The sequence below is a fragment of the Nocardia sp. IBHARD005 genome, from assembly GCF_052814245.1.
The window spans coordinates 689,161-803,882 of the sequence record NZ_CP199935.1 but is presented as its reverse complement, the minus strand read 5'-3'; the positions used below and the strand labels follow the sequence as shown (position 1 = coordinate 803,882).

General features: G+C 67.8%; 108 protein-coding genes and 1 tRNA gene (2 of these 109 only partly in view). 54 read left to right on the top strand and 55 right to left on the bottom strand.

What is annotated here, in order from left to right:
• Both ACTWPB_RS03775 and ACTWPB_RS03770 read right to left on the bottom strand, forming a co-directional pair.
• Positions 1-25, bottom strand: partial view of an amino acid adenylation domain-containing protein gene (locus ACTWPB_RS03775; protein ID WP_446224336.1) — the start only. 7,622 nt of this gene lie to the left of the window's left edge; 25 of the gene's 7,647 nt are visible here — the first part of the coding sequence; it begins with the start codon at positions 23-25; its stop codon lies beyond the left edge, outside the window.
• A 236-nt stretch (positions 26-261) separates the two neighbouring features.
• Entirely contained in the window at positions 262-1,128 is an 867-nt protein-coding gene (locus ACTWPB_RS03770) for a M23 family metallopeptidase (RefSeq protein ID WP_446224335.1), read from the bottom strand.
• A 267-nt stretch (positions 1,129-1,395) separates the two neighbouring features.
• Between ACTWPB_RS03770 and ACTWPB_RS03765 the strand changes: the two genes are divergently transcribed.
• A complete protein-coding gene (locus ACTWPB_RS03765; protein WP_446224334.1) occupies positions 1,396-2,442 on the top strand; it encodes a nitronate monooxygenase in 1,047 nt (348 codons plus the stop codon).
• Between the two features lie 71 nt (positions 2,443-2,513).
• Entirely contained in the window at positions 2,514-2,906 is a 393-nt protein-coding gene (locus ACTWPB_RS03760) for an SCO5389 family protein (protein WP_378915780.1), read from the top strand.
• Between the two features lie 223 nt (positions 2,907-3,129).
• Here the strand turns inward: ACTWPB_RS03760 and ACTWPB_RS03755 are convergent, their stop codons facing one another.
• Together ACTWPB_RS03755 and ACTWPB_RS03750 are read right to left on the bottom strand one after the other, a co-directional pair.
• Positions 3,130-4,764 carry a long-chain fatty acid--CoA ligase gene (locus tag ACTWPB_RS03755; protein ID WP_446224333.1) on the bottom strand — a complete coding sequence of 545 codons (1,635 nt, stop codon included), beginning with the start codon at positions 4,762-4,764 and terminating at the stop codon, positions 3,130-3,132.
• A 111-nt stretch (positions 4,765-4,875) separates the two neighbouring features.
• Positions 4,876-5,256, bottom strand: a complete 381-nt coding sequence (locus tag ACTWPB_RS03750; protein ID WP_446224332.1) for an ArsR/SmtB family transcription factor — start codon at positions 5,254-5,256, stop codon at positions 4,876-4,878.
• Between the two features lie 101 nt (positions 5,257-5,357).
• Here ACTWPB_RS03750 and ACTWPB_RS03745 point away from each other — a divergent pair, with 101 nt between their 5' ends.
• The 6 genes from ACTWPB_RS03745 to ACTWPB_RS03720 all read left to right on the top strand — a co-directional run bounded on the left by ACTWPB_RS03745 (position 5,358) and on the right by ACTWPB_RS03720 (position 11,311).
• Positions 5,358-6,497 (top strand): acyl-CoA dehydrogenase family protein, encoded by a 1,140-nt coding sequence (locus tag ACTWPB_RS03745; protein ID WP_446224331.1) that lies wholly within the window; start codon positions 5,358-5,360, stop codon positions 6,495-6,497.
• 242 nt (positions 6,498-6,739) lie between these two features.
• Complete coding sequence (locus ACTWPB_RS03740) at positions 6,740-7,510, top strand: DUF1542 domain-containing protein (protein ID WP_446224330.1); 771 nt, start codon at positions 6,740-6,742, stop codon at positions 7,508-7,510.
• Between the two features lie 72 nt (positions 7,511-7,582).
• A tRNA-Arg gene (locus ACTWPB_RS03735) sits at positions 7,583-7,655 on the top strand.
• Between the two features lie 91 nt (positions 7,656-7,746).
• Complete coding sequence (locus ACTWPB_RS03730; RefSeq protein ID WP_446224329.1) at positions 7,747-9,180, top strand: RNA-guided endonuclease TnpB family protein; 1,434 nt, start codon at positions 7,747-7,749, stop codon at positions 9,178-9,180.
• Positions 9,181-9,294: 114 nt separating this feature from the next.
• A complete protein-coding gene (locus ACTWPB_RS03725) occupies positions 9,295-9,942 on the top strand; it encodes a Uma2 family endonuclease (protein WP_446224328.1) in 648 nt (215 codons plus the stop codon).
• A gap of 91 nt (positions 9,943-10,033) precedes the next feature.
• Entirely contained in the window at positions 10,034-11,311 is a 1,278-nt protein-coding gene (locus tag ACTWPB_RS03720; RefSeq protein ID WP_446224327.1) for a saccharopine dehydrogenase family protein, read from the top strand.
• A gap of 26 nt (positions 11,312-11,337) precedes the next feature.
• Here the strand turns inward: ACTWPB_RS03720 and ACTWPB_RS03715 are convergent, their stop codons facing one another.
• A complete protein-coding gene (locus ACTWPB_RS03715) occupies positions 11,338-12,993 on the bottom strand; it encodes an FAD-binding dehydrogenase (protein ID WP_446224326.1) in 1,656 nt (551 codons plus the stop codon).
• A 193-nt stretch (positions 12,994-13,186) separates the two neighbouring features.
• Between ACTWPB_RS03715 and ACTWPB_RS03710 the strand changes: the two genes are divergently transcribed.
• The gene (locus ACTWPB_RS03710; protein WP_446224325.1) at positions 13,187-13,897 is read left to right on the top strand and encodes a helix-turn-helix domain-containing protein; all 711 of its coding nucleotides are present in this window, start codon (positions 13,187-13,189) and stop codon (positions 13,895-13,897) included.
• Here the strand turns inward: ACTWPB_RS03710 and ACTWPB_RS03705 are convergent.
• Positions 13,879-14,454, bottom strand: coding sequence for a dihydrofolate reductase family protein (locus ACTWPB_RS03705; RefSeq protein ID WP_446224324.1), 576 nt, complete (start codon positions 14,452-14,454; stop codon positions 13,879-13,881). The two genes, ACTWPB_RS03710 and ACTWPB_RS03705, sit on opposite strands and share 19 nt — an antisense overlap.
• Before the next feature lie 289 nt (positions 14,455-14,743).
• On the opposite strand from ACTWPB_RS03705, the gene ACTWPB_RS03700 reads away from it, so the two are divergent.
• On the top strand, positions 14,744-15,328 hold the full coding sequence (locus ACTWPB_RS03700; protein WP_446224323.1) for a chloramphenicol phosphotransferase CPT family protein: 585 nt from the start codon (positions 14,744-14,746) through the stop codon (positions 15,326-15,328).
• Between the two features lie 42 nt (positions 15,329-15,370).
• Here the strand turns inward: ACTWPB_RS03700 and ACTWPB_RS03695 are convergent, their stop codons facing one another.
• Complete coding sequence (locus tag ACTWPB_RS03695) at positions 15,371-15,700, bottom strand: hypothetical protein (RefSeq protein ID WP_446224322.1); 330 nt, start codon at positions 15,698-15,700, stop codon at positions 15,371-15,373.
• A gap of 124 nt (positions 15,701-15,824) precedes the next feature.
• Here ACTWPB_RS03695 and ACTWPB_RS03690 point away from each other — a divergent pair, with 124 nt between their 5' ends.
• Positions 15,825-16,445 (top strand): LysE family translocator, encoded by a 621-nt coding sequence (locus ACTWPB_RS03690; RefSeq protein ID WP_446226225.1) that lies wholly within the window; start codon positions 15,825-15,827, stop codon positions 16,443-16,445.
• 20 nt (positions 16,446-16,465) lie between these two features.
• Here ACTWPB_RS03690 and ACTWPB_RS03685 read toward each other — a convergent pair whose 3' ends face one another.
• From ACTWPB_RS03685 to ACTWPB_RS03660, 6 genes are all read right to left on the bottom strand, one after another.
• A complete protein-coding gene (locus ACTWPB_RS03685; RefSeq protein ID WP_084472559.1) occupies positions 16,466-16,633 on the bottom strand; it encodes a DUF4236 domain-containing protein in 168 nt (55 codons plus the stop codon).
• A gap of 39 nt (positions 16,634-16,672) precedes the next feature.
• Positions 16,673-17,923, bottom strand: a complete 1,251-nt coding sequence (locus tag ACTWPB_RS03680; RefSeq protein WP_446224321.1) for a type II toxin-antitoxin system HipA family toxin — start codon at positions 17,921-17,923, stop codon at positions 16,673-16,675.
• Positions 17,916-18,155 (bottom strand): helix-turn-helix domain-containing protein, encoded by a 240-nt coding sequence (locus tag ACTWPB_RS03675; protein WP_446224320.1) that lies wholly within the window; start codon positions 18,153-18,155, stop codon positions 17,916-17,918. The genes ACTWPB_RS03680 and ACTWPB_RS03675 overlap by 8 nt, the downstream gene beginning before the upstream one ends.
• Positions 18,156-18,249: 94 nt before the next feature.
• Positions 18,250-18,528, bottom strand: coding sequence for a hypothetical protein (locus ACTWPB_RS03670; RefSeq protein ID WP_446224319.1), 279 nt, complete (start codon positions 18,526-18,528; stop codon positions 18,250-18,252).
• A 121-nt stretch (positions 18,529-18,649) separates the two neighbouring features.
• The gene (locus ACTWPB_RS03665) at positions 18,650-19,087 is read right to left on the bottom strand and encodes a DUF6194 family protein (protein ID WP_446224318.1); all 438 of its coding nucleotides are present in this window, start codon (positions 19,085-19,087) and stop codon (positions 18,650-18,652) included.
• Positions 19,088-19,128: 41 nt separating this feature from the next.
• Complete coding sequence (locus ACTWPB_RS03660) at positions 19,129-19,953, bottom strand: helix-turn-helix transcriptional regulator (protein ID WP_446224317.1); 825 nt, start codon at positions 19,951-19,953, stop codon at positions 19,129-19,131.
• Positions 19,954-20,081: 128 nt separating this feature from the next.
• Between ACTWPB_RS03660 and ACTWPB_RS03655 the strand changes: the two genes are divergently transcribed.
• The 4 genes from ACTWPB_RS03655 to ACTWPB_RS03640 all read left to right on the top strand — a co-directional run bounded on the left by ACTWPB_RS03655 (position 20,082) and on the right by ACTWPB_RS03640 (position 23,505).
• Positions 20,082-20,543: a hypothetical protein gene (locus ACTWPB_RS03655; protein WP_446224316.1), complete on the top strand. Its 462-nt coding sequence runs from the start codon at positions 20,082-20,084 to the stop codon at positions 20,541-20,543.
• Between the two features lie 104 nt (positions 20,544-20,647).
• Entirely contained in the window at positions 20,648-21,634 is a 987-nt protein-coding gene (locus ACTWPB_RS03650; RefSeq protein WP_446224315.1) for an adenylate/guanylate cyclase domain-containing protein, read from the top strand.
• Between the two features lie 79 nt (positions 21,635-21,713).
• Positions 21,714-22,481 carry an RluA family pseudouridine synthase gene (locus tag ACTWPB_RS03645; RefSeq protein ID WP_446224314.1) on the top strand — a complete coding sequence of 256 codons (768 nt, stop codon included), beginning with the start codon at positions 21,714-21,716 and terminating at the stop codon, positions 22,479-22,481.
• A gap of 244 nt (positions 22,482-22,725) precedes the next feature.
• The gene (locus tag ACTWPB_RS03640; protein WP_446224313.1) at positions 22,726-23,505 is read left to right on the top strand and encodes a metallophosphoesterase; all 780 of its coding nucleotides are present in this window, start codon (positions 22,726-22,728) and stop codon (positions 23,503-23,505) included.
• Positions 23,506-23,551: 46 nt separating this feature from the next.
• Here the strand turns inward: ACTWPB_RS03640 and ACTWPB_RS03635 are convergent, their stop codons facing one another.
• Positions 23,552-24,436, bottom strand: a complete 885-nt coding sequence (locus tag ACTWPB_RS03635; protein WP_446224312.1) for a LysR family transcriptional regulator — start codon at positions 24,434-24,436, stop codon at positions 23,552-23,554.
• 84 nt (positions 24,437-24,520) lie between these two features.
• On the opposite strand from ACTWPB_RS03635, the gene ACTWPB_RS03630 reads away from it, so the two are divergent.
• From ACTWPB_RS03630 to ACTWPB_RS03610, 5 genes are all read left to right on the top strand, one after another.
• Entirely contained in the window at positions 24,521-25,441 is a 921-nt protein-coding gene (locus ACTWPB_RS03630) for a DMT family transporter (RefSeq protein ID WP_446224311.1), read from the top strand.
• Between the two features lie 79 nt (positions 25,442-25,520).
• On the top strand, positions 25,521-27,650 hold the full coding sequence (locus tag ACTWPB_RS03625; RefSeq protein WP_446224310.1) for an ATP-binding cassette domain-containing protein: 2,130 nt from the start codon (positions 25,521-25,523) through the stop codon (positions 27,648-27,650).
• The gene (locus tag ACTWPB_RS03620) at positions 27,647-28,444 is read left to right on the top strand and encodes an energy-coupling factor transporter transmembrane component T family protein (protein ID WP_446224309.1); all 798 of its coding nucleotides are present in this window, start codon (positions 27,647-27,649) and stop codon (positions 28,442-28,444) included. Before ACTWPB_RS03625 ends, ACTWPB_RS03620 begins: the two co-directional genes overlap by 4 nt.
• Positions 28,445-28,626: 182 nt before the next feature.
• Positions 28,627-29,259: an ammonium transporter gene (locus ACTWPB_RS03615; protein ID WP_446224308.1), complete on the top strand. Its 633-nt coding sequence runs from the start codon at positions 28,627-28,629 to the stop codon at positions 29,257-29,259.
• A 152-nt stretch (positions 29,260-29,411) separates the two neighbouring features.
• Positions 29,412-30,053, top strand: a complete 642-nt coding sequence (locus ACTWPB_RS03610; RefSeq protein ID WP_446224307.1) for a cysteine hydrolase family protein — start codon at positions 29,412-29,414, stop codon at positions 30,051-30,053.
• 63 nt (positions 30,054-30,116) lie between these two features.
• Here the strand turns inward: ACTWPB_RS03610 and ACTWPB_RS03605 are convergent, their stop codons facing one another.
• From ACTWPB_RS03605 to ACTWPB_RS03580, 6 genes are all read right to left on the bottom strand, one after another.
• Positions 30,117-30,296, bottom strand: coding sequence for an antitoxin (locus tag ACTWPB_RS03605; protein ID WP_378915720.1), 180 nt, complete (start codon positions 30,294-30,296; stop codon positions 30,117-30,119).
• A gap of 74 nt (positions 30,297-30,370) precedes the next feature.
• A complete protein-coding gene (locus tag ACTWPB_RS03600; RefSeq protein WP_446224306.1) occupies positions 30,371-32,629 on the bottom strand; it encodes an ATP-dependent DNA ligase in 2,259 nt (752 codons plus the stop codon).
• A gap of 51 nt (positions 32,630-32,680) precedes the next feature.
• Positions 32,681-32,926, bottom strand: coding sequence for an antitoxin (locus ACTWPB_RS03595; protein WP_446224305.1), 246 nt, complete (start codon positions 32,924-32,926; stop codon positions 32,681-32,683).
• Positions 32,927-32,953: 27 nt separating this feature from the next.
• Positions 32,954-34,087: an MBL fold metallo-hydrolase gene (locus ACTWPB_RS03590; RefSeq protein WP_446224304.1), complete on the bottom strand. Its 1,134-nt coding sequence runs from the start codon at positions 34,085-34,087 to the stop codon at positions 32,954-32,956.
• A complete protein-coding gene (locus tag ACTWPB_RS03585; RefSeq protein ID WP_446224303.1) occupies positions 34,087-34,815 on the bottom strand; it encodes an enoyl-CoA hydratase in 729 nt (242 codons plus the stop codon). The genes ACTWPB_RS03590 and ACTWPB_RS03585 overlap by 1 nt, the downstream gene beginning before the upstream one ends.
• A 16-nt stretch (positions 34,816-34,831) precedes the next feature.
• Positions 34,832-36,097, bottom strand: a complete 1,266-nt coding sequence (locus ACTWPB_RS03580) for a zinc ribbon domain-containing protein (RefSeq protein ID WP_446224302.1) — start codon at positions 36,095-36,097, stop codon at positions 34,832-34,834.
• A 107-nt stretch (positions 36,098-36,204) separates the two neighbouring features.
• Between ACTWPB_RS03580 and ACTWPB_RS03575 the strand changes: the two genes are divergently transcribed.
• Entirely contained in the window at positions 36,205-37,347 is a 1,143-nt protein-coding gene (locus ACTWPB_RS03575; protein WP_446224301.1) for an NAD(P)-binding domain-containing protein, read from the top strand.
• On the opposite strand, the gene ACTWPB_RS03570 is transcribed toward ACTWPB_RS03575, so the two are convergent.
• Both ACTWPB_RS03570 and ACTWPB_RS03565 read right to left on the bottom strand, forming a co-directional pair.
• Positions 37,328-38,182 (bottom strand): aldo/keto reductase, encoded by an 855-nt coding sequence (locus ACTWPB_RS03570; protein WP_446224300.1) that lies wholly within the window; start codon positions 38,180-38,182, stop codon positions 37,328-37,330. The two genes, ACTWPB_RS03575 and ACTWPB_RS03570, sit on opposite strands and share 20 nt — an antisense overlap.
• A gap of 101 nt (positions 38,183-38,283) precedes the next feature.
• A complete protein-coding gene (locus ACTWPB_RS03565; protein ID WP_446226224.1) occupies positions 38,284-39,795 on the bottom strand; it encodes a carboxyl transferase domain-containing protein in 1,512 nt (503 codons plus the stop codon).
• Positions 39,796-39,902: 107 nt separating this feature from the next.
• Here ACTWPB_RS03565 and ACTWPB_RS03560 point away from each other — a divergent pair, with 107 nt between their 5' ends.
• Positions 39,903-40,181 (top strand): helix-turn-helix transcriptional regulator, encoded by a 279-nt coding sequence (locus tag ACTWPB_RS03560; RefSeq protein ID WP_446224299.1) that lies wholly within the window; start codon positions 39,903-39,905, stop codon positions 40,179-40,181.
• Entirely contained in the window at positions 40,178-40,711 is a 534-nt protein-coding gene (locus ACTWPB_RS03555) for a hypothetical protein (protein WP_446224298.1), read from the top strand. The genes ACTWPB_RS03560 and ACTWPB_RS03555 overlap by 4 nt, the downstream gene beginning before the upstream one ends.
• A gap of 72 nt (positions 40,712-40,783) precedes the next feature.
• Here the strand turns inward: ACTWPB_RS03555 and ACTWPB_RS03550 are convergent, their stop codons facing one another.
• From ACTWPB_RS03550 to ACTWPB_RS03535, 4 genes are read right to left on the bottom strand one after another with little or no spacing between them, the layout of a single operon-like run.
• Positions 40,784-41,386, bottom strand: coding sequence for a GTP-binding protein (locus ACTWPB_RS03550; protein WP_174551063.1), 603 nt, complete (start codon positions 41,384-41,386; stop codon positions 40,784-40,786).
• Positions 41,367-41,741 (bottom strand): DUF742 domain-containing protein, encoded by a 375-nt coding sequence (locus ACTWPB_RS03545; RefSeq protein WP_056818578.1) that lies wholly within the window; start codon positions 41,739-41,741, stop codon positions 41,367-41,369. Before ACTWPB_RS03545 ends, ACTWPB_RS03550 begins: the two co-directional genes overlap by 20 nt.
• Before the next feature lie 7 nt (positions 41,742-41,748).
• Positions 41,749-42,162, bottom strand: coding sequence for a roadblock/LC7 domain-containing protein (locus ACTWPB_RS03540; RefSeq protein WP_011207200.1), 414 nt, complete (start codon positions 42,160-42,162; stop codon positions 41,749-41,751).
• A complete protein-coding gene (locus ACTWPB_RS03535) occupies positions 42,159-46,064 on the bottom strand; it encodes an ATP-binding protein (RefSeq protein WP_446224297.1) in 3,906 nt (1,301 codons plus the stop codon). The genes ACTWPB_RS03540 and ACTWPB_RS03535 overlap by 4 nt, the downstream gene beginning before the upstream one ends.
• A 319-nt stretch (positions 46,065-46,383) precedes the next feature.
• On the opposite strand from ACTWPB_RS03535, the gene ACTWPB_RS03530 reads away from it, so the two are divergent.
• From ACTWPB_RS03530 to ACTWPB_RS03520, 3 genes are all read left to right on the top strand, one after another.
• Complete coding sequence (locus ACTWPB_RS03530; RefSeq protein ID WP_446224296.1) at positions 46,384-48,432, top strand: AMP-binding protein; 2,049 nt, start codon at positions 46,384-46,386, stop codon at positions 48,430-48,432.
• 157 nt (positions 48,433-48,589) lie between these two features.
• Positions 48,590-49,285: a response regulator transcription factor gene (locus ACTWPB_RS03525; RefSeq protein WP_101464499.1), complete on the top strand. Its 696-nt coding sequence runs from the start codon at positions 48,590-48,592 to the stop codon at positions 49,283-49,285.
• Between the two features lie 110 nt (positions 49,286-49,395).
• Positions 49,396-50,652: a sensor histidine kinase gene (locus ACTWPB_RS03520; RefSeq protein WP_446224295.1), complete on the top strand. Its 1,257-nt coding sequence runs from the start codon at positions 49,396-49,398 to the stop codon at positions 50,650-50,652.
• Between the two features lie 55 nt (positions 50,653-50,707).
• Here ACTWPB_RS03520 and ACTWPB_RS03515 read toward each other — a convergent pair whose 3' ends face one another.
• Positions 50,708-50,854, bottom strand: a complete 147-nt coding sequence (locus ACTWPB_RS03515; protein WP_446224294.1) for a hypothetical protein — start codon at positions 50,852-50,854, stop codon at positions 50,708-50,710.
• A gap of 104 nt (positions 50,855-50,958) precedes the next feature.
• The gene (locus ACTWPB_RS03510; RefSeq protein ID WP_446224293.1) at positions 50,959-51,615 is read right to left on the bottom strand and encodes a hypothetical protein; all 657 of its coding nucleotides are present in this window, start codon (positions 51,613-51,615) and stop codon (positions 50,959-50,961) included.
• Positions 51,616-51,845: 230 nt separating this feature from the next.
• Between ACTWPB_RS03510 and ACTWPB_RS03505 the strand changes: the two genes are divergently transcribed.
• Together ACTWPB_RS03505 and ACTWPB_RS03500 are read left to right on the top strand one after the other, a co-directional pair.
• Positions 51,846-53,015: a hypothetical protein gene (locus tag ACTWPB_RS03505; protein WP_446224292.1), complete on the top strand. Its 1,170-nt coding sequence runs from the start codon at positions 51,846-51,848 to the stop codon at positions 53,013-53,015.
• Positions 53,016-53,091: 76 nt separating this feature from the next.
• On the top strand, positions 53,092-53,673 hold the full coding sequence (locus ACTWPB_RS03500) for a Uma2 family endonuclease (RefSeq protein ID WP_446224291.1): 582 nt from the start codon (positions 53,092-53,094) through the stop codon (positions 53,671-53,673).
• A 51-nt stretch (positions 53,674-53,724) separates the two neighbouring features.
• Here the strand turns inward: ACTWPB_RS03500 and ACTWPB_RS03495 are convergent, their stop codons facing one another.
• The 6 genes from ACTWPB_RS03495 to ACTWPB_RS03470 all read right to left on the bottom strand — a co-directional run bounded on the left by ACTWPB_RS03495 (position 53,725) and on the right by ACTWPB_RS03470 (position 59,544).
• Complete coding sequence (locus ACTWPB_RS03495; protein WP_446224290.1) at positions 53,725-54,351, bottom strand: hypothetical protein; 627 nt, start codon at positions 54,349-54,351, stop codon at positions 53,725-53,727.
• A 221-nt stretch (positions 54,352-54,572) separates the two neighbouring features.
• Positions 54,573-54,932: an FKBP-type peptidyl-prolyl cis-trans isomerase gene (locus ACTWPB_RS03490; protein ID WP_446224289.1), complete on the bottom strand. Its 360-nt coding sequence runs from the start codon at positions 54,930-54,932 to the stop codon at positions 54,573-54,575.
• A gap of 64 nt (positions 54,933-54,996) precedes the next feature.
• Positions 54,997-56,310: a citrate synthase gene (locus tag ACTWPB_RS03485; RefSeq protein WP_446224288.1), complete on the bottom strand. Its 1,314-nt coding sequence runs from the start codon at positions 56,308-56,310 to the stop codon at positions 54,997-54,999.
• Between the two features lie 258 nt (positions 56,311-56,568).
• On the bottom strand, positions 56,569-57,402 hold the full coding sequence (locus tag ACTWPB_RS03480) for a hypothetical protein (protein ID WP_446224287.1): 834 nt from the start codon (positions 57,400-57,402) through the stop codon (positions 56,569-56,571).
• A 68-nt stretch (positions 57,403-57,470) separates the two neighbouring features.
• Positions 57,471-58,169, bottom strand: a complete 699-nt coding sequence (gene pdxH / locus ACTWPB_RS03475; protein ID WP_446224286.1) for a pyridoxamine 5'-phosphate oxidase — start codon at positions 58,167-58,169, stop codon at positions 57,471-57,473.
• A gap of 166 nt (positions 58,170-58,335) precedes the next feature.
• Positions 58,336-59,544, bottom strand: coding sequence for an RNA-guided endonuclease InsQ/TnpB family protein (locus ACTWPB_RS03470; protein WP_446226223.1), 1,209 nt, complete (start codon positions 59,542-59,544; stop codon positions 58,336-58,338).
• 121 nt (positions 59,545-59,665) lie between these two features.
• On the opposite strand from ACTWPB_RS03470, the gene ACTWPB_RS03465 reads away from it, so the two are divergent.
• Together ACTWPB_RS03465 and ACTWPB_RS03460 are read left to right on the top strand one after the other, a co-directional pair.
• Entirely contained in the window at positions 59,666-60,790 is a 1,125-nt protein-coding gene (locus tag ACTWPB_RS03465; RefSeq protein ID WP_446224285.1) for a citrate synthase 2, read from the top strand.
• Between the two features lie 296 nt (positions 60,791-61,086).
• Entirely contained in the window at positions 61,087-61,818 is a 732-nt protein-coding gene (locus ACTWPB_RS03460) for a polysaccharide deacetylase family protein (protein WP_446224284.1), read from the top strand.
• A gap of 37 nt (positions 61,819-61,855) precedes the next feature.
• Here the strand turns inward: ACTWPB_RS03460 and ACTWPB_RS03455 are convergent, their stop codons facing one another.
• Positions 61,856-62,494, bottom strand: coding sequence for a hypothetical protein (locus tag ACTWPB_RS03455; RefSeq protein WP_446224283.1), 639 nt, complete (start codon positions 62,492-62,494; stop codon positions 61,856-61,858).
• Positions 62,495-62,743: 249 nt separating this feature from the next.
• Between ACTWPB_RS03455 and serC the strand changes: the two genes are divergently transcribed.
• The 3 genes from serC to ACTWPB_RS03440 all read left to right on the top strand — a co-directional run bounded on the left by serC (position 62,744) and on the right by ACTWPB_RS03440 (position 65,990).
• The gene (gene serC / locus ACTWPB_RS03450; RefSeq protein ID WP_446224282.1) at positions 62,744-63,865 is read left to right on the top strand and encodes a phosphoserine transaminase; all 1,122 of its coding nucleotides are present in this window, start codon (positions 62,744-62,746) and stop codon (positions 63,863-63,865) included.
• Between the two features lie 314 nt (positions 63,866-64,179).
• A complete protein-coding gene (gene sepH, locus ACTWPB_RS03445) occupies positions 64,180-65,199 on the top strand; it encodes a septation protein SepH (protein ID WP_446224281.1) in 1,020 nt (339 codons plus the stop codon).
• Between the two features lie 59 nt (positions 65,200-65,258).
• Positions 65,259-65,990, top strand: a complete 732-nt coding sequence (locus tag ACTWPB_RS03440) for a DUF6928 family protein (RefSeq protein ID WP_446224280.1) — start codon at positions 65,259-65,261, stop codon at positions 65,988-65,990.
• Positions 65,991-65,994: 4 nt separating this feature from the next.
• Here the strand turns inward: ACTWPB_RS03440 and ACTWPB_RS03435 are convergent, their stop codons facing one another.
• Both ACTWPB_RS03435 and ACTWPB_RS03430 read right to left on the bottom strand, forming a co-directional pair.
• Positions 65,995-66,294 (bottom strand): DUF2537 domain-containing protein, encoded by a 300-nt coding sequence (locus tag ACTWPB_RS03435; protein ID WP_446224279.1) that lies wholly within the window; start codon positions 66,292-66,294, stop codon positions 65,995-65,997.
• The gene (locus tag ACTWPB_RS03430) at positions 66,291-67,094 is read right to left on the bottom strand and encodes a TrmH family RNA methyltransferase (protein ID WP_446224278.1); all 804 of its coding nucleotides are present in this window, start codon (positions 67,092-67,094) and stop codon (positions 66,291-66,293) included. The genes ACTWPB_RS03435 and ACTWPB_RS03430 overlap by 4 nt, the downstream gene beginning before the upstream one ends.
• Before the next feature lie 25 nt (positions 67,095-67,119).
• On the opposite strand from ACTWPB_RS03430, the gene ACTWPB_RS03425 reads away from it, so the two are divergent.
• Entirely contained in the window at positions 67,120-67,521 is a 402-nt protein-coding gene (locus ACTWPB_RS03425) for a YccF domain-containing protein (RefSeq protein ID WP_446224277.1), read from the top strand.
• Here the strand turns inward: ACTWPB_RS03425 and ACTWPB_RS03420 are convergent, their stop codons facing one another.
• The gene (locus tag ACTWPB_RS03420; RefSeq protein ID WP_446224276.1) at positions 67,522-67,959 is read right to left on the bottom strand and encodes a MarR family winged helix-turn-helix transcriptional regulator; all 438 of its coding nucleotides are present in this window, start codon (positions 67,957-67,959) and stop codon (positions 67,522-67,524) included.
• A gap of 62 nt (positions 67,960-68,021) precedes the next feature.
• Between ACTWPB_RS03420 and ACTWPB_RS03415 the strand changes: the two genes are divergently transcribed.
• Positions 68,022-68,282 (top strand): DUF2530 domain-containing protein, encoded by a 261-nt coding sequence (locus ACTWPB_RS03415; RefSeq protein ID WP_446224275.1) that lies wholly within the window; start codon positions 68,022-68,024, stop codon positions 68,280-68,282.
• Here the strand turns inward: ACTWPB_RS03415 and ACTWPB_RS03410 are convergent.
• Positions 68,279-70,303 carry a neutral/alkaline non-lysosomal ceramidase N-terminal domain-containing protein gene (locus ACTWPB_RS03410; RefSeq protein WP_446224274.1) on the bottom strand — a complete coding sequence of 675 codons (2,025 nt, stop codon included), beginning with the start codon at positions 70,301-70,303 and terminating at the stop codon, positions 68,279-68,281. The genes ACTWPB_RS03415 and ACTWPB_RS03410 overlap by 4 nt on opposite strands.
• Before the next feature lie 132 nt (positions 70,304-70,435).
• On the opposite strand from ACTWPB_RS03410, the gene ACTWPB_RS03405 reads away from it, so the two are divergent.
• Positions 70,436-71,050: a TetR/AcrR family transcriptional regulator gene (locus ACTWPB_RS03405; RefSeq protein WP_446224273.1), complete on the top strand. Its 615-nt coding sequence runs from the start codon at positions 70,436-70,438 to the stop codon at positions 71,048-71,050.
• Positions 71,051-71,062: 12 nt separating this feature from the next.
• Here the strand turns inward: ACTWPB_RS03405 and ACTWPB_RS03400 are convergent, their stop codons facing one another.
• Together ACTWPB_RS03400 and ACTWPB_RS03395 are read right to left on the bottom strand one after the other, a co-directional pair.
• Complete coding sequence (locus ACTWPB_RS03400; RefSeq protein WP_446224272.1) at positions 71,063-74,449, bottom strand: sacsin N-terminal ATP-binding-like domain-containing protein; 3,387 nt, start codon at positions 74,447-74,449, stop codon at positions 71,063-71,065.
• Positions 74,450-74,493: 44 nt separating this feature from the next.
• Complete coding sequence (locus ACTWPB_RS03395) at positions 74,494-75,942, bottom strand: DUF3027 domain-containing protein (RefSeq protein ID WP_446224271.1); 1,449 nt, start codon at positions 75,940-75,942, stop codon at positions 74,494-74,496.
• 17 nt (positions 75,943-75,959) lie between these two features.
• Between ACTWPB_RS03395 and ACTWPB_RS03390 the strand changes: the two genes are divergently transcribed.
• From ACTWPB_RS03390 to ACTWPB_RS03380, 3 genes are all read left to right on the top strand, one after another.
• Positions 75,960-76,736: a glutaminyl-peptide cyclotransferase gene (locus tag ACTWPB_RS03390; protein ID WP_446224270.1), complete on the top strand. Its 777-nt coding sequence runs from the start codon at positions 75,960-75,962 to the stop codon at positions 76,734-76,736.
• A 68-nt stretch (positions 76,737-76,804) separates the two neighbouring features.
• Entirely contained in the window at positions 76,805-78,721 is a 1,917-nt protein-coding gene (locus tag ACTWPB_RS03385) for an MFS transporter (protein WP_446224269.1), read from the top strand.
• The gene (locus tag ACTWPB_RS03380) at positions 78,718-79,233 is read left to right on the top strand and encodes a DUF2771 domain-containing protein (RefSeq protein ID WP_446224268.1); all 516 of its coding nucleotides are present in this window, start codon (positions 78,718-78,720) and stop codon (positions 79,231-79,233) included. The genes ACTWPB_RS03385 and ACTWPB_RS03380 overlap by 4 nt, the downstream gene beginning before the upstream one ends.
• Before the next feature lie 199 nt (positions 79,234-79,432).
• On the opposite strand, the gene ACTWPB_RS03375 is transcribed toward ACTWPB_RS03380, so the two are convergent.
• On the bottom strand, positions 79,433-79,858 hold the full coding sequence (locus ACTWPB_RS03375; protein WP_378904173.1) for a cold-shock protein: 426 nt from the start codon (positions 79,856-79,858) through the stop codon (positions 79,433-79,435).
• A gap of 162 nt (positions 79,859-80,020) precedes the next feature.
• Here ACTWPB_RS03375 and ACTWPB_RS03370 point away from each other — a divergent pair, with 162 nt between their 5' ends.
• Positions 80,021-80,257 (top strand): hypothetical protein, encoded by a 237-nt coding sequence (locus ACTWPB_RS03370; RefSeq protein ID WP_446224267.1) that lies wholly within the window; start codon positions 80,021-80,023, stop codon positions 80,255-80,257.
• A gap of 373 nt (positions 80,258-80,630) precedes the next feature.
• Positions 80,631-81,239 (top strand): transglycosylase family protein, encoded by a 609-nt coding sequence (locus tag ACTWPB_RS03365; protein ID WP_446224266.1) that lies wholly within the window; start codon positions 80,631-80,633, stop codon positions 81,237-81,239.
• Positions 81,240-81,305: 66 nt separating this feature from the next.
• Here the strand turns inward: ACTWPB_RS03365 and ACTWPB_RS03360 are convergent, their stop codons facing one another.
• Positions 81,306-81,497: a hypothetical protein gene (locus ACTWPB_RS03360; protein ID WP_056818634.1), complete on the bottom strand. Its 192-nt coding sequence runs from the start codon at positions 81,495-81,497 to the stop codon at positions 81,306-81,308.
• A 239-nt stretch (positions 81,498-81,736) separates the two neighbouring features.
• On the opposite strand from ACTWPB_RS03360, the gene ACTWPB_RS03355 reads away from it, so the two are divergent.
• Positions 81,737-84,028, top strand: a complete 2,292-nt coding sequence (locus ACTWPB_RS03355) for a helicase-associated domain-containing protein (protein ID WP_446224265.1) — start codon at positions 81,737-81,739, stop codon at positions 84,026-84,028.
• A gap of 281 nt (positions 84,029-84,309) precedes the next feature.
• Here the strand turns inward: ACTWPB_RS03355 and ACTWPB_RS03350 are convergent, their stop codons facing one another.
• Positions 84,310-84,819, bottom strand: a complete 510-nt coding sequence (locus ACTWPB_RS03350; RefSeq protein ID WP_446224264.1) for an LppU/SCO3897 family protein — start codon at positions 84,817-84,819, stop codon at positions 84,310-84,312.
• 109 nt (positions 84,820-84,928) lie between these two features.
• Between ACTWPB_RS03350 and ACTWPB_RS03345 the strand changes: the two genes are divergently transcribed.
• Positions 84,929-85,783, top strand: coding sequence for a hypothetical protein (locus tag ACTWPB_RS03345; protein ID WP_446224263.1), 855 nt, complete (start codon positions 84,929-84,931; stop codon positions 85,781-85,783).
• A 47-nt stretch (positions 85,784-85,830) separates the two neighbouring features.
• On the opposite strand, the gene ACTWPB_RS03340 is transcribed toward ACTWPB_RS03345, so the two are convergent.
• The 3 genes from ACTWPB_RS03340 to ACTWPB_RS03330 form a co-directional block, all read right to left on the bottom strand.
• A complete protein-coding gene (locus ACTWPB_RS03340) occupies positions 85,831-87,222 on the bottom strand; it encodes a M1 family metallopeptidase (RefSeq protein WP_446224262.1) in 1,392 nt (463 codons plus the stop codon).
• A 109-nt stretch (positions 87,223-87,331) separates the two neighbouring features.
• The gene (locus ACTWPB_RS03335) at positions 87,332-87,952 is read right to left on the bottom strand and encodes a DUF3239 domain-containing protein (RefSeq protein ID WP_446224261.1); all 621 of its coding nucleotides are present in this window, start codon (positions 87,950-87,952) and stop codon (positions 87,332-87,334) included.
• Between the two features lie 144 nt (positions 87,953-88,096).
• On the bottom strand, positions 88,097-89,764 hold the full coding sequence (locus ACTWPB_RS03330; protein WP_446224260.1) for a DNA repair helicase XPB: 1,668 nt from the start codon (positions 89,762-89,764) through the stop codon (positions 88,097-88,099).
• 385 nt (positions 89,765-90,149) lie between these two features.
• Between ACTWPB_RS03330 and ACTWPB_RS03325 the strand changes: the two genes are divergently transcribed.
• Positions 90,150-90,794: a LysE family translocator gene (locus tag ACTWPB_RS03325; RefSeq protein ID WP_446224259.1), complete on the top strand. Its 645-nt coding sequence runs from the start codon at positions 90,150-90,152 to the stop codon at positions 90,792-90,794.
• Positions 90,795-91,044: 250 nt separating this feature from the next.
• On the opposite strand, the gene ACTWPB_RS03320 is transcribed toward ACTWPB_RS03325, so the two are convergent.
• Positions 91,045-92,223, bottom strand: coding sequence for a pyridoxal phosphate-dependent aminotransferase (locus tag ACTWPB_RS03320; protein ID WP_446224258.1), 1,179 nt, complete (start codon positions 92,221-92,223; stop codon positions 91,045-91,047).
• A 172-nt stretch (positions 92,224-92,395) separates the two neighbouring features.
• Here ACTWPB_RS03320 and ACTWPB_RS03315 point away from each other — a divergent pair, with 172 nt between their 5' ends.
• The gene (locus tag ACTWPB_RS03315) at positions 92,396-92,611 is read left to right on the top strand and encodes a hypothetical protein (protein ID WP_101464532.1); all 216 of its coding nucleotides are present in this window, start codon (positions 92,396-92,398) and stop codon (positions 92,609-92,611) included.
• 98 nt (positions 92,612-92,709) lie between these two features.
• On the opposite strand, the gene sigJ is transcribed toward ACTWPB_RS03315, so the two are convergent.
• Positions 92,710-93,609, bottom strand: a complete 900-nt coding sequence (gene sigJ, locus ACTWPB_RS03310; RefSeq protein WP_446224257.1) for an RNA polymerase sigma factor SigJ — start codon at positions 93,607-93,609, stop codon at positions 92,710-92,712.
• A 115-nt stretch (positions 93,610-93,724) separates the two neighbouring features.
• On the opposite strand from sigJ, the gene ACTWPB_RS03305 reads away from it, so the two are divergent.
• The 3 genes from ACTWPB_RS03305 to ACTWPB_RS03295 all read left to right on the top strand — a co-directional run bounded on the left by ACTWPB_RS03305 (position 93,725) and on the right by ACTWPB_RS03295 (position 95,896).
• Positions 93,725-94,561, top strand: a complete 837-nt coding sequence (locus tag ACTWPB_RS03305; protein ID WP_446224256.1) for an SMP-30/gluconolactonase/LRE family protein — start codon at positions 93,725-93,727, stop codon at positions 94,559-94,561.
• 42 nt (positions 94,562-94,603) lie between these two features.
• Complete coding sequence (locus tag ACTWPB_RS03300; RefSeq protein ID WP_446224255.1) at positions 94,604-95,173, top strand: GNAT family N-acetyltransferase; 570 nt, start codon at positions 94,604-94,606, stop codon at positions 95,171-95,173.
• Positions 95,174-95,344: 171 nt separating this feature from the next.
• A complete protein-coding gene (locus tag ACTWPB_RS03295; RefSeq protein WP_446224254.1) occupies positions 95,345-95,896 on the top strand; it encodes a class I SAM-dependent methyltransferase in 552 nt (183 codons plus the stop codon).
• 147 nt (positions 95,897-96,043) lie between these two features.
• On the opposite strand, the gene ACTWPB_RS03290 is transcribed toward ACTWPB_RS03295, so the two are convergent.
• Positions 96,044-98,842, bottom strand: coding sequence for an ATP-dependent RNA helicase (locus ACTWPB_RS03290; protein WP_446224253.1), 2,799 nt, complete (start codon positions 98,840-98,842; stop codon positions 96,044-96,046).
• Positions 98,843-99,027: 185 nt separating this feature from the next.
• On the opposite strand from ACTWPB_RS03290, the gene ACTWPB_RS03285 reads away from it, so the two are divergent.
• Positions 99,028-99,645, top strand: coding sequence for a LysE family translocator (locus ACTWPB_RS03285; RefSeq protein WP_446224252.1), 618 nt, complete (start codon positions 99,028-99,030; stop codon positions 99,643-99,645).
• A gap of 52 nt (positions 99,646-99,697) precedes the next feature.
• Here the strand turns inward: ACTWPB_RS03285 and ACTWPB_RS03280 are convergent, their stop codons facing one another.
• On the bottom strand, positions 99,698-100,855 hold the full coding sequence (locus ACTWPB_RS03280; RefSeq protein ID WP_446226222.1) for a 3-deoxy-7-phosphoheptulonate synthase: 1,158 nt from the start codon (positions 100,853-100,855) through the stop codon (positions 99,698-99,700).
• A gap of 313 nt (positions 100,856-101,168) precedes the next feature.
• Here ACTWPB_RS03280 and ACTWPB_RS03275 point away from each other — a divergent pair, with 313 nt between their 5' ends.
• Complete coding sequence (locus ACTWPB_RS03275) at positions 101,169-101,300, top strand: hypothetical protein (RefSeq protein ID WP_446224251.1); 132 nt, start codon at positions 101,169-101,171, stop codon at positions 101,298-101,300.
• Between the two features lie 100 nt (positions 101,301-101,400).
• Here the strand turns inward: ACTWPB_RS03275 and ACTWPB_RS03270 are convergent, their stop codons facing one another.
• From ACTWPB_RS03270 to ACTWPB_RS03260, 3 genes are all read right to left on the bottom strand, one after another.
• Positions 101,401-101,871, bottom strand: coding sequence for a carboxymuconolactone decarboxylase family protein (locus tag ACTWPB_RS03270; protein WP_446224250.1), 471 nt, complete (start codon positions 101,869-101,871; stop codon positions 101,401-101,403).
• A gap of 81 nt (positions 101,872-101,952) precedes the next feature.
• Positions 101,953-102,816 (bottom strand): oxidoreductase, encoded by an 864-nt coding sequence (locus ACTWPB_RS03265; protein WP_446224249.1) that lies wholly within the window; start codon positions 102,814-102,816, stop codon positions 101,953-101,955.
• A 160-nt stretch (positions 102,817-102,976) separates the two neighbouring features.
• A complete protein-coding gene (locus tag ACTWPB_RS03260) occupies positions 102,977-107,098 on the bottom strand; it encodes a non-ribosomal peptide synthetase (protein ID WP_446224248.1) in 4,122 nt (1,373 codons plus the stop codon).
• Between the two features lie 254 nt (positions 107,099-107,352).
• Here ACTWPB_RS03260 and ACTWPB_RS03255 point away from each other — a divergent pair, with 254 nt between their 5' ends.
• A complete protein-coding gene (locus ACTWPB_RS03255; protein WP_446224247.1) occupies positions 107,353-109,041 on the top strand; it encodes a (2,3-dihydroxybenzoyl)adenylate synthase in 1,689 nt (562 codons plus the stop codon).
• Positions 109,042-109,159: 118 nt separating this feature from the next.
• Here the strand turns inward: ACTWPB_RS03255 and ACTWPB_RS03250 are convergent, their stop codons facing one another.
• Positions 109,160-110,461, bottom strand: a complete 1,302-nt coding sequence (locus ACTWPB_RS03250; RefSeq protein ID WP_446226221.1) for a salicylate synthase — start codon at positions 110,459-110,461, stop codon at positions 109,160-109,162.
• Positions 110,462-110,710: 249 nt separating this feature from the next.
• Between ACTWPB_RS03250 and ACTWPB_RS03245 the strand changes: the two genes are divergently transcribed.
• The 3 genes from ACTWPB_RS03245 to ACTWPB_RS03235 all read left to right on the top strand — a co-directional run.
• Complete coding sequence (locus tag ACTWPB_RS03245) at positions 110,711-113,128, top strand: glycerol-3-phosphate 1-O-acyltransferase (protein ID WP_446224246.1); 2,418 nt, start codon at positions 110,711-110,713, stop codon at positions 113,126-113,128.
• The gene (locus ACTWPB_RS03240) at positions 113,128-114,546 is read left to right on the top strand and encodes an HAD-IB family hydrolase (protein WP_446224245.1); all 1,419 of its coding nucleotides are present in this window, start codon (positions 113,128-113,130) and stop codon (positions 114,544-114,546) included. Before ACTWPB_RS03245 ends, ACTWPB_RS03240 begins: the two co-directional genes overlap by 1 nt.
• Positions 114,547-114,648: 102 nt before the next feature.
• Positions 114,649-114,722 carry the 5' portion of a DUF6069 family protein gene (locus ACTWPB_RS03235; protein ID WP_446224244.1) on the top strand. Its footprint extends 361 nt past the window's final position, so 74 of the gene's 435 nt are visible here — the first part of the coding sequence; it begins with the start codon at positions 114,649-114,651; its stop codon lies beyond the right edge, outside the window.

Here is a 114,722-nt window from a genome sequence, read left to right as displayed (position 1 = left end):
GGGCAGAACGACGGGCAGTTTCCATTCGAGTTCATTCACCTCTCATCGAGCCTGTACGCGCGCGGCGATCCCGCACCGTGCAGATCGAGCCATCATATAGACCGACTGCCCATCAGCCGAGTCAGCGTGCCCCCAGGGCTCGGGGCCTAAAGGTGTATCGGACCGGCGCGCGAGCGTGTTGCCGCTTCAAATGCAAAGTGACGGGGCTCATAAGAACCACCGTCACCAGCTCTACGGAGAAGGCTCCGTATTTCCTACCGCTCAGTGCGCGGAAGGACCCCACTCCAGCGGCACGCCCTTGGAAGCGAGGTACGGAATCGGGTCCATCTTGCTGCCGCCCTGATCCCAGATCTCGAGGTGCAGATGCGGGCCGGTGGACTGGCCGCGGTTGCCGACGGTCGCGATGACCTGGCCCGCGTTCACCCGCTGGCCCTCGCTGACCAGCATTTCGTTGACGTGGCCGTAGACCCCGGTGGTGCCGTCGTCGTGCAGCACCCGCACCCACAGGCCGAAGCCCGACGCCGGGCCCGCCTCGATCACGGTGCCGTTGGACACGGACTTGATCGGGGCGCCGATCGAGTCGGCGAAGTCGAGGCCGTAGTGCATGGCACCCCAGCGGGCGCCGTAGCCGGAGCTGATCGGGCCCGCGACCGGACGCGCGGACTGCGGCGGCGCGACCTGGTGCTGAATGCCCTGGAGGATGTCCTCGACCTGCGAGAGCGGGCCGGAGATCTCGGGGGGCAGGTTGCCGATGCCGAACGGCGCGGCCACGGGGGCGGCGATCGGCGCGGCGACCGCTACCACCGGCGCGGGGGTCTCGACGTGCGCGGCGACCTGCTGCGCGGCGACGAGGTCGACATCCTGGCGGGCCGACTCGGGGACGACCGATTCCTTGACGCTGTCGTCGTGGGTCGGCAGCAGCGGCGCGGCGAAGGCCAGCGCCGGGGCGATCTGGGCGGTGATGCCGACCAGCGCGCCCGCGGCGACCGCGGCACTGGCGGCGACCCGCACACGATCCGAACGCGACGCTTCGGCGCGGTGCCTGCTCCTGCTCGGGCTCCGGCCATCCGCGTTCGCAAGCAGAGCCTGCACGGAGATGGATTCGGGACCCACACGGTGCTGCGACAAGATCTCGTCCTAGCGTCCGACAACAAGGAAAACGAAACCGGTCTGCGACCGGCCCGGAGACCACTTGCGCGGTCCCCACCGCCGACCCGTGCGTAACGGTTCGGCATACGTTGTGACGCGAACTCTACCCGGCCGTGACCATTCCGCAACCTTCGGTCACGAAATCGCAGGTAGATGACGTGCCGCACAGTAACAATCACCGTGCCCAACCGGTCACACGCGCTGTCACGGGGCCTGAACACGGCCCCGACCGACCAGACTCGACCCATGGTGATCGAGACCTTGACTGTCCCCATCGTTGCCGCGCCCATGGCGGGCGGCCCGTCCACACCCGAGCTGGTGGTCGCCGTGGCGGCCGCGGGCGGGTTCGGACAGCTCGCCGCCGGCTATCTCGGCACCGAGGCGTTGGCAGCGCAGATCGAGGCGACGAGGGCAGCCACCACGGCGCCGTTCGGCGTGAACCTGTTCGCACCGGGAGCGGTGGCCGATCCGGCCGTGTACGCGACCTACCTCGCCGAACTCGGCGCCGAGTTCCCGCTCGGCACCCCCGAGCACGACACCGACGGATGGGCAGGCAAGCTCGATCTCCTCATCGCCGATCCGGTCGCGGTGGTCTCCACGACCTTCGGCTGTCCCACCGCGGTGGAGGTGGACCGGCTGCACGCGGTCGGCTCGGAGGTGTGGGTGACGGTCACCTCGCCCGATGAGGCCCTGATCGCCGTCGACGCCGGCGCCGACGTGCTGATCGCCCAGGGCGCCGAGGCGGGCGGGCATCGCGCGAGCTTCCTCGACGACCCCGCCGACGACCCGACCGACCCACCCGGGCTGCTGACCCTGCTCCAGTTGCTCACCGCGGTCACCTCCCGCCCACTCGTCGCGGCGGGCGGGATCGCCACGGGCGCCGGCGTGGCCGGGGTGCTGGCGGCCGGTGCGTCGGCGGCGCAGATCGGCACCGCGCTGCTGCGCTGCCCGGAAGCAGGCACCAACGCCGTGCATCGGGGTGCGATCGGCACGCCGGAACCGACAATGCTCACGCGCGCGTTCACCGGACGTCGCGCCCGCGGAATCCGTAACCGTTTCCTCGTCGAACACACCGCCGACGCGCCTGCCGCCTACCCCGAAATTCATTACGCCACAGCCCCGTTGCGGGCCGCCGCGCGAGCAGGCGGCAACACCGACGAAGTGAATCTGTGGGCGGGGCAAGCTCATTCACTGAGCACCGGGCAACCGGCAAGCGAACTGGTCGCCGACCTGGCCGCCGACGCGAAAAGCGCACTCCGAAAAGCGCTTTCGGAACGAATCCAGGGTTATTGACAACGGATATCGTTTAGACTCGGTCCTGGCATCGCATCCCGCCGACCACCCCCAAGCAGGAGGAGAGCGCCATGTCCCTCGATGTTCCCGCCGCACTACTCGAACGCGCCGAACAGGGCGATATCGACGACGCCGAATTCGTCGAATGTGTCCGTATCTCACTGCCTTACGCATGGGAGGTGGTGAGCCGGGTCGCGGACGACCTGCGCACCGGCACCGATGAATACGCCGACAACCGGGTGCCGCCGCCGGACGAGGTGGCCCGCGGACAGCTGCTGCGCGCCTTAGCCTCCGACGCCATCCGTGGTGGCCTGGAACGGCATTTCGGTGTGAAACTGGCCTTCCAGAACTGCCATCGGGTCGCGGCCTTCCCGCTGTCGGCCGTCGGCGGGGAGACCTACACCCGCTACATCAGCCCGCGCGCCCAGCTCTTGAACCAGAGCCCCGAATTGCGCAACTGCTGACGTAGAAACGAAAACGGCGGGCGTGGAAGCAAGTCCACGCCCGCCGTTCTGTACTGCGAGCTACGTTTTCGCGGCCCGCCCGATTCTGGACTGACCAGAGGGTGCGACGAAGGAGTGCCCGTCGGGAGGGAAGAATCGGGGCCCGAAGGGCCGCGAACCGCGGCACCAGCCGCCAAAAAGACGGCGGACGTGGAAGTTGTTCCACGTCCGCCGTTTCAGTGCCCTACACCGTGATGACGTCGAGCTCGCCTTCGGCGTACTGGGCGCGCAGGCGCTTCTTGTCGAACTTGCCGACGCTGGTCTTCGGGACCTCGGCGATGAAGGTCCAGCGCTCGGGCAGCTGCCACTTGGCGAACTTGTCGGCCAGGTAGTCGCGCAGTTCGGTGGCCTCGGCGGCAGCGCCTTCGGCCAGCACGATGGCGACCAGCGGGCGCTCGTCCCACTTCTCGTCGGGCACACCGATAACGGCGGCCTCGGCGACGGCCGGGTGGCCCATCACCGAGTTCTCCAGGTCCACCGAGGAGATCCACTCGCCACCGGACTTGATGACGTCCTTGGAGCGGTCGACCAGGGTGAGGTAGCCGTTGGGGCTGATCTTGCCGACATCGCCGGTGCGCAGCCAGCCGTCGTCGAACTTGTCCGGATCGATCTCCGCGCCGGTGGGCGAGTAGTAGGAGCCGGTGATCCACGCGCCGCGGACCTCGAGCTCGCCGAGCGACTCACCGTCGTTCGGGACGACCTTGCCGTCGTCGCCGACCAGCCGGGCCTCGACGTTGGCCGGGAAACGGCCCTGGGTGTAGCGGTACTCCCAGGCTTCGTCATCGCTGACACCGGCGGGCGCGTGCGCGACGCTGCCCAGCGGGGAGGTCTCGGTCATGCCCCACGCGTGCAGGATCCGCACGCCGTGCTTCTCCTCGAACGCGCGCATCATCGCGGGCGGCACCGCGGAACCACCGACGACAGCCGTCCGCAGGTGCGAGATGTCCTGCGGCGCAGCGGAAAGCGCGGCCAGCACGCCACCCCAGATGGTGGGCACCGCGGCGGCGAAGCTCGGCTTCTCGACCGCCATCATCTCCAGCAGCGGGGCGGGCTGCAGGAAACGGTCCGGCATCAGGATGTTCGCGCCCGACATCAGCGCCGCGTACGGCAGGCCCCACGCGTTGGCGTGGAACAGCGGCACAATCGCGAGCACGTAGTCCGAGCCCTGGAAACCCATGCCGTTGGGCGAGTTCACCTGCATGGCGTGCAGCCAGTTGGAGCGGTGCGAGTAGACGACGCCCTTGGGGTCGCCGGTGGTGCCGGAGGTGTAACACATCGCGGCGGCCGAACGCTCGTCGATGACCGGGAAGTCGAAGTCGGCGGACTGGGCGTCGAGCAGCTCGCGGTAGGAGTGCACGGTGACGCCCTCGGGCGCGGTGAGCGCGGCGGCATCGCCGTTGACGACGATCACGTGCTGCACGGTCTTCAGATTCGGCAGGTACTGCGCGAACAGCGGCAGCAGCGTACCGTCGACGAGCACGACCTTGTCCTCGGCATGGTTGGCGACGAAGACGAGCTGCTCGGGGAACAGCCGGATGTTGAGCGCGTGCAGCACCGAGCCCATCGCGGGTACCGCGATGTAGGCGACCATGTGCTCGTTGTTGTTCCACATGAAGGTGCCGACGCGGTCGCCCTCTTCGACGCCGAGCCCACGCAGCGCGTTGGCCAGGCGGGCGGAATCCGCACCGAGCTCGCGGTAGGTCATGGTGCGAACACCGTCACCGGTCCATGTGGACACGGTCGAATCGCCCTGGAAAGTTGCGGCATAGTTGAGCAGTTTGGCCAGTGAGAGCTGGTCGTTCTGCATGGTGCTCAGCATCGGTGCTCCTTCAAGTCCCTGCCGTGGCATGAGCCACGTCACACCGGATGTTACCGAAAGGTTTGCACCTCGCAATCGTTTCCTCCGACAACATTCCTGCAGGTCGGCTGGTCATCGCGAACCAGGTGGCTCCGCGTATGGGGGCTGACCATCAAGTCCCCTATGGTGCGGCGGCACACCGGGACCGGCGTGTTCGGCGTTGTACACGGCGTCGACGACCAGGCTGCGGACGTGGTCGTTGTCGAGGCTGTAGAAGATGGTGGTCCCCTCGCGACGGGTGCGCACGAGCCGGGCCATGCGCAGTTTCGCCAGGTGCTGGGACACCGAGGGGCCCGGCTTGCCGACTCCGCTCGCCAGTTCGTTCACCGAGAGTTCCTGATCGGCCAGCGCCCAGAGGATCTGGACCCTGGTCGGGTCGGCCAGCATGCGGAACACCTCGACGACCAGCCCCACCTGATCTTCGGCAAGAGGCGGACGAGCATCTGCATTCATGCGCAGATAATAGATCCACGGCGGTTGGCCGCTCGGGGCGGACACATCTGGCGATCGGCACCGAGATGGGCGGTGGATGGGCCCGAAGTACTGTGACGAGCATGGCTGTTGACCGGATGTTGCCCACCGACGAGGCGCGTGAACTGATCGCACTGACCCGCGATATCGCCGACAAGGTGCTGGAGCCGCGGGTCGCCGAGAGCGAGAAGACCGGCGTCTTCCCCGACGGTGTTTTCCCCGCGCTCGGCGCGGCCGGGTTGCTCAGCCTGCCGTACCCGGAGGAGTTCGGTGGCGGTGCGCAGCCGTACGAGGTGTACCTGCAGGTGCTCGAGGAAATCGCGAGCCGCTGGGCCGCCGTCGCCGTCGCGGTGAGCGTGCACGGCCTGTCGTGCCATCCGCTGTTCACCTACGGCACCGACGGGCAGAAGCAGCAGTGGCTCGATCGCATGCTGTCGGGCGAAACCATCGGCGCCTACAGCCTTTCCGAGGCGCACGCCGGTTCCGATGCGGCCGCCCTGCGCTGCCGCGCCACCCCCGTCGACGGCGGCTACACCCTCAACGGCACCAAGGCCTGGATCACCAACGGCGGCCGCGCCGACTTCTACACACTGTTCGCCCGCACCGGCGAGGGTTCGCGCGGCATCTCCTGCTTCCTGGTCCCCGCCGACACCGCGGGCCTGAGCTTCGGCAAGCCCGAGGAGAAGATGGGCCTACGCGGCATCCCGACCACCACCGCCGCCTACGACGACGCGTTCCTGCCCACCGAACGTCGGATCGGCGAAGAGGGACAAGGACTTTCGATCGCCTTCAGCGCGCTCGACGCGGGCCGCCTCGGCATCGCCGCCGTCGCCACCGGTGTCGCCCAGCGCGCGCTCGACGAAGCGGTCGCCTACGCCAAGGAACGAGAAGCCTTCGGCCGCAAGATCATCGACCACCAGGGCCTCGGCTTCGTCCTCGCCGACATGGCCGCCGCCGTCGACACCGCCCGCGCCACCTACCTCGACGCGGCCCGCCGCCGCGACGCGGGCCTGCCGTACTCCCGCCAGGCCTCGGTCGCCAAACTGGTCGCCACCGACGCGGCCATGAAGGTGACCACCGACGCGGTCCAGGTCTTCGGCGGCTACGGCTACACCCAGGACTTCCCCGTCGAGCGCTACATGCGCGAAGCCAAAGTCATGCAGATCTTCGAAGGAACCAACCAGATCCAGCGCCTGGTCATCGCCCGCCACCTCGCCGGGTAGAGCTCTGCTATTGGAGCGCTGGCGCGCTCGAGCGGGGCCCTTCGGGCCCCTGATCTTCCCTCCCTCCGGGCACTCCTTCGTCGCACCCTCCACTCAGTCCAGATCAGGGCGGGCCCCTTCGGTAATAACACATCAGGTAGCTAGCAAACCAGCAACGCGCTGATCATCATGAGTTGGCACGTTTGGGCAACCGTTCAGTAAACTGGACAGCATCTCGAGACCTCGACGAAATGAGGCACGTGATGCTGTGGTGGCTGGTCGTGATCGTGATCGTGTGCGTCGGCGCTCTGCTGTACCTGCGCGCCGAACAGAACAAGCGCAATGCGCGCGAACTCGAGGAGGCACAAGCCGACGCGAGGGCGACGATCGAGCGGCTCGGCGGGCAGGTCTACCAGCTCTCCCCGCGCAACGAGGCCGCCCGGCAGGCGCTGGCCGACGCGTCCGAACGGTACAACGCCGCGGGCGGCCAGATCGACCGCGCGAGCTCGCCCGGCCAAGCCCGGCTGGCCAAGCAGTCAGCCCTGGAAGGCCTTTACTACATTCGCGCCGCCCGCACCGCGATGGACATGGACCCCGGCCCCCCGATCCCGGCCATCGACGGCCAGGACATCGCCGGGCAGGTCGACGAGAAGCGCACCATCGCCCACAACGGCCGCCCCATCACCGCGTCCCCCTCCCCCTCCGCGGGCACACCGAACTACTTCCCCGGCGGTCGCGTGGCAGGTCGCCCCGTCCCGGCCGGGTGGTATTCCGAGCCGTGGTGGCGGCCCGCGCTGATCGCCGGAGCCTGGGGTGCCGGCTCCGCCTTGCTGTTCACCACCTTGTTCGCCGGAATGGGCGGGGTGGGCTACAACGCGCAGGCGTTCGAGAACGGCACCGGCGAAGCGGCCATCGACCAGGATCCCGGCTACGACCAGGGCGGATACGACTCCGGCAGTGGATTCGACAGCAACGGCCGATTCGACAGCGGCAGCGGATTCGACAGCGGTGGCGGCGGGTTCGACGCCTTCTGATCCACGCCGACCGGTCCACGCCACCGCGTTCGACCCCGCGCTATACTCACTTCGGCCCGCCGAGGGCCCCCCGCCTTCGTAGCTCAGGGGATAGAGCACCGCTCTCCTAAAGCGGGTGTCGCAGGTTCGAATCCTGCCGAGGGCACTAGCACTGCGAATCCTCCGACCAGCGGATTTGCATATGCGTCATCACCATATTCAGATGATGTCAGTGGCTTGTGTCACACTCGTCCGCGATGAGCCGCCACACGACATTCCGGTACTGCCTCGACCCCACGGTCGAGCAGTCCATCGTGCTCGCCCGGCACGCCGGGGCGGCCCGGTTCGCATTCAACCAAAGCCTGGCCTTCGTGAAAGCCGCGCTCACCACCCGCAAAACCTGCCCCGAACATCGGGTTCCGTGGACCCGGTTCGACCTGATCAACACGTTCAATACCTGGAAGAAGACCGAAGCCGCAGGCCGAATCTTCGCGGTCAACACCGATGGCGGCACCGAAGTGCAGGTCACCGGGTTGGCCTGGCGAACCCAGGTGTACCAGCAAGTCTTCGAGGAAGCCGCCGCCGACTGTGGTCACGCACTGGCCGCGTTCTCCGACTCACGCACCGGTCGACGCGCGGGCAAGCGCGTCGGGTTTCCCCGGTTCAAGAAGAAGGACAAAACGGTCCCGTCATTTCGGATCCGGAACAAGGTCGCGAAAACCGGGCGGGCGATGATCAGGGTCGGTGATACCGAAACCGCACGATCGGTGGCATTGCCCGGGATCGGCACGATCAGGGTTCGCGAAGACACCCGCACGCTGCGCCGGATGCTCGCCAAGGGACGGGCGAAGGTCCTCTACGCCACCGTCTCCTATCGTGCACGGCGGTGGTGGATCAGTCTGGCCACCGAAGCAGCCGAACTCCACCCCGCTCACCATCACCGACCACGCGAACATGACGACGCTGATGGTTGGGTCGGGATCGATCGCGGGTTGAGCGTGTTCGCGGTCGCCGCGACCGCCGACGGAACCCAAGTCGCCCGCGTCGATACCGCCCCTGAACCACTGGTTACCGGGCTGGCCCGGCAACGTCACCTGGCGAAGTCGATGGCACGCAAACAGAAAGGGTCACACAACCATCGACAGGTGGCCACCCGGTTGGCACGCCATCATCATCGAGTCGCGAACATTCGTCGCCATTTCTCCCATCAGGTCGCTAACCAGCTGGTCAAAACCCACGACCGGCTCGTTGTCGAAGACCTGAACGTGGCAGGAATGCTCGGCAACCACCGTTTGGCACGCGCGATCAGCGATGCCGGATGGGCCGACTTCGCCAGGCAATTGACCTACAAGCAAGCATGGCGCGGCGGCACGATCACTGTCGCGGATCGTTGGTATCCGTCGAGCAAACGCTGCTCGGCCTGCGGGACGATCAACCCACCGTTGCCGTTGGCCGATCGCCTGTTCGTCTGCGGGTGTGGTTTTCGCGCCGATCGCGATCACAACGCGGCCATCAACCTCGCCCACTGGCCGACGATTCAACAAGACTTCTCACGATCCCCGGACCCCCGAGGAGGAGGCCGGGTTACCAAAGTCCGCCGACAGGAAGGCGCTGACCGACACTCTGCATGTGTCGGTGAAACCGTCCTGATTGACGCGGGAACCGAGGTTCACACCACATTTGTGGCGTGAATCGACGACGCCCGAGAAGGGCGGTGTCTGAGTTCCAGACATGCTGTAAAGGGTAGGTCGCAGTTCAAATCCTGCCGAGAGCACCAGGTTCGCCAGGCGCGAGGAGGAATAGCGGTGTCGAATCCGTCAACGGAGTTCCCCCCGCTGCCCGAGCGGATGACATGGGCGGAGTTGAGCGCCCTACCACCTGGCCAATCGGAACGTATCGAGCTGGTCAAAGGGCACCCGGTGTGGGTTCGAACCAGTCCGCCGGAGCATCGGCGCTTCGGCACTCGCCTGCGCAACGCGTTGGAGACCGCCGCACGGCGCAGCATGCGGGCCCACCCAGGTGAATGCTGGCAGGTCGACACCGAAACCAATGTCTTCCTGAGTCGCACCAAAGACGACTTCCTCACCCCGGATTTCATGGTCTACCACTGCCCCGACGAACCCTGGACGCCGATTTTCGCCGACGATGTCGTCATCGTCGGCGAAGTACTCTCCCCGTCCAACCACATCGGCCAGATGTTGACGAAACAAGCCCGCTACGCCGAAGCCGGAATCGACGAGTACTGGGAGGTGCTGCTCGATCGGGAAGGCCGCCGCATCGACACCATCTTGACCTACGTCCTGGCGACACCCACCGATCTTCCGGCCGGCGTCACGCCTTTGCGCCCACGCCAGTACGCCCTGGTCAGCGAATGGTCACCGACCGTCCATCCCGAAGTCGAACTGAGCCACCCCTTCCCCCTCGCCCTCAGCTGGGCCGACCTCGAATATTGAGCCGCTCGAGCCGTCGCCCGTCCGAGTAGTCCTCCGATGCTTACCCGAGAACATCGGTGTCGGGTAGCGTGTGTTCCACAGGGGGTCATTGATGCGTGTACTGGTGTTGGGCGGGGCCGGCGAGATCGGCCGAGCTGCGGCGAAAATGCTTGCCACGGCAGAGAATATCGAGCAGATCGTGATCGCCGACCTCGCGGAGACCACGGCTCGTGCGGTCGCCGACGAGCTCGGGCCGGTTGCCGTGGCGCGGCAGATCGACGTCACCGACCGCGACCGGCTGGTGGCGTTGGCGGGCGAGTGTGATGTCGTGGTCAACACCGTCGGCCCCTACTTCCGCTTCGGTCCGGGAATTCTGTCCGCGGTCATCGAGGCCCGGCGCAACTACATCGACGTCTGTGACGATCCGGCGCCTACCGCGACGATGCTGGACATGCACGAACAGGCGGTGGCCAATGGGGTTACCGCGGTGATCGGCATGGGTGCCAGTCCCGGTGTGGCGAATCTGCTGGCCAGCCAGGCGATCGCCGGGCTGGATCGGGTCGAATCCGTGGTCACCGGATGGAATCTGCTGATGGCGCAACCCCGGCAGCGGTCATGGCGGCCGAGCGCGGCGATCGTGCACGGCATCGAGCAGGTGAGCAATCCGATTCCGGTGATCCGCGGGCGCGAGCAGGTACGCGAGAAGCCGCTGCGGAAAACGATGATCGACTACCCGGGGATCGGGCCCGGCGCCGGGTGGACCTTCGGGCATCCCGAGCCGGTCACCCTGGCAAGAACTTTCCCCGAAATCGCCGACTGCGTGAATGTGGCGGTTGCCCCGCCACATGTCATCGCGCCGCTGACCGCCCTCGGCTCGGCGGTCAGGGTTGGGCTGCTGTCGCGCGAGCGCGCCGCGTCGATGGCCGCAGTGGTGGAGAACATGCTGCCGAGCTCACCGATCGCGGCGCTCGACAATGCGGACCTGCCACCGCTGTTCGCGGTAGCGACCGGCACGCTCGATGGCGAACCCGCGACGATCGGATGTGCGTTGGCACAGTTCCCGGGGTTGAGCATGGCCGAGGCCACCGGGATTCCGCTGGCCGTGGGAGCACTGCTGAACGCGGACCATCCGGGTGTGCATCCACCGGAGGCGGTGTTCGAGCCCGGCGCGTTCTTCCGGCGGCTGGCACCGTACTGCCTCGGCAATCCACGCCCCGAATCGATGGTGGTCGTCACGAACAGCCAGTGGCCTTCGGAGGTGAATGCCGCGGCGCTCGACAGCGGCTCGCTGGTGACCGCGTTGTTGCGGTTGCGCAGGGAGTCGGCGATGCGTCCCTCACCGATGACGAGGACACGGCGGTCTTCGAGGGCGAACAAGGTGCCCGAGTAGTCCGGGGCCGGGTCTTTCGGAACCCCTCACAGCCGACCGCTGACCGCCCGACCCGCGGCACGTCCGGAGAAAATGCACCCGCCGAGGAACGTGCCCTCCAACGCGCGGTACCCATGCACTCCACCACCGCCGAACCCTGCGACCTCACCAGCGGCGTATAGGCCCTCGACCACCGTCGCGTCCGGCCGCTGCACCCGCGACGACAGGTCTGTCTCCAAGCCGCCCAACGTCTTTCGGGTGAGCAGGTGCAACCGGACGGCGATCAGCGGGCCTGCCTTGGGATCGAGAAGTTTATGTGGTGCGGCCACCCGAGTGATCTTGTCGGGCAGGTAGGAACGCGCCGCATGGATCGCCGCGATTTGGAGGTCCTTGTTGAACGCGTTGTCGAACTCGCGATCACGCGAGGTCACCTCACGCTTCACACTCGCCACATCGAGCACATCGTCGCCCGACAGTTCGTTCATCCGGCGCACCAGGTCGTCCAGCTTGTCCTCGACTACGAAATCGGCGCCCTTGCGCTTGAACGCCTCGACCGGACCCGGTGCCCCCTTCTTCACCCGTTCCAGCAACAACCTGATGTTGCGGCCGGTCAGGTCAGGGTTCTGCTCCTGCCCGGACAGCGCGAACTCCTTCTCGATGATCTTCTGGTCCAGAACCAGCCAGGTGTGGTCGAAGCCGGTCCGGTTGATGTATCGCATCGAGCCGAGGGTGTCGAAGCCTGGGAACAACGGTGGCGGTAGCCGCGTCCCGGTCGCGTCCAGCCAGAGTGAGGACGGTCCCGGCCCGATCCGGATGCCGTGGTTCGGCCACACCGGGTCGTAGTTGATGATGCCCTCGGTGTAGTGCCACATCCGGTCCCGGTTGTTCACGCTCGCACCCGCGGACTCCGAGATTTCCAGCATCCGCCCGTCCACATGGGCGGGCACACCGGCCAGCATGTGAGCGGGCGCGCGGCCCATGCTCGTCGGCCAATTCTGGCGGATCAGCTCCGGGTTGTGCCCGATGCCGCCGGAGGTGACGATCACGGCCTGCGCGCTGAACTCGAACTCCCCCAACGCTTTCCGAGAAGACTTGACGCCGCGCGCCGCGCCGGAAGGCTCGAGGACGGTGCCGCGCACACCAGTGACCGCGCCGTCGGTGACGACGAGTTCATCGACCTGATGGCGAAATTTGTACTTCACCAAGCCCCGGTCGACGCCGACCCGAACGCGAGACTCGATGATCTCGACGATCCGTGGCCCGGTTCCCCAGGTGATGTGGAAACGTGGCACAGAATTACCCGGCCCATAAGCCCCGTAGCCGCCCCGTTCGGCCCAGGCGACGATCGGAAAAGATTTCCAGCCGCGCGCGGCCAGCCAACCGCGCATCTCACCGGCGGCGAATTCGACATAGGCTTGCGCCCATTGGCGCGGCCACTTGTCCTCGCGCTCGCGGTCGAACCCGGCATTGCCCATCCAGTCTTGCAGTGCCAGGTCGTATGAATCCTTGATACCGACCCTGCGCTGCTCCGGGCTGTTCACCAGAAACAGTCCGCCGAATGACCAAAATGCCTGGCCGCCAAGATTATTGGCGTTCTCCTGCTCGACGAGGAGCACCCGCTTGCCCGCGTCGACCAACTCGGCCGCGGCGACCAATCCGGCGAGTCCGGCTCCGACGACGATGGCGTCAGCAGATTCGGCCATGCGCTCAACGGTAGCTCCGAATTTCAGCCCGGGGAAGACCCCCGCGATCCGGCCCGGTGATCCGCGGATGCGGTCTAACCGCCGGTGTAGTCGACCTGGAGCAGGATGATCGCCCGGATGGGGCGCCGTGAGCGGCCAGGCCCGATCACTCGACAAGGTCGAGTGATCGTCGCGGGCGACTAGGATCGCGGCGGTGGGATTGGTGTTCGAGACCCGGTGGTCGGATTCGCCGTGGGTGGAATCGGTCTGGACCTGCCGCAGTGAGCAGGTCACGGAGATGACTTCCGTGGCATCAGGGACCTGGGGATTGGTGTTCTGGGAGCAGCAGGGTGCGCACTGCGCGGCGGTCACCGGGCCGGAGATTCGTACCGCCACCGCGCCCGTTCCCGAGGGGGCGGACTTCGTCGGCATCCAGTTCGCGGTCGGTACGTCGTTGCGTGCGGTGACCGCGTCGACCCTGGTCGACAGTGGGATCGTCCTGCCCGATGTGACCGATCGAGGTTTCTGGCTGGACGGCGCCCGCTGGGAGACACCCCGCGCCGACGACGCGGAAGCGCTGGTCGAACGGCTTATCGGCAAGGACGTCGTGGTCCGCGATGCCATGGTCGCCGACACGCTGCGTGGCATGGCGCCCGCGATCACCGAGCGCACGCTCGAACGTCGCTTCCGGGCGGCGACCGGCCTCACCCAGGGCGCGGTACGCCAGATCGAGCGCGCGCGCACCGCGGCGGTGCTGCTGAGCACGGGTGAGGCGCCGGGCGATGTCGTCGACAAGCTCGGCTACTACGACGAGCCCCACCTCGCCCGCGCGCTGCGCCGGTTCGTCGGACGGACGTCGCGGCAGCTGCGCGAGGGCGGCAGCGGTGTGATCGCGCTGGATCTCACTCAGCGTACGACGTCGTAGACGAGCTTGGCGATACCATTGGAGTAGGTCGCCGAATCACGCAGGCGCAGTTGCTGCTTGGGTCGATCGGCCCGGCCGAACAGGCTCTTGCCCGCGCCGAGCAGCACCGGGAACACGAGCAAGTTGTATCGATCGATCAGGCCCGCGTCCGAAAGTCGCTCCGCCAGTTCGGCGCTACCGTGGATGTAGATCGGGCCGCCGTCGGTCTGCTTCAGCTTCTCGATGTCCTCGGTCGAGCGCAGGATGGTGATCTCGCCCCATCCGTCGATCAGCGCGTCATCGGTAAGCGACGAGGAGACAACGTATTTGGGCAACTCTTTGTAGGCGGCGTGATCCTCGGAATCGCGCCAGATCGGGGCGAACGCCTCGTAGCTGCGACGCCCGAACATCAGCGCGGTGGTGTCGGCGAGTTCCTCCCCCTTGAGCGAAAACGCCTCCGGCACGAACTCGGTCTCCATCACCCACCCACCACTGCGATGCCCCTCGACCTTCCCGCCGGGCGAGTCCACCACACCATCGAGCGACATGAATCCCGTGTAAACCAGTTCGCGTGCCATCACAATCCTCCTGAGTAGAGCGTCGTCAACTGCCTGCGGTCAGCCTAGGGAACACTGCGCCACCCTGTCTTGGACGAAACCGACATGCACGTTCGGCGCACGATCCTGACCGGACAATCGACGGGCGCCGACCTGAGCCTGCACCGCAGCCCGGCGGATCGAGCACCGGCAGATCGACGCCGCACCCTTTGGCAGATCGACGGGAGAACCTTCGGCAGATCGACGGCTGGAGGTACGATCCACAGTCCGTCATCAGGAGACGGAGCCGCCGTTCTGATTGGCTGGATGAATGCTGGTTTCATGGGGTAGTGCCGAGCAGCCCGGTCAGGTCGTTCTGCTCAATGGGGTGTCGAGTTCGGGCAAGTCCAGCATCGCGCGGCGGCTGCTGATCGACCTCGAACGCCCCTTCTTCCACATGGGCATCGACATGATCGGCGCGATGCGGTCGGAAACGCGCACCCACGAACTCGATTCAGCCGAACTCGCCGATGTGCTGCGGCGCACCCGAGCGGGGTTCCACCGAGCCGTGGCCGCGATGGCCTCGGCCGGCAACGACATCATCATGGATCACGTCCTCAGCGAGCCATGGCGCCTGCGCGACTGCCTGACCGTCATGAACGGCATCGACGTCGTCTTCGTCGGCGTGCACTGCTCACTCGACGAACTACACCGCCGGGAACAGCAACGCGGCGACCGCCCCATCGGCACCGCGGCCAACCAGATCCGCCCCGTCCACGCCCACAAGATCTACGACCTAGAACTCGACACCAGCACCGAAACCATCGAAGACTGCTCCGCCCAGATCACCACATTCCTCAACCGAGGTCCCACAACCCGAGCATTCGATCGCCTTCGCGCTGGGCTGGAGCGTTGATGCGCGTGGAATTATCCGACACTGGTACGGCCGCGCACATCGCTAGCCGTCGACGTCCGCAGCCGCTGCGTGCTTCGCGTGGATAGCGCTGCGGCGTGCGGCAATACGGACCGAACGGCGATCGCGGCTTTCGGCAGTGCGACGGGTGTTCGGCGGTTTGTGTTCGCGGATCGGCTCCGCGGCCTCCGCTCGATCGTCTCCCCCGAGGCGATCACGAACCCGGTTTATCGCGACGGCGACCACGTCCCAGAGGAACGCTGCGATGACGAGCAGGATCAGACCCGCACCTGCGATCGCGAACACAGGCCCAAATACACTCTCTATCAATAACTTCCACACAGACACCAGTGCCCCCAACGCAGGTGCGGCCATGCCGCACTGATCACAACTGGCGAATGCTACAGCCGCTGCGGCCTAACCGCGACCGTTCGAGCCAGCGGAGCAACACGACATCGGGATGAGGGACGTTGGCGAGAGACACTTCGTAGTGATCGACATGCCGGACCTGTTCGTGCCAACCCTTCCGATTTTCCTCGCGTTCCTCGGCGCCGGTCTCGCCATGAATCTCACGCCCGGGCTCGACACGATGTTCGTGATCGGACAGACGATGGAAGGTGGGGTGCGGGCTGGGTGTCGGGCAGCCCTCGGGATCTCTACGGGCTCCGCTTGTCATACGATCTTTGCCGCAGTGGGTATTTCAGCGCTGGTGGCGGCATCGCCGGAGTTGCTGGGTGTGCTGACCTACGCGGGGGCGGCTTATCTGGTGTGGATCGGGGTCGGAATGGTGCGGCGACCCACGGCTGCCGCCCTGCCCGCTGAGACGGGGCCGTCGAACCCGTTCCGGCGCGGCGTGCTGACCAACCTGCTCAACGTGAAAGTCATCCTCTTCTATCTGACTTTCCTGCCGCAGTTTCTCCGCCCGGCGGCCGGACCCGATTGGCAGCAAGTGGTCTTCTACGGCATGACTTTCAACGTCATGGGCACCGCAATACTGCTGGCGGTCGTGGTCGTCAGCAAGAAGCTAGTCGGAAACTCGGACAAACCCGCGGTCATTCTGTCGCGGGTTTGCGGCACCGTCCTCGTCGTGCTGGCGATCGGTATGGCGTTGTCTCGGTGAATGTCACCGGCTGCGCCGGATCAGCGCTGACGCCAGCTCAGGGGGCCGGGGAGGTCGACGCTGTTCTTTCGGGTGCGGGAGTTCCAGGACCATGGGCCGATCTTGATGCCCCAGGATGACAAGCCCGATTGGGTGAAGTTGAACTTCAGCGGTCCGAAGGATTTGCGCTGGCGGAACTTGATGGGCATGAGTGGCCTCCCTGATCGCCACCAGGATAGCCGATCCGGTTATGTCCCACCGGTTTCCGCGGGGTCGCCGGCCCCGCGGCCCGCGATCAGGTTGTCGGCGAATCGGGCGATGTCCGCAGCCAGGGTCGGATGCGCTGACGGGTGCGGCACTTCGGTGGCTACGACATCGGACACGGTGGCGAGGGTGTCGTCGATGATGCGCTCAGCATCGGACAGTCCCCAGGCTTTGCCCTCGGCGATGAGATGGGCTCGTGTGATGGCTCGGTGGCGGTATTCGCGATCGACCGCGAGCGCCATCTCACCGTCGTTGGGCTGGTGCACCTGCGGGACGACGTCGTAGGCGGGAGCTAGGGTTGTCGACCCGTCGAGGTGGTGCAGCAGGGAGATATTCTTCGCGTGCATGTCGAGGTTGCCGAGAGCGACGGACAGCGTTGTCATCCGGAGCAGCCTTTCCATCGACGGTTGATCACCGACAGCTGACAGGACACCGGCGATGCGGCTGGTACTGACTCTGCCGCCGAATTTCTGATATTTCTGGTCCCCGCCCGCACCCAGAACCTGACTGAAGTCTTCTTGATGGATCCGCCCGGACGGGGATTGCGCGGACCGGTCGTACCGCTCGATGACAAGAGCGGGCGTACCGTCGAATTCCCCGATCGCAGTACTGAATTCCGCCAATCCCGCCGCACGGGCGAAGCGCGCACCGTATTCCTCGTCATAGATGGCAGTCGGATGGTCGCGCGCCTCCGGCTTGAGGATATGCGTCGACGGGTAGCCATCGATCACGCGATTCCAGCCGCCCCCGGTGCGCGCGAGGACGATCTTGTCCTGCACGCCAGCCAACGATGTCTTGCCACCGAAAGGCTTGTTGCCCAACGGATTATCCGCGACATTGGCCAGCATGTGCGCCACCTCGGCATCGGATAGTGGCTGCAGCGCAGGTTCTTTCGGCTCCCCGGGTGCTTCCGGGTCCCAGATCTGGAGTGCGCCCGCCACGTCGCGTCCATACCGTCGGAGCAATCCGATCACATCCCGCTCGGACACTCCTGCCTCCGCCGCCATCCGGATCAGCATGCGCCCTTCCGGGAGGATTTCTCGAAAGAAGTTCTGCCGCCTGTCTTTACGAGGTCGAGTGGCGATGGCTGCCAGGGGGATGGACACGGAAAGGATCGCGCTGTCGATTCCGAACTTGTCGACTGCCGCCGGATCCGCGACGAAGTCGAAATTCCGCCAGGTCCCGGTGAGAGTTCCGATGTGGGTGTCGTACAGCTCAACGACCAGGTCAGCCACGGTCGTCCTTCGGCTCGATGGTGGCGGTGAGTTCCATCCCCGTCTCACGCATCATGGCGAAGAGTCGATCCGTGTAGATCGAGGGTTTGCCCGCTTCGATCTCCCAGATGTAGCGCTGAGTGGTGTCGAGGCGCTGGGCGAGCTCACGCTGACTCAATCCGCTCAGCAAACGCGCCTGTTGCAGAATTCGGCCCAGCGATTCCGCGCTTGTCACCTTGCCTGTATAGGCCACGACACCTCCCTGACTACCTTTTAGGAGTCAGAATACCCGACTACCTTTTTGTAGTCATCTTCCTTGACTACGAAAAGGTAGTCGCATAGCACTTCTACGAACCACCCTTATCCGAGCTCCTGCGGCGAGCGATGGCGAACATGGCGAGAGCGGCGGTGATCGCCAGGGCTACGGCAAGGGTCAGCAGGATCACCGGGGCGGTGGCCATCGCGTCGGTTCGGCCCGCGCCGCTGCGGCGGATCAACAGGGCGGCGATCAGGGGGCCGAGCATTCCCAGGGCCGCGGCTGTCAACAGCAATCCGCCGGTGATCAATTCGACCGGGCCGAGCCTGGCGTTGGCCAGCGACCGCACGGGCCTGGAATGTACTGACATGACCTCCCCTTCCGTTGGTATCTGAAAAGGTACCGCACCGAATGGAACAAATCCTCGTGATGCGCGAGACCGCCACGAACCTGCCATCAGCAAATAGTCAGCGACCTTTCGATTCACCGTGCTATTCGCCCGCGCGTCGCTCGGCTCGAGTGCGTGCCCGGTCGTGGGCCTCGCGCAACATCTCGCGGACCTTCGCGTCGGTGGCCTCACCCGGATCGACCACCGCGAGCCAGTTCGCGGCAGCGTAGAGGGGGTGGGCGACGACGGTGTCATCGAGGCTCGCGTCGGTCGGGGCCGCCGCTTCGGTGAAGGTCGCCTTGCTCACGGAGATATTGACGCGGAACCTGCCGGGACGGTTCAGGTCGGAGGTCTCGTCGCCGGGGTAGTCCTTGGTCACGATGGTGGCGAAGGGCTGACCGGCGGGCACGACACCGTCGGGGGCGTAGTAGAAGAAGGTGTCGCCCCAGGCGATCTCGGGCGCTTCACTGCCTTCGGTGGGCCGCTGCGCCAGCACTGCGCCGAGGCCGGTCACGTATTCGGTGATTTCCTCGATTGTCATGCTTCGAGCGTCTCATCCAGGTGCGACCCGATCCAACCCGATCAGTGAACGCCGACCAGTTCCCGCGCACACAGCGCACTGACAGCGTCGCTCGCGCTCGATCCCGGAACCACCGTGTACACCACCAGCAGCTGATCCTGGTCGCCTGGCAAGTTCAATGTCTCGTATCCGAACTCGATCCGGCCGACCACAGGATGCTGAATCAGCCTGTCGCCGTGCGAATTACCCGCCGGAGGCTGGATCGACCAGATGCGGTGGAACACCGGGTTACCGGCGGTGAGCTCGTCGATGAGCGAGGTCAGCCGGCGATCACGCGGGCAGCGGGTCACCTGGCGGCGGAGGTAGGCGGCGGTCTCCGCGGCAACCGGTTCCCAGTCGGGATAGAAGATGCCCGCGGCGGGGTGCAGGACCGTGAAGCGCGCCAGATTACGTTCGGATTCGGCGATGGACTCGAAACCGAACACCTTGTCGCCCATGGCATTCCAGGCAAGTACTTCCATGTAACGCCCGAGTACGAACGTCGGCGTGCTGATCGAGTCGAGCAGCAGTCGGGTGCCGGGGCGAATCGTCGGAGAGTAGTTGCAGTCGGGGTCGGCGGGGCGGACCAGTGTGTAGAAGTGGTCGCGCTCGGCAGCGTCGAGGCGCAGGGCGCGGGCAACGGAGTCGAGCACCGAATCGGGGAATTCCGCACCGCGACCCCGCTCCAGCCGGGTGTAGTAATCCACGCTCATCCCGGCCAGCTGGGCGACTTCCTCGCGTCGCAAGCCAACCATCCGGCGACGACCGTATTCGCTCAGTCCGACGGCGGCGGGTTGGATGCGGGCGCGCCGGGTGCGGAGGAATTCGCCGAGAGCGGGGGACGACATGGCAGCCAGCGTAGAGGTAGCTGCGGGCCCGCGCGCATCGCCTGGCCCGAAGAAATAGTTCGATCGGTTAACGAGGTGCGTCAGGGCGGCGAAATACCAGGTACACCACGTCGAGGGAGGACGTCGAAGTGTTGATTCGATCCACATTCACCATCCTGTCCGGGGCCGCGCTGGCCGCCGGGTTCCTGGCCGCCGGACCGGCCGCCGCCCAATCAGGACTCGGCGACCCGCCGGTCGACCCCGTCGAATATCAGGTTCCCGAACCCGAATACGCGGGCAGCGTCTTCTTCACCACGCCCGACGGACGGCACTGCGCCATCTACTGGAACAACGGTCCCGCCGGGTGCGACGCGGTCCCGATCGACGCGCCCGCAGGCACCGACCAGCTCCGGGTCGGGATGCTCGAAGCGGCGCACTTCGTCGACGCCGACAGGCCGATCTTCACCCACCCAGCCGCGAAGGTGCTCCCCGAAGGTCACCGGATCACGCGGGAGAACACCACCTGCGGCATCGGTTACCAGGGAACGGTGAGCTGCGAGGCCGGCGAGCACGGCTTCACCCTGTCGGCCACCTACAGCGTGCTGCGCTGAGGCGTTTTCAGCTGCTCGATCACCGCGGTGATGCTTATGAACGTTGCCAATGCGGGGGAACAAGGACGGCGCTCGCGCGCGCGGCACAGTCGTACAGTTTGAGTATGCCGGAGCCCGAGATGACCGAGTTGGTGCAGCGCAGCGTCGAGGAGTCGCTGCTCGGTGGCCCGCGACGATATACGCGCACGCAGGTGGCCGAGCTGTCGGGAGTGCCCGAGGCGGAGTCGCGGCGGTTGTGGACAGCACTGGGGTTTCCGGCCAATGATGACGCCGAGGTCGACTACACGCAGATCGATATCACCGCGGTCACCAACTTTCGGAGCATGAAAGTTGTTGCCGCGTCCAATATTCGGCAGCAGGCCGCGGCCGCGCGGACGATCGGCCAGGGCATGGCGCGACTGGCGGAGTGGCAGGCCGATCTGGTGCTGGCCGAGATCAAGGTGCGCGCCGCCGCGGCCGATCCCGCGGTTCCCTTGGAGGAACGGATAAGGGCCGCAACGGAATCCACGATGGCCGGCATCGATCAGCTGCAGTCGTATGTCTGGCGCAGGCACCTGGCGGCCGCGGTCGCCAGGTCGAGCGAGGCGCGGGGCGACAGTTCGATGCGGACACTGGCGGTGGGATTCGCCGATATGGTCGGCTTCACCCGGCTCACCAGGCACTTACACCCCGACGAATTGTCCACGCTGCTAGAGGCTTTCGAGTCCACCACCACCTCGGCGATCACCGACAACGGTGGCTGGGTGATCAAGAACGTCGGCGACGAGGTGATGTTCGCCGCCGAGACCGCGGCCGCCGCCGCCCGCATCGCGCTGGCCATCCAGGAGTCGACCATGCTCGTGGGCGGCACCCCGGAACTGCGCGTCGCCTTCGCCTACGGCGAGGTGCTGCAACGCTTCGGCGACCTCTACGGCTCGGTGGTCAATATCGCCGCCCGCCTCACCGGCGTCGCCCGACCGGGCAACATCCTCATCGACGATGCCGCGGCGGACGAACTCGAGAACAACCCCGATTTCGCCATCCGGCACCTGCGCAGCGTGCGCGTGCGCGGATTCAACCGGCTGCGCCCCCACCGCCTGCGGCAGGCATGATCGCGACGTGCGAAGTTCCGCCGCGGCCCGCTGACCAGCCGTCGAGCGGAGTGGGCACACCGTTGCCTAGGGTGTTGTAGTGGACTTGGATTGGCGCAGTGTGCGCGAGGATTACACCGTGTTCGCCGATGACGCGGTGCTCGCGTTGAACAAGCCGTCGGGAATCTCGGTGACCGGGGAACGCCACGACACCGATCTGGTGGAGCTGGCGCAGGCGGCGGGGACACAGTTGTATCCGGTGCACCGGATCGACAAGGTGACATCCGGGCTGGTGCTGCTGGCTACCGATCTGGCCGCGCACGGACCGTTGACCCGGCAGTTCAACAATCAGACCGCCCGCAAGGCGTATCTGGCGATCGTGACGGGCGCCGACCTGCCCGATCGTGGCGAGATCGATCTGCCGCTGAGTGTGGGGCGCAAGAATCGGGTGCGTATCGCGGCGCCGCGGGAGGCGATCAAACGCGCGGGTGATCGGTGGTTCATCGACGAGGCGGATCTGCTGCCCGCGAAGAACTATCCGTCGCGGACCTTGTTCAGCACCGTCGCCCGGCACGGCGAGCACGCGCTGCTCGCGCTGCGGCCGGTGACCGGGCGCCGTCATCAGATTCGCGTGCAGCTGGCCTGGATCGGCCACCCGATCCTGGGCGACCCGCTGTTCGACCGCACCGCCACGCTCCCCCGCACCCACCTGCACTCCTGGAAGCTCGGCCTCGCCGCCGACTGGCTGACTCCGCCGGTCCTCGACCTCGAAGCCACCCCAGGACCCGACTTCTGGGAGCCGTTCACCAGCGACCCCGACGAGGGTGCGCGACTTCTCCACACCGCCGCACAGCTGATCTCCGACTGAAACACGACTTGCGCTCGGCTCGGCGCCCACTCGGGTAAGCGACCGAGAATTCCCATGGTGCGGGCCAGGGTGTCCACGACCTCGCAGCGGTGACGAGCGACACAGACCACCTCGTGGGTTTCGACCCGTGGCACGGCTCATGAAGACGGATAAACGCAGGTCATCTAGCCTGGAGAGGTGCCGATGAGTGATACCGGCACACTCTGACGCAACGGAGCGATCCCAGAGAAGAAAGCGACTGCCGATGATCCTGGCGGCTCAGCTCAGCGATACCCACTTCGACCTCAGCGCGCGCAATACCGAACGGGTAGAGGCGGTGATGGGCTATCTGGCGGACCTGCCGCGCAAGCCCGACGTCATCCTCGTGACCGGCGATATCACCGATTCCGGCAGGCCGGAGCAGTACCAGCAGGCGCGGCTCGCCCTGCGAGCCGACATTCCCGTGTACCTGCTGCCCGGCAACCACGACGACCGCGCGAACTTCCGCACCGCGCTGCTGGGCGAGCCCGCCTCGACCACTCCCATCAACAGCGTCCACCAGGTCGGCGCGCTCACCGTCGTCATGCTCGACTCGAGCATCCCCGGTGAATCGGCTGGTCTGCTGGGTGAGGACACCTTCGACTGGCTGCGCGCGACGCTTGCCCAGGCGCCCGACGGCCCGATCCTGATCGCGCTGCACCACCCGCCCAAGCAGGTGTTCAGTCCCGTCGTCGACGTCATCGCGCTCGCCGACCCAGGTCGGCTGGCCGCCGTCGTCGCGGGCGATCCGCGGATTGTCGGCATCCTCACCGGTCACGCCCACTCGCCCATCGCGACGATCTTCGCGGGCAAACCCATGATCACCTGCCCCAGCACAGCTTCCGTCCTGGGCAGCGAATGGGAAGTGACGCCACCCCACCGCGTCATGGACTATGCCCCCGACCCCGCCATCGCCCTCCACGTCATCGATGAGAACTTCGGCCTCACAACACATTTCCGCACCGTGGCGATGGGCGGCTGGCTGGCCGAGCCCCCACTCGCCTGATCGCTCGCCGACGGTCGCGAGGCATCCGGGTTGCCTGGTCTCGCGACTAGCCCGCGGCAGCCCGCAGTAACTCCATCGTCCGGATGACGACCGGGTTGTACGACTCGGAGTCCTTGATGTGGGCACAGATCGTGCGACGCGGCGTGGGGTTGGTGAGCTCGAGTGCGCGAGAACCGGGCGGCAGATCCGTGGCGCCGAGCCGAGGGACAACGGTGATGCCGACACCGCGCGCCACGAATCGCAGCGCCGAAGGGTAGTCGGTGGTTTCCACCACGAACCGAGGGGTGAAACCTGCTGCGGCGCAGGCATTCAGCATGGCCTGTCTGCATGGTCCGTGGCTGGTGTCGTTGTCGATCCAGCGGTACTGCTCGAGTTCGGCTACCTCGACGGTGGTGTGGGCCGCGAGTTCGTGGTCGGCGGGGACAACGGCTACGTAGGACTCGGTCATCAGGTCGTGGTGGGTGTAGCCGACGACGTGGGTGGGTTTGCCGAGGCGCACCGTGAGGGCGATGTCGGGTCGGTTGTCCGAGACCGCGGCCAGCTCGTCGATGATCCGGAGCCGGACCCTGGTGTCGGGGAATTCGTGGGTGAGGGTGGCGACCACGTCGGGCATCCAGTGGGTGCCCGCCGAGCTGAACGAGTTGATCGTGATCCGGGCGGCCTTGCCCGCCCGCAGGTCCGACACCGTCGACCCGAGCGCGGTCAACTCGTCGAGCACCTTGGCGGCCTCGCCCGCGATCACCCGCCCCGCCGGGGTCGGCTCCACGCCGCGACCCACCCGTTCCAGCAGCCGCAAACCGGTTTCGCGCTGGAGCGCGGCGAGGTGCTGGGAGATCGCCGACGGCGAGTAGCCCAGCGTCGACGCCGCCGCGGCCACCGAGCCGGTCGCGACCACGGAGCGGAAGATCATCAAGCGGTGCGTGTCGATCATGCGAGCTCCTCACTTCAGTATTACTGAATAATAGATGGCGAATACCCGCTTGTGCTTATCTCTCAGGTGTTCCACCGTGGAGGCATGAAGTCGCGCCTGCCCGCTCTCGCCCTGGTCGCTGTGATGCTGGCCTGGGCATCGTCGTTCGTGATCATCCGCGGCATCGCGCCGTATGTCTCGCCCGCGGCGATGGCATCAGGGCGACTCCTCGTCGGCGCGATCGTGCTGGTGCTGGTGCTGGCCTTTCGCGGCGGCCGGCTGCCGCGCGGCCTGGCGCTGTGGCTCACGATGGCCTACGGCGCGCTGTGGTTCGGGCTGTACACGGTGCTGGTGAACGCCGCCGAACAGCATCTCGACGCGGGCACCACCGCACTATTGGTGAATATCGCGCCCATCGTGGTCGCGGTGCTCGCGGGGTTGTTCCTGAACGAAGGCTTCCCGCCGCTGCTCGTCGTCGGGATCGCCGTCAGCTTCAGCGGCGCCGCGATCATCGCCTTCAGCGGGCCAGGGCAGCGCGACCGCGTCGGCGTCGCACTCGCGGTGGCAGCCGCCCTGCTCTACGGGATCAGCGTGGTGGCGCAGAAGCTCGTACTGCGGTCCACCGACCCGCTGACCGCGACGACCCTCGGTGCGGTGGCCGGTGCCGTCGTTCTCCTGCCGTGGGCACCGAAAATGGCACACGAGCTGGCCCGAGCCCCTCTCTCCGCCACCGTCGGCGTCGTCTACCTGGGCTTGGTCTCGACCGCCCTTGCCTTCCTGCTCTGGGCTTACGCCCTGGCCCACACCCCGGCGGGCGTCACGGCCTCATCGAGCTACGCCGTCCCCGCACTCGCAATCGTCATGTCGTGGATCTTCCTCGCCGAGGTTCCCGGTCTCACCGCGCTACTCGGTGGCGCACTGTGCCTGTCCGGCGTCGCAATCGCACGCTTGCGGCCGAGCATGTTCCATCGGCGCGCACAGACCGCCCCCACGCCCCGGGACGGCTCAGCCCCGGCGTATCGGTAGCTGACCGCTGCCACCAACCCCACACAACCTCCACATCAGCCCCACACCCGCAATCACGACCCCCTGGCAGACTGGACACGTGAAAGACAAGCCCGTGGGTCTGCCCAGCGGTCCCCTGCGCCCGATCGAACTGGCGAGCGGCGCGGTGATGGCCGGGCTCACCGTCGGCCTCATCACCGTCGGCTCACTGGTTCCCATGGCTGCCGCGCTCCAGCTCGTCGCGGCAGTCCCCCTTGGCCTGCTCGCCCAGCGCTATCGATTGCGAGCGCTGGCCACAGCCACGATCGCGGCAACGCTGGTCACCTTCGTGGCCGCAGGCATGATGCCCGCGCTCGGCGTCATGGGCGCGACCACCGTGGCGGGAATCATCGGGACGGTGAAACGCCGGGGCGGCGGATTCCCCGCCGTATTCGCGCTCGGCATCGTCGCCGGCGTGGGCTGGGGACTGTTCTCCGTCGGCAGTCTGCTGCTCTTCTCGCGAACCAGAGACCTGTTCTTCGAGGCGTTCCGCAATACCGCGAAGGGCATCGAGAACCTGGCGGGCCGGACGGCCGCGCTGGAGCCGCTGGGCCGGATGGCCGCCGAGACCGTCGAGGTGGTACTGCGCTGGTGGTGGATCTACATCGGCGCCACGGTGGCGCTCGGCGTGCTGGTGAGCACGGTGATCTCCTGGTTCGTCCTCGGGGCGGTCCTCGATCGACTGGCCTGGCTGCCGGGCAGTGATCGGCTCGACGCGCCGCCGGATGATCGACCGGTCGGACCGCTGCCGGTTTCCCTGCGCGGGGTCGGCTATCGGTACGAGGGCACGCAGGTCGACGCGCTGGCCGATATCGATCTCACCATCCGTCCGGGCGAGTTCGTCGCCGTCGTCGGTCACAACGGCTCCGGCAAGTCGACCTTGACCAGAGTCCTGGCAGGCAGACCGCCCACAACGGGTGCGGTGGATCGTCCGGGTTCGGCGGGGTTGGGCGCGATCGGCGGGACCGCGCTGGTCCTGCAACGTCCGGAGAGCCAAACCCTCGGCGTCTCGGTCGCCGACGATGTCGTGTGGGGTCTATCGGCGGAGTCGGCCGCCGAGGTCGACATCGACGCGCTCCTCGCCGAGGTCGGCCTCGCCGACATGGGCACCCGCGAAACCGCCACCCTCTCCGGCGGGCAGCAGCAGCGCCTCGCCGTGGCCGCCGCGCTCGCCCGCCGCCCCGCCCTGCTCATCGCCGACGAAGCCACCTCGATGATCGACCCCGACGGCCGCCGCGAACTCGTCGCCCTGCTCGCCGAACTCCCGCGCAGGCACGGCACCGCCGTGGTCCTGGTGACCCACCACGAAGCCGACGCGACCGCCGCCGACCGGGTGATCCACCTCGCCCGTGGCCGCATGGTCGACCACCTCGCGAGCTGGCCCAACCCCGCCCGCGACCAGCGCCGCAGGCCGATGGGTGCCCCGATCCTCGAACTCACCGACGTGCGCCACACCTACAACCGCGGCACGCCGTGGGAGGCACCTGCCCTGCACGGTGTCGACCTGTCGGTCCGCAAGGGCGAGGCGCTGCTGATCGTCGGCGGCAACGGGTCAGGCAAGTCGACACTGGCCTGGATCATCGCGGGGCTGATCGCGCCGAGCTCGGGGCGCTGTGAACTGCGCGGCACCGCGGTCGACAAGCAGGTCGGCGGGGTGGCGCTGGCCTTCCAGCACTCCCGGTTGCAACTACAGAAACAGACCGTCGGCGCCGAGATCGCCGACTGGGGTGGGCGGGCGACCGGTTCCGGCGCGGTCGGGCAGGCACTGGACGCGGTGGGCCTTGATCGCCGCCTCGCCGCTCGCTCGATCGAGGAACTCAGCGGCGGGCAGGCCAAACGGGTGGTCCTCGCCGCCATGGTGGCCAGTCGCCCGCAGGTGGTCGTCCTCGACGAACCGCTGGCAGGCCTGGATCCGCAGGGCCGCGCCGAGATCGTGGAACTGCTTGCCCGGCTGCGGGATTCGGGGTTGACATTGATCATCATCTCCCACGATGTCGCCGAGATGTCCATGGTCTGCGACCGCACCGTACACCTGGACGGCGGCGTGGCGGTCTCAGCGGACGGCCACGCGATCCCGAGAACCGAACGCGCACTCGAGAAGTCGGCCTTCGTGGCCGGTCTGCCACTGGTCCGCCGCGGTGACGAAGGCGCGACGGCACACACCAGCGCACCGAAAGGCACGACCCCATGAGCACAGTGCTGCTGCGTGAAGTACCGGTCGACAGCGTCGTGCACCGCCTGTGGGCAGGCACGAAGATGATCGCCGCGTTCGGAATCAGCCTGCTGCTGATGTTCCTGCCGTCCTGGCCGGTTCTCGGCGTGATCACGGCTTTCCTTGTGCTGATCTGGGTGCTGGCGCGGCTGCCGCTCGGCGCGATCCCCCGGCTGCCGTGGTGGTTCTGGGGACTCGTCGTACTCGGCGGCCTGATCAACGCGCCGATCGGGATGACGGCGGTGCTCGGCTACCTACAGATCTTCGTGTTCGGACTGGTCTTGGTAGCCGCCTCGTTCCTGATCGCCTTCACCACCCCGATGGGCGAGATCGCCCCCGCACTCGCGAAACTCGGTGCGCCGCTGCGCACATTGCGCCTGCCGGTCGACGAGTGGGCCGTGGTGGTGGCGCTGACACTGCGCGGATTGCCGCTGCTGTTCGACGAGATCCGGGTACTGCGCGCCGCACGCAAACTGCGCCCCAAGGACAACCTGCTGCACCGCGCCGCCGACAACCCGCTCATCGACATCCTCACCGCGTGCATGGCGGTGTCATCGCGGCGCGCGGGCGAACTCGGCGAGGCGATCACCGCGCGTGGCGGCACCGGGATGCTGACAGCGGAAAGGGCTGTCCGCCGCGGGGATGCCGTCACGGGCCTGGGCGGGCACACCATGACGCGCCCGAGCGCACCGCACCGCCGCGACGCGATCGCGCTGGCGGTCGTCGGCGCGGTCTGCGCGGGTGCCGTGCTGTTGAGCAACGCCATCGGCTGAACGCGGTATTCAGCAATACCCCGAATTCATTGCCCCGAAACCCTATTGCACGATATGGTTCTGCACGGAATCGAGCTAGGCAGCTTCACGCGCCGATCACGAACTTTCTCGGGGGGGAAGTCACCACCACGGCGCTTGTTCGAGCACTCACACCTGATGAAGTCCAGAGGGGAAATGTTCCTATGATCATCCGCAAAATCGCCGCGGCTGCCATTCCGGTGCTCGCGGCAGCGCTGGTCGGCACCGGAGTAGCCGGAGCCGACCCGGTGACGCCGAATGTCGAGTACCGCACCGAACTGGTCGGTAACACCGTCATCACCACGCTCACCCACGGCACCTTCGCGATCACCGGCGGTGCGGTCGACATCCGTGACGAGGCAGGCGCGACCCTGATCTCGCTGCCCCTCTCGGTCCGCGACGGCAGTTTCGAATACCCACTGCCGCACACGGTTCGCGAGGACAGCCGGGTGCTCGAGCTGACCGCGGTCAAGGACGTCGCGGCGGCGAGGCCCAACCTGACCCCGGTCGCCTCACCCGCCGAAAACTATGCGGCGCAAGCGAACTTCGCCTCAACATTCGGCCTCGCCACCGCCATCGGTAGCTTCGTCGGAATGGCCATCGGTGCCGTAATCGGCTTCGTGGTCGGCTTGCCAGCGGGCGGGGTCGGCGCGATTCCCGGCCTCATCACCGGCGCCAGCGTCGGCGGGATCATCGGCAGCCTGGTTGCCGGCGGTCCGGCGCTGATCATCGCGGGCATTGATCTGATCAACACCTGGAACGCCCCTCCGGGCACCACCCAGTGGGCAGCGAAATAGTCTGCACTACAGACTGATTGCCTGATCGCCCCGACGCCGACACCGGCGTCGGGGTGACTCGTTTCCGGTGCTCGCCATTCGGTCACCTGGTCGCTCGCGACAGGGGCTGGCGAGTCTCGACAGACTCGCGAAGGACGACGATACTGGCGTCGGTGCGACAAGGAAACGGACTCGACATTCCCGAAACCCTCGGCGATCTGTGCGCGCCCGACCGGATGGCGCTGATCGTCTACGACATGCAGGTCGGCGTCCTCGGCCAGCTGCCCGACGGGCAGGAGATCACCGAACGCGTAGTGCGGGTGGTCGAAGCGGCCCGGCGTGGCGGCTATCCGGTGATCTTCCTGCGGCACTTCTTCCCGCCGCGGCGACTGACCGGCGTGTACGGGATGCGGCTGCTGATGAGCTGGCAGAACGCCGAATCCGTCGACGACGTGGCCTTCATTCTGCAACGCGATACGCCCGCGTTCGAGCTGGTACCGGAACTGGTGCCGCGCGAGGACGAGCTGGTCTTCGACAAGATGTCGATGTCGGCATTCGAGGGCACGCCCCTTGCCACCCTGCTGCGCGATCTGCGGATCGGCTCCTACGCCATCGCCGGTGTCGCGCTCGAAATCGGGATCGCGCCCACCGTCACCCACTCCACCGACCTGGGTTTCGTGCCCGTGGTGATCGCTGACGCCTGCGGCGGTCGCGACAAGGAAGCGATGGCGCGCGCCTACGACGACTTCGCGTTCCAGGGCAATGCGCTGGTCACCGATGTCGACACGATCTCCGGCCTGATGGCCGGGAACTGACAGCTCGGCAAACAGTCAGCGCGATGATTCGGCGGGCCGGTGGTGATCGGCCCGCCGAGACAATCAGGCCTTCTCGCGCAGTGCGTTCTTGGCCGCGTCCTGGGCGGAGTCGACCTGGCCGCTGAACTTGCCGCCGGTCTTCTCGTCGACCACGTCACCGGCCTTGTCGATCACGCTGTCGACCTTGTCCGCATGCTGGGCAGCCATGTCCATCGCCTTGCCCGCCAGGTTCTTGAAATCCACCGCGTACTCCTCGTTGATTCGGCACCGGGTACAACGCGATTACCCTAGCAACATTGCAGCTTTCGCGGAGATCATCACCGCGGCGAACTCGTCACACCGTCCCATACCGGATGCCAGAGCCGTCCGGTGTCGGTCCACGCCTGGAAGCGGACCGTGCCGGTGAGCTCAGGGGTGACCCATTGCGCGTCATGGCGTTCGTCGGCGGTCATCTCGTTGGTGAACGGTGAGGTCTCACGCCGCAGCCCGGCCAGCTCGGCGGCGATCCGACGCGACTGTTCGTCACCGAATCCGGTACCCACCCGGCCGACGTAGATGAGGCCGTCCTCGTGCGGCACACCGAGCAGCAGCGACTTGAACGGGCGTTTGTCGCTTCGCCGCCACCCGCCGACCACCACCTCGCGGGAGCGCCAGTTGCGCTGTTTGAGCCAGGTCTGGCTGCGCTTGCCCGGCTGATACACCGAATCCAGCCGCTTGGCGACGACCCCTTCCTGCCCCTCCTCGCGACTGGCCTTCATCGCCTCGGCACCCGAACCATCCAGCAGCGCACTGACATTCATCGACGGCGACAGCCTGCCCAGCGCCTCGAGCACGGCGCGGCGATCGGTGTACTTCTTGCGCAGCAGGGAGGTGCCGTCGAGGTAGAGCACGTCGAAGGCGACGAACACCGCGCGGGCCGAATCCGCTTGCAGCGCTGAGATATCCGACAGTCCTGCGTCGTCGAGCACCACCGCTTCGCCATCCAGGACCACCTGGTGCCCGGCCAGTTCCGCACCGAGAACGGCCAATCGCGGATACCGAGCGGTCACCGTGTTACCCGCGCGACTGCGGACAGTGACCGTGCCGTCGTCGATCTCGACGATCACCCGGAACCCGTCCCATTTGGTTTCGAAGGACCAGTTCGCTGGGGTCAGCGATTCGACATCGCCCGCGGTGGCCAGCATCGGCGACAAGCCGCGCGGGAACTTGCTGTCGGCCACGGGGTCTCGACGGGACTGGTCGCGCATCAGGTGCATCAGCCACTGGTCGCCCTTGGTCTGGATGAACGCGTAGCGGCCGGACACCCGCTGTCCGTCGAGTTCGACGATCACCTCGTCGGAGCGCCACTTCTCGGTGACATAGGTGCCCGAATCCCAGATCGTCATCTCCCCAGCGCCGTATTCGCCCTGGGGGATGGAGCCGTGGAAGTGCAGGTACTCGAGGGGGTGATCCTCGGTGCGCACGGCGAGGCGATTGTGTTTCGGCTCGGTCGGCGGGCCCTTCGGCACCGCCCAGGAGGCGAGAACACCGTCGTGCTCGAGGCGCACATCCCAGTGCAGGCGGCGGGCGTGATGCTCCTGGATGACGAAGCGATTGCCGGGGCCTGGTTCCGGCGTCGTCTCGGGGACAGGCTCGGGGGTGCGCTGCGGGTCGCGCATGCTGCGGTACTTGGCGAGCGAGTCGGGGCGGGTCGGCAGTGGTGGATCGAGGTCGGCCAGCAGGTCGCCGTCGATTTTCCACCGGGCGAGTACCTCGTCGAAACGCAACTGGCGCAACGCATCAGCGTCTTCGATCTCGGCCCAGGTGCGGGGGGCGGCGGCATTGGGTTCGGCGCGACCGCGCAGCGAGTAGGGGGCGATGGTGGTCTTGGCGGCGTTGTTCTGGCTCCAGTCCAGCAACACCTTGCCGGTGCGGGCCGCCTTCGCCATGGTTGCCGTCACCAGATCCGGGTGCAGCGCTTCGAGATTGGCGGCCACCTGCTTGGCGACGGTGGACGCGCCACGCGAACTCAGCGGCCGATCCAGTGGCACATAGACGTGAATGCCTTTGCTACCACTGGTCACCGGGAACGCCCGCATGCCGATATCGGCGACCATCGCACGCACGGCCAGCGCGACCCGCGCGCATTCGGCCAGCCCGGCACCGGAGCCGGGGTCGAGATCGAACACGATCCTGGTGGCCGGGCCGCGATCACCTGCGTCGAAACGCCATTGCGGCACATGGATTTCCAGCGCCGCCTGCTGTGCGAGCCAGGCCATCCCGGCCTCGGAATCGATCAGTGGGTACACCACCCGGCGGCTGGAATGCTCGATCGCGGTGCGGTGGATCCACGCGGGCGCGTGCTCGGGGAGGTTCTTCTCGAAGAAATCGGCGTGGTCGACGCCGTTCGGCCACCGTTTCCTGGTGACCGGGCGACCGACGAGATGGGGCAGCGCAGCCTCGGTGATCGCCGAATAGTAGGCGATCACCTCGCCTTTCGTCGTACCGGTTGCCGGGTACAGGACCTTGTCGAGGTTGCTGAGCTCAACCTCGATATCCGGTTCACCCGGTGCGCCCCGAAATTCCCGGCGGACCATCGACGCGATCGCCAGCGGCGGGGACCGTCTACCGGTCCCCGCGCACCGGAATCAGGCCTTGGGTCCAGGATCGGTCGGTGCGGGGCCGCGGGCGGCAGTGCCGGGGCCTGCCTGCGGAGGCACGACCTTCTTGGCCGCTTCCTTGCCCTTCTCGATCTTGTCGCTGTACTTGCCCTTGGTCTTGTCATCGATGAAGGTGCCGGCCTTGTCGACCGCCTCATTGATCTTGTCGGCGTTCTGTTCGACCGTTTCCTTGCCCTTACCGAGCAAGCCCTTCAAGGTATCCACGAGACTCATCTACCGATGTTCCTTTCGAGAGGAGGGTCACTCGACATCTTCCCACCACGAATCCCGTGGTGGGAGGTCATTCGGAACCACCCGCTGGCCCGGCTTGGGCACTACGACCGGAGTACCCGCGTCGGCGGCGGCCGACACCAGGCGCCGGACGGGTTCGGACCAGCCGTGGAAGGCCAGATTGAACGTGGCCCAGTGGATCGGGACCAGCAGTCCGTAGGCGGCGTCGCCCAGGCACAGGTCGGCGTGTGCGCGCACCGCCTCTTCGGGGTTCATGTGGACATCGGTCCAGCGTTCGTCGTAGGCGCCGATGGGCAGCAGCGTGAGATCGAAGGGGCCGAGCACCGCGCCCGCCTGGGAAAACGCCTTTGTGTAGCCGGTGTCGCCGCCGAAGTAGACCCGCTTGGTCGGCCCCGACAGCGCCCACGACGCCCACAGCGTGGTGTTGCGGACCAGGCCGCGGCCGGAGAAATGCCTGGCCTCGGCGCAGGTGATGGTGAGGCCGCGGTCGTCGGGATCACGGCCGAGCGAGACCGAGCCACCCCAGTCGAGCTCGATGATCCGATATTCGGGCACACCCCACTGCCGCAGGTGCGCGCCGATGCCGGTGGGCACCACGAACGGGGCGAGCTGGGTGCGGACGAGTTCGTCGACGGTGGCCTTGTCGAGGTGGTCGTAATGATCGTGGGAGATGATCACCGCGTCGACGGTCGGCAGCTGCGACAGCTCGCCGGGGACCGGGTGCAGACGGGCGGGGCCGACCACCGGGGACGGGGAGACCCGTTCACTCCACACCGGGTCGGCCAGCACGCGGTAGCCGTCGAGTTCGACCAGCGCGCTCGCGTGCCCGTACCAGGTGACAGCGAGTTCGGCGGCCTGCTCGGGAACGGCGGGGGTGACCAGCGGGACAGGGTTCGCCGGGCGGCCGGCACGCCCCTTGGTGAGTCCCGACCAGATCAGCGACGGTGCCGCACCGGCGGCGAGCATGGAACTCGGCTCGGTGTTGTGGAAACGGCCGTCGCGGTAGGAGGACTTGCCGACCGCGGTCGGCGCGATCGCCGACGGGCCCGCGCCGATCGAGGTGGGCAGGCCCCACACCGCGCGTGCCATCCAGGCGAGACCGAAGGTGCTCGCCACCGAACCCGCCAGGCGTGTGATCCGCATCAGCGGCCCACGAACTTCGCCGGACGCTTCTCCTGCCGGGCCAGGCGGCCCTCTTTGGCGTCGTCGCTGCTCCACGCGGCTTCCAGCGCGGCCTGCTGTTGCGCGCTCGCCGGGTCGCCGGTGCCGTCGTCGTTGAGCATCAGTTTCATAGCTTGCAGCGACAGCGGCGCGAGTGCGGCGATGGACTTGGCCCAGTCCTTGGCGTCGGCGAGGGTGCCGAGCTTGTTCGCGAAGCCGTAGGCGTAAGCGTCTGCGGCGGAGACGGATTCGGCGCCGAGCAGGATCGTGCGGGCGGGGCCGCCACCGATCAGGCTGGCCAGCCGCGACACCGTCCAGCGGTCGACCGAGATGCCGAGCTTGGCCGCGGGCACCGCGATGTAGGCGTCGGGCTCGATCACCCGCAGGTCCGAGGCCAGTGCCAGTTGTACGCCCGCACCGAGCGCGCCGCCGTTGATCGCCGAGATCACCGGAACGGGAACCGATTCGATGGTGTGCAGCATGTCGAGCAGACCGCTCAGGAACGACTCGGAGTACACCCCCGACAGATCGGCACCCGCGCTGAAGATCGGGCCGCGGCCGGTGAGCACGATGGCACGCGCGCCCTCGGCCACCGCGTCGAGTACCGCGGCGCGCAACTGCCCGACCAGGTCCTCGTTGAGCGCGTTGCGCCGTTCTTCGCGCTGTAGTTCGATGGTGATCACATCACCATCGCGGGTCACGCCGAGCATGCAATCTGCTTCCTGTTCATTGCTCAGAGATGAGCATTCGGATGTTTCGCTCTCCGCACCCACACAGCGATGTGCTGGAGTCCTGGACCGGCAGTCTGGTCCGTTGGCGATCGGTCCGTTCCTGGAGGATCTGCTTCACCAGCGTGTGCTTGGTGTGCAGGGAGATGCCGGGATCTCCGCCTCGCTCCCGGATGTTGATCGCTGCGGCGTGGTCTGCTTGCCATACCGCCCTGCACTCGGTGCAGTGAAGTCGGTCCCCTTTGCGGACACCAAGAATATTCGTGAAGGGAACGACTTGGGAGGTATAGGCAGCGTTGACCAGCCGCACCGCAGAACCTCTGCGGTCCGACACGGCTTGAAGTGCTTCCGCGGTGACGCCCTTGGCCCACGCGGCGAGCCTTCGGTTCGTGTTCTTCCCCAGCTTCTTACGACCGGCGAAAGTCTTGGTGAGGACTTCGGTGTATCCCTTGTCGACGCCGAGCGTGCGGTTGCCGACCGGCCGATTCGAAGATTTCATCGTCTCGGCGTTGATCTGGTAATGCACTTCGACCCGGTTGCCGCGCAGGATCGGCCGCAGCGTGCCGGTGGGGGCGACGGTGGTGTTCAGCGGGATGCGGACGAGCTGTCGGCGTTCCAACCCGGGCACGGCCAGCCAGAGGTTCCCGCCCTCAGCGACAGTGAATGTCTTGTACTGATCGGCGCGGACCACGATCTGATTCGTCGTCTTGTTCCGGCCGTGCCGCCAGTGTCGGCGCATGAGCCTGGTCAGATACGAGTCCCTGTCCCAGGTGCCGCGATTGAGCGCGGTGTACAGGCGCTTACGCTCGGTATCGTTGTTGGTACGCCGGTTGATCGCCCGGCGGGCCTTGACCTTTGCGGCCTCGCGGTTCGCGGTGATATCGGCGACCGCGTCGCGCACTGTCTCCTTCCAGGCGTTGGCCAGCACGCCGAAGGATTGCGCGGTCCCGTCGACGATCCACACATCACGGATCTGCCGGTCCGACCACGCGAGACCCTGTATCGAACCGAACTGCCGCCACACCAGCGACCGCACCACACCAAGACGCCTGGCCTGCTCTTGAAGCTGCCCATACTTACCGTCGTTGAGGCTCCGGCTGTAGGCGATGCGGGTGACCTTCACGCGCCACCGCCGGTCAGCTCGCAGAACTTCTCCACCGCCACGACCTGCGAGGCCCGATCGCCCTTCTTTCCAGGCTGAGATACCCGGCGGCAGAACACAACGGCCTGACCAGGGAACATAACTCTCGCCATAGAAGAACAACGGTCAGCCACCAGACGTAACCTCCCCAGAATCACCGGATTTCGTGGATGTTCCCACTCTGCCACAGGCCGCCGACAACGCCCGGTAAGGCGATAGCATCGACGGCTGTGGTTCACGATTATTCTGCCCCGCCTGCGACGGATGTCGACATCCTGGTGATCGGCGCGGGTCAGGCAGGGCTCTCGGCCGGGTACCACCTGCGCAAGCTCGGGCTGGTGCCCGAACGCGATTTCCGCATTGTCGACCACGCACCAGGTCCCGGTGGCGCCTGGCAGTTCCGCTGGCCTTCGCTGACCCTGACGACGGTGAACCGAGTGCACGATCTGCCGGGGATGTCCTTCGCCGAGACATTGCCCGCCGGGTCGGAGTCGGCGCGCGCGGCAACTGCGGTGCCGCACTACTACGAGCTGTATGAACAGCGCTTCGACCTGCGTGTTCAACGACAGGTGACGGTGAAAGTGGTCTGCGATCGGACCGCCGACGGCCAGAGCTGCGCGGGCCGTGGCGAGGTACTGCAGGTGGAAACCGAGGGTGCGGGCACCTTGCGCGCGCGGGGTCTGATCAACGGCACCGGCACCTGGGAGCATCCGTTCATCCCCCGATATCCGGGCGCAGGCACCTTCACCGGACGCCAGCTGCACACTCGCGATTACCACACGGCTGAGGAGTTCGCGGGCAAACAGGTGGTCATCGTCGGTGGGGGGATCTCGGCAGTGCAGTTGCTCGACGAAATCTCGCTCGTGACCTCCACCACATGGGTCACCAGGTCGCAGCCGCGGTGGCGGGAGACGCCGTTCGCCGAGCAGGACGGGCGCGACGCGGTGGCACTGGTGGAAGACCGCGTGCGCGCGGGGCTGCCACCGGGATCGGTCGTCTCGGTGACGGGGCTGGTGCTCGACGAACGTTTGCTGGCCGCTCGCGAGCGGGGTGCGTTGCGGCGGCTGCCGATGTTCGAGCGGATCGAGCCCACCGGCGTGCGATGGGCCGACGGCAGTTTCCAGGCGGCCGACGTCATCCTGTGGGCGACCGGTTTCCGCAGCGCACTGGACCATCTGGCACCGCTGCGGCTGCGCGGACCCGGCGGCGGGGTCACCATGACCGGGCGATTGGCGACCCAGGTGGCCGTCGACCCGCGCATCCATCTCATCGGCTACGGACCGTCGGCCAGCACGATCGGCGCCAACCGGGCGGGCCGGGCCGCGGCCCGGGAACTGACCGGCTACCTGGGGATCAGGCCAGACCGACGCTGAACGTCGACGGATCGGCGCCGACCCGTTTGCCCGCGTCGAGGCGGCCGATCGACTCCATCGCCGTGGCATCGAGCTCGAAGGTGAACACGTCGAAGTTCTCGGCGATCCGCGACGGCGTAACCGACTTCGGGATGACGATATTGCCCAGCTGCAGGTGCCACCGGATGATGACCTGCGCGGGCGTGCGGTCGAGCTCGGACGCGATGGCGGCGATGGTCGGGTTGTCGAGCAGGGTGCCCTGCCCGAGTGGGCTCCACGCCTCGGTGGCGATCGCGTGATTGGCATCGTATTGGCGCAGGTCACGCTGGGAAAGTGTGGGATGTAATTCGATCTGGTTCACCGTGGGGGTCTCGCCCGCCTCGGCGATCAGGGTCTCCAGGTCGATCACCCGGAAGTTGGAGACACCGATCGAACCGATCCGGCCCTGCGACTTGAGCGCCTGGAACGCGCGGAACGTGTCGACGAAGCGGCCTGCCGACGGTACGGGCCAGTGGATCAGATACAGGTCGAGATAGTCCAGGCCGAGGCGCTGCATGCTGGCATCGAAGGCACGCAGGGTGCTGTCGTAGCCCTGATCGGCGTTCCACAGCTTGGTGGTGATGAAGAGTTCGTCGCGGGGAATCCCCGATTCACCGATGGCGCGGCCTACGCCTTCCTCGTTTCCGTAGACCGCGGCCGTGTCGATACTGCGGTAGCCGACCTTCAACGCCTCGGCCACCACCCCGGTGACGTCGTCCGCGGGCACCTGGAACACACCGAAGCCGAGCTGTGGGATCACGTTCCCGTCATTGAGCACGATGGTGGGGACAGGGCTGCTCTCGCTGCGGAAGGTCACCCTCTCGAAGGTAGAAGTGGTTCGGTGTGGCGTCAACGACGGCGCGTCGCGTGTTTCCCCCTGGCACAAAACGGGGCGCTGGTCAGGGGATTGCCGGTGGCTCAGTACGCGGCTCCGGACAGTCCGATGCGCCGGTATCGGGTCTGCCGCATCGATCGCAGTTCGGCGGGCTCGCAGGTGCGCAGCGCGGCCAGTTCGGCGGCGATCGCGAGGACCGTGCGACGGGCGAAGGCGACCGGTTCGTCGGCGGCATCCGGGTACTCCTCGACGATGCGGTCCACCACACCGTCTTCGAGCAGGTCCGCCGACCTGATACCTTGCGCCGCAGCCATTTCCGGAGCGTGCGCGGTATCTCTGAAGACGATGGCGCTTGCCCCTTCCGGCGGCAGCGGGGCGAGCCAGCCGTGTCTGGCGGCGAGCACCCGGTCGGCGGGCAACAGCGCGAGCGCACCGCCGCCGGTGCCCTGGCCGAGCAGCACGGAGACGGTGGGCGTGTCGAGGGTGACGAGATCGGCCAGGCAGCGAGCGATTTCGGGGGCGAGCCCGCGTTCCTCGGCCTCCTTGGACAGGGCGGCACCGACGGTGTCGATGACGAGCACCAGCGGCAGCCGCAATTCACGTGCCAGCACCATCGCCCGCCGCGCCTCGCGCAGGGCGGCCGGACCCATGGTGTGCTCACCCTCCTGGCCGGACCGGTCGTGCCCGAACACGACACACGGCTGACCGGCGAATCGGGCGAGCGCGTGCACCACGGTGCGATCGGACTCGCCGCGACCGGTACCGCTGAGCGGAACCCGTTGTGTCGTATGGCGAAGCAGGTCCCGAATGCCCGGCCTGCCCGACCTGCGTGAGCTGAGCACCGAATCCCAGGCGCTCGCAGCCGGATTCGCCGGTGTCGCCGGACTGCGCACCGGCGCAGCCCAACCCGGCTCGGTCGCCACCTCGACGACGACACCGCTGGCGACACTCATCGCCCGGTGGGCGATCCGGCGGAACACCTCCACTGTCACCACACCATCGAGCACACCGTTGCGATAGAGATTCTCCGCGGTCTGCACGCCCGGCGGGAACGGCCTGCCGTACAAGGCCTCGTATACCCGCGGCCCGAGGAACCCGATGAGCGCGCCCGGCGCGGCGAAGGTGATGTGCCCCAACGACCCCCACGAAGCGAACACCCCACCCATCGTCGGATCGCGCAGGTACACCAGGTACGGATGTCCCGCCCCCTTGTGCACGGCCACCGCGCCCGCGATCTTCACCATCTGCACGAAAGCGACTGTCCCCTCCTGCATCCGCGTGCCGCCGGAGGTGGGCGAGGCGATCAACGGCAGCCCCAGTTCGGTAGCGCGCTCGACCGCGCGCACGATCCGCTCCGCCGCCGCCACCCCGATCGATCCGGCCAGAAACGCGAACTCACAGGCGATCACCGCGACACGGCGACCACGCAACAACCCCTCCCCCGTCAGCACCGACTCATCGGTACCCGCCCGCTCGGCCGCGACGACGAGCTCGCGCCGATAACGCGGCGACATCGCGGGCTCGATCGGCGCCCGATCCCAGCTCACAAAAGAGCCCGCATCGAGCAACTGGCCGAGCAGGTCATCCGCCGACATATGCACGCTATGAGCGTAGCGGGACCGGGTTCGGGGTCGATCACGGAATCGCGGCGACCCGTTGGAACACCTTGACTTTCTGTTGTGTTTTTACAACAATCTGTTAGGTGAGCCCAGTCAGAAGAGGGGAAACCCTGCCGATCTTCAATCGCATCGCTGTCTTGCGCGCGGAGCATCGGATGAGCCGGGCGGCGCTTGCCGAGGCCGTCGATGTCAACGTCCAGACGATCGGCGCGCTCGAGCGTGGCGATCACTATCCGAGCCTCGATCTGGCGCTGCGCATCTGCGATGTGTTCGCGCTGCCGGTCGAAGTCGTGTTCTCCCGCAAGGAATTCGGGCCGTTGTCGGCCGAGCTCTACCCACGTATGAAAGGCGAAATGCCATGACCAGCACGCTCATCGACCGCTACCAGAACTATCGTGTCCGGCGCTGGCTCGTGCAGGAGCAACGCACAGCGGGGATGCTGACAAGCTGGCGACCGCGGCGCAGGCGGCGGATTCTCGTGGTCGTCGTGACCATCGGGCTGCTCGGGATCGCACTCGCGGGCGTGATGCGCGCGCTCGACCTGTTCGGGGCACCGGGGGTCGTGCTCGTCTCGGCGCTGTTGTTCCTGCCGAGCTGGACGATGCTGCGGATCGCATCAGGTGGCCAGGACCACGCACCCGACCAGATGCTCGACGAACTGGAGATCACCGAACGTAACAAGGCGCGCTCGGCCGGGCTCGCGCTCACGCAGTCGCTGACCATGCCGCCACTGGCGTACCTGATCTTCGGCAGCGCGATCTCGCCGCAAGCCGATGCCTATCGCATCGCCTACGCGGGCGGACTGATGATGCTGGCCACGATCATGGCCGGTGGCTGTGCACCGGCGATGATCCTGGGCTGGACCAGGCCCGATCCCGAACCCGAGTCCTGAAATGCGCACGACCCGAACGAGGGCGGGGCTGCGGCCTTCATCGCGGCAGCCCCGTCCGTCGTGCGAAACAGCTCAGTAACCCTGCATGACCTTGCGCAGTGCGTACTCGGTCAAGGCGACCAGGGCCTGCTTGGCCGGTTCCCGGCGACGGGCGTCGATCGACATGATCGGCACGTCGGCGGGAACCGCCAGGGCCTGGCGGATGTCCTCGAGCGGGTACTTCGGTGCGTCGTCGAACTCGTTGAGCGCCACCAGGAACGGCAGCCCGCGGGCCTCGAAGTAATCGACAGCGGCGAAGCTGTCTTCGAGCCTGCGGGTGTCGACCAGCACCACGGCGCCGATGGCGCCGCGGATCAGGTCGTCCCACATGAACCAGAACCGGTACTGGCCCGGCGTACCGAACAAGTACAGAACCAGGTCGTCGGCGAGACTGATGCGGCCGAAGTCCATCGCCACCGTGGTGGTCGATTTCTGCGGAATACCGGTCAGGTTGTCGATTCCGGTACTGGCGTTGGTGACCAACGCCTCGGTGCGCAGCGGAACGATCTCCGACACCGCGCCGACCATCGTGGTCTTACCCACACCGAAGCCACCGGCGACCACGATCTTCGCCGAAGTCGGCTTGGCCGTGCGGGTGTCGACCTGCGCCGTCGAATCAAATACGCCGGAGTCCACTGAGAACCCTTTCGATCAGCTCGCGACGTTCATCGTCGCTGGAATCGTCTTTCAATGTTGCCGAAACCCGGACGTGACCGGCCTCGATCAGATCGGCTACGAGTACCCGGGCCACCCCGATCGGGATGTACAGCTGGGCAGCTATCTCGGCAACGGACGGCGATTGCCTGCACAACTCCACGATGGACGTTTCGAGGTTGTTCAGTTCGTACTGCCGCTCCATGGCGACCGGATGCGATGCGACGAGTGCCTCCAGCGCCAACTCGACCGCCGGCCTGGTACGGCCGGCAGTCAAGGAGTACGGGCGGACGAGACTGGGCTCGGCGCTCCCCATGCGGTGATCGTCTATGTCCATCCCACCATCAGGAACCCATCGTGACGCGCGGCGTGGCCTGGACCGTCTGGCCGACGCGCTCGACCAGAAGTGCCATTTCGTAGCCGACCTGACCGATGTCACACGAGGTGTTGGTCAGGACTGCTAGATACGAGCCGTCGCCGACTGCCATGAGCAGCAGGTAACCGTGCTCCATCTCGACGACGGACTGGAGTACCGTACCGCCTTCGAACAGATTCGACACGCCGACGGAAAGGCTCGCCAGTCCGGCGGTCACCGCGGAGAGCTGCTCTGCGCGGTCGACCGGGAGCTGAGCGCTCGCGGCCATCAACAGTCCGTCAGCCGAGACCAGGACGGCATGGGCTACGCCAGGAACCTCGTTGGCGAAGTTCGAAACCAGCCAATCCAGCTGACGGTTCGTACCACCTAGATCGGGGTTCATCGGTCTCCTTTATCTCCGGTTAGGTTCATTGCCTTCATTGCGCGGCCATCCCGGACACCCTGCTGGTGACGACTCAGGCTGTTCCGGATCGTGGCGGGATCGCGTTGCTGCGGGGTGCGATCGGCGGTGCCGCTCACACCACCCGGGACAAGCCTTCCGCCCGGACTGCGCTGAGGCAAGCCGGCGGCGGTACGCACCTCGGACTGGGCTTCGCTGGCCGCGCGTGCGGCCTGCCAACCCTCGTCACCCGGTGATTCGAAGGCGGCAGCCATCTGGTTCCGGTCGGAATTCTCGTCCGTGAGCCACGCCGACATCATCTCGGCGAAGATCGGCGTTCCGCCCATCACGGAATCACCTTCCGGTGCCGGCTGCAACCTGGTCTGGAAGAACGACGCAGCCTTGACTGGATTGGACCGGAAGCTGTGCCGACCCGGATCACGCCCTGCCGACGCAGCGTTATCCGGCCCCGCAGGGTCCCGATCCCGTTGCGGCAGAGCCACTCCTGGCCCAGCGTTCGCCTGCGGGACAACACTAGCCCCGGGATCGCGCTGCGGCAGCCCATTCGGCGCAGCCGCACGGTGGGGCAGGCCGTTGGGCGCGTCTGGCTGCGGTTGACCCGCGGCCGGGGCGCGCTGCGGCAGACCGTTGCCGGCCGGATTCTGCTGCGGCGCAGGGGTTGCGCGCTGCGGCAGGCCGTTGGCCGGGCGGGTGGGCTGGGCCCGCTGCGGGAGGCCGCCGGCCGGATCACGTTGCGGCAGACCACCGGTCTGCTCACGCTGCGCAAGGCCGTTCGACGGATCACGCTGCGGGAGGCCGCCGGTCTGCTCACGCTGCGGCAGGCCGTTCGACGGATCACGCGGCGGGAGGCCGCCGGTCTGCTCACGCTGCGGCAGGCCAGTGGCCGGGTCGCGTTGGGGCAACCCGCCGGTCTGGTCACGCTGCGGGAGTCCGCCGGCCGGATCACGCTGCGGCAGACCACCACTGATCGGATCGAGCCTTGGCAAGCCGCCGGACTGATCCCGATGCGGCAGACGCGGCGCGGGATCGCGCTGCGGCAGGCCGCCGGAGGGATTGCCTCGCGGTGGGAGTCCGGTCGAGGGATCACGCTGCACCGGCGCGGAATCACGCTGCGGCGCGGAATCACGCTGCGGCGCGGCGCTTCCCTGACCACGCTGCGGCAAACCGGTCGACTGCGCCGGATCACGCTGCGCGTTCGCGGCGTCACGCTGCGGCAGACCCGTTGCCGGATCACGCTGCGGCAGACCCGTTGCCGGATCACGCTGGGGCAGACCACCGGTCTGCTCACGCTGGGGCAGACCACCGGTCTGCTCACGCTGCGGCAGCCGCTGCGACAGATCACGCTGCGGCAGGCCGACCGAAGGATCACGCTGCGGGGCACCGTTGGCACCCGGCGAACGCTGCGGCAGACCACCGGGGGTGCTCCCCCGCTGCGTCTGTGCCGAATCGCGCTGGGGCGGTGCCGAATCGCGCTGGGGCGGTGCCGAGTCACGCGGCGGCTGCGCAGGCGGCTGCGCGGAATCCCGCGACGGCGCACCGTTGGCACCCGGCTGACGCTGCGGCAGCCCACCACCGGCCTGCGGCGGTCCACCGGGCTGCTGCTCACCCGGACCCTGCTGACCCGGTCCGGCGGGCGGACGCGGTCCACCCGGTGCCAGATTGCGCTTGGGCAGGTTGGCCGCGGCGAGCTTGCCACGCTGAGGCACGTTCGTCTGTCCGGGCGCGGGCGGACGCAGCGACGGCGACGACTGCTCGGTCGCGTCCTGGGCCATGCCCGAAGCCATCGAGTTACCCGGCGAACGCTGCGGCAACCCACCGCCGGCACCCGCCGGGGCCGGCCCGCTGACGCCGGGATCCACGGTGATCATCACGTTGCCGCCCGGAGTGCGGGTGATCGCGCGGGTCTGCATGGTGCTCGTCGGCTGCTGCGGGTTCTGCTGCTGCGGCGGTGTCTGCGGACTCGGCTGTTGTTTCTGCAACTGCTGCGGCGGGATCACGGTGCCGCCCGCACCCGAGACGATCAGGCCGACCGGCACGTGCACGGTGACGGTGACGCCGGGGTCGCGGGCGGTATCGAAGGTCGGGCGCAGCCGCACGGTGAGACCGTGGCGCTCGGCGAGTCGGCCGACCACGAACAGACCCATGTGGCGGGCGGTGTCGGGGCCGGGCTCGGCGGTCTGCTCGAGCCGGTGGTTGATTTCCGACATCTCCGCGGGCGGCATACCGATGCCGCGGTCGGCGACCTCGATCAGCAGACCCTGGTCGTGCGCCTGGGCGAAGGTGAACTTGACGTCGGTCTCCGGCGGGGAGGCCCGCAGCGCGTTGTCGAGCAGCTCGGCGAACAGGTGCGCCATATCGGAGGCGGCCGGTTCGACCAGCGAGCCGCGCGGCGTGGCGCCGAGCTTGACCCGTTCGTAGTCCTCGACCTCGGAGATCGCGGCACGAAGCACGTCGGCGATCTCGACCGGGGCGGATTTGGTGCGGCGCTGCTTGGTGCCCGCGAGAATCAGCAGGTTGTCACCGTTGCGGCGCATGCGCGCGGCGAGGTGGTCGAGCCGGAAGAGGTTCTCGAGCAGGCGCGGGTCCTTCTCGTCGTACTCCATCGCCTCGATGAGGGTGAGCTGATGGTCGACGAGCGACTTGGACCGGCGGGCCAGCGTCTCGAACATATCGTTGACCTGCGACCGCATCTGCGCCTGGTCGCTGGCCAGGCGTAGCGCCTGACCGTGGATATCGTCGACGGCGCGGGCGAGCTGGCCGATCTCCTCGTCGGAGCGCACCGGCATCGGCTCGAGCGGCACGTCCTCGGGCGCGGCACCGTTGCGGAGCTGGGCCACCTCGTGCGGCAGATCGGACTCGGCGACGCGCAGCGCGGCCAGGCGAAGGCGGTGCAGCGGCACGATCATCGAGCGGGCGACGAACACGGCGAGCAGGAGCGCGGCAAGGATCGTCGCGATGACGACAGCGGTATAGGTCCAGGCACCGGTGGCGGACGCATCGGTGAGCTCGTCCATCGAGACCTCGATGGCCTTGGTGGCCTCGTTCACGACGCCTTCGTAGGCCTGCAAACTCGAGTAGAGCGAGGTACGCAAGTCGCCGACGGGCAGCTTGCCCGCGGCCACCTCGGGACCGCTGACCAGGTTCGCCCGGATATCGGCCTGAGCCTTGAGGTCGGCGATCACCCGATCGCCGTCGGGGAAGCGGTTGGCCAGCACGTCGAGCAGATGGCGCTCGGTCGCGACACCGGTGAGGAAGGTCTGCGCCCCGGTTTCCTGCCCACGCAGCATCCCGGCCAGACCGGCGAGCTCATCGACGAGCACCGAACGCGTGTTGAGCGAGTCGACCAGACGCAGCTTGGCCGTGTCCATCACCGGATCGCTCACCTGAGCGATGGTGGTTTCCACGATGCTGACGCTGTCCTTGGTCATCTGCTCGACCGAGGACAGCACCGGCTCGGCGGACGACGACAGCGCCTTACCCTGCGCGCGCACGTTCTTGGCCTGCTTGACCATCCGCTCGAGCGCGCCATGCGCAGCAGGCAGCTCGGTCAGCCGGCCGAGGGAGGTCTCGGCCGCGGCGACCGCGGCGTCGAGATCGGTGAGGTCTTTGTCGGTGACCAGGGTGACCCCCGGACCGGCAGGCACCAGCTGGCTGCCGGCCACCTTCGCCGTGCCGGCACTCAGCGCGGTGACCGTCGGAATCGTGTCTACCTGCTCGTTGATACTGGAGAGCCGGTTGGCCTCCGAGAACTCGGAGGTAATTCTCGACACGCCGAGCCCGACCGCGACCGCGAGTGGCACGGCAAGGACGGCCGTAACCTTCCAACGCAGGTCCCAGTTGCCGAGCGCCCAGCGTTTGCTGCCGGACCTAGCGGCGTCACGCATCTCCCACTCACTTTCCAAACTGGCCTCGTACCGTGCGCCTGAGGCGAACCTCCACAGGCGCGATGGTGGCTCGCCAGTGGCTGCTGGCCGAGAACTACGGCTGGCCGAGAAATTGCGTCTACGACTGCCCGAATAAGTGACATCGGATTCTAACGGATCAATAACTTCTTGGCTGACTCCCGGTCGAGGTCCGCTCCATGACCAGCCTGTTGTAGGCAAAACCAAAGGTCGCGGCACCCCATCGGGTGTCGCGTGAAGTCTGCCACAATCATCTGGATCTATCGAGCGGGCATCGAAGCGAGGCTAGGGAGTCACGGGGTTGGACACCGAACACGAGTACCGGCCGGTCTATCAGACCAGCCTGGTCGACCCAGCCGACTTCTGGTCCGCCGCAGCTCAGAGCATCGAGTGGGATGTCGAACCGCAGCAGATCGTGGATGCCGCCGACAAGCGGTCGGCCAGGTGGTTCCCCGATGGCCGCCTCAATACCTGTGTGAATGCTCTCGATCGCCACGTCCGGGCCGGCACTGTCGAGCAGGGTGGACACGCCGATCGACCGGCCCTCATATATGTCTCGGCTATGACGGACACCACCACGATTCACACCTACGCGGAATTGCTCGGCACAGTGGCCGAGTTCGCCGGTGCTCTGCGCGATCTCGGTGTGGTGGCCGGTGATCGAGTGGTGATCTATCTGCCGATGATCCCCGAAGCGGTGATCGCGATGCTGGCGTGTGCCCGCATCGGCGCGGTGCACTCGGTGGTGTTCGGCGGGTTCGCCGCGCCCGAACTGGCCGCCCGCATCGACGACGCCGAGCCGGTCCTGATCGTCACCGCCTCGGGCGGGCTCGAACCCAACCGCCGCATCGAGTACCCGCCGATCGTGATGGCCGCGCTCGATCTCGCCGAGACCGCGTCGGTGCGCACGGTGATCGTCAAGCAGCGCCCCGAGTTCACCACGATCGAGTTCCCCGCTGCCCTGCCCGCCACCGACGTGCTGCCGTCCTCGGAGCAGACCGTCGCCGCCCGCTGGGTCGATTGGGACGCCTGCGTCGACGGCGCGGCGCCCGCCGATCCGGTCTCGGTGGCCGCCACCGATCCGCTCTACATCCTCTACACCTCCGGCACCACCGGAAGACCGAAGGGCGTGGTGCGCGACAACGGCGGACACGCGGTGGCGCTGGCCTGGTCGATGCGCAATATCTACGACGTCGGCCCTGGTCAGGTGTTCTGGGCCGCCTCCGATGTGGGCTGGGTCGTCGGCCACTCCTACATCGTGTACGCGCCCTTGCTGGTCGGTGCGACGACGGTGCTCTACGAGGGCAAACCCGTCGGCACCCCCGACGCGGGCGCGTACTGGCGGATCGTCGACGAGCACGACGTGCGGGTGCTGTTCACCGCCCCGACCGCGTTGCGCGCGATCCGCCGCGCCGACCCCGACGCCACCGCGGCCCACCGCCACGACCTGTCCCGGCTGCGCGCGCTGTTCTGCGCGGGCGAGCGCCTCGATCCGGCCACCTTCGAGTGGGCGACGAGCACCCTGCTCGCCGACCATCCCGGCACTCCCGTGGTCGATCACTGGTGGCAGACCGAGACCGGCTGGCCGATCTGCGCCGACCCGCTCGGCCTGCAGGAACTGCCCGTCAAGTCCGGTTCGGCGAGTGTGCCGGTGCCCGGCTACCGGCTGCGCGTACTCGACGCGAACGGCAACGCGGTGCCCACCGGAACCGAGGGCAACATCGTCATCGGGCTGCCGCTGCCCCCCGGCTGCCTGACCGGGTTGTGGCGCGACCGGGAACGTTTCATCCGCTCGTACCTGTCGGCCTTCCCCGGCCACTACCTCACCGGCGACTCCGGCTACTTCGACGAGGACGGCTACCTGTTCGTCCTCGGCCGCAGCGACGACGTGATCAACATCGCCGGGCACCGCCTGTCGGCGGGCAGCATCGAGGCCGCGATCGCCGGGCACGAGGCCGTCGCCGAATGCGCCGTGATCGGCATGCCCGACGAGCTCAAGGGCAGCCTCCCGCTGGCGTACGTGGTGCTCAAGCAGGGTGTCGAGATCGACCAGCAGCAGCTGCGCGCCGAACTCGACGACCGGGTGCGCACCCAGATCGGCGCGATCGCCACCCTGCACGACTCGATCATCGTCACCGGCCTGCCCAAGACCCGCTCCGGCAAGATCCTGCGCAAGACGATCCGCCAGCTCACCGCCGGTGAACACGTCGAACCCCCCGCCACCATCGAGGATCCCCACGTCCTGACGGCTCTCGCCGACCGCATCCTCGCCAACCCACCGCTCGGCAACATCACCACGGCCGCCGCCAGCCCCGAACAGGACAACGACCCGGTCTCCCCCACACCGTGAACATCCGAGGTCTTTACAGCCCCGCAGGGGCGTCTCGGCCGCCTCGATCTGGACTGACCAGAGGGTGCGACGAAGGAGTGCCCGCCGGGAGGGAAGATCGAGGCCGCCAGGCCGAGACCACGCGGCGCCCGCGCCGCCAGAAATATAAGCTCACCCTGTGACTTCCTCTACGGTGCTTGTCGTCGACGACGACGAGGACGTTCTCGCCTCGGTCGAACGGGGCCTGCGACTGTCCGGGTTCCGGGTACTCGTCGCGCGCGACGGTGGTGCCGCGCTGCGGGCCGTCGCCGAACAGGCACCCGACGCGGTGGTCCTCGACATGAACATGCCGGTCCTCGACGGTGCGGGCGTGGTCACGGCCTTGCGTGCGATGGGCAACGACGTGCCCATCTGCGTGCTCAGTGCCCGCGCCTCGGTGGACGACCGGATCGCGGGCCTCGAGTCGGGCGCCGACGACTATCTGGTGAAGCCGTTCGAGCTGGCCGAACTGGTGGCCAGGATCAAGGCCCTGCTGCGCCGTCGCACCGATACACCCGAGCCGGTGGCGCCCGGCGCGCTGACCGTCGGTCCGCTGCTGGTCGATGTCGCGGGTTATCGCGCGCTCCTGCACGGACGCGAAATCGAGCTCACCAAAAGGGAATTCGAATTGCTGTCCACACTTGCCCGGAATGCCGGTGTGGTATTGACACGCGAACGGCTGCTGGAATTGGTGTGGGGTTACGATTTCATAGCCGATACGAATGTGGTGGATGTGTTCGTCGGATATCTGCGCAGGAAACTCGAAATAGATGACACGCCAAGGATTTTGCATACGATTCGCGGGGTGGGTTTCGTACTCCGGGAATCGAAATGATCTCCGAACCCTCGCTGAAACATCGTCGCAGACAATCATTTTCGCTCCGGACAAGAGTCGCGGGAGCGGCTGCGGCAGGTGCCGTCATCATCGTCACGATCGCCGCTTTCGTGGGTTTTCAGGCAATCGAACGCAATAATGTCACCCAAACCGATCAGCAACTGGAAATCGCCTCGCGCATCGTGCTGATCGAGCCGGTACTGGCAACCGGTTTCGTGAACCTGACCGGCTTGCAGAACACCATGGCGCTCACGGTGCGCGACGACGGCCAGGTGACCGCGTCGAGCTCGACCCAACTGCCGGACCTGCCGCCCGGCTCGCAGACCGTCGAGCTGAACGACCAGCCCTACCGGGTACTCACCACCACCGAGAACCAGCCGGCGGGCCGCACCGTCTCGCTGGCGATTCCGACCACCGAGGCGAGCAAGGCGACCGACGACCAGCAGCGCTGGGTACTCGCGGGCGCGGCGATCGCGGTGGCGGCCGCGGCCGCGCTCGGCTGGTTGCTCGCCGGGCGTGCGGTCGGCCCGATCGTGAAGCTGACCAGGCAGGTATCGGCCCGCAGCGCCGTCGGCGAGCCGGACGAGCCCGCGCAACCGGTCGACGGTTCCGGTGTCGACGAGGCGGTGAAGCTGGCCGACGCGGTGAACACCATGCTGGCCCGCGTTGACCAAGCCCAGGCCGAGACCGCCGCCGCCCTGGAGACCGCCCGCGATTTCGCCGCCGTCTCCGCCCACGAACTGCGCACCCCGCTCACCGCGATCCGCACCGACCTCGAGGTCCTGCGCACCCTCGACCTCACCGACGAACAGCGCCACGAGATCCTCGCCGACCTCGCCCGCAACGAGACCAGGGTGGAAACCACCCTGTCCGCGCTGGAACGGCTCGCCCGCGGCGATCTCACCGCCGAAACCGACCACGTCCCCACCGATGTCGCCGACCTGTGCGATCAGGCCGCCCACGACGCCATGCGCCACAACCCCGGTCTGTCGGTGCGCATCGACACCGACGCCGAACTGGTGACCCGCGGCCTGCCCGCAGGCCTGCGCCTGGCGGTCGACAACGCACTCACCAATTCGGTCAAGCACGGCGGCGCCACCGCAGCCGTCGTCTCGGCGCACCGCACGCCGCACGGCCGGATCGTCATCGCCGTCGACGACAACGGCACCGGCGTCGTGCCCGGCGAACGCGAGGCGGTCTTCGCGCGGTTCGCCCGTGGCACCAACGCCATCAAGGGCGGTTCGGGCCTCGGCCTCGCGCTGGTGGCCCAGCAGGCCCAGCTGCACGGTGGGCTGGCGTACTTCGAGGACAGCCCGCTCGGCGGCGCCCGCCTCGTCATCGACCTGCCCGCCCGACCGGCCAGGTAGCCAACGCGAAAGCCCCGCACTCACGGTGATCGTGGGTGCGGGGCTGAGCTCGCTACTACTTGTCGCTGTTTGAGGCGTTCTTCACTCTGCCCGCCGCGCGATCGGCTGCGTCCTTCACGTTGGCCGCTGCCTTCTTCGCTTCCGCCTCGATCTTTTCGGCCTCAGCCTTGGCCTTGGCCTTGACATCGTCGGTGTCGGACATCGAACCTCCACTCTCGTGAGTTCCGCGCCTGACCGGCACGGGGTGAAGACACTCGCGAGACTACCGCAGAACACACCTTCAGCGACGGAGCAAGAGGTCGCGAATCAGGGCAGGACCTGCGGGATGACGTCAGGGGCGACGGCACCGACGACGGCACCGATGATCGCGCCGTAGACCGCCCCGGTGATAGCTCCGATGGCAGCGCAGGCGATGTACCCGACGATGAAGGCGGCCAGGGTCGGCAGACAGACGACAAGGTTGATCAGCACGCTGATACCCGCGCCGGCGGCGGCACCGTTCTGGATCGGGTCATGGTTGGCCGCGTTGGGGTTGGTGGCGATGTTCTTCAGCTCGGTCGCGCTGTCGTTGGAGTACACCGGGGCCAGCTGAATGCTCTTGGCGTCCTCGGAGACCACAGCGGCGATGGAAATGATGTTGCCGCCAACGGTGTTCAACGACAGCGGGAACTCGCTGACGGTCGCACCAGAAGCCGAGATCACGCTCGCCTTCGTGGCGTCGGGCGCGATGACGAAGGTGCCGTCTTCCACCGAGGCGCTGATCTGGCGCAGGTCGGGCGAGACGGTCGTACGGAAGCCGACGCCGTTCTCGACGCCAGCGCTCGACAGCCCAGCGGCGATCTTGCCCTGGTCGGTCGCCACGTCAGCGGCGGCAATGCCCGAGGAGACCAGGCTCGTGGCCACAGCCAGCGGCAACGCGACAGCGGCAACGCGGCGCAGAGCAGTACTTGTGCGGTTCAACATGTGATGTTCCCTCCCGAAACCACCGAGAAAATCACCGGACCCCCCGGTCGAATCGAATTACGATTGACGCCGAATTTGTACCAGCTCAGCACGATTCGGTCAAAACGCCTGGGGCAGAGTGAACTTCGACACACGCGACGTGGGCCTACCAGGGGGCCGCGCGGCATCCTCAATGAACTCTCAGAGCCCTCCCAACCATCCCGACCAACTCCCCCGCTAGCGTCGCCGTCGTGATCGTTACTCGTGCTCGCGTCGCCTCGCTGGTCGCCGCCGTTGTCGTTGCCGGAGCTGTGGGAGCCGGGGTCAGCGCTTGTTCGTCATCGGCGGATTCGCCGACCGGGTTCGCCCTGGTCAACGCCGATACCGGACCGACGGGCGAACGCGTGGCCAAGGCCGTGCAAGACGCGGGCGGCTACGAATGGACCGTCGCGAAGCCCGGCGAGATCAACGCGACCGACTACGCCGCCGTGATCACTCTGCCCGCCGACCTCACCGCGTCGATGGCCACCCTCGCCACCCCGGAACCCAAGCGCGCCAAGGTCACCGTCACCACCCACGACCGCGCCGACCCGAACACGGTGAACGGCGCGGTCGATGTGGTGACCCATCGGATCGGCGCGTCCGGCGTCGACGCCGCCCTGGCCGCGGTCTCGCAGGCACGAAACCAGATGACCTCCGTGCAGTTCACCGCCCAGCTGCTCAGCGCGGGCGTGAACGCCGCCGCCGACGGCGCGAACCAGTTCAGCGGTGGCGCCGACCAGCTGCTCGGCTTCCTCGACTACGCGAAAGAGGGTGCGGGCCAGCTCACTTCGGCCATCGAGCTGCTCAACCAAACCGTCGACGGCGCCGCGAAGCAGGCCAGCCAGCTCGCCGATGCCCTCGGCGCTACCGGGGTCACCATCGCCGGCGTCCAAACCAGCGCTGCCGCCATGGGCTCTGGCCTGGACCAGATCCTGCCGCTGCTGCGGTCCCTCCCCTTCGCCGGCGACCCCCAACTCGCCGACATCATCACCAAACTCGAAGCGCTACGGGGAGTTTCGAACCAGGCAGGCACCCAGCTCGCCGGACTCAGCGAATTGACCGGCGCCGCAGTCGATCCCAATACCGACCTCGGTACCCTCCTGCGCACCGTCGTAGCCCGCCTCAACAGCGCCCGCGACCAGCTCACCCAGGGCGCCGAACTCACCAAAGGCCTGCCCACCCTCGCCGAACAGGGCGGCGCCCAACTGGTTTCGGCCATCGAACAGCTCACCGGCGGCGTCGGCGCCCTGCAGAACATCGTCGGCAATCTCAACAACCAGACCACCAAGGCCCTCGACGCCCTCCCCCCACGCGGCCAGTCCCAGCAATCCGCCCTCGCCCTGGCCCTGACCGACCCCGTCGAGGTCGTCCGGGAGTGAAAGTCCCACCACCGACCGGTACCGAGGTCGTCCACGAATAGTGTCGGGGTGCCGACCTGGTCGGTAAACTCGGCCCATGACGATCCAGGCCGTGGACTCGCTACCGCATCAGATGACAGAAGAGCAGTACCGTCAGCTCCCAGAGAACATCTCCCGGGAGATCGAGGTGGTGCACGGGCACGTCATCCTCTGCGAATCGCCGGCGCCTGAGCACAACCGCATCGCCCGCCGGCTGGCCGGCGCGATGGAGGACCTGCCGAGCACCGAACCGTGCATCCGCGCCGAGACCGACATCGACGTGGTGCTCTGGCGGGTTCCGAAGTTCACCTTCCGGCGACCCGATGTCACCGTGTACCGATGCCTGGACCAGCCGGGCGACAAGCCGGAGGCGGGCGACGCGCTGATCGTGGTCGAGGTGTCCTCGCCGTCGACCGCCGCCGAGGACTTGCTCGACAAGAAGGCGCAATACGCGCGAGTCGGCATCCCGCTCTACCTCGTCATCATGCTCGACACGAAATTCGGGATCGCCGAGGTGCTCGAGTTCCGGCTCGACGCACACGCACGCGAGTATCGGCTGCACCAGATTCACCGAGACGGGCTGCTCCGACTCGAGCATGTAGTCGTCGGCGATATCGCGTTCGCGGACCTCACCCGCTGAAACGAAACGACCCAGTCGGTGGATCCGACCGGGCCGCAACATTTTTCACGATCAGGGCAGAACCTGCGGGATGATATCCGGCGCGACCACCCCGACCAACGCGCCGATCAACGCGCCGACCAACGCGTTCGGCAGACCCACCAGGCCGACGCACGGCAGGTAGAGGATCATCGTGGTGATCATCGGGATGCACACGACGGCGGCGGCGATCACGCCGATGCCTGCGCCGATGGCGGCGGCGTTCTGGACCGGGTCGGGGAATTGCGCGGTGGGCGAGGTCGCGATGCTCTTCAGTTCGGTGCTCGCCGCGGCGGTGGGCTGCGGTGTCACCGTCATACTTCGCCCGTCGGCCGAGATCTCGGTTGCCAGGGCAATCACATTGCCGCTGACCGTGGTGAACGAGGTGGGGACCTCCCCGATCGGATCGCCGGTCGCCGACTCGACGATCACCCGGTCCAGATCGGGCGCGAGCACGAACCGGCCCTCGTCCACCGACGCGGACACGGTGCGCAGGTCCGGTGCGACCACGGTGCGGTAGCCCTCACCCGTGCTCGCCAACCCAGCCGCGTACTGCGTCTGCTGATCGACCTCCGCCGACGAAACGCCGGCCAGGCTCACCGCCACCGCGACGGGCAGCGCTACCGCCAGCGCACGGCGAACAACCTTGTGTTGGAACATGATCGAGAATCTCCCTCCCGAAACTCCCGAAGAACCCGGCCCCGGGCGAATCGAACAAGTCACTGTCATGGACAACGCATCGAAAACGAATCACGCGGGAGCCATCGGGGCTCCGTCATACGCGGGGCACATTACCCGGCCGGCCGAGGCCCCGGCGCCCTTACCCCTGAAACAGCAACGGCCCGTGTCCCCCTGAGGAGACACGGGCCGGGAAGCTGGGATCAGTTCGCGTTGAGCAGGTCGATCACGAAGACCAGGGTCTTGCCGGAGAGCGCGTGGCCCCCACCGGCGGAGCCGTAGGCGAGCTCCGGCGGGATGACCAGCTGGCGACGGCCGCCCACCTTCATGCCGGGGATGCCGTCCTGCCAGCCCTGGATCAGGCCACGCAGCGGGAAGGTGATGGATTCGCCGCGGTCCCAGGAGGAGTCGAACTGCTCACCGTTGTCGAACTCGACGCCGACGTAGTGCACCTCGACGGTGCCACCGGGCACCGCTTCCTTGCCTTCGCCCTCGATGAGGTCGGTAATGACGAGCTCGGTGGGCGCGGGGCCCTCCTGGAATTCGATCTCCGGCTTGGTCATGCGGGCTATCCCCTTCGATAGATTGCGTTACCCAACAAAAGTGTCCACCAGCAGCTGGTTGAAACTAGCGGCTGCCGATTTCGTAGTAGTCACGCTCACCGTAGCCGGTGTAGATCTGGCGCGGGCGGCCGATCTTGAGCGGCTCGGAGTGCATCTCACGCCAGTGCGCGATCCAGCCGGGCAGCCGGCCCATCGCGAACAGCACGGTGAACATGCGGGTCGGGAAGCCCATGGCCCGGTAGATGACGCCGGTGTAGAAGTCGACGTTCGGGTACAGGCGACGCGACACGAAGTAGTCGTCGGTGAGGGCGGCCTCTTCGAGCTGCTTGGCGATATCGAGCAGCTGGTCGTCGCCACCGATCTTCGACAGGATCTTGTCGGCGGCCTGCTTGACCAGCGTCGCGCGCGGGTCGTAGTTGCGGTAGACGCGGTGCCCGAAGCCCATGAGCTTCACGCCGTCTTCCTTGTTCTTGACCTTGCGGATGAATTCCTTGACGTCGCCGCCGTTGGCCTTGATCTCGTCGAGCATCTCGAGCACGGCCTGGTTGGCGCCGCCGTGCAGCGGGCCCCACAGCGCGTTGATGCCACCGGACACCGAGGTGAACAGGTTGGCGTCCGACGAGCCGACGAGGCGCACGGTCGAGGTGGAGCAGTTCTGCTCGTGGTCGGCATGCAGGATCAGCAGCATGTCGAGCGCGGCGGCGACCTCGGGGTCGACCTCGTAGGGCTCGGCCGGGAAACCGAAGGTCATCCGCAGGAAGTTCTCGACCAGCGACAGCGAGTTGTCGGGGTAGAGGAACGGCTGACCGACCGACTTCTTGTACGAGTAGGCCGCGATGGTCGGCAGCTTCGCCAGCAGGCGGATGGTCGACAGCTCGACCTGCTCGGGATCGCGCGGGTCGAGGGAGTCCTGGTAGTACGCCGACAGCGCGTTCACCGCGGACGACAGCACCGGCATGGGGTGCGCGTTGCGCGGGAAGCCGTCGAAGAACCGCTTCAGGTCCTCGTGCAGCAGGGTGTGGCGGCGGATACGATCGGTGAAATCGTCGAGCTGGGCCTGGGTCGGCAGCTCACCGTAGATGAGCAGGTAGCTGACCTCGATGAAGGTCGAGCGGCCCGCCAGCTGGTCGATCGGGTAACCGCGGTAGCGCAGAATGCCCGCTTCACCGTCGATATAGGTGATGGCCGACTTGGTCGACGCGGTGTTCATGAAACCGGGGTCGTAGGTGACGTAACCGGTGCTGGCCAGCAGCTTGCCCAAGTCGAGCCCGTCGTTACCCTCCCCGGCCTTGGTGACCGAGATCGGGAACTCGCCACCGGGGTACTGGAGTACCGCCTTGGCGTCTTCGGTGACGTTGGTGATGTTCTCAGCGGGCACGGAAGGATCCCTCTCAGGCTAGAACCGTAGGCACCGATGCGGTCGGCACAGGTGCGCTTGCGCTAACGCTAGCTGTTGTTCGGTCAGGACAAGCAATCAGGGTTGTCCTGTCTGGTTCTCACACCGACCGCGTGCGGCGGTGAGGTCGATGCGAGGCCGGGGACCTGCGCCGATCCCCTTTTTCGCACCCTCGCGCCGGGGATGCCGAACAGTTGCGCGGTGCGCGGATTCGATACCCGAATCCGATTGCCACACAAGTTAATTCGCCAGCACGGCGGAGTGAGCGCGAGCGACTCGGTAGCGCACGAAGGCGGGGAAGGCCAGCGCGGCGAGCGCCACCGCGATCACCACCAGTACGCCGCCACCGGCAGCAGCTACAGCAGTACCCATGCTCGCCGCGGCGAAACCGTGGGCAACGTCACCGATCCGCGGCCCACCTGCGACGACCACGATGAACACGCCCTGCAAACGCCCGCGCATCTCGTCGGTGGACACAGTGAGCAACATCGCCGTGCGCAACGCCGCCGAGACCATGTCGACCGCGCCGCCGAGCGCCAGGAACACCACCGCGATCCACAGCCACACACCCAGTCCGAACACGTGCCCGGCCAACCCCACCGCGAGCCCGAACCCGACCATCGCCACACCCCACAGCGCGATGCACACGATCACCGCCAGCCCCTGCCTGCGCACCCGCGGTATCCACCCGGAGAACACCCCACCCAGGACAGACCCCGCCGCGATGGCCGCGAACAGCAGACCGAGCGCCACGCCACCCTCGGCCGGATCGTGAAAGGTCTCGTGCGCGATCTGCGGGAACAGCGCGCGCGGCATGCCGAACACCATGGCGATGAGGTCGACAACGTCCATCACGTCGGCGAGCGCGCCACCCCATAGCCCGAACACCACCAGCGGAACCAGGCCGAACAAACCGGCCAGGCCGACGTAGCCGGAACTGCCGGTGATCTGGAAGATCTGCTGCGGTACCGCGACCACCGAGAGCTGCGCGCCGATGACGGTGACGATATTGGTCGTCCACAGCCTGCGATAGTCGCGATTACGCAGGGGTTCGGTGTCGGCGAGCAGCTTCACTCAGCGCAGATTAGCCACTTCCCGGCAGTCATCCCATGTTTGCGCGCGGTGACATAGCCCACCACTCGTTACGGCTGCAAACGTTCGACCGTGGTGTTCTGCCCGTCGATCCGCACGACGATCCGGTTGTGCAGCCTGCCCCGCCTGCCCTGCCAGAACTCCACCTCGTCGGGACGCAGCAGATAACCGCCCCAGAACGGGGGCACGGGGATGTCGTCGACCTCGGCGAATCGCGCTGTCACCTCGGCCAGCGCGCGATCCAGGTCAGCGCGCGATGCCACCGGTCGCGACTGGTGCGACGCCCACGCGCCCAACCGCGAATCCCGCGGTCGCTCGGCCCAGTAGGCCGCGGTGGTCCCGGCGGGCACGCGCTCGGTCACCCCGCGCACATGCACCTGCCTGGCCAACGCGGGCCAGACGAAGCTCGCCGCCGCGTACGGGTCGGCGGCGAGCTGGGCGCCCTTCGCCGAGTCGTAGTTCGTATAGAAAATGACGCCCTCGGGTGCGAGGCCCTTGCACAGCACCGTCCGTGCCACCGGGCGCGGTACCGGACCGGCGAGTGAGACCGTCGCGAGCACCATCGCGTTCGGCTCGGCGACGCCCAGGGCCCGCGCCTCGTCGATCCAGTGGCGCAGCAACGGTTCCCAGCCATCGGCGACCCAGGCCGGATCCAGGTCCGCGTCGGCGGCGGGGACCGTCAGCGAGTCGCCGTAATCGACGCGCATCGTCGCCAGGTCGGCCACCGGCCGGACACGGGGGTCATCCATGCGATCGACGGTACTGCAGGCGCCCGGCCGCCCGGCTCGAGGTGTGCAGGGGCGGGGGTGCCGCGGGACCCGCACGGGTCTATCGTTCAGAAGGATCGGCATGCCCCCGGTGGATGCTACTGCTGTTTTTGGGGGCAAGGAGAGTCACCTTTGACATCCTCCCGACCTAAGGGGCCGGGATTCCAACCCTCGCAGGTTGAGCTTTCTGCTTCACCGACGACTGCCCGCCCGGAGTGCTCCGTTGAGGTCTTACACCGTCTCCACAGACAGAAACCGCCAGCCCGGCGGCCACAAGATTCTTGGCTGCGTTCACGTCCCTGTCATGAGTCGAGCCACACGTGCACGTCCATTCCCGCACAGACAACGGCATCCGGTTGTGCAGGGCGCCGCATTCCGAGCAGAGTTTGGACGAGGGAAACCACCGATCGACCGCGATCACCTCGCGCCCGTACCATGCGGCCTTGTATTCCAGCATCGACCGGAACTGCGACCAACTCGCATCCGAGATCGCCCGCGCGAGAGAGTGGTTGCGCACCATGTTGCGCACGGTCAGGTCCTCGATCACGAGCGTTTGGTTCTCACGCACCAATCGAGTGCTCACCTTGTGCCAATAGTCTCTGCGCCGGTCGGCGATACGAGCGTGGACACGAGCGAGTTTCGTTCGTGCCTTGGCCCGGTTGTTGGACCCTATCTGTTTGCGGGACAGGTCGCGTTGAGCTTTCGCCAGCCGTGCCCGGTCTTTGCGTTCGTGGCGCGGGTTGGTGATCTTCTCGCCCGTCGACAGGGTGAGAAGATGACTCAGCCCGGCGTCGATCCCTACCGCCGTATCCAGGGCGGGCAGTGCTCGCACGGCCGGGTCGTCGCACAGCAGCGACACGAACCAGCGTCCGGCGGCGTCCTTGGACACGGTGACAGTGGACGGTTGCGCGCCTTCGGGAAGTGGACGCGACCAGACGATGTCGAGCGGGTCACTCATCTTCGCGAGGGTGAGCTTGCCCTCGCGCCACCGGAACCCCGAGCGCGTGTACTCGGCCGACGCCTTGGACTTCTTCCGGGACTTGAACCGAGGGTAGCGAGCGCGCTTGTCCCAGAACGCCACGAACGCGGTCTGCAAGTGCCGCAAACCCTGCTGCAACGGCACCGACGACACCTCCGACAGGAACGCCAACTCTTGGCTGCGTTTCCATTCGGTCAGCATCGCCGAGGTCGTGTTGTAGTTGACCCGCTCGCCTGCCTGCCACGCGGCAGTGCGGGCATCCAACGCGAGGTTGTACACCTTGCGGACGCATCCGAACGTCCGCTCGAGCTCGCCAGCCTGAGCATGGTTCGGATAGAAGCGGTACTTGAATGCCCGCTTCGGCAGCGTTGCCACAATTCACACGTTAACACCTTTGTTTGTAAGCAACCGAAAGGAGGAGTAGCGCTGGGCACGTCGCGCATTGAGTCGACGCGCCTCCCGGCCATGAATGACCGGGTTTCCGCGCTACGTAAAACAGATGACCACCAGCGCGGTACCAGAGGATTTCGTCAGCGGATTGGAAGGCGTCGTGGCCTTCACCACCGACATCGCCGAGCCGGACAAGGACGGTGGCGCCCTGCGATATCGCGGCGTCGACATCCAGGATCTGGTCACCGACCAGGTGACTTTCGGCGACGTGTGGGCCCTGCTTGTCGACGGTGAGTTCGGTCGCGGCCTGCCGCCCGCCGAGCCTTTCCCGCTGCCGGTGCACACCGGCGATGTGCGCGTCGACGTGCAGGCGGGCCTGGCCATGCTTGCCCCGATCTGGGGCTACGAGCCGCTGCTCGATATCGACGACGAGACCGCCCGCGAGAACCTCGCCCGCGCCTCGGTGATGGCGCTGTCGTATGTGGCGCAGTCCGCGCGCGGCATCTATCAGCCCGCCGTTCCACAGCGCCAGATCGACGAGTGCGACACCGTCACCGAGCGGTTCATGACCCGCTGGAAGGGCGACCCGGACCCGCGCCACACCGAGGCGATCGACGCCTACTGGGTGTCGGCGGCCGAGCACGGCATGAACGCCTCCACCTTCACCGCCCGCGTGATCGCCTCCACCGGCGCCGACGTCGCGGCGTCGCTGTCCGGCGCGATCGGCGCCATGTCCGGCCCGCTGCACGGCGGCGCCCCGGCTCGCGTGCTGCCGATGATCGAGGCCGTCGAACAGTCCGGTGACGCGCGTGCGCTGGTCAAGGGCATCCTGGACCGCAAAGAGAAGCTCATGGGCTTCGGCCACCGCGTGTACCGCGCCGAAGACCCGCGCGCCCGCGTGCTCCGCGCCACCGCCAAGCGGCTCGACGCCCCGCGCTTCGAGGTGGCCGCCGCGCTGGAGCAGGCCGCGCTGGCCGAGCTGCGTGAGCGTCGCCCGGACCGCGCCATCGAGACCAACGTCGAATTCTGGGCCGCGGTCATCCTCGACTTCGCCGAGGTCCCGGCCCACATGATGCCCGCGATGTTCACCTGCGGCCGGACCGCCGGTTGGTGTGCCCACATCCTCGAGCAGAAGCAGCTGGGCAAGCTCGTCCGCCCCGCCGCCATCTACACCGGCCCCGGCCCGCGCACCCCGGACCAGGTTCCGGGCTGGTCCACCATCTCCCAGCACTGAGTCATCGGACCGGGCGCCGCGAGATCGACGCCCGGTTCATCGTCAGCTATTTCCGGTGTCTAACGACTCACCTGTGAGAACGCGTTCGACGAGCACCGGGATCGGTTCGGCGATAACATCCCAGCGAACACGTTCGTCAGGGGTGGATTGTGCACATCAATGGTTTGTCGCGACGTCGACTGTTCGGCGCCTGCGCTGTTCTCACCGCCGGATTAGCCACAGGATGCGCTGCCGCACAAGGTGATTCGGCCGCGCCCGAGGTGACGAGTCGCACCGTTTCACGGCCTGTCGCGCCGGTGAGCGCACAGCCGATCGCCACCCCGGAGGTGGCGCCGACCCCATTTCCCGCCCAGGTAGCCGCCCGGCACGCGGGCGCCATCGGGCATCAGTGGGGCGTCGATCTGCCCGGCATCACCAGCAGCTTCCCCACGGGTGGCAAACAGTTCGCGCTCACGCTCGACGCGTGCGGCGGCCCCGGCAACAGCGACATCGACCAGGCCCTGATCGACCTGCTGATCGCCGAACAGATCCCGGCCACCCTGTTCCTCAACCAACGCTGGGTCGACGCCGATCCGGCTCGGGTACAGCGACTCGCGGCGAATCCGCTGTTCGAACTGGCCAATCACGGTGGCGCGCACAAGCCGCTCTCGGTGTCGGGCAGGTCCGCCTACAAGGTCGCGGGCACCGCCTCCGCCGAGGAGGCCGCCTATGAGGTCTGGGACAACCACCAGCGGATCATCGAACTCACCGGCCGCGCGCCGCGATTCTTTCGCGCGGGCACCGCGCACTACGACGAGGTGGCGGTCGCGATCGTGAACGAATTGGGCGAGACCCCAATGGGTTTCACCGTCAATGCCGACTTCGGGGCAACCGCGTCGGCGGCACAGGTGCAGCGGGCGATGAGCGCGGCCACTCCCGGCGGCATCGCGCTCGCGCATATGCACCGTCCCCGATCGGGGACCGCGGCCGGGATGGCCGCGGCGCTACCGGCCCTGCGCGCAGCGGGCTTCACGTTCGTCCACCTGTAGCGAACGCCGCCCGCACAGCTTCGCGCGGCTGGCGCGCTCAGCGCGTCAACGCCGCGAAGTCGATCGCGACCGACGCCCCACGGTCGACGGTGAAGAACGCCGCTTCCAATCGGGTCCCGAGTTCGATCTGCCCGACCGCCGACAGCGGCACCGGCTGGATCAACCGCACCCGCCACGGCAACGGTTCGTCCCAGGCCCGCATCTCCAGATCGAGCCGGAGCACCGGATCATCGCGCCCGGTGTAATCGGCGGCGATCGGCGCCACCGCGAGCACCGTCGCCTCGGCCCGCCGCCCGTTCGCCAAGATCTTGGCCGCCGCCTTGCGCCCCGACTCCGGCACCTCGGGCACGAACAACACCACCCGCTCCCGATCCCCCGGATCGACCCGGCACCCGACCACGTCCCCTGTCTGCATCCACTCCAGATCCTGGCTACGCACCCGCTGCCGCACCCGCGCGTCATAGGCCAGCTCCCCCGGCACCGACACCCGAACGCTGAACCGGTACCCGCCCTCGCCCCGCCGAATCCGCACGGAAAGCACACTCGCCACGGCAGGCAACCCTCTGATCAGCAGTTCCCGCCGAGCCCCTTCGGATAACACCCCCGGCCGGCGCCCGAACACCCACACCCACCGGTCGAGCAGGGTCCGACCGGAGTCGACCGCGACAAGGCTCATAGCGAGAGCGTAATGCGAACATCTTTCCCGCAAAGGCAAATTCCCCGCACTCGCACCCACCTCAGACCCCGAAGTCCGCAACCCTCCCGCACTACCAGCCCATCCGGCACACCCCAGGCCCGCAGCCCTACCGCACCACCAGCCACCCGGCACACCCCAAACCTGCCGAGCTCACCGACGCCGAGTGTCCCGCCTCACAGCGCCACCCACCCCACCGACCGCGATCCGCCGACCACTAAACTCGCCCCCATGACCAGTGCGTTCCCGACAATTCCCGCCGACCTCAAGCCCGCCGACGGACGGTTCGGCTGTGGCCCGTCCAAGGTCCGCCCGGAGCAGCTGCAGTCCCTGGTGACTGTCGGCGCCTCGGTGTTCGGTACCTCGCATCGACAGAAGCCGGTCAAGGACGTGGTCGCGCGCGTGCGCAACGGCCTGCGTGCGCTGTTCTCCCTGCCCGACGGCTACGAGGTCGTGCTCGGCAACGGTGGCACCACCGCGTTCTGGGATGCCGCCGCCTTCGGCCTGATCCGCGAGCGTTCGCTGCACCTGACCAACGGTGAGTTCTCCTCGAAGTTCGCCTCGGTCGCCAAGGGCAACCCCTTCATCGGTGACCCGATCGTCGTCAAGGCCGAGCCGGGCAGCGCGCCCGAGCCCGTGTCCGACCCCTCGGTCGACCTCATCGGCTGGGCCCACAACGAGACCTCCACCGGCGTGTCCATCCCGGTGTCGCGTCCGGTCGGCTCGGAGAACGCCCTGATCGCCATCGACGCCACCTCCGGTGCGGGCGGTCTGCCGGTGAACATCGCCGACGCCGACGTGTACTACTTCGCCCCGCAGAAGTGCTTCGCCGCCGACGGTGGCCTGTGGATCGCGATCATGAGCCCGGCCGCGCTGGCCCGCGTCGCCGAGATCAAGGAATCGGGTCGCTGGACCCCGGAGTTCCTGTCGCTGCCGATCGCGGTCGACAACTCCTCCAAGGACCAGACCTACAACACCCCGGCGCTGGCCACCCTGCTGATGTTCGCCGATCAGATCGAGTGGATGAACGCCAACGGCGGCCTCGACTGGACCGTGAAGCGCACCCTGGATTCGTCCTCGCGCCTGTACGCGTGGGCCGAGTCGAGCTCGTTCGCCACCCCGTACGTGGTGAACCCGGCGCACCGCTCGCAGGTCGTGGGCACGATCGACTTCGACGACGCGGTCGACGCGGCCCAGGTGGCCAAGATCCTGCGCGCCAACGGCATCGTCGACACCGAGCCCTACCGCAAGCTGGGCCGTAACCAGCTGCGTGTCGGCATGTTCCCGGCGATCGACCCGGAAGATGTTTCGCAGCTGACCCGTTCGATCGACTGGGTCGTCGGTCAGCTCTGAGATAAGACCGACATCGGGCCGGTGTGCGGCGAACTCTTTCGGTTCGCCGCACACCGGCCCTTCTTTGTCTCAGACTGCACACATTCGAAATATTCGCCGGGTTTTGACAGATCTCGGTACCGAGATTTGATGTTGATCTATCACCAAAACCCCTGCACACAAGCGGAATTCGGGTGGTGAGCCGCTCAGATTAGCCCCCTGGGCAGCCAAGGCGTGCGATTTAAGTCGTGCGTGTCTGCTGCCACGGCCAAGTAGTGTGCACTACTGTCTAGGAAAGTGGGCGGTGTCGTAGCCGACGCGATAGGGAGGTAACGGTGCGTGAACTTCGAGTGATCGGGGTGACGCCCGACTCCACGCACATCGTGTGCAGCGACACCGAGTCCGGTACCAAGTTCCGGTTGCCCGCCGATGACAAGCTCCGCGCGGCGGCGCGCGGCGACCTCGCACGATTCGGCCAGATCGAGATCGAAACGGAGGCGACTATGCGTCCTCGCGATATCCAGGCCCGTATTCGCGCTGGAGCGTCCGTCGAGCAGGTCACGGCAGAGTCCGGGATGCCGGAATCCAAAGTCGAACGATTCGCCTACCCCGTATTGCTCGAGCGTGCTCGCGCCGCCGAATTGGCGCAGAAGGCGCACCCGGTGCGCCCCGACGGTCCCTCGGTGGAAACGCTGCACGAGATCGTCACCGCTGCCTTCGCCGAGCGCGGCCACACCATCGAACAGGCCGAGTGGGATGCCTGGAAAGACGAAAAGGGTTTCTGGGTCGCCCAATTGCAGTGGCGGCACGGGCACTCCGAGATCGCGGCGCACTGGCGCTACCAGCCCGACGCGCACGGCGGCTCGGTGTCCGGTCTCGACGATCCGGCCAACGATCTGATCGATCCCGACTTCGGCCGCGCGCTGCGTGGGCTGGCGACGATCCTGCCAACGCCGGTTCCGGCCGCCTCGCCGGTGATCGAACCGCCGACGCCGGTGGAGCCGCGTCCGCGCGAGCAGATCGCCGCACCGGTCGCCCGTCCGCAGAGTCGTCCGGCGCCGAACGTGGACGAGTACTACGAGCAGCGTCAGGTCGCGGCAGGCGGTGGGACGGCGGCGATTCCGGCCGCACCGATTCCCACTGCGCCGATTCCCGCCGCTGCGAAGCCTGCTGCCCCGGTGCCTTCAGTACCCACCGCTGCGAGTCAGCCGGCGGCACAACAGGAGACGCCTGCTGCTGAGGAACCGGCGGAGAAACCCGCCCCCGCACCGAAGCAGGCGCGAACCAAGCGCGGCAAGGCACCCATGCCGTCGTGGGAGGACGTCCTGTTGGGCGTCCGCAGCTCCGGTAATTAGAAGGCGCGCCAAGAGCTACCCACCTGAGTCCGGCTTGAATACGCGGAGAGGCGGAAACCGTGGCTTCTTCGATCTGGTACGTCGATACTGCTGATCCTGTCGCGGTGCTGACGGGAAACGTCGACGCCGATCCTGTTGCGGCGGCGGCGTTGGCCGGGCAGCTGTATCCGGACCATGATGTTCGGCCGCACATGGTCGGGACGCTGGGTGGGTGTGCGGCGCCGGATCGGGACGAGGTCTACATCGGGTGCTATCCCGGGTTGACCGTGGTGTGTACGGCCGAGGCCGCGCTGCTCCAGCCGACGAAACTGCCTGATCTGCTGGTGCGGCCGCTCGCTTCCGAGCACACCTATCTGGTGTCCTACGACTCGACGCTGCACTGGGGCGCGTTCGCGCATTGGGAGCGTGGCGAGTTCCGGCGGTCGTTCAGTTCCACCAGGGTGGACATTCTCGAGAACGAGGGGCTGCCGATGGTGTGGGAGCGGACGTTCTGGGCGGGTGAGCATCCGGTGCCGTGGCGGGGTGAGGATCATCCCGAACCGCAATCGCTGCCGTTCGATCCGCCGGACTTCGCCGACGCCGCCAATGCCGAATGGCTCGGCTTTCGCTACCTGACCCCGGCCGCTCCCGGCCGGCTCGCGCCCAGTGACCTCGCGGTCTGTGGTTTCACGCTGTACCCGAAAGGCCAAGCGCCCGAACAGAAGCAAGTGCTGGTGGGTCGCCCCGGTGCGGCGACGCGGCGCAAGCGCGGGCTCCTCGGGTGGCTGCGCGGTGCCGATCGGGTGGTGTGAGTCCTCAGCTGATCTCGGAGACGATCACGGCGATCCAGCCGAGCACCACCGCCCCGGCCGCACCGGCCAGCACCCACCGCACCACCGGCGTGAATCGCCACCGCCAGGCCGTGGGCGCCACCCCCACCGCGGCCACCACGTTCACCGCGATCGCCAGCAGCGGATTGACCGCGGCCAGCGCGCAGCCGAAGGCATACACCGCGACCCCGCCGAGCAGCGCGACCAGCACGACAACGGTGCCGCCCGCCGCCCACGGCACCGAATCCGCTTGCGCCCGATACGGTCCCTCGCATTCCTGGCTCATGAGGTGCGCACGCGTTCGTAGAACGCCATGGCCGCGGCGGTCGCAACATTGAGCGAATCGGTGCCGGGCGACATCGGGATGCGCGCGCGAATATCGGTGGCGCGCATGGCCTCTTCGGTCAAGCCTGGTCCTTCGGCGCCGAGCAGCAGCGCCACCCGCTCCCCCGTCATCGCCGTCGCCAGATTCGCCGCTTCGGGATTCGGCGTCAGCGCGATGACCTGGAAACCCTTGTTCCGCAGCAGGTTCAGGCTCTCCGGCCACTGTGGCAATGGCGCGAACGGCACCCGGAGCACATGCCCCATCGATACCCGTACCGCCCGACGGTAGAGCGGATCGGCACACCGGTCGCCGAACAGCACCGCGTCGGCGCCGAGCCCCGCGGCGTTGCGGAACATCGAACCGAGGTTCTCGTGATCGTTGACGCCTTCCAGGACCGCCACCGTGCGCGCGCCGTCGAGCACCTCGTCGACGGTGAGCTCGGCCGGACGCGGCGCGACGGCGAGCACCCCGCGGTTGAGATGGAACCCGACCACCTCCGCCATCACCTCCGCGCTCGCGCGGTAGTACGGCAGATCCCGACCGGCGAGATCGCCGGCGAGTGTCTCGAAGCGTTTCCCGACGCCGAGCAGGGCACTCGGCGCGAAACGGGAGTCGAGCATCCGCTGCACGACCACCACACCCTCGGCGATGACCAGGCCTTTCCGGCCCGGCAGGTCCGGCCTGCGGTCGGCATTGGACAGGTCACGGAAGTCGTCGACGCGCGGGTCGGTGGGGTCGTCGATATCGATCACTTCGGCCACCGGCTAATCCTGGCATGCTGGAAGCATGAAGATTGTCCAGTTGATCTTGAACGTGCTCTGGGTGGTGCTGTGTGGGTTCTGGATGGCGCTGGGGTACCTGCTCGCGGCACTGATCTGTTTCATTCTGATCGTCACCATCCCGTTCGGGATCGCCTCGCTCCGGCTGGCCGGGTACGTGCTGTGGCCGTTCGGCCGCACGGTGGTGGACAAACCGAGCGCCGGCGCGGGCTCGTTGATCGGCAATGTGATCTGGTTCGTCTTCGCGGGCTGGTGGCTGGCGCTCGGCCACGTGTTCACCAGCATCGCGCTCGCGGTGACGATCATCGGCCTGCCGTTCGCCTGGGCGAATCTCAAGCTGGTGCCGCTGTCGCTGTTCCCGCTCGGCCATGACGTGGTGTCGGCCGACGCGGTGCGGCAGCCGAGCTGATCACTCCGATTCGGCGACGATCTGGTTCATGATGCCGACGGCTTCCCCGAGCACCGCGATCTGCTCGGGGCGCAGGCCGGCGAGCTGACCGGTCATCCATACCTCGCGGGCATTGGTCTCGTCGGCGATCAGCGCGCGACCGGCGGACGAGAGCGAAACGATGATCTGTCTGCCGTCGGTCGGGTGCGGGCGGCGTTGGACCAGGTCCAGGTCGGAGAGCGAGGCGATGACGCGGGTCATCGACGGTGGTTGCACGCGTTCTTTGCCTGCCAGCGCGCCGGGCGTCATCGCGCCATCACGAGCCAGCGTCGCCAGAGCCGACAGCTGAGTAAGCGAGATCTGCGCATCGGAACGGCGTCCGCGCAGGTGTCTCGTGAGCCGCACGACGGCCAGTGAAAGGTCACCGGCCAGGGCACGGACGTCCGATGGCGTTGTCACAGTGCAGAACTCTACGGTAAATCCGGCTGTGCTGACGGGTTTCACACGGCTACTGTCTGGGTATGGATGCCGGACCTGTCAGTCCCGAGATACCTCAACTGCCCCGAATCCTGGTCGACCCGCGCCCCGTTGTGCTGGGCGGCTTCGCCCTGTGGGCCATCGCGACCGTGGTCGTGTGGATGAACGCGAACTGGGCCGATGCCCGCCTGGTGTGCCTGATGGGGCTCGTTGTGGGTGTGCTGGGTTCGTCGATCTTCCTCTTGCAGCGGCGTTCCGCGCGGCGCGGCGACAAGGGCGCTCAGGTCGGGCTCGACACCGCCTAGGTCACCTCGAATTCGTCGCTGGTCCCGGTGATGGGGCGCAGCGCGCCGTCGGCGCCCATGGCATCGGCGTAGTGCACGAATCGGTGCGCACCGGGTTCGGCTGTCGTGGGGATGTCCCAGGTGAAGCGGGCGATCGAAACCGCGGCGCCCTCTTTGCGCCAGTGGAAGCGGACGTCCCATTCACCTTCGTTGGCTACCCGCGCCCAGCCCGCCGCGGTCTTTCGCTGCACGTGCAGGAAGGTGTCGCCGCGGCGCGGATTGTGTTTCGGGTGGGCCGAGACGAATTCGACGGCCGCCTGTTCCCCGCGTCCACACGATGACGGCTGGATCAGGACATCGCCGAAGCCACGCCCCTGCGGGGTCGCGTCAGGCCCTGGCGCGGCGGCGAAGTTCGGCTGTAGCGCCGAGATATCGCGCGGTGCCGGGCCGCGCCCGACCGGCTGCCCCGCGGCGAACGCCTCCGCCAATCTTGTGAATTCCTGCACATACCCACACAGCGTGTAGCGGCCGAACAAGGTCGAGGCACCCTCGTAGTGCTGCGCGTCGTATTCCTCAGGGGTGGTGACGTATTCGTGGTAGCTGTTCGAATAGCCCTGTAGCAGCACCTGTTCCAGCTCGACGCCGAGCACCGCCGCCACCGCGCGCCGCACGCGCAGCCCGGCGACGATCGTGAATTCCGCACCCGCGGCGGCCAGATACAGGTCACCGATGCGAATCAGCTGGATCGGCACCACATTCGGCACCCACGGCACCGGTGGCATCAGCCCGAGCGGGGCGAAGATCGCCTTGGGGGCCTGGGCGTCGGCGAGCCACGCGGGGTGTGGATGGTCGATGCCGCCGAGGAAGTCGACCATCGGGTTGCGCACGCCTTCGGGGATCGGGCCGCCGGGCAGGCCGGGGCCGTCCTCGACGCTGCCCGCCGCCAGGGAGACCCCTGCCGCGGCCGGGGAGGTGCGTCGCGGGGCGCCGTCGGGGGTGAAGCGGCCCTCGATCGTGAGCGCGGCGAGGTCGATGTAGCACAGCATCGAGGCGACCTCGGCCTGCTGCGCGGTGCCCTGCGCCGCGGCCTCTTTCGCCGCGTGCTGCTGGCGTTCGCCGAGGATCCTGGTGTTGGCGAACTCGTCGGTGGTCGGTCCGTTGCCGGGGGTGAGGGCGAGATTGGGCGACATGTCACCGGCGTTGGTCTGCGCGAAGGCGGCGATGAAGCCGGCGCCGTCGAGGTGGCGGACCCCGTGCTCGAGGTGTTCGGCGGCGTAGCTGGCGTAGCCCTTGTTGTCGGAGCTGATCAGGCGGTTCGCGTTGGTCATCGAGGTGTTATGGGTGGCGAACCAGGTGAGCGTACCGACTTGACGACCCTTTCTGGCGAACACCAGCGTGGTGACCGCGGGGTCGATCGCGTCGGGGAAGACCGCGCGATCGGCGGCCGGATTGCGGTCGAAGGCCACGCGCGAGCGGTTCACACTGGCGTCGTGCAGTTGTGCGCGACCGAGGCAGATGGCACCCGGCGCGAAGTCCGCGTCGGCCGCGATGATCGCCTCCACGATCCCGTCGACCTCGGCGTCGAAGACCTGCTGCTGAAATCCCAGCGTCGCCAGCGTGTAGGCGTAGTCGTGTGCGGAGCCACCACAACTGGCGTGGGTATGCGTGGAGGTGAGGACGACATTCCGTTCGGAATACCGATCACCGAAACGGCGCGCGAGTGCGAGCAGCACCGCGCCGTGTACCGAGCCGAACACCGCGCCATTCTCCACCGCGACGAACGCGATCCGATTTCCGCGCGCACCGATCACGAACGCCCGAGCGCGTGGGCGCAGATGAATTCCCGCCGTGGTCTGTTCGAGTTGGGAGTAGCCCATCATGCCGCATTCCGCGGCCGGGCCCGTGAGGTCGGCGATACCTTGCCCGAATTCGAAACCATCCGGATTCGCATGCGCCACCGGCATTCCCCTACTCGAGATGACGGGCAGCGCTGCGGCACTCAGTGCCGAGGCAGCGAGCATGGTGCGGCGGGACAGGGACATCGGGCGACTCTCCTTCGCGACTTCCATCTCGGAGACAACCACATCAACTGGTCAAATGTCCAGGATTTTCCGGCGGACCGGCGAATTGACTGTTGGTGGCGCGAGCGCTTAACTCGCACAGTGTCCTCCCGATTGAGCGTCGAAGAACGACGAGCCCACCTGATCGAGGCAGCGATCGGTCTCGCCGAGAAAAAAGGCGTGGCGGGCGTGACCACGCGTGATGTCGCCCAAGCGGCGGGCGTCTCGCTAGGTGTGGTGCATTACTGTTTCGAAAACAAGGACGCGCTGATGACCGAGCTGGTCAAAGCGCTGTCTATGGAATTGCGCGATTCTGTCGATGCCGATGAATCGGTATGGGAAGACGCCGGAACAGGAATAGAAGCACTTCAGAAATTGGTGCGCCGCGGTTTGGAACTGATGTGGCGCAACATCGAAGCCACTCCCGAACGACAGTTGCTGACCTACGAAACCACCACCTACGCGTTGCGCGAAGGTGAGTCGACGCCGGCCAAGCTGGCGATCGCGCGTGAGCAGTACGGGTTCAACGACAACACCGTCGCCGATGTGATCGATCATTGCCGCGAGGCGACCGACACGCAGTGGACCACGCCGGTGACGGCGCTGAGCCGATTCATTCTCAATGTGATCGACGGGATTGTGCTGCGGTGGCTGGTCGATGACGACAGTGAGTCCGTGCAGGCTCAGCTCGATCTGCTCGCCGAGACGATCACCGCCCACGCGGAGTAGGTTGCCCTCGGACTAGCCTCGCGGCACCTGCACGTGGACGACGTCGCCTTCACACCACCACGGGACGTGAACGGTGCCCGAGATCGCGCCGCGCAGATACACTTCGAGGGTCTCGTGCACGACCAGTTCGCCGGTGACGTCCTGCGGGGACCACAGCTGGCGCAGCACCACGCCCAGCGGTTCCGCCGCCCAGGTGCTTCGGCGGCCGGTGCCGAGCACCTCGGCGCTGATCTCCTCCGAGACCAGCGGTAGGTCCAGCAGGGTGGCCAGTGCCTCGGCGTGTGCCGTGTCGCCGACGACGAGGCGCACCGGGGGGACGACCAGGCCGAAACAGGGCTGGTCGAGGACCATGACGGTGCTCGCGTCGACGACCTCGCCGGACAAGGCGCGGACCCGCTCGGGGAGATCGAGTTCGCGCGGGTCGAGGACACCTGCGGCGACCGCGGTGGCCAGGCGGGCATTGGTTCGGGCGATGATCTCGGGGGCAGGGGTTTTCGATGGATCGGCCAGTGCGTCGAGGAGTTCCTCGGCCAGCTCGGCGGACATGACGTCAGGGCGCACGAGCACGGGACGCAAGGTGTCGAGGTCGGTGCCCTCGATGCCGATCGCCGCGAAAACCGGTAGGAGCCCGGCGAATTCGTCGTCATCGGGATGATGAAGCCGGCCCAGCGCAATGCTGTCGATGTGGGCGTGGCGGTGCAGCCACCAGGTGGTGTAGCCGTCGCGATCGGCGAGCAGCGCGCGGGTGCGTGGCTCGGACAGCAAGTGACGCAGGGCTTGCGGCCAGCGGTCTTCGTCGACCAGGTCCAGATCGCGGACCGCGGTGAGCTCGCGTGGATCGTCGGAAAGGCTGTTCCACCAGGACTGTTCGTCGTCGAGGTCGTGGTCGGGCCCGATCGGCTCCGGATCGGTGAGTATCGCGAAACCCCAGCCGACACCGATCGCGCGCAAGGCTTGCTCGCCGTACTCGGCGACCGCGGTGTCCGCGATGGTGCCGAAGGGTGAGTCCGCGGCCAGGATGTCGGCCAGCGGGGCTCCCGGGAGCAGGAGCTCGTCGGCCGGGCGGAGTTCGCCGGTGTCGTCGGGCAGTTCGAGCAGGCCGAGCCAGTCCGGTAGCGAACCGGCGGAGGCGAAAGGCGCCAGCTGGAGGACGGCGGCGACGGTGTCGGGGTCGGCCGGATCGTGCTCGAGCAGGTCTCGCAGGGCTGGATCGGTGAGCAGGTCATCCGAACTCGCGCTGCGGGCCCCCAGCCGGCCGAGCAGCGGGTGGGTGGCGTCCGGGTGCACCAGGCGAGCCCAGTGCACCGGCACCGCCACCGTGAGCTGATCATCGAGCACCACGGTCCGCGGCCCGGTAACCAACCGCCCGTCGGTGAGCGGCACGGCCAGCGCGCCGAATTCCTCGGCGGACCTGGTATCGACCACGAACGGTTCCACGGCGGCGTAAAACCGCCGCCACCACCGTGGTTCACGTTCGAGTCCGCTCGACAGCTCGGCCAGTGCGGCCGGCCCGAGCCGATGGACATCGAGGACCGCCAGCTTGTCCTGGCCGGCGCGACCGGACAGCTCGGGAATCACCAGCGGCCCGGTGATCTCGGCCAGAATCGCCGCCAATTCCGGTGTGAGATCGGGAAATACGCTCGCCCGGGTCGGCGTGCTGCATGGCAAGTCCGCTCCGGCCGGTCCGTACGTGGCCGACTCCTCCGACGCGAAAGGGTCGCCATACGGCGCGGATTCACCAAGCCCGAATGTCGTGGTGCGGGCGTTGCTACCGACCGATTCGGATTCGTCGGCTGCGAGGAGATCCATGAGGTCTGCGACCGGTGCGGCTTCACCGGGACCGTCGGGGGCAGCGAGGCCGTGCGCCACGGTGTCGAGGCCGAGTCGATGGCGTCGAGGGCCTTCGGGGTGTGTGGCATCGCCGGGCACTGCCGATTCGTCCGTTGCGCCGGGTCCGGCATGGCCCAGCGAGTCCGCCGATTCAGTGTTGCGAGTGGCACAGACCGGGAGCCAGGGGTTGGTGCGAAGCTCGGCGATCAGGGCTTCGCGGAGGATGGCGTCGGCTTCGCTGCGGGCGAAGCCGGGGGTGGGGACCAGGACGAGGCGGTCCCGGGGCGGGAGCGCACGAGCGAAATCCGCGTAACCCGTTGCCAATTCGGTGAGGCGGGCGCCGGGGAGGAGGCGCCGGCGATCAGGTTGCATGGGAATGTCTGCGACCAGGATCGCGGGGAGGGAGAGTTCCTCGTCGGAGCGGGTGGGTGCTCGCAGGACGTCCGGGGCGGCCGCGATGGGGCGGCCGTCTCGAAGTGGGAGTAGCCAGCGAGCCCTGGGAGTGCGGTACTGCCACCACGTTCGGCGAGCTCCGGACGGGAGGGTGACTGTCAGCTGGGAGAGAGTCCCGGTCTCATCGGCCGTGGCGGCGTCGGCCGTCGCCCCGTCGGCCGTGGCGGTAGCGGCAGCGGCGGAGGCCGCATCAGCGGCAGCGGCGGCGTCGTCAGAGGCTGCGTCAGCGGCAGCGGCAGCGGCGTCGTCAGAGGCTGCGTCAGCGGCAGCGGCAGCGGCAGCGGCAGCGGCAGCGGCAGCGGCAGCGGCAGCGGCAGCGTCAGAGGCTGCGTCAGCGGTAGCGGCAGCGGCGTCGTCAGAGGCTGCGTCAGCGGTAGCGGCGGCGTCGTCAGAGGCTGCGTCAGCGGTAGCGGCGGAGGCACTAGCCCGCGTGGCGTCGGAACGGATGGTGTCAGCGGGTTGGGCGTTGGTGGCGAGAATGGTTACTGCGCTGGTGAATTCGTCGCGTTCGATTCGAATGCGCTTTAGGGCAGGCAGTTCCAGGAGGAGGTCGGGGGCCTCGGCTCGCATGGCGTCGAGAAGGGCTTCGGCGTCGATGTCGTCGCGGAGGTGGACGACGATTTCGGTGTCGGTGCCCGCGAGCGGGGTGGTCGGCGCCGGCCAGGCCAGTCGCAGAACCGGGGGTGCGATCGTGGCCAGGTCTTCGGGGACGCCGATGCCGATGTCGTGCAAGGCGTTCAGCGTCGCCATGCGGGAGAAGCGGATGGATCCGGTCGTGGAGCGGATCTCGATCTCGTCGCCGACGGAGCGCACCGCGGTGAAGCCGACACCGAAGCGGCCCACCTGGGTGGTGTCGGCCTTTCCGGAGGCACGCAGTGCCGTCAATGAGTGCACACCGGAAACACTCAGTGGCGCACCGGTATTCGCGACGTGCAAGCGCCCGTCGAGCACCCGCACGATCAGCGCACCCTCGACACCGGCCTTCGCCGCGGCGTCGGCCGCGTTCTGCGCGAGCTCGGTGAGCAACCGATCCCGGTAGCCCGCGGCCACCAGATCCGCCTCACTGGCACTGTCCTCCCGCAACCGCGTCGGCGAATCCCGCCACGCCGCAAGCACTCCGGCCCGCAGCTGCGCGGTACCGAACGGGTCCCCCGCTCCGTTCAGCGCGACACCGACGATCCGTGCTCACTGACATCAGCGGACTCCGCGACCGCGGCATCGCCTTCCGTGGGCGCATCGGCACTCACGTCTGCCTGCTCGCGGACCGTAGCGGTCTCCGCCGCGCGCGAAGCAGCGTCGGCGGTCGGCTCGACCTCGGCAGTCGGCTCGTCGTCGGCAGTCGGCTCGACCTCGGCGGTCGGCTCGTCGTCGGCGGTCGGCTCGACCTCGGCAGTCGGCTCGACCTCCGCGGTCGGCCCGGCATCGATGGCGGGGTCGGTCGCGACAGCCTCCGCGGCAATCTCGGCAACCGGCGCGACCTCGGCCGTGACGACCTCGTCGGCCGACTCCGGCAGCGCACCCTCGGCGAGCGCCGAACGCTCGGCCGCCACCGCGGCGACCGCTTCGGCCTCGGCGGTTTCCTGCTGATCGCCTGCCTGCTCGGCCGCAGCCTCGCCGACTTCGGTCAAGGAGTCAGCGGGACTCTGCTCGGTCGCGACCTCGGAGACCGAGGTGGCCGGGTCGGCGATCGTTCGAGCAGTGACCTCCACGACCTCGATCGCCGGGTCGGTGGTTGTCTCGGCGACGACCTCCACGACGACCCTCGCGGGGTCGGCGTCGATGGGCTCCGCCGCGGCATCGTCGACTGCCCGGTCGTCGGTGGCCTCGGGCGCGGCCTTGTCGATCGCCTCCTCGACCGCGGGCCGGACGATGTCGACGAAATCCACCGCGTGGTCGTCGAAGGCCTCGTACATCGGCGATCCGTTGCCGCTGGGGGCGACCACGTCGGAGTGCGCGCCGCAGCCGTAGGCGACATGGACAACGTGCCCGTCGGCGCCCATCGCATTGCCGCAGACGCCGAAGGACTCGCGCAGGGCGCCGGCCAGTGGCAGGTAGAAGCCGCACAGGCCGCAGGTGGACGGGGCGGCCTTGGCCATTTCGGTGTCGGGGCCGAACTCGGTGAACCAGCGCTCGGCGGCATCGGCGCGGCCTTCGACGCTGAGTACCTGCACGCGGCCGAGGCCGACCTCGCGGGCCACCTCGTCGATCACCGGATCGCCGGTGGCCACGTAGCCGGGGACCAGGCGCGGGTCGTCGGCGGGGGTGGCGAGCAGGTCGCCGGGGCCGAGGTCGCCGGGGCGGACCCGCTGGTCCCACGGGATGAAATCGGGGGCGATCAGGGCGTCGAGGGCAGGCAGCAACGCCGACTCGCTGACCGTCGCCTGGTCGGCGCCAGGGGGCGCGGCGACGACGACGGCCCACTGCCAGCCGCGGTAGCCGGGCAGGGTCGCCTCGAACCGGTGGGTGGCCGCGGTGTCGTCCTCGGCGCTCACCCCCAGATGGACTCCTACCCCGTCGGGTTCCAACGCGACGAGCGCACGACGTGCGACCTCGGCCGCGTCGGCCAGAACGGGACGCACGCCGGACTCCGAAACAGATACTGCGCTCACGACATACATTTTGCCGTATGAAGTGCCATCGCAGTTCGTTGGCCGTCGCAGTGCTGGTCAGTGTGCTCGGCGCGGGGGCCTGTAGCGGACCCACCGAGCCCGGACCGCCGCGCTTGCGAGTCGAGGTGATCGGCTCGTCACCGCACGATCCGAAGGCCTTCACCCAGGGCCTCGAGGTGGTCGACGGCGTCCGCTACGAGAGCACCGGCATGTGGGGCGTGTCGACCGCGCGGGCCACCGACCAGCGCACGGGCACCGAAACAGCTCGCGTCGACCTGCCGGGCCGGGTGTTCGGCGAGGGCATAACCAGGGCGGGCGCGATCGTCTGGCAGCTGACCTGGCAGGACGGCTTCGCCATCGCCCGCGACCCGGTGACCCTCGCCGAAACCGGTCGCGCCGACTACGCGGGCGAGGGCTGGGGTTTGTGCGCGCAGCCACACCGGCTCGTGATGAGCGACGGCACCGGCACGCTCACCTTCCGCGACCCGGTGACCTTCGCGCAGACCGGTTCGGTGACCCTGTCCGGCTACCGCGATCCGAAGCCGAACGAGCTCGACTGCGCCGCAGACGGCACGGTCTACGCGAACAACTACCCGTCGGACGAAATACTGCACATCGATCCCGAGACCGGCCGGATTCTCGCCGTGATCGAGGCGGGCGGGCTGATCACACCCGCCGAACGAGCGGGCACCGATGTGCTCAACGGCATCGCGCACCTGCCCGGCACCGATCGGTTCCTGCTGACCGGAAAGTACTGGCCGCGCATCTTCGAAGTGCGGTTCGTCGGAAAATAACACGGTGTGGCCGACATTGCCGCGGCGCGAGTGAACACGCACAGCCCGAGTGCGACAGAATTGGACTTGTGACGACGCCCCGCGATCCATCCGGTCCCGACCGTGGTCGCCGGGACGGTACCGCCGCCGATCCGCACCCCGGCTACGGGCAGTATCCGCCGCGCGCACCGCGCAAGGTCTTCCCCCGGCCCGAACGGCCGCTGCCCGCCGAGCCGCCGACGGTCCGGTCGAAAAGCCTGTTCCATCGCAACCGCCCCGCCGCGCCGACCACGCCGGTGCCGAACGCGGGAGGTGCCGGACGCACACCGGACCCTCGCGATGAGCACCCGAAGGCGCCGTACGCAGGAAGTGCCAGGCGCCCACCGGACCCTCGCGATGAGCATGCGAAGGGCCGGCCGATCCCGTCGCGCGACGAGCACGCCCGGCCGGTGGTCCCACCTCGCGATGAGAATCCGGCTCCTGGCCGCGACGACCGAGGTCGGCGCGACGATCTCGGCCCCGAAGGCACCCGCCCCTTCCCGCGCGACGAAGGCGCCGACGACCCGATCAACCAGCGTGTCCCCCGCAAACTCACCGTCACCCGGGTAGCCGCCATGCGCAGCCGCGAACTCACCGAACGCGGCATCGCCACCTTCCAGCGCGCCGCCAAGGCCGACGGTGCCGATCAGTCCGGCCTGACCGCGCTCACCTACGCCACCATGGCGAACTTCGCGCTCGACGCCGCGATCGCCGTTGCCCTGGCCAACACGCTGTTCTTCGCCAGCGCCACCGCCGAATCCAAGACCAAGGTGGCCCTGTACCTGCTGATCACCATCGCCCCGTTCGCGCTGATCGCGCCCCTGATCGGCCCGCTACTCGACCGGCTGCAACGCGGTCGCAGGCTGGCGCTGGCGACGACCTTCGCCCTGCGCGTGGGTTTCGCGCTGCTGTTGATCTTCAATATCGACACCTGGGGCCTGTATCCCCTTGCCCTGTGCATGATGGTCGGCTCGAAATCCTTCGCGGTCCTCAAGAGCGCGGTGACTCCGCGCGTGCTGCCACCGGATATCGACCTGGTCCGCACCAATTCCCGGCTGACCGTCTTCGGCCTGGTCGGCGGCACCATCGGCGCGGGCGCGCTGGCCGCGCTCGCCGCCCTGATCGCCGGTTCCACCGGCGCGTTGATCTTCGCCATCGGCATCGCCATCGCGGGCGCGTATCTCAGCGTGCGTATCCCCCGCTGGGTCGAGGTCACCGAGGGTGAGGTTCCCGCGACGCTGACCTATCACGGCCCCGACGCCCATACCGAGGTCATCGAACGCGGCCAGCGATCCTCGGTGCCGCCACGGAAACGGCGTCAGCCACTGGGCCGCGCCGTGGTCACCGGTCTGTGGGGCAACAGTTCGATTCGCGTGCTCACCGGCTTCCTCACCTTCTACATCGCCTTCGTCGCCAAGGGTTCTGGCGGTAGTCCCACCGAACAGGCCGCGATGCTCGGTCTGGTCGGTGCGGCGGCGGGCATCGGCAACTTCGGTGGCAACGCGACCGGCGCCCGATTATCACTGGGCAGGCCGTCGCCGGTGGTTCTCGGCTGCACCGGCGTGTGCGCGGTGGTCGCGCTGTTCGCGGCGTTCACCGGAAACCTGTTCGGCGCGGCGGTGGCCGCGCTGGTGGCCTCGGCGGCCAGCGCGCTCGCGAAGGTATCCCTCGACGCCGCCATCCAGGACGACCTGCCCCCGGAGTCGATCGCGTCCGGTTTCGGCCGCTCGGAGACCGTGCTGCAACTGAGCTGGGTTGTCGGCGGTGCGGCCGGTGTGCTGATGCCTATCGAGTACTGGAAGGGTTTCGCGTTGATCAGCGTGATCCTGCTGGCCGGACTGTTGCAGACTTTCGTCAGCTACACCGGGCACTCGCTGCTGCCGGGTCTGGGCGGCAATCGCCCTCAGCACGTCGAGCAGGAAGTGCCCAACACCCATCCGAGAGGGACAGGAGACCCCACCTGGTGAGCAAGCTCAACGCTCGAACGATCGTCGCGCTGGTCGCGGCCGGACTGTTCGCCGTCGTCGTGGCGACCGCGGGGCTGGTCGCCTTCGCGGTGTCGAAAGCACCCGCGCACAGTCCGCAGCTCACCGCGTACGCGCACGGCACGACCATCACCGTCGACCCGTTCATGTACTGCACCGTCAAGATGGAGGACTGCCGGTACGGCGAGACCGCGCCGCTGGTCGTCCCCGCCGGTGCGCCCGTGCAGCTCTCGCTACCCGACGCGGTCTCCGAATCGCCCTGGCTCATCCAGCTGATCTACCAGCGCCCCAGCGGCGAACAGCTGGACCGGGTCCTCAGCTTCGCCGATTACCCCGACCGCGCCAGGGCCCTCACCATCGAGTCGCAGCCCGAACCCGACCTGCGCCTGATCGGCATCGAGGTTCAGCTACCGATCCTGGCCCGCGATATCGCCACCGGCCGCGAAACCTATGTCCCGCACGCGGCGTGGTCGATCGTCACCCCCGAGGAATAACGCCCACACACCACGAATCACGTCCACACACAACTCAACCCCGCACGACCCGACCTCGAGGAGGGTCCGCCGCGAAGCGGCGTTCGCGGCCGTCCCGTCGATCAGGTGCCGTTGCGCAGGCGACGAAGGAGCAAGCAACGGTGCCTGATCGACGGGACACAAGGGGCCGCGAACCCGAGCGCGCCAGCGCTCCAAAAACTCAGTGATCGAGTTCGCGAGCCACGGCCCGCACGACCTCGGAGATTCGCTGGGACATCTTGCGATCCGGGTACTTTCCGCGGCGCAGATCCGGCTGCACAGTGCTCTCGAGCAGCGTGATCATGTCCTCGACCAGGCCGTGCAGTTCATCGGGCGACTTGCGTGGCCCGGCGTCCTTGCGCGCGGGCGTCTGCCCACGGTCGCGGTCGCGCACGACGGTCGGCGGCGCCTCGAGCACCGTCACGCTGAGCGCCTGCGGGCCACGGCGACCGGCGGCCATGCCGAATTCGACACGCTGTCCGGGCTTGAGTCCCTCGACGCCCTCGGGCAGCGCGGACGAGCGCACATAAACGTCCTCGCCCTCGTCTTGAGACAGGAAGCCGAAGCCCTTCTCGACGTCGTACCACTTCACCCGGCCGGTCGGCACTGCGCTCACCCGTTCATCATTCGGCACCCGGACCCTTGTGGCCCGGGTTACACAATTTTGCTTGTCGCGAAAAGAACGCGCCCCCCAACAAGGCGGGACGCGATGTGGTGCGAGTCTACCCCGGTGGCTATAACGCGAGCACACCAGTTTTACGGTTCACCGGTGACGAATTCACCAGATCCGGCCTCGCCCGGTCCGCGACGCTCCGGCGATCGCCTGCTGCACGCGGCCCTCGTCCTGTTCGGGATCGGGATTCTCGCGGTGATCGCGATCTTCGTGACCCCGATCGTGTCCGACAGCGATCCGGGGTTGTGGCTGTACGGCCTGGCGATGCTGGCACCTGTCGGCTTCCTGCTCGCGCTGATTTTCGCGCTGTGGTCAGGCCGACGCGCACGCTGATGCGTCAACCGGTTACCCCACCACCTGCCATCCAGCCAAACATGTGACTTTCGTCACATAACGGCGCGGTCACGAAGTGAGCGCACAGCTGCCGCGCAGATTCGGCACCGCGACTACCTGCGCGGACACATCGGGGATCACCCTGAGATGACCCCGAGACCCACCCGGACCCGCCGGTTACCAAATAGTGACATTCGCCGCTGACCGTCGTACCGTTTCTGTCAGCCGGGGTAACCCCCGGAACCACCGGCCCGCCGCATCGAACCTCATCCCGCGGGTACCGGACCCCGATTGGAAAAAAGGGATGAGGGCGGACCGGGAGACCTCTCAGTCCGGGCCACATGCAGGTGCGAACGAGAGGAAGAAACCCGATATGAGTGGACGCCACCGCAAGCCGACTTCCACCGGGCGCACCGCTGCCAAGGTCGCCGTCACCGGCGCGATCTTCGGCACCGCAGCCGCAGCCCTCGCAGGAAACGCCAGCGCGGCCCCTGACTCCGACTGGGATCGCCTCGCACAGTGTGAAGCCGGCGGCAACTGGGGCATCAACACCGGCAACGGTTACCAGGGTGGGCTGCAGTTCTCGCCCTCCACCTGGAACGCACACGGCGGTGGCGAGTACGCCGCCTCCGCCAACAACGCCACCCGCGAACAGCAGATCGTGGTGGCCGAAAAGGTTCTCGCTTCCCAGGGTTGGGGCGCTTGGCCGTCCTGCTCCTCGCAGCTGGGCCTGAGCAGCGGACCGTCCGAGCGTGTCGCTCCCTCGGCGCCGAGCTGGGCTCCGCAGGTCACTGTGCCGCAGGTGCAGGATCCGAGCCAGGAAGTGTTCTCGGCCGTCGACCGCGCACTCACCGTCGTGCAGCAGCAGGGCATCGCCGTGCCGCAGCAGGCTCTCGACTTCGTCAACGCCGCCAAGGGTTCCCAGCTGGACCCGGCCGTGATCGACTTCTTCCAGGCGAACAAGGGTCTGCTGCCCTCCTGAGCGCCGGTAAACACAACAAGAGCCCGCATCCTCGAGGATGCGGGCTCTATGTTTTTCTCGTCCGAATTACACCCGGTTGATGGTGGTCTGCGGGTGCACGTACGGCAGCGTTGCGGCCGGGACGGGAAACTCGGTGTCCTCACCGAAAGGCGAGAGATTACCGGCGCGGGTCGACGACAATTCGGTCACGGCGTGCTCGCCATCGGCCACCTCGGGCCAGCCGTTGTCGACGTAGGGCTTCTTCGATTTGTTCACCACCGGCTCATTCTGGCATATGGATGATCTCGCACCCTCCGCTCAGTCCAGTTCGAGTAGGCCGAGAACTGTGCTTATTGGCGGCTGGTGCCGCAGTTCTCGGCCTGTTTCCTCGATCTTCCCTCCCTCCGGGCACTCCTTCGTCGCACCCTCCAGTCAGTCCAGATCGAGGCGGCCGAGAACTGTGCCTAATGGCGGCTGGTGCCGCAGTTCGAGGCGGCCGAGAACGGTAGGCTCGATCGGTGATCGCGACAGACTCTCTCGCCGATTGGCTCGGTGCGCGCACCGATGCCCAGCTGGTGAAATTGCTGCAGTTGCGGCCGGACCTGGCGGTGCCGCTGCCCGCGTCGATGTCGGTGCTCGCGGTGCGCGCTCAGCAGCGCGCGTCGGTGTTGCGGGCCGCCGACGACCTCGACACGCTCGAGTTCGCGATCATCGAGTCGCTCACGGCCAATGAGGACGCCCGCACGATCGGCGCCGAACTCACGCGGCTGACCCGCACCACCCTGCACGCGCAGCTCAAAGATCGCGTCACCAAGACCGCGTTCACCGCCGCGCTGACCCGTCTGCTCGATCGCGCACTCGTCTGGCAGGTCGGCGACGACCTCGACCTGGCACCCAGCGCCGCCGAAGCCCTCCCCTGGCCGCTCGGCGCGACGACAGCGCTCCCCGACACCCTCACCGAGCCCGAGGTCATCGCGGCGCTGGCCACGGCGAGTCCACCCGACCGCGCGCTGCTGGACAAACTCGCGACCACCGGCCCGCGCGGTCGCACCAGGGATGCCGCGCCCGGCACCGACCCCGCTCGTCCGGTGCCGCGCCTGCTCGCCGCCCGGCTGCTGCACTGGATCGACGACGAGACCGTGGAGTTGCCCGTCACCGTCGGCCAGATCCTGCGCGGCGAACCCGTCACCGACCCGCACGCGCTCGCCCCACCCAAACCCGCACTCGTCAAGAACGCCGCCACCGAGGTGAACGCTGTCGGCGCGGGCGAAGTGGGCGAGCTGCTGCGCGATGCGGGCGACCTGATCGACGCGCTGGGCAAGCTGCCCGCCCCCGCCCTGCGCGCGGGCGGACTCGGCGTGCGCGAATCGCGCAGACTGGCCAAACAGACCGGCATCGACGAACAACGCACCGGCCTGCTGCTGGAATTGCTGGCCGCCGCGAAACTCGTCGAGAAGGGGCTGCCCGAGCCGACACCCGACCTCGACGCCACCGACGACTTCTGGGCACCGACGCCCGCCGCGGATTCCTGGCTCGACGCCCCGCCCGCGACCCGCTGGGTGACGCTCGCGCAAGCGTGGCTGGAGCTGGACCGGATGCCGTGGATGATCGGCATGCGCGATGGGGCCGACAAGCCGATCGCGGCACTGTCGGTGGAGCTGCGGGTCCCGCACGCGGTGCGCGACCGCGCGGCGATCCTCGGCCTGCTCGCCGAGTATTCGACCGGAACCGCCGTGACGCCCGCCGACATCGGCAAACTGCTGGCTTGGCGAATGCCACGCCGCCGCAGGCACTTCCGCCTCGAAGCCGTTACCGCGACTCTCGCCGAAGCAGCGGTCGTCGGTATGCTCGGCCGCGGTGCCCTCGACTCCGCCGCCAGGGCCCTGCTGCACGGTTGCCTCGCCGACGCCGAATCGGAAATGGCCGCGGCACTGCCGAAACCGGTCGACCACGTCCTGGTCCAGGCCGACCTCACCGTGATCGCGCCCGGCCCGCTCGTCCCCGAACTGCGCGGCAAGATCGCCCTGGTCGCCAACGTCGAATCAGCGGGCGCCGCGACGGTGTACCGGGTCAGCGATGCCACGGTCCGGCGCGCCCTGGACGCCGGACTCACCGCCGCCGAACTCCACGCCCTGTTCGCCACCCACTCGCGCACCCCCGTGCCGCAGTCGCTGACCTACCTCATCGACGACGTGGCCCGCCGCCACGGCCAGCTCCGGGTCGGCATGGCCCAGTCCTTCCTCCGCAGCGACGACCCCGCCCTGCTGGCCCAGGTCCTCGCCGCCCCCGTCGCTGAAACCCTGGCCCTGCGCGCTATCGCCCCCACCGTGGCGATAGCGCTGGCCCCGCTGACCGAGATGCTCGACCAGCTCCGCAAGGCGGGCTTCGCCCCCGCGGGCGAGGATTCCGGGGGCACCATCGTCGACCTGCGCCCCCGCGGCGCGCGGATCTCGGTTCGCCCCCTGGCGCGCAGGCCCTACCGGCCGACCCCGCCGACCGACGACCAGCTTTCCCAGCTGGTCACCGAACTCCGCGCGGGCGAACGCGCCGCGGGCGCTCGCACCGGCCGCTCGGTCCGCACCGACGGCACCCGCACGGGCACAGCGGCCACCCTCGCGCTACTACAGCTGGCAGCGCGAGTAGGCCGCCCGGTGAACATCGGTTACGTCGACGCCCAGGGCGTGGCAACCCAACGAGTAGTCGAGCCGCTCCGAGTAGGCAACGGCCAACTGGACGCGGTAGACCCCGTCAGCGGCGCCACCCGCCACTTCACCCTCCACAGAATCGCCTCAGTGGCCCTACTCGACTAACCGCAACCCCCCGCACTACCAACCACACCGCACCCCCCAAACCCGCCATGACCGCACTCCCAACCCCCACCCGCGACCCCTGGGGAGCGGCGGCCACGAAGTGGCCGGTCCGCGGCCGGGTCGCCGGTTAGCGCTCGAAAGCGCTACGCCGAAGGCGTTAGTCTCGAGCGCTAACCGGCGGCCCTCAGGGCCGCGGACACGCGCGCGCCAGCGCGCCAATAAACACAGCGTCAAACCTGCCTGGGACTACTAACCCCCTGTGGCTTCGCCATACAAAACGTCTAGCCCTGTGGCTTCGCCATACAAAACGTCGTCTTGGGCTCGGGAACAGTCCGGAACTGCGTCGCGTCAACCCCGCACAGCAACTCATCGGTCTCCCCATCGATCCGCTTGACCACCTTGAACGAAGCCTCCGGCGCGGTGCAGGCGACCGACTCCGCCGGCCGCGTCCCCGCGTCCGCGTAACAGCTGCCCTCGGCGAAGTTGGGCACCAGGCACAGGGTGTTCTTCGCGTCTCCGACCGTGCCGTTGAAGGTGGCGTTGCCCGCGGTGCAGTCCGCGGTGCCGAGCTGCGCGATCCGGTAGCTGGACTTCGCCGACGAGCAGTCACCCACCGTCGCCTTCATCGCATCGGCGGCGTTGTCACTGACCTCCACGCACGAACCAACCGCGACAGCACCGGCCGACGACGAATCATCGGACGAGCACGAAACCACCGCGCCGACCAGTGCCATCGCGGCCACCGGTCCGAGCACGATCCGCGCCAACAGTCGCTTCTCTGGGAAAATCACTGAAAACCTCACTCACCGAATGGTTCAGGGCGAATACAACCGCCGGTGACGATACCCAAGTGCCCCGCGCCCGCGCTCCCCCGTCGAGCAACCTGTCTACCATCACAACATGACCCTCGACGACGTCGCAGGCGAGCTGTACACCCTCGACCCCGGCGACTTCGTGTCAACCCGCGCCGAGCGCGCCGCCCAGGCCCGCGCCGACGGTGACCGCGACCTGGCCAAGGCCATCACCGCACTGCGCAAACCCACGGTCGCCGCCTGGACGGTCAACCTGCTGGCCCGCCACGCGCCGCAGGAGATCGCCGCCCTCCTCGATCTCGGCGATGCGCTCCGGTCGGCCCAGCGTCAGCTCTCCGGCGACAAGCTGCGCGCCCTCGGCACCCAGCGTCAACAGGTGGTGAACGCGATGACCAAGCGAGCCGCCGAGCTGGCCGCCGAACACGACCGCCCGGCGAGCGAGCAGGTGCTGCGCGAGGTCGGCCAAACCCTCACCGCCGCGCTGGCCGACTCTGAGGTCGCCGACCTGGTCCGTGCCGGTGTCCTGCCGACCACCGTCACCTACGACGGTTTCGGCCCAGCCGGTCTGGTCGCGATCACCGGCGGAAAGGCAACCGCCAAGCGCACGAGCCCCCGCCGCGCGACCTCGTCCGGCGAAGATACCGAGGCCAAGCGCCGAGCCGAAGCCCAACAGGAACTCGACGATGCCGAATCCGGCCTTGCCGCCGCCCGCACCGATCGCGATGAAGCCGATGCCGCAGCCGCACAAGCCAAGTCCGACCTCGACGCGATCGAAACCCGAATCGCCGAGCTTCGCAACGAACTCGAACACGCTGAACAACAACGCCACTTCGCCCATACCGCCGAACATCGTGCCCGAGGCGAATTCGCCGCTACACGAAGCCAATTCGACCGCATGCAACGCTGGGTTGAGCGAGCCCGCGCCCGCCTCGACGAAGACTGATCGACAGCACCCCGCCTCGTCGCACTATCGCCGAACGGGGTGTGGGTTCACCGATGCAAGGTGCCGGGATAGAGGAACGCGTCGCGCGGAGGCCTTGTCCCATCGAGCCATTCGGCCAGGAACTCACCCAGCGGCATGGAAGTCCGGCTCTGCAAGAACTCCCGGAATTCCGGCATCGAGGCATGGCCGTCGCGATGCGCGTTCACGAAATCCCTGATCGCCGTGAAGAACACATCCTCACCGATCAGCTTGCGCAGGGCATGCAGGAACAGTGGCCCGCGGTAGTAGACGGAGGTGAACTCGTCGCCGGCACCGGGAGCGGCCAGCGCGATCTTCCAGAACTTGGGCTCGTCGAGGTATTTCGCGATCGTGTCGCGATACTCGGTGTCCACATCGGCACCGTCGATGCGCTCCGGCCACAGATAGTCGGCGGTGTAGCTGGCGAAACATTCGTTGAGGCAGATGTCGGACCACTGCCGCACCGACATCGTGTCGCCCCACCATTGATGGGCCAGCTCGTGCACCACGGTGTTCAGATCGGTCCACGGCGCGTAGGTCGGCCGGGTCTGGGTCTCCAGCGAGAACGGCAGCTCGGTATCCACATAGATGCCACCGGCCACGTCGAACGGGTAAGGGCCGTAGAGGTTTTCGAGGAAGTCGAGGATCTCGGGCAGCCGCTGCTCGTCTTCGCGATTCTCCTCGGATTCCGGCGCGAACGCGCTCAGTACCGCGGTCCCGTTCGCACGCCGCTGTTCGAGGAAGGTGAAATGGTCCACCGCGACCGTGGTCAGGTAGCCGATCGTGGGCTGTCGCGTCTCCCATGTGGTGAACAGGCGACCGTCGCGCACCACGTGCTCGGTGCGATCACCGGTCGACATGACTTCCCACTCGGCGGGCACCGTGGCGTGCAGCGTGAAAGTCGCCTTGTCCAACGGGGTGTCGTTGAGCGGGTACCAGGTGCTCGCGCTGTGTGGCTCGCCGATGGCGAACGCGCCACCGCTGGGCGCGTAGGTCCAGCCCGCGCCGTCGGTATCGACGGCCTCGCCCGCGTAGTCGACGATGATCCGCATCGGTAGTCCGGGCGGCAGGGGTAGCAGTGGCGTCACCACCAGCTCGTGCTCGCCGTCATGGGCGAACCCCGCGGGCTGCCCGTTGACCGTCACCATCAGCACCTCGGGCCCGCTGTAGTCGAGGTTGAACTGCGCCAGCGGCTGGGTCACGCGACCATCGATGCGGGCGGTGCCGCGCAGGTGGTGGTCGCCGGGTTCGTAGTCGATCGACACGTCGTAGTGGGTGACGTCGTAGCCACCGTTCCCATCGAGCGGATAGTACGGATCACCCAGCCCAGGCGCCCCGATCAACGCCGAATCCGCCGCTACCGGACGAACTCCCAGCGCCACCAGCGCGAACACCACGCACAACCCGGCCGACCATCGCATGTCGAAGACACCTTTCGTCGACCGGATCGCACAGACCGAACCATCGTCGCAGGTGCACGACGCGGACCCTAATAGGCCGCGCATGGCCGGAGCGGATGAGGAGGTACGCCTACCCCAGGTCGGAGGGCAGCTGCTGCGGGTCGAGCAGCAGGCGCTTGGTCGCCGTGCGTTTCACCCGGGAAGCCAGCGCCAGGTTCTGCGCGAGCAGCCGCCATTCGACCTCGTTGATGGCCTCGCATGCGCGCTCGATCACCGCTTCGTCACGCGTACCCCAGGCGATCGGCATGGCGGTGACCAGCTGCCAGCGTTCGCCGACCTGGCGAGGGGCACGATCGGTGCGCACCGCGATGGCGGGCACCCGCTCACCCGGCTGCGGTGTGTGTCCCGGCAGGGCGCGCACCTTGCGGGTGATCAGCGCCCAGCTGCGCTCCGTCGCGGCGGGTTCGGCGATATCGACCAGCGCGAGCAACACGATGCCGCCCGGTTCGGCATCGCTGACGACGGCGGGTACGAGAACACCGTCGTGGTAGAGCTTTTCGATACTGGAGCGGTGCGGCGTCCACAACGCCACCCACAGCGCGATGCCCGCGATGAGCACGCACACCACCGCGAGCAGAAACCCCCACGCCTGCCCGCTCCACACCAGCGCCACCGTGGTCGCGACTGCGAGACCGGCGACCAGCAGAGCGACAAGGCGCAACCTACGCAACCCGGTGAACGTCTCGTTCACCGCATGAGCGTGTTCACGGTCGACCACGAATTCGAAGCGGCGCACGCCTTCCTTCCTAGCACAAGTTGCGGAGGAATTGCCTCCGCTTATCTGCCGAGGGGTTCGCACCTCGGACGCTACCCCCCTTTGACCTGGCGAACAGTGCTACACGCCGTCCCCGATGGGCGGACCGAGCAGGTCGTCGGCGTCGACGATGCGGTAGGCGTAGCCCTGCTCGGCGAGAAAGCGCTGCCGGTGGGCGGCGTATTCGGCGTCGAGGGTGTCGCGCGCGACCACCGAATAGAAATGCGCCTGCCCGCCATCCTGTTTCGGCCGCAGCAGCCGGCCGAGGCGCTGGGCCTCTTCCTGACGGGAACCGAAGGTACCCGAAACCTGCACCGCCACAGACGCTTCCGGTAGATCAATGGAGAAGTTGGCGACCTTGCTCACCACCAGCACCGGGATCTCACCGGAGCGGAAGGCGTCGAACAGCGCCTCGCGCTCCCTGTTCTTGGTGGCGCCGGTGATGACCGGGGCGTTCAGGTCTACGCCCAGTTCGTCGAGCTGATCCAGGTACGCGCCGATCACCAGGGTCGGTGCGCCCTGGTGGCGGGCAAGAATGGACTCGACGACCGGGATCTTGGTGCGCGCGGTGGAACACAGCTTGTAGCGTTCCTCCGGCTCGGCGGTGGCGTAGGCCATGCGCTCGGCGTCGGTGAGGGTTACCCGCACCTCGACACAGTCGGCCGGTGCGATCCAGCCCTGCGCCTCGATGTCCTTCCACGGGGCGTCGTAGCGTTTCGGGCCGATCAGCGAGAACACATCGCCCTCGCGGCCGTCCTCACGCACCAGCGTGGCGGTGAGCCCGAGCCTGCGGCGCGACTGGAGGTCGGCGGTCATCCGGAAGACCGGCGCGGGCAGCAGGTGCACCTCGTCGTAGATCACCAGGCCCCAGTCGCGGCTGTCGAACAGCTCGAGGTGCTTGTACTCGCCCTTCGATTTGCGCGTGATGACCTGGTAGGTGGCGATGGTGACCGGGCGGATCTCCTTGCGCTCGCCGGAGTACTCGCCGATCTCCTCCTCGGTGAGCGTAGTCCGCGCCAGCAGCTCGCGCCGCCACTGCCTGCCCGCCACGGTATTGGTGACCAGGATCAACGTGGTGGCCTTCGCCTTGGCCATCGCGGCCGCGCCGACCATCGTCTTGCCCGCGCCACACGGCAGCACGACCACCCCGGATCCGCCCGCCCAGAAGGAGTCGGCGGCCATCTCCTGGTAGTCGCGCAGGTGCCACTTGCCCTCGGTGTAATCGAGGCCGATGTCGTGCGCCTCGCCGTCGACATATCCGGCCAGGTCCTCCGCGGGCCAGCCGATCTTCAACAGCATCTGCTTGATGTGGCCACGCTCGGACGCGTGCACGATCACGGTGTCGTCATCGATGCGAGCGCCGAGCATCGGTGCGATCTTCTTGTGCCGCAACACTTCCGCGAGCACCGCGCGATCCAGGCTCACCAGGCACAGGCCGTGCGCGGGATGCTTGACCAGCTGCAACCGGCCGTAGCGGCCCATGGTGTCGACGATGTCGACGAGCAGCGGCTGCGGCACGGCATACCGCGAGAAGTTCACCAGCGCGTCGACGACCTGTTCGGCGTCGTGGCCCGCCGCGCGGGCATTCCAGAGCGCCAGCGGGGTGATCCGATAGGTGTGCACATGCTCGGGCGCACGTTCCAGCTCCGCGAACGGGGCAATGGCCTGGCGCGCGTTGCCTGCCAGCTCGTGGTCGACCTCGAGCAGCAGGGTCTTGTCGCTTTGCACGATCAGTGGACCGTCGGTCACACGTTGCTCCTGTATTTTCGGCGGCTGGCGCCGCGGGTTTTCGGCCTCGTAACCCCGAATCCGAGGGGCGATACTCCGGCTTCGCCGTTACGTCTCGCCCCTCGGATCCGGGGCGGCCGAAAACGTCGGGGTCGGGTTGGGAGTCCGTAGGCGGGCTCGGTGGAGGTGAACCCTTCGCTCGTGAGGGTTGGCCTGTGCTGTTGGCGGCTGACGTCGCCGGATACCGGCCGCGTAACCACGAATCCCCCGAGGAAACGTGGGTCGTGGTTGCTGCCGTTGTCGATTGTACGGACTGGTACCGACAGGATCGGGGCGGTCGAATCGGGGTCCAGCGGGTGCTGACTGGACCGCGACAATGCCTTCCTGACCGGCGCAAACTCAGTGCATGCTTCAGTCAACGGCGGTTCTCGGGGTGACGGCGGCGGCGCTCGGCATGGTGCTGACACCGGGGCCGAACATGATGTATCTGGTCTCGCGCACCGTCGCGCAGGGGCGCCGGGCGGGGATGATCTCGCTCACGGGGGTCGCGGCGGGGTTCGGGGTTTACCTGATGGCGGCCGCGGCGGGGATCACGGCGGTGTTCGCTGTTGTTCCCGGGCTGTACACGGCGGTGAAGCTGGCGGGGGCGGCGTATCTGCTGTGGCTTGCCTGGCAGGCGATCCGGCCGGGCGGGGTCTCGGTATTCGCGCCCGCCGACCTGCCGCACGACCGCCCGCGGCGACTGTTCACGATGGGATTGGCCACCAACCTGCTCAATCCGAAGATCGCGATCATGTACATGGCGCTGATCCCCCAGTTCGTCGACCCTGAACGCGGCGCCCTCTGGTTGCAGAGCCTGTCGCTGGGAGCCATCCAGATCACGGTCGCCCTCACGGTCAACGCCATGATCGTCCTCGGGGCCGCCGGCCTGGCCACCTTCCTCGCCGCCCGCCCCCTGTGGCTGCGTACCCAGCGCTATCTGATGGGCACCGCCCTCGGCACCATCGCCGTCCTTCTCGCCACCGACAAGGCCCGCCCCACCCCCGCCTGAGCCGGACCGTCTCAGGCCCGTCCGGCACACGAACCCGGGTACCCGATATCGGCGCCCCCACATGTCACGCTGCTCCGGAGAGTTGAGGCGCAAAGAGCGTGCCATGGGCGTTGGGGTGCTGGTGGGTGGCGGCGGGGACTTCGGTGACGGAGCTCGATTCGGCGGTGACGGCGGTACATCGGGGCGGCGCACGCGCCGATGGCCCGCCAACCAGTGGCATGCGGCCCGCCACGCGCGTGACTGACTCGTCTCAGCGCACGGTGATGCCGGTTCGGAGCCGGCGGATTCCTTCGTCGATTGTCTCGTCGCGCTTGCTGAAGGTGAAGCGCACCAGGTGTTTCCAGTCATCAGGGTGATCGGCGAACACGCTCACCGGCACGGCGGCGACGCCGAGTCGCGCGGGGAGCTCACGGCAGAACGCCAGTCCGTCCTCGGCGCCGAGCGGTCGGATATCGGCGCAGACGAAGTAGCCGCCGTCGCTGGCCGAGACGGTGAACCCGGTGTCGCGCAACGCCTCCGAGAGCCGTGTTCGCTTGTCCGCCAGCCCGTCACGCTGCGCGTGCACCCAGGCCGATTCCTCGTTGATCGCATGTGCGATGGCGGGCTGGAACGGCCCACCACCGACAAAGGTGAGGAACTGTTTGGCCGCGAGTACACCGTCGAGCAGTGGCGCGGGCGCGCAAGCCCAACCGATCTTCCAGCCGGTGACATTGAAAGTCTTTGCCGCACTGGACACCACGATGGTGCGCTCGCGCATCCCGGGCAGCGTGCCGATGCTGATGTGCTCGGTGCCGTCGTAGACGAGATGCTCGTACACCTCGTCGGTCAGCACCAGCAGATCGTGTTCGACAGCCAATTCGGCGATCGCGGTGAGGTCGGCACGGTCGAGCACGGCACCGGTGGGATTGTGCGGCGAATTGATCATCAGCATGCGGGTCTTCGATGTGATCGCGGCCCGCAAACTGTCCAGGTCGAGCACGAATCGGTCGCCGTCCGGCACCAGGCGAGCCGTCCGTCGCCGCGCACCGGCGAGGGCGACCGCGGCGGCGTAGGAGTCGTAATACGGCTCGATCAGCACCACCTCCTGGTCCGGCTCCACCAGACCGAGCACGGTGGCACTGATCGCCTCGGTGGCGCCGACTGTCACCAGAACCTCGGCGGCCGGGTCGTAGGCGGTGCCGTAGCGGCGGGCTCGGTCGTCGGCGATCGCCTGGCGCAGGGCGGGCATGCCGCGGCCGGGCGGGTACTGATTGAGCCCGTGGGCGATGGCCGCGCGCGCGACCTCGAGCATGCCCGCGGGTCCGTCGGTATCGGGAAAGCCTTGGCCCAGATTCACCGCGTCGTGACGGACGGCCAGCTCGGTCATCTCGGCGAAGATCGTCGATCCGAAGGGGCGCAGGCGGGCGACGGTGGGCGGCACAGGCGGCATCTCCGCAGCGTATCCCACCGATCGCCCACGTTGCCGAACGATAGCGAACACGCATGTTTCACAAACGTTTCCCTGCTTTGACCTGCGCTATTGTGCAGTTCCCCAACCTCAGCTAGCCTCGCCGTGTTCTACCTCACACACCACAGCGTGGTGGATATCGAAAGGGGCTCACATGGCCTCACCTCTGCTCGACTTCATCCTGCAACCGGCTGCGTCGGAGGTCGCCGGTTCGGCCCTGCGATTCATTCGCGAACAATTGTTCGGCGGCCAGATCGTCGACATTTTCACCGGTTCGGCCACCCCGGACAACAACATGGGTTCCTCCACCGGCGACCACAACCTCGGATCGTCGACCGGCGATCACAACTGGGGCTCCACCTACCCGTAAAGCACTCGGCGACGCGCTGCAATCGGCGTCGCTGCCCAGATCAGCCCAGGCTGTGAAGCCAACTGCTGACCCCCGCACGCTGTACTGTGTTGCGGGGTTCAGCGGGGGCGGGCGCCGGACAGTTTCACTACGTTGGCGAAATCGTATGCGGCCCAGATCTTTCCGTCGTGCACTGCGAAACCGAGCACGCGTACCGGGCGTCCGAACGGTGAGTTCGGGTCGGTGAATACCAGGCCGGATCGGCCGTTCACCATGGCGGCGCTCAATTCCAGGCCGGATTCTTCCTGATACTTGCGCCAGAGGCCGAGCGCCAGACGGGCAATTTTCTCTTGTCCAGCAATAACATTCAGCGCGGCCTTGGTAGTCCCACCCGCATCGGCGGTGAAGGTCGCGTCCGGATGCAGCGTTGCGGCTACCGCGGCGACATCGCCGGTGGCCAGCGCGGCCAGGAATCGTTGCACCGCTCGATCGTGCACATCGTCGGCGACCGGTTCCGGTGCCCGTGCCACCGCTCGGCGCGCTCGCACCGCCAATTGCCTTGCCGCATCGGCGGAAACACCGAGTATCTCGGCGATCTCGCCGAACGGCACACCGAGGCCCTCGTGCAGCACCAGCGCGACTCGTTGCTGGGGCGTCAACGCGTCGAGCACCACCATCGCCGCCATCCGGCTGTCCTGATCGCGCACCACCACGTCCAGTGGATCCGGTGTGCGCGAGGACGACGCCGCCGAGACGATCGGCTCCGGAAGCCATTGCCCCACATAGGTTTCGCGGCGCACGGCGGCACTTCGCAAGTGGTCGAGGCAGATTCGGCTGACCACCGTCGTCAGCCAGGCGCGCAGATCGTCGATCTCGGACTGGTGTACCCCGGCCATCCGCAGCCAGCTCTCCTGCACCGCGTCCTCGGCGTCACCGACACTTCCGGTGAGCCGGTAGGCGACCGAAAGCAAGTGCGTTCGATGCGATTCGAACAGGTCGGCGAGAAACGGGGAAACCATCGAGCCAGATCCTACGGAGTACCCCACCGCGCCCCGCCCCACGGGTCGCCCACCGATGATTCTGCACACGCCATCTCGTCTGTACTACTACTGCCTACAACAAGGACGGCGCACCGTGAGTACACCCGAGATCGTGCTGGAAGGAATCGTGTTCGGCGAGTCACCGCGCTGGCACGACGGTCGGCTGTGGTTCTCGGACTGGGGCGCGAACCAGGTGATCGTCCTCGACGAGGATCACCGCCCTGAGGTCGTCGCCCAGATTCCGTCGTTTCCGATGTGCATCGACTTTCTCCCGGATGGACGATTGGTGATTGTCGACTCCGCCGCCAGTCGTCTGCTTCGGCGCGACCCCGACGGCTCGCTCGTGGCCTATGCCGACCTCTCACCCGTATCGGACAAGCCGTGGAACGACATCGTCATCGACGAGGACGGCAACGCCTACGTCAACAACATCGGCTTCGACTTCCCCGGTGGGGAGTTCGTGCCCGGCCTCATCGCCCGCATCACCCCCACCGGTGAGGTGCGGCAGGTGGCCGACGGACTCGCGTTTCCGAACGGCATGGCGATCACCCCCGACGGTACGACGCTGATCGTGGCCGAGTCGTACGCCGATCAGCTCACCGCCTACACCATCGCGGCCGACGGTGGGCTCAGTGATCGCCGCGTGTGGGCGTCGACGCCGGGCGATCACCCCGACGGTATCTGCCTCGATGCCGAGGGTGAGCTCTGGTACGCCGACGTGGGCAATCAGCATTGTGTCCGGGTCAGGGCGGGCGGCGACGTGTCGGCGCGGGTCCAGCTCGACCGTGGCGCGTTCTCGTGCACGCTCAGCCGAGGCGAGGATCCGCGGTTGTACGTCGTCGGACAGAACTGGGGCGACGCCGAGGCGACCGGACCGACAGGACAGGTCGTTGCCTTTCCCGCGCCGGCGCCGGGTGCGGGCAGGCCGTGAAAATCCGGCGAGAATTGCGGCGCCGACTGTCAAGATGGCCGAATGTACGAGCACACGCTCACCGATGGCACCGTCTGGCTCACCCGCCCGACCGGGGCCGATATCGACCGCATCGTCGAGTGCTGTCAAGACCCTGATGTGCAGCGCTGGACCACGGTCCCCGTCCCGTATCACCGGTCCGACACCGAGGACTTCCTCGACCGCATCGTGGCACCCGGCTGGGCGAGCAACGCGCCGGTCTGGGCGATTCGCACCGCCGAGGACGGCCAGGTCGAAGGCATGGTCGGCCTGCATACGCGCGGCCAGGGTGCCTGCGAGATCGGCTTCTGGCTCACTCCCGATCATCGCGGGCGCGGCCTGATGTCGCGGGCGATAAACCTGGTCTGCGACTTCGGTTTCGCCACCGACGGTCTCGCGCTCGACCGGATCATGTGGCGCGCGATCGCGGGCAACAACGCCTCGGCCGCCGCGGTGCGCCGCAACGGCTTCCACTACGAGGGTTTGGCCCGATCGGGCGGGATACAGCGAGGGGCACGGGTCGACGAATGGGTCGCTGCCCGGCTCCCCACCGATCCGGCCGAGCCGGTAGACGGGTGGCCTATTCCATCCTGACCAGGTCGAACGTCAGACAGGGTGCGATCGCTGAGGTGGGTGGCGAGGCGACCACCGAAACTCGCGGTGCGCAGCCCGATCACCCGGCTCACACGGTAGATCCGAGGTGGAATCGATGCCACCATGAACCGATGAGCGGGCATCCGCGGATCGCGACGGTGGGGCGCGCCGATGGCAGATGACTCGCGGTTCGAATGGTTCGCCGACACGATGGGCGTGCGGGCGGGCGAGCAGGTGCTCGAGCTCGGCCCCGGTTCCGGTGCCTCGCTGACGCGGATCGCGGCCCGGCTCGGCAGCGGACGAATCGTCGGCCTCGAACGCTCGGCCACCGCGCTCGCGCAGGCCGGGCGCCGCTGCGCGGACGAGATCACCGCCGGTCGGGTGCGCCTGGTCGAAGGCGATATCGCGAAGGTGCGGGTAGCACGATTGCTCGACGAACTCGACCAAGGGAATCGCTTCGACCTGATCTTCGCGGTCAACGTCAACCTCTTCTGGACCGCACCCGCCACCGCCGCATGGTCGACAATGCGCGAATCCCTCGCCCCCACCGGCCGCATCTGGCTCTGCTACGGCTACGGCACCCCCAACAGCCCCACCCCACCCACCGCGAAACTCACCGAACGCCTCACCACCGCCGGCTACCACTGCACAACCGTCACCACCGACACCCTCCTGGCCGCCCGGGCCACCCCCAACCATCAAGATCAACAGGCCACCACGTAGACGGCCACTCGGGCGATGCCTCCCTCATGGCCTGGTGAACAAATGTCCAGCAGCGGGACCCCTCTGGCCGGGAGTCGACTCGTCGATGGGCGCGGCCGGTGCTCGCGTCGTTCCGGGGGGACCGCGCCGAAACCCTTTGGTGGACAGTCAGTTCGGGCGATGGGTGGCTCGGCGAGCCGTGCCTCGGTGGGCGGGGATCGTGGCGGGGTTCTCCGGCCACGCGTGTTTGGGGTAGCGGCCGCGCAGGTCGGCGCGGACCTGGGGCCAGCCGTTTTTCCAGAATGAGGCGAGGTCGGCGGTGACGGCGACGGGACGTTGGGCCGGGGACAGCAGGTGCAGGACGATCCGGACGTGGCCGTCGGCGAGGGTGGGTGGGTCGGTCCAGCCGAAGATCTCCTGGACCTTGACCGCGAGGAGCGGCTGGTCGGCGGAGTAGTCGAGGCGGACGCGGCTGCCGGAGGGGACTTCCAGGCGTTCGGGGGCCAGTTCGTCGAGGCGGGCGGCCGCAGGCCACGGGAGCAGGCGGCGGAGCGCGGTGCCCGCATCTATGCGGGCGAGATCGGAACGGCGGCGGGCGGTGGACAGTTCGGGGCCGAGCCAGCTGTCGAAGTCGGCCAGGAGTGCGTCGTCGTCGACAGCGGGCCATGGCGCGCCGAGGGTGCGGTGCAGGAAGTCGAGACGCTGACGCAGGCTACGCGCGTCATCGCTCCAGCGCAGTAGACCCAGCCCTTCCACCCGAAGCCCTTGCCGCACAGCCTGTTCCACCAGAGCCTTATCGAGGTGACGTAATGGCTTCTCCGACAGGATGATCGCGCCCAACCGCTCCACGCGCCGAGCCACCACATCACCGCCGTCCCACCGCACCTCATCGGCCGCGACCACCAGCCACGGCGCGGCTTCCCGAGCGAGATCCTCATCGGCGATGGCCGCCAACCGAATTCGCCCCTCGGCCCGCCCCGGATCACGATCAGCGATCGCTACCGCGAGCCATTCCGCCGCCGCCAGCCCCGACCCCGGCGGCAGCGTCACCGCAGTGCCGCCCGCCATGAGATAGGTGGACGACCCACTCGCCCGTCGCCGAGCCAACCGCTCCGGCTGCGCCAACGCGATCAACAGCGCCGCGACATCCGTTCCTGATCCACCACTCTCGTTCCCGACCTCGGCGACGACGCGATCGCGCCCACCCGGTCGACCTGCCGCCGAGCCGCTGCTCGCCGAGTTCGATACATCTGACGAGACATCGGTCTGTGGCCCACTGACGCTTGACCGGTCACGTCGGCCAATGCCTGACGAGACATCAGCCTGCGCACCGCCGACGCGTGGCCGGACGCGCCGACCCACCCCGGGCGAAGCCTCAGCCCGCGCGCCGTCGGCAGACGGTCGGTCGGGCTTGTCATCGGTTGACGTGCTCGCGACGAGTCGCGTCAGGCGTTGGACTTCGCGGGACCAGCGGGGTGGGCGTTCGGTGCGGAGGGTGCGCAAGGCTGCCGTCGCGTCAACGGTGTGGGCGAGGGAGTCGTCGTCCATCAGGACGACCATTTCGGCGGCGGCTTTCGCGCCGACCCGGGCGGTGCCGTCGAGCAGGGCGCGGGCGAGGCGGGGATGCAGACCGAGGGTGGCCATCGCCTTGCCGCGCGGGGTGATGTGGTCGGCATCGTCGAGGGCACCGAGGGCACGCAGGACCGTTCGGGCTGCCGCGAGGCCACCTTCCGGCGGGGCGTCCCACCAGGCGAGGCCGGCGCCGTCGGGGGTGCCCCAGCACGCCAATTCCAGTGCGAGGCGGGTGAGTTCGGCGGTGCGGATCTCGGGTTCGGGGTAGGCGGGCAGGGTTTGGTGTTCGTATTCGGGCCAGCAACGCCAAGCGTGACCGGGTGCCTCGCGGCCCGCGCGGCCTGTCCGCTGTTCGGCCACGGCGGCCGAAACACGCACTGTCGCAAGGCCGGAGAGGCCGCGCCGGTGATCGACCCGGGATACACGGGAAAGACCGGAGTCCACAACAGCGCGCACGCCGGGGACGGTGAGGCTGGATTCGGCGACCGCAGTGGACAATACGACCCGCCGCCGCGATCCTGGCCGGAGCGCGAGGTCCTGAGCCGCGCCCGCGAGCCTGCCGTGCAGCGGGACCACGTCGACATCGTCGAGGTCGTGCAAGAGCCCTGCCGTGCGGTTGATCTCGCCGACACCGGGCAGGAAGACGAGCACATCACCGTCGATGGTGGCCAGCGCACTGCGGGTGGCCCGCGCGACCTGCGCTTCGATCCGCTCGCGGGGCAGGGCGGGCAGGTAATCGACCTCGACCGGATAGGTCCGCCCGCGCACCTCCACAACCGGGGCACGCGAACCCGCCCGTTGCCCCGGCGTCGAACTCCCGTCGGCCCGGCCTGCTTCGCCATCCTGCCCAGCCACGGCTCCGGGCCCGGCCTCTCCGGTACCGAGCAGTTGCGCCAGCCGATCCGCGGCCACCGTCGCCGAAGTGGCGAGCACCCACAGATCAGGCCGCAGCCCCGACCTTGCGTCGAGCAACAGCGCCAACAGCAGATCGGCATCCAGATGCCGCTCGTGGCATTCGTCGAGCACCACCGTGCCGACCCCAGCCAACTCCGGATCACTCTGCAACCGCCGCACCAGCAACCCCGAGGTCACCACCTCGATCCGGGTCCGCGGCCCCACCTTCCGATCCCCCCGCACCGCGTACCCCACGGTCTCCCCCACCCGCTCCCCGAGCAGTGCCGCCATCCGCGCCGCCGCCGCCCGCGCCGCCAACCGCCGAGGCTCGGCCACCACGATCCGCCCCGGCGACCCGGCCGCCAGCGCCAACGGCACCAACGTGGTCTTACCGGTACCCGGCGGCGCGACCAGCACCGCGACCCCACGCTCGGCCAACGTCGCGGTGATCCGGTCCAGCGCCGGTCGCACCGGAAGGTCGGGAAGTTCGGGAAGCTTCATCACCGACCAGTCTGCCGCCCCATCCGCACAACGGCCCCACCGACCGACGACCCGCCATCCCAGCCACTCAGCTACCCAACCGCCAGCCACCCACCGCCCCAGCCAGTGGGGCACTGGGCCTGCCACCTGGTGTTCCCAGTTCCGAGGTATTTCCCGGCGGTCGAGCGGCGGTTACGCTGCGGGAGATGAGCATCGAGTTCGCGTTGACCACGCTTGTCATTGTCGCCACGCCGGGGACCGGGGTGCTGTTCACGTTGGCGGCTGGGCTTTCCCGTGGGACGAGGGCGAGTGTGATCGCCGCCTTCGGATGCACGATGGGGATCGTTCCGCACATGATCGCGGCGGTTACGGGGCTGGCCGCGCTGTTGAACACCAGCGCGGTCGCGTTTCAGACGTTGAAGTATCTCGGCGTCGCGTATCTGCTCTATATGGCGTGGAACACGCTGCGGGACAAGGGCGCACTGGCGATTCCGGAGGAATCCACCGCGGCGGAACCTTCGGCGCGGCAGGTCGTCACCTCGGCGGTGCTGCTGAATATCCTGAACCCGAAGCTGACGATCTTCTTCTTCGCGTTCCTGCCGCAGTTCGTGCCGACCGGAGCACCGAACGCGCTGGGTCGCATGCTCGAGCTCAGCGGGTTGTTCATGCTGGCCACGTTCGTGGTGTTCGCGGGCTACGGGGCAGTCGCCGCCGCGATGCGCACCTATGTGCTGTCGCGTCCGGTGGTGGTCCGGTGGATGCGGCGGGTGTTCGGTGTCTCGTTCGTCGCCCTCGCGGGACGTCTCGCGATCCAGAACCAGTAGTCACAGCAATGCGGGCCCCGGAATCCGAGGCCCGCACTGTCGATAGAAAGAATTACCCGCGGCGCGCGGCCACAGCCTCGGCCAAACGGTCGAGCTGGGTGGCGGTGGTGTTCCAGTCGATGCACGCGTCGGTGATGGACTGGCCGTAGGTCAGGTCGTCGGCCTTGCCGAGGGTCAGGTCCTGGCGACCCGCGACGAGGAACGACTCCAGCATCACGCCGACCACGCCTTGCTCGCCCGCGGCGATCCGGTCGGCGATGTCGATGACGACGTCGACCTGCTTGTTGTGGTCCTTGTTGCTGTTGCCGTGGCTGGCGTCGACGACCAGGCGCTGGGCCAGCGAGGACTTCTCCAGGCGCAGCTTGGCCTCGGCGCAGGAGGCGGCGTCGAAGTTGGTGCCGTTGCTGCCGCCGCGCAGGATCACGTGGCAGTCGGGGTTGCCCGAGGTGCGGATCAGCGCGGAGCGGCCGTCGAGGTCGGTGCCGGGGAAGACGTGGCTGGCGGCGGCGGCGCGCACACCGTCGACCGCGACCTGCACGTCACCGTCGGTGCCGTTCTTGATGCCCACCGGCATCGACAGCGCCGAGGACAGCTGCCGGTGCACCTGGCTGGCGGCGGTGCGGGCACCGATCGCGCCGTAGGAGACCAGGTCGGCGATGTACTGCGGGGTGATCGGGTCGAGGAACTCACACGCCACCGGCAGGCCGAGGGCGGTGATGTCGACGAGCACCTTGCGGCCGATGCCGAGGCCGGTGTTCACGTCGAACGAGCCGTCCAGGTGCGGATCGTTGATCAGACCCTTCCAGCCCAGCGTGGTGCGCGGCTTCTCGAAGTACACGCGCATCACGATGTGCAGCCGGTCGCTCAGCTCGGCGGCCTTCTCGGCCAGCTTGCGGGCGTATTCCAGCGCGGCGGCGGGGTCGTGCACCGAGCACGGGCCGACGATCACCATGAGGCGGTCGTCGTCGCCGTTGAGCACGTCGACGGTGGCCTTGCGACCCGTTCGCACGGTGTCGGCGAGGGCGTCGGTGATCTGGTGGACCATGCGGACCTCGGCGGGCGAGCGCAGGGGGCTCACGCTGAGAGTGCGCTGGTCGTCGAGGTCAGAATGCCGCGAGTCGACCCTGTTCGCGGCCCGCCCCGATTCTGGACTGACCGGAGGGTGCGACGAAGGAGTGCCCGCAGGGAGGGAAGAATCGGGGCCTGTCAGGGCCGCGGACTCGAGCGCGGAGGCGCTCGAAACGGCACTGGCTGCGGTGGTCATGAGATGTGGGTCCTTTGCGTTAGGAGGCCGACCCACGGAAATCGCTACCGTCGAGCCGGGCGTTATCCGGCTCGAGGTGGAGGAAGTCAGCGCGCAGGGTCGCAGACCGGCCCACCCAGGGCCGGATAGCTAAACCAAAAATATGCGCGCTGCATGCCGTGGACTGTACCACCGGTAAAACGCCGAACGGTCTGCCATGGTTGCCCGGAGTGTGGACCGTCACACCCGGGCCCCTCCGGCCGCGCCGACGAGAAGGTCCTTGACCTCTTCGAACACGCCGACCTGGCTCGATCCGATCCGGACCGACGGCGTGGTGCGTGAGCCGTACGCCCATCCGAGCGCGCTGCTGCACGAAGGCCGATATCGGCGCGGGCACCGCTTCACTTCGTAGCGCCATCACAGCTGGTCAATTGATCACCAGGCCACCAGGGAGGCATCGCCCGAGAGGGAAAATCCACCAGGGCCTGGTGATCACTCGTCCAGTGGCTGTCTCAGCTCCATTGACCTGGCACGTAGTCGCCCGCGGGAGTGTGGGCGATGGCGTTGAGGCGGTTCCAGGCGTTGATCATCGCGATGGCGGCGATCAGGGCGGCGATCTGGTCGTCGTCGTAGTGCAAGCGGGCCTGGGCGAAGGTGTCGTCGCTGACGTGGCCGCCGTCGGCGGTGCGGGTCGCTTCCTCGGTGAGGGCGAGGGCGGCCCGTTCCGCCTCGGTGAAGACATTGGTCTCCCGCCAGGCGGCGACCAGGTTGATCCGCACCGCGGTCTCGCCCGCGTGGGCTGCGTCCTTGGTGTGCATGTCGACGCAGTAGCTGCACCCGTTGATCTGCGAGGCCCGGATCTTCACCAGTTCGTAGGTGGACTTGGGCAGCGGCGAATCATCGATGACCTTGCCTGCCATGACCATTCGCTTGCTGAAGCTCGCGGCGATGGCGTTGCCGTAGAGGTTGAAGCGCGCTTCCATGATGACTCCTTCGTCGTGGGGTTCATAGAGACGACGAGGTAGCCGTTCGCGGTGTGACGCCGTGTGACGCCGATCACGAAATCAGATCAGGCCACAGAGCTTTTCGGAGAGCTCCCACAGTTGCGCCGCGACCTCACGGTTCCTGGCCGCAGGCGCGCTGCCCGTCCGGGCGGGGTTGCCGCGCAGGCCAAGGAAGCCGTCGGGGCCGTAGAACGCGCCGGGCACCACCTCGGTGGTGGCGGCGAACAGGGTGGGCAGCGCGCCCTGTTCGGCGGTCGGGGCGAGCGTGCGGTTGCCCAGCCCCATGATCGTGTCCTGGATGGACTCGGTGTGTGACATGAGTTCGGTCGCGGCGTAGCCGGGGTGCGCGGCCACCGAGATCACCGCAGCACCCTCACCGGCGAGGCGACGCTGGAGCTCAGTGGCGAACATCAGGTTGGCGAGCTTGGACTGTCCGTAGGCGAGCCAGCGGTCGTAGCGGCGCTGCTCCCAGTTGGGGTCGGCCAGATTGATCTTGCCGATGCGGTGCGCCACGCTCGACACCGTGACCACGCGATCGGTGATGCGGTCGAGCATCAGGTTGGTGAGCGCGAAGTGACCGAGATGGTTGGTGCCGAACTGCATTTCGAAGCCGTCGGCGGTGCGCCGCAGCGGTAGCGCCATCACGCCCGCGTTGTTGATCAGCACATCGACGCGCTCGATCGACTCGGTGAAGGCGCGCACCGAATTCAGGTTCGCCAGGTCGAGTTCGCGAACTTCGGTCTCACCGCGCATCCCCGCGGCTACCCGCTCGGCCTTGGCGACATCGCGACAGGCCAGGATCACGCGCGCACCCGCCTCCGACAGCGCCCGCGCGGTGGCGGCGCCGAGACCACTGTTGGCACCGGTGACGATGATCGTGCGGCCGGTCTGGTCGGGCAGGTCGGCGATAGTCCACGTACTCACTGGCGGAAGTCTAGCGACGCCGGGGGAATGCGCGAATCGGCAAGCGCCGGTTCATGGTTCACGCCCGGTGCCGCCGCGCACCGACTCTGCCGAGCGCGCCCCGACAACATTTCGGCACCGGCCGGAATCGACACCCCGTGTGCGCGGCGGCGTGTCGTCATCACGACTGCGCCAGAACCTCTTCGTCGGTCATCGCGGCGACTTCCAGGTACATCGTCGCGACCAGTTCGAGCCTGCCCGTGTCGCCGGAGTCCGCTTCCCGCTCCAGCATTCGCGCCGCCAGCGCGGCGACACTGCGGGCGGTGAACAGGTCGGCGACGACGGTGTCGGGGGCGTCGAGCCATTCGCGGATGCGGGCCACGGCGGTGGTGGCGAGCACCGAATCGCCGCCGAGGGCGAAGAAGTCGTCGGTGACACCGATCTGCTCGGTGACCAGCACCTCGGCGATGACCGCGGCGAGCGCGCGTTCGAGATCGGTGCGCGGTGCGACGAATTCCTCGGCGCCCTCACCCTTGTCGAGGACGGCGCGAATGGCCTTGCGGTCCGGCTTGGCGTTCGAGGTGAGCGGCAGCTCGGCCAGCAGTTCGAGCCGGGTCGGCACCATATAGACCGGGACCAGCTCGGCGGTCGCGGCGAGCACCACGTCGATGTCGAGTACCGCGCCCGGGGTCGGTACCACGAGCGCGACCAATTTCGGCGCGGCCGTCCCGACCACCGCGGCGACCGCGTGGCGGATACCGGGCACGGCGCGCAGTGCGCTCTCCACCTCACCCAGTTCGACGCGGTAGCCCCGGATCTTGACCTGGTGGTCGGCGCGGCCGAGGAATTCCAGGCCGCCGTCGGGCAGGTAGCGGGCCAGGTCGCCGGTGCGGTACCAGCGCAGGCCCTCATGGGTGACGAAACGGTCGGCGGTGCGCTCGGGATCGTTGCGGTAGCCGGCGGCCACGCCGTCACCGCCGATCCAGAGTTCGCCGCTCACCCAGTCGGGGCAGTCGTTGCCCGCCGGGCCGACGACGCGGCACTGCACATTGCGCAGGGGGGTGCCATAGGGCACGGCGGTCCACTCGGCGGGGACCCGCGCGCCGACGACCTCGCAGATGGTGGAGTGGATCGCGGTCTCGGTGGCGCCACCGAGCCCGGCGAAACGGCTGTTCGGGGCCACCGTGGCGAGGCGCGCGGGCAGCGCGACGTCGACCCAGTCGCCGCCGAGAATCACCGTACGCAGCGAGGTCAGCGGCTCCGGCAGTGCGGCGGTGGCCGGTGCGGTCCGAGAGTCGCCCGCGGTGGTGGCGACCTGCGCCGAACCCGAAACATTCGTGACCTGGGGCGAGCCAGGGACAAGGGTGCCCGGCGCGGCAGTAAGGAGCATGTCCAGCAGGCTCGGGACGCAGTTGAGCAGCGAAATCCGGTGGCGGCGAATGAGTTCGACCCACACGGCGGGGTCTGTGCGCTGCGCGTCGTCGACGGTGACCACCGCACCACCTGCGGCGAGCAGGCCGAAGATGTCGTAGACGGAGAGGTCGAATTCGAGGGCAGACAGGGCCAGTGCGCGGTCGGCGGGGCCGAGGTCGAAGCGTTCGTTGAGGTCGTCGATGGTGTTCATGGCGGCGCGATGCGGCACCTCGACACCCTTGGGCTTGCCGGTGGAGCCGGAGGTGAACAGCACGTAGGCGATGTTCTCCGGGTCGCCGAAGACCGGGCGTGCCAACGGTTCCGCGTGTGTGCGCGCCTGCGCCAGGTCGATCGCCCGCGTATCCGGGATCCGCGCACCACCGACGGTGAGTACCGCGACAGCGTCTGCCGTGCTGAGGATTTCGGCTCGACGGGCGGCGGGCTGATCGAACCCGATCGGCACGTAGACCGCGCCCGCCGCGAGCACACCGAGCACCGCGACGATCTGGTCGGGACCCTTCGGGAGCTGCACCGCCACCGAATCACCAGGTGCCACACCGGCTTCCCGCAACGCGCCGGCCACGGCCAGCGCGTCGGCGGCCAGCTCGCCATAGGTCAGCTGCCCGGCGGGCTCCCAGAGCACCGCGGGCGCGGACGGATTCGTCGCCGCGTTCGCGAAGAACCCGGTGTGCAGCAGCCCGCCGCTCACCGGTCCCGCGGTGGCATTGACGCGCGCCCGAGTAGCGGCCTGCTCCACCGGAATTCGCACGCCGGCCTCGGCCTGCCACCCCGCTCCCCCGGCGAACCGGGTGCGTCCGGTCGAGCCAACCGGCACTTCCGCTGCTTCGGTGGGTACGACCGGCAGCGTCGACGAGGTCACGCCGTCCGCCACCTGCGGCAGGTGGGAGCCGTTGGCGAGCGCGCCACTCGAAGACACCGGGGCCGACGCAAGTTCGAGCGAATCGGGCGATGTCTCAGCGAGCTCGGCAGGCTGGCCGCCGAGGCGTTCGATGGCTTCGATGTAGCGGGCGAACATGGCGTCGACCATGTCGGCGGGGAAGGCGGATTCGCGGATGTCCCAGTTCAGCAGCAGACCGCCGCGGACCTCGGTGATCTGGGCGTCGAGGAGAACCTGCGGGCCCTGGGAGATGATCCACGCGGGGTCGCCGAAGGTGTCGGTGACGACGTCGGGGAACAGTTCGCCGAGGTTGAGGGCGCTGGTGTAGACGATGGGAGCCAGGACCGGTTCGCCGCGGTGACGGCCGAGGTCGCGCAGGACCTCCAGACCCGAGTACGCGGAGTGCGCGCCCGCTTCGTGGAGGCGTTGCTGAAGGGCGCGGGCACGGTCGGCGACGGTGGCGGGCTCGGTGACATCGACTTCGAGCAGCACCGAGGAGGTGAAGTCACCGACGACACCGTCGACCTGCGGGTGCACCGGTTCACGGTGGAACAGCGGCAGATTCAGCAGAAAGCGGCGCTGCGCGGACCAGCCGCCGATGGTTTCGGCGAACACCGAGGCAAGCGCCATCGCCGGGGTGATGCCGCGGGCGTGCGCGGCGTCGAAGACCTGCGCCTTGGCTTGCGGCGAGAGCCAGCGGTGCAGGCGGATCGTGCGGTTCGGGTCCGAGATGTGCTGGGCCGATGGGAGTTCCGGCGCACCGGGCAGCTCGCCGAGGCGGTCTTGCCACCAGGCGCGATCACGGGCCCGTTCGTCGGCGAGAACGGGGATCGAGCGCTGGTCGCCGGCGCGCTGCTGCTGGTTCGCGGCCATGCTCGGCTGGCTGGAGGCAGCATCCTGCGTCTGGTCGGCAGGGATGTTCAGCCGGCCGGCGGCGGTGCCAAGTGGCTGATCGCCGGTGGCGAGCTGCGGGCTTGGGCGGTGGGTCGCGGGGTTGTCCAGCTGGTGCTCGGCCAGGTACTGGCGGAAGGTGTAGTCCTGGGGCGGTAGCTGTTCGCCGTGGTAGAGCCGGGCGAGGTCGGTGATGAGGATGCGGTAGCTCATCGCGTCGGCGGCGAGCATGTCGACGTCGAGGTGCAGGCGGGTGCGGCCGTCGGCGAGGCGGGTGAGCGCGATATCGATCACCTGGCCGTCCTCCACCGCCATCCGCTGATGCGTGCGCGCGCTGCGCAATTCCTCGAGGCGCTGCTCGGCCTCGTCGGCGGACGCCTCGCGCAGATCGGTCACGCCGAACACCGCACGGCCGGGCCGGTCGAGGGTCTGCTGGGTGCCGTCGGGCAGGAATCGGGTGCGCAGCATGGGGTGGCGCGACAGCAGTTGTTCGACCGCCTGCTCGAGCCGCTCGGGATACACATCGGTCCCGTCGAATTCGACGTAGAGGTGGGCCGCGACGCCGCCGAGTTCCTGCGCGTCGGAGCGCCCGATCCAGTACGCGTGCTGCATGGGCGCGAGCGCGAAAGGCGTGCCGTCGTCGGGAACGATCAGGGGTTCGCTTGCGGCGGAATCGAAGCCATTCGACCCTGTCGAGTCACCGGCCTGCGCATCGATCCCCCCGACCTGCGCGTCGATGCCCTTCTCACCCGGTGCGCTCGCGGACGCGGCTGTGCCGTGGTCGCGTGCGGCGTCATCGGCGGCCGGGTCGACGGCGTCCGGCGCACTACCGCTTGCCCCGAGATCGTCGGGGTCGGCGCCGTTGAGGAGGGCGTGCCAGGCGTCGACGGTGGGGTGCGCGGCCAGCAGGGCGAAGTTCACGGCGATGCCGCGTTTGCGCCAGGCGCCCGCGAGCTTCATCGTGCGGATGGAGTCGAGGCCGAGCTGGATCAGGTCGTCGGCCGCGGCGACGGCGTCGGGGGTGATGTCGAGGTGACGGGCGATCGCGGCGCGGATCTCGGCGCGGTCGATCCCGGCGCCGCCTGCGGGTGCTGTCTCCATCTGCCGATCACTCCTTGCTCGCCGCCCATTCACCGGACGGATTCGGTACTGCCCGGCGGCAGCCTACTCCATTGAGATAGGGTTGCCTAACCTATGCAGCAGTCTAGCGGTCCAGTAACCATTGCGGTTCTCGGCCGCCTCGATCTGGACTGACCAGCGGGCGCGACGAAGGAGTGCCCGGCGGGAGGGAAGATCGAGGTTAATAGGCCGAGAACCCCGCGGCGCCAGCCGCCAAAAATTCAGTGAGGCAGTACGTGACGTCGACATCGGCAACCGGCCACCGCGAGGGCTACGTCCCATTTCCCGACGCCGCCGCGCAGGAGTACCGGGCCGCGGGCTACTGGGCCGGGCGCACGCTCGGCGATCTGCTGCGCGATACCGCACGCGCCCACCCGCAGCGTCCGGCTGTACTCAGTGACGCCGGTGCGCAGACCTACGCCGAGCTCGACACCGCCGCCGACCGGATGGCGCACGGACTACTCGCGCTCGGCATCGAGCCCGGCGACCGGGTGATCGTGCAGTTGCCGAACATCCCCGAGTTCGCGACGGCGCTGTTCGGCCTGCTGCGCGCGGGCATCATCCCGGTCCTCACCCTGCCCGCGCACCGCCGCGTCGAGATCGAGCACCTGGCCGCGCTCTCGGAGGCTGTGGCCTATCTCATTCCGGAACGGCTCGGCGATTTCGATTATCTCGAGCTCGCCGCGACGGTGCGGCGGGCGGTGCCGAGCTTGCGGCACGTAGTGGTCGCCGACGATCCTGGGACGCCGGAAGGTGCTACTCAGCTGCACGACCCGGCCGCCGCCGACGCACGCCGAGTCGGCTTCGTCGCCCTTGATTCGGTTGCCCGCGACGGTGATTCACTGCCCGAGGTCGACCCGTCCGATATCGCGGTGATGCTCGTCTCCGGCGGCACCACCGGCCTGCCGAAGCTGATCGCCCGCACCCACGACGACTACGTCTACAACGCGACAGCGAGCGCGCAGGTCTGCGAGCTCACCCCCGATGACGTCTACCTCGCGACTCTGCCTGCCGCACACAACTTTCCGCTGGCCTGCCCCGGCATCCTCGGCACCGTCGCGACCGGCGGCGCCATCGCCTTCACCCTCGACCCGAGCCCCGAAGCCGCCTTCGCCGCGATCGAGAAGCACGGGGTGAGCGTCACCGGTGTCGTCCCGCCACTGGCCCAATTGTGGAGTGCGGCAGTGGATTGGGAAGACGCCGATCTGAGTTCGCTGCGCCTGTTGCAGGTGGGCGGGGCGCGCCTGGCCGAGGTGAACGCCCGCGATGTCGAGCCCGCGCTGCAGTGCACCTTGCAGCAGGTGTTCGGGATGGCCGAGGGGCTGCTCAACTACACCCGTCTCGACGATGACAAAGAACTGGTGTGCACCACCCAGGGCAGGCCACTGTCCCCCGCCGACGAACTGCGCGTCGTCGACGCCGACGGCAACGATGTCGCCCCGGGCGAAGAGGGCGAACTGCTCACGCGCGGTCCCTACACGCTGCGCGGGTATTACCGTGCGCCCGAACACAATGCGCGTGCCTTCACCTCCGACGGCTTCTACCGCAGCGGCGACCTCGTCCGCCAGCTGCCCAGCGGCCACCTGGTCGTGAGCGGCCGGATCAAGGACGTGATCAACCGCGGTGGCGAGAACATCTCCTGCGATGAACTCGAGGAGCACCTGCTCGCCCACCCCGCCGTCCGCCACGCCGCAGCGGTCGGCCTGCCCGATGCCTCGCTCGGCGAAAAGGCCTGTGTCGTGCTGGTTGTCACCGGAGAGCTGCCCACCCTCGGCGAGATCAAGACCTTCCTCACCGAACGCGGCCTTGCCACCTACAAGCTCCCCGACCTTGTCCGCCAGGCGGATTCACTACCGATCACGGCAGTCGGCAAGATCGACAAGAAGGCGCTCGTCCGCCTCTCCGCGACTTCAGGCCAGACCTAGGCGCCCGGATGGTTTGCGTTGGCGGCCAGACAGTGGATGTGCCTCGGTTAGCCCGTTCCCGGTGAGTTACCCATGTTCTCGCGACATCAGTTGTCCCGGAATGCCCCTTCGGCAGGGGTCACAGGGAGGCGGTAAAAGCCTTGACTACGTAGGGTGCCACGCTGCCCAGCTTTTCGCAGGTCTCCTCGAACTCACGCTCGGGGCGCGACTGGCCGACGATCCCCGCACCGGCGCGCAACCACGCACCTTCACCGGTCTGGTAGATCGCGCGCAGCACCAGCGTCGCCTCGAGCGCGCCGGTCGGCGAAACGCACACCACCGCACCGGAATACAGCCCACGCGGATTGTGATCATTGCGGAACACCGAGTCGACGCCCGCGCGCTTGGGGATCCCGGAGGCGGTCACCGACGGGAACAGCACCTCGAGCGCGTCCCAGGCGGTGCGGTCGGCGGCGAGGGTGCCGCGCACGGTGGATGCCAGGTGCTGCACACTGCCGCGCTCGCGCACCGCCATGAAATCGGAGACCGCGGACGTGCCTGGCACGGCCACCTGGGCGATCTCGGCGAAGGAGGTCTGCACCGAAATCGCGTGCTCCACGATCTCCTTCGGGTCGGCGAGCAGTTCGGCACGGGCGGCACCGTCGGCTTCGACACCGAGCCCGAACGCGCGCGTACCCGCCAGCGGTTCGGTGGTGACGATGCGATTGTCGTCGACCGAGGCCACCAACTCGGGGCTGAACCCGGCCGCTTCGAGCCCACCCAGCCGCAGCAGGAACGAGCGCGCGGGCGTGTTGTTGGCCCGGCCGAGGCGATAGGTCGCGGGCACGTCCACCGCGAACGGCAGCTCGACCTTGCGCGACAGAATCACCTTCTGATAGCTGCCGGAGCGGATCTCGGCGACCGCCGCGGCGACTCGATCCTGGTAGTTCGTCGGGTCGGGCCGCACGTCGACCGGCGTCGCGACCGGCAGATCCACACCCTGCGAGCCGGCGATCAGATCGTGGATGTCACACGCTTCATTCGGGGTGGCGCCGCTGATCCGCACACCGGTGGCGTCGATGCGCACCTCGATCCGCGGAATCATCAGGTGCGCCAACGAGGTCAGCGGATTGAGATAGTGGGTCGCCGCGAGCGAGTAGGCGCAGAATTCGAAGCCGATCCAGCCGTAGGCGTTGCGACCGTCGAGCGGCAGGCCGGCCAGCGCGGTGTCGATGGCGGTGGCCGGGCTGCCGGTCCACGCGCGAGCGGTGGTCTCCCCACCCCACACGGTGCGCAGCTCACCGGCGTCCAGTTCCACGCTGCCGAGCGGATCGGCCGCGAACACCCACGCACCGGGCTGTTCGTACATCACGTACTCGCCGAACCGATCAGAAACGGCCAGACGTGACATCGCTGCCGCCGGGTCGGTCACATACTCCACCCGTACGGGTTGTTCCGTCGACGACAACGATCCTCCAAGGTAAAGCTGACCTAACTTTGCTTGGTTAGGTTAGCATTACCTCGCCGTTTATCCAGACCCCCGCTGGGTATTCTTCGCCACTCTCGCGGCCCGCTCCACACTGGCCCAGTCCCTGTCGGCACGCGCGAGCCGCTCCTGCGCACGCGTCCGGGCGACGCGCTGTAGCCCAAGTTCGATGCGCCGAGCCAGATCTGCGGCTTGAATGGAGCAATGATCGACAAAGGTGGGCGGCGCGGACCGCAGGCAGACTCGGTGGTCGCCCTGGTCGACGCGGCCTCCGGCGTCGAACGCGAGGTGATCGGCGACTGGATCGCACAGGGCGGTCTCGGCAGGGAGGTCGACTCGACGGCCCCGGTGACCCAGCTCGACCTCGACGCGAAGGCCATCACCAAACGCCTTGTCGGCAGGCACGACGACCCGCTTGTCGTCCCGGTCCGGGTGCTGTGGCTGCCGCCCGAACGCGACGGTGTGCGCCGGGTGACCTTCGCCGACCTGGCGATGCTCACCAATCCACGCAAACCCAACCGGCTGGTCCAGCGCAGGCTGCTGCGCACCGAACCCGACCGCCACCGCGTACTGGTCGGCGCGCCCGCCCGGCTCAGCGCGCTGCGCACCAACAACCCCGAGGCCGCGGCCCTGCTGCGGGCGGGCTCGGCCGACCCGTTCGCGCGCGCGGTGGTGCGGGCCGCGGTGGTCGCGCTCGAACGCGCCGAACGCACCGTCATCGGCGATCGCTACAAGGTGCCCCAGCTGGTGGCCGAGGAGATCCTCGACTCCCCCGAATTCCAGCGCAAGCTCGACTACATCGCCGACGAGATCGGCTCCGAACCCGACCAGGTGTACCGCAACGCGGAGAAGGCGCTGCGCGAACTGGTCGCCGCGCAGAGTCGGCTGGTCTCGGATCTGTTCACCCAGGCGATGCGACCGGTGCACGCCTCGACCTGGAAGGTCGACACCGATCTGCACGGCCTCGACGCGCTGCGCAAGCTCAACCGCAAGCACCCGCTGGTGTTCCTGCCCTCGCACCGCTCCTACGTGGACCCGTTCGTCCTCGGTGACGTGCTGGCGCGCAACGACTTTCCGCCCAACCACGTGATCGGCGGTGCGAACCTCAACTTCTGGCCGATGGGACCGATCGCGCGGCGCACCGGAACGGTGTTCATCCGGCGCAGCTTCGGCGACGACGAGGTCTACAAGGCGGTCGTCGAGGAGTACTTCGCCTACCTGCTGGCCAAGCGCTTCAATATGGAGTGGTACTTCGAGGGCGGCCGCACCAGGACCGGCAAGCTGCGCCCGCCGCGCTACGGGCTGCTGAATTATCTTGCCGCCGCGGTCCGTTCGCGCCGGGTCGACGATGTGATGCTCGTGCCGGTCTCGATCACCTACGAGCGGCTCAACGAACTGGGCGCGATCGCCAGTGAACAGGCCGGTGGCACCAAGAAGGCCGAGGGCATCGGCTGGCTCGCGAAATATGTTCGTCTGCAGCAGCATTCGGCCGGTCGCGTGTATGTGCGGTTCGGCGCACCGATTTCGGCGCGCGAGCGGCTCGGCGTGCACGGTGATCCGCTGGACCTGCGGCCGGTGACCATCCCACTGCGTGACACCGAGACCGGGTCGGCCAGCGCTCCCGACGAGACCGAGCTCGCCGCCTCCGAGCACAAAGCCGTGCAGCGCTTGGCCTTCGATGTCGCGGTCGGAATCAACGCGGTCACCCCGATCACCGTCAACGCGCTGGTCACCCTGGCCCTGCTCGGCGTGCACGAGCGCGCGCTCACGCTCGGCCAGGTGCGCACGGTGCTCGACCCGGTACTGGGCTATATCGTCGGTCGCGGGCTGCCCAGCGGCGAACTCACCACGCTGCGCGATGAACAGGGCCTGCGGGTGGTGCTCGAACAGCTCGCGCTGGCGGGCGTGGTCACCGTGTATCGCGGCGGGCTGGAACCGGTGTACGCGATCGAATCCGGCGCGCATCTGGAGGCGGCGTTCTACCGCAACAGCGCGGTGCACTGGTTCGTCAACCGCGCCATTCTCGAACTGGCGGCCCTCACCGCGGTGGAGCAGCCGGGTGACGACCCGCTGCGGGCGGCGTGGAAGGCGGCGTTCGCGCTGCGCGATCTGCTCAAGTTCGAATTCTTCTTCCCCGAACGGCAGGAGTTCGCCGAGCAGATCATCCAGGAAGTGCGCATCATCGTGCCCGAATGGGACGAGCACACCCCCGATGATCGACTGGATCGCCAATTCCTCGGCGCTGTCACCGACTCCGGGTTCGTGATGGCCCATCGCGTGCTGCGGTCGTTCTTCGACGCGCAGCTGGTGGTCGCCGAGCGGCTGGTTGCCCGGCCTGCCGACGCGACGATCGATCGCAAGGAATTCATCGACGAATGCGTGGCGGTCGGCAAGCAGATGCTGTTGCAGCAGCGGCTGCACAGCCCGGAATCGGTGTCGTCGGAATTGTTCACCAGCGCATGGAAACTGGCCGACAATCACGGGCTCATCGCGCCCGCCACCGAGGGCACCGAGGCCGAATTGACGGCCAAGCGCCAGGAATTCGCCGACCAGCTGCGCGATCTCGGCGACCGCATCGCGCGGGCGGCCTCGCTCGATCCGTCGAACAGGAACTCGATCTGATGAGCACACTCGCCGAAGCCGTGGCCGCGATCCGGTCGGGCCCGCAAGGCGCGCAAGTCGTCGCCGTGTTCGATTTCGGCGGTACGGTTGTCGACGGTCTGCCCCGACGCAGCCTGGCGCGCAAGGTGTTCGGGCGCGGTGACGATCGCCTGGCCACCCTCCTCGGCGGCATCCAGCGCGGCGGTAGCGACGGCGACTACGGACGTTTCCTCCAAGCCGTCGAGCGGACATGGGCGGGCGCGTCGGAGGCCGAGCTAGAGCAGCTGGGCCGCAAGGCATTCAGCAAAGAGATCTACGGGCGGCTGTTTCCCGAAGCATGGCACCTCGTGCGTGCGCACCAATTGGCTGGTCACACAGTGCTATTGGTCAGTGAGCTGACCCGATTCCAGGTACAGCCGGTCGCCGAGCACCTCGGCATCGACAACGTGGTGTGCACCCAGCTCGCCGTCGACGACGGGGCGCTGACAGGGCACACCGAGGGCGCACCGCTGTGGCGCGCCGGAAAGTCGGCGGCGGTCACCGAGTTCGCCGCCGGGCGCGAGATCGGCTACGTCTACGCCGACAGCGTGTCCGACCTGCCCCTGCTCGAACTCGCCGAACACCCGACCGTGATCGACCCCGACCCGGCCCTGGCCGCGATCGCCGCGGACAACGACTGGCCCACCCTGACTTTCCGCCTGCGCCGAGCACCACGGCCCATCGACTACCTGCGCACTATCGCCGGATTCGCCGGACTCATCGGCGGCGCGCTGGTCGGCGTACTTCGCAAGTCCTACACCCGCAAACGGCAGACGATGGCCGACGCGCTCATGCACGACGCCACCACCGCCACCCTGCGTGCCATCGACGTACAACTGCGCGTGGTCGGCATCGAGCATGCTCGCGCGCCGAGGCCCGCGGTATTCCTGTTCAACCATCAGAGCCAGTTCGACGTCATCATCGTCCCGAAGGTCCTCGACGGCGCGGTCACCGGCATCGGCAAGAAGGAACTCGCCAACCACCCCCTGTTCGGTCCGCTGATGCGATTCGTCGGTGTCACCTTCATCGACCGCGCCAACACCGAGGCGGCGAAAGCCGCACTCGCCCCGGTGGTCTCGACCCTGCGCGACGGACTGTCCATCGCCGTGGCACCCGAGGGCACCCGCTCGTACACCCCGCAGGTCGGCCCGTTCAAGAAGGGCGCCTTCCACATCGCGATCCAGGCGGGCGTACCGGTGATCCCGATCGTGCTGCGCAACGCGGGCGAAATCGCCTGGCGCGATTCTCCTATCGCCCGCTCCGGCATCGTCGACGTCGCGGTCCTGCCGCCGATCGACGTCTCCGGCTGGGACCCCGCCGACATGGACGACGAGGTCGACAGCGTCCGGCAGCTGTTCGAAACCACCCTGCTGAACTGGCCGGAACCCGAGGGCCTCTGACCAGGTCTCAACGAAGCGGCGCAACCCAATTCGACCGCGGGCTTGACATAAACATTGGTTTAGGTTTGATGATTGTCTCACCACCGAATGAGGGAGAACATCATGACCGCCACCACCGCCCCCGCCACCTACACCGTCCCCGCACTGACCCGGCCCGTCGCCGTGCTGGGCGCAGC

Excerpts from the sequence above, each read along its gene's own strand:
- ACTWPB_RS03730 (WP_446224329.1), top strand. The coding sequence starts at position 7,747 with ATGAGCCGCCACACGACATTCCGGTACTGCCTCGACCCCACGGTCGAG.
- ACTWPB_RS03540 (WP_011207200.1), bottom strand. The coding sequence starts at position 42,162 with ATGAACCCCGATCTAGGTGGTACGAACCGTCAGCTGGATTGGCTGGTT.
- ACTWPB_RS03515 (WP_446224294.1), bottom strand. The coding sequence starts at position 50,854 with ATGTCCGACACCGACGATGTCAAGGCCAAGGCCAAGGCTGAGGCCGAA.
- ACTWPB_RS03595 (WP_446224305.1), bottom strand. The coding sequence starts at position 32,926 with ATGAGTCTCGTGGATACCTTGAAGGGCTTGCTCGGTAAGGGCAAGGAA.
- ACTWPB_RS03760 (WP_378915780.1), top strand. The coding sequence starts at position 2,514 with ATGTCCCTCGATGTTCCCGCCGCACTACTCGAACGCGCCGAACAGGGC.
- ACTWPB_RS03270 (WP_446224250.1), bottom strand. The coding sequence starts at position 101,871 with ATGGAAGCGCGCTTCAACCTCTACGGCAACGCCATCGCCGCGAGCTTC.
- ACTWPB_RS03615 (WP_446224308.1), top strand. The coding sequence starts at position 28,627 with ATGATCATCCGCAAAATCGCCGCGGCTGCCATTCCGGTGCTCGCGGCA.
- ACTWPB_RS03285 (WP_446224252.1), top strand. The coding sequence starts at position 99,028 with ATGAGCATCGAGTTCGCGTTGACCACGCTTGTCATTGTCGCCACGCCG.
- ACTWPB_RS03435 (WP_446224279.1), bottom strand. The coding sequence starts at position 66,294 with ATGAGCCAGGAATGCGAGGGACCGTATCGGGCGCAAGCGGATTCGGTG.
- ACTWPB_RS03295 (WP_446224254.1), top strand. The coding sequence starts at position 95,345 with ATGGCAGATGACTCGCGGTTCGAATGGTTCGCCGACACGATGGGCGTG.
- ACTWPB_RS03500 (WP_446224291.1), top strand. The coding sequence starts at position 53,092 with ATGACGATCCAGGCCGTGGACTCGCTACCGCATCAGATGACAGAAGAG.
- ACTWPB_RS03340 (WP_446224262.1), bottom strand. The coding sequence starts at position 87,222 with ATGCGATGGTCGGCCGGGTTGTGCGTGGTGTTCGCGCTGGTGGCGCTG.
- ACTWPB_RS03545 (WP_056818578.1), bottom strand. The coding sequence starts at position 41,741 with ATGGACATAGACGATCACCGCATGGGGAGCGCCGAGCCCAGTCTCGTC.
- ACTWPB_RS03650 (WP_446224315.1), top strand. The coding sequence starts at position 20,648 with ATGCCGGAGCCCGAGATGACCGAGTTGGTGCAGCGCAGCGTCGAGGAG.
- ACTWPB_RS03755 (WP_446224333.1), bottom strand. The coding sequence starts at position 4,764 with ATGCTGAGCACCATGCAGAACGACCAGCTCTCACTGGCCAAACTGCTC.
- ACTWPB_RS03705 (WP_446224324.1), bottom strand. The coding sequence starts at position 14,454 with ATGGCACGCGAACTGGTTTACACGGGATTCATGTCGCTCGATGGTGTG.
- ACTWPB_RS03495 (WP_446224290.1), bottom strand. The coding sequence starts at position 54,351 with ATGTTCCAACACAAGGTTGTTCGCCGTGCGCTGGCGGTAGCGCTGCCC.
- ACTWPB_RS03585 (WP_446224303.1), bottom strand. The coding sequence starts at position 34,815 with ATGCTCGGCGTGACCCGCGATGGTGATGTGATCACCATCGAACTACAG.
- ACTWPB_RS03700 (WP_446224323.1), top strand. The coding sequence starts at position 14,744 with ATGCTGGTTTCATGGGGTAGTGCCGAGCAGCCCGGTCAGGTCGTTCTG.
- ACTWPB_RS03740 (WP_446224330.1), top strand. The coding sequence starts at position 6,740 with ATGCTGTGGTGGCTGGTCGTGATCGTGATCGTGTGCGTCGGCGCTCTG.
- ACTWPB_RS03695 (WP_446224322.1), bottom strand. The coding sequence starts at position 15,700 with ATGGCCGCACCTGCGTTGGGGGCACTGGTGTCTGTGTGGAAGTTATTG.
- ACTWPB_RS03240 (WP_446224245.1), top strand. The coding sequence starts at position 113,128 with ATGAGCACACTCGCCGAAGCCGTGGCCGCGATCCGGTCGGGCCCGCAA.
- ACTWPB_RS03745 (WP_446224331.1), top strand. The coding sequence starts at position 5,358 with ATGGCTGTTGACCGGATGTTGCCCACCGACGAGGCGCGTGAACTGATC.
- sigJ (WP_446224257.1), bottom strand. The coding sequence starts at position 93,609 with ATGGTTTCCCCGTTTCTCGCCGACCTGTTCGAATCGCATCGAACGCAC.
- ACTWPB_RS03665 (WP_446224318.1), bottom strand. The coding sequence starts at position 19,087 with ATGACAATCGAGGAAATCACCGAATACGTGACCGGCCTCGGCGCAGTG.
- ACTWPB_RS03245 (WP_446224246.1), top strand. The coding sequence starts at position 110,711 with ATGATCGACAAAGGTGGGCGGCGCGGACCGCAGGCAGACTCGGTGGTC.
- ACTWPB_RS03510 (WP_446224293.1), bottom strand. The coding sequence starts at position 51,615 with ATGTTGAACCGCACAAGTACTGCTCTGCGCCGCGTTGCCGCTGTCGCG.
- ACTWPB_RS03410 (WP_446224274.1), bottom strand. The coding sequence starts at position 70,303 with ATGTCCCTGTCCCGCCGCACCATGCTCGCTGCCTCGGCACTGAGTGCC.
- ACTWPB_RS03660 (WP_446224317.1), bottom strand. The coding sequence starts at position 19,953 with ATGTCGTCCCCCGCTCTCGGCGAATTCCTCCGCACCCGGCGCGCCCGC.
- ACTWPB_RS03765 (WP_446224334.1), top strand. The coding sequence starts at position 1,396 with ATGGTGATCGAGACCTTGACTGTCCCCATCGTTGCCGCGCCCATGGCG.
- ACTWPB_RS03565 (WP_446226224.1), bottom strand. The coding sequence starts at position 39,795 with ATGTCGGCGGATGACCTGCTCGGCCAGTTGCTCGATGCGGGCTCTTTT.
- ACTWPB_RS03715 (WP_446224326.1), bottom strand. The coding sequence starts at position 12,993 with ATGGCCGAATCTGCTGACGCCATCGTCGTCGGAGCCGGACTCGCCGGA.
- ACTWPB_RS03455 (WP_446224283.1), bottom strand. The coding sequence starts at position 62,494 with ATGAGCCTTGTCGCGGTCGACTCCGGTCGGACCCTGCTCGACCGGTGG.
- serC (WP_446224282.1), top strand. The coding sequence starts at position 62,744 with ATGACCAGTGCGTTCCCGACAATTCCCGCCGACCTCAAGCCCGCCGAC.
- ACTWPB_RS03365 (WP_446224266.1), top strand. The coding sequence starts at position 80,631 with ATGAGTGGACGCCACCGCAAGCCGACTTCCACCGGGCGCACCGCTGCC.
- ACTWPB_RS03640 (WP_446224313.1), top strand. The coding sequence starts at position 22,726 with ATGATCCTGGCGGCTCAGCTCAGCGATACCCACTTCGACCTCAGCGCG.
- ACTWPB_RS03590 (WP_446224304.1), bottom strand. The coding sequence starts at position 34,087 with ATGCGGATCACACGCCTGGCGGGTTCGGTGGCGAGCACCTTCGGTCTC.
- ACTWPB_RS03320 (WP_446224258.1), bottom strand. The coding sequence starts at position 92,223 with ATGCCGCCTGTGCCGCCCACCGTCGCCCGCCTGCGCCCCTTCGGATCG.
- ACTWPB_RS03290 (WP_446224253.1), bottom strand. The coding sequence starts at position 98,842 with ATGAAGCTTCCCGAACTTCCCGACCTTCCGGTGCGACCGGCGCTGGAC.
- ACTWPB_RS03415 (WP_446224275.1), top strand. The coding sequence starts at position 68,022 with ATGGATGCCGGACCTGTCAGTCCCGAGATACCTCAACTGCCCCGAATC.
- ACTWPB_RS03635 (WP_446224312.1), bottom strand. The coding sequence starts at position 24,436 with ATGATCGACACGCACCGCTTGATGATCTTCCGCTCCGTGGTCGCGACC.
- ACTWPB_RS03720 (WP_446224327.1), top strand. The coding sequence starts at position 10,034 with ATGCGTGTACTGGTGTTGGGCGGGGCCGGCGAGATCGGCCGAGCTGCG.
- ACTWPB_RS03300 (WP_446224255.1), top strand. The coding sequence starts at position 94,604 with ATGTACGAGCACACGCTCACCGATGGCACCGTCTGGCTCACCCGCCCG.
- ACTWPB_RS03345 (WP_446224263.1), top strand. The coding sequence starts at position 84,929 with ATGACCCTCGACGACGTCGCAGGCGAGCTGTACACCCTCGACCCCGGC.
- ACTWPB_RS03685 (WP_084472559.1), bottom strand. The coding sequence starts at position 16,633 with ATGCCCATCAAGTTCCGCCAGCGCAAATCCTTCGGACCGCTGAAGTTC.
- ACTWPB_RS03325 (WP_446224259.1), top strand. The coding sequence starts at position 90,150 with ATGCTTCAGTCAACGGCGGTTCTCGGGGTGACGGCGGCGGCGCTCGGC.
- ACTWPB_RS03690 (WP_446226225.1), top strand. The coding sequence starts at position 15,825 with ATGCCGGACCTGTTCGTGCCAACCCTTCCGATTTTCCTCGCGTTCCTC.
- ACTWPB_RS03750 (WP_446224332.1), bottom strand. The coding sequence starts at position 5,256 with ATGAATGCAGATGCTCGTCCGCCTCTTGCCGAAGATCAGGTGGGGCTG.
- ACTWPB_RS03555 (WP_446224298.1), top strand. The coding sequence starts at position 40,178 with ATGACCAGCACGCTCATCGACCGCTACCAGAACTATCGTGTCCGGCGC.
- ACTWPB_RS03630 (WP_446224311.1), top strand. The coding sequence starts at position 24,521 with ATGAAGTCGCGCCTGCCCGCTCTCGCCCTGGTCGCTGTGATGCTGGCC.
- ACTWPB_RS03600 (WP_446224306.1), bottom strand. The coding sequence starts at position 32,629 with ATGGTCCGCCGGGAATTTCGGGGCGCACCGGGTGAACCGGATATCGAG.
- ACTWPB_RS03390 (WP_446224270.1), top strand. The coding sequence starts at position 75,960 with ATGAAGTGCCATCGCAGTTCGTTGGCCGTCGCAGTGCTGGTCAGTGTG.
- ACTWPB_RS03260 (WP_446224248.1), bottom strand. The coding sequence starts at position 107,098 with ATGGAGACAGCACCCGCAGGCGGCGCCGGGATCGACCGCGCCGAGATC.
- pdxH (WP_446224286.1), bottom strand. The coding sequence starts at position 58,169 with ATGGATGACCCCCGTGTCCGGCCGGTGGCCGACCTGGCGACGATGCGC.
- ACTWPB_RS03535 (WP_446224297.1), bottom strand. The coding sequence starts at position 46,064 with ATGCGTGACGCCGCTAGGTCCGGCAGCAAACGCTGGGCGCTCGGCAAC.
- ACTWPB_RS03465 (WP_446224285.1), top strand. The coding sequence starts at position 59,666 with ATGACCACCAGCGCGGTACCAGAGGATTTCGTCAGCGGATTGGAAGGC.
- ACTWPB_RS03620 (WP_446224309.1), top strand. The coding sequence starts at position 27,647 with ATGAGCACAGTGCTGCTGCGTGAAGTACCGGTCGACAGCGTCGTGCAC.
- ACTWPB_RS03490 (WP_446224289.1), bottom strand. The coding sequence starts at position 54,932 with ATGACCAAGCCGGAGATCGAATTCCAGGAGGGCCCCGCGCCCACCGAG.
- ACTWPB_RS03425 (WP_446224277.1), top strand. The coding sequence starts at position 67,120 with ATGAAGATTGTCCAGTTGATCTTGAACGTGCTCTGGGTGGTGCTGTGT.
- ACTWPB_RS03670 (WP_446224319.1), bottom strand. The coding sequence starts at position 18,528 with ATGTCAGTACATTCCAGGCCCGTGCGGTCGCTGGCCAACGCCAGGCTC.
- ACTWPB_RS03315 (WP_101464532.1), top strand. The coding sequence starts at position 92,396 with ATGGCCTCACCTCTGCTCGACTTCATCCTGCAACCGGCTGCGTCGGAG.